This is a genomic window from Xanthomonas sp. LF06-19 (assembly GCF_034105425.1).
GTDB classification, from domain to species: Bacteria; Pseudomonadota; Gammaproteobacteria; order Xanthomonadales; family Xanthomonadaceae; genus Xanthomonas_A; species Xanthomonas_A sontii.
In genome coordinates this window covers 287654-375895 of the sequence record NZ_JAXGGH010000005.1, presented here as the reverse complement: position 1 = coordinate 375895, position 88242 = coordinate 287654, and the positions used below count along the sequence as shown (strand labels likewise).

At 68.4% G+C, this 88242-nt stretch carries 69 protein-coding genes and 1 tRNA gene (1 of these 70 running past the window's edge); 34 read left to right on the top strand and 36 right to left on the bottom strand.

Features of this window, described 5'->3' with window-relative positions:
• A partial coding sequence (locus SLW55_RS12645; RefSeq protein WP_320745217.1) for an ESPR-type extended signal peptide-containing protein occupies positions 1–1655 on the bottom strand: 1655 nt, incomplete at its 3' end.
• Between the two features lie 442 nt (positions 1656–2097).
• Here SLW55_RS12645 and SLW55_RS12640 point away from each other — a divergent pair.
• Positions 2098–2751, top strand: coding sequence for a response regulator transcription factor (locus SLW55_RS12640; RefSeq protein ID WP_017915652.1), 654 nt, complete (start codon positions 2098–2100; stop codon positions 2749–2751).
• 684 nt (positions 2752–3435) lie between these two features.
• On the opposite strand, the gene SLW55_RS12635 is transcribed toward SLW55_RS12640, so the two are convergent.
• On the bottom strand, positions 3436–6852 hold the full coding sequence (locus tag SLW55_RS12635; RefSeq protein WP_320745216.1) for an ATP-binding protein: 3417 nt from the start codon (positions 6850–6852) through the stop codon (positions 3436–3438).
• Positions 6853–7003: 151 nt separating this feature from the next.
• Between SLW55_RS12635 and SLW55_RS12630 the strand changes: the two genes are divergently transcribed.
• On the top strand, positions 7004–8263 hold the full coding sequence (locus tag SLW55_RS12630) for an EAL domain-containing protein (protein WP_043095605.1): 1260 nt from the start codon (positions 7004–7006) through the stop codon (positions 8261–8263).
• Between the two features lie 190 nt (positions 8264–8453).
• Here SLW55_RS12630 and SLW55_RS12625 read toward each other — a convergent pair whose 3' ends face one another.
• From SLW55_RS12625 to SLW55_RS12615, 3 genes are all read right to left on the bottom strand, one after another.
• A complete protein-coding gene (locus SLW55_RS12625; protein WP_017914143.1) occupies positions 8454–8891 on the bottom strand; it encodes a hypothetical protein in 438 nt (145 codons plus the stop codon).
• 461 nt (positions 8892–9352) lie between these two features.
• The gene (locus tag SLW55_RS12620; RefSeq protein ID WP_152238020.1) at positions 9353–10168 is read right to left on the bottom strand and encodes an amidohydrolase; all 816 of its coding nucleotides are present in this window, start codon (positions 10166–10168) and stop codon (positions 9353–9355) included.
• Between the two features lie 104 nt (positions 10169–10272).
• Positions 10273–11421 (bottom strand): pyridoxal phosphate-dependent aminotransferase, encoded by a 1149-nt coding sequence (locus tag SLW55_RS12615; RefSeq protein WP_043095607.1) that lies wholly within the window; start codon positions 11419–11421, stop codon positions 10273–10275.
• A 208-nt stretch (positions 11422–11629) separates the two neighbouring features.
• On the opposite strand from SLW55_RS12615, the gene ccmA reads away from it, so the two are divergent.
• From ccmA to SLW55_RS12565, 10 genes are all read left to right on the top strand, one after another.
• The gene (gene ccmA / locus SLW55_RS12610) at positions 11630–12277 is read left to right on the top strand and encodes a heme ABC exporter ATP-binding protein CcmA (RefSeq protein ID WP_017907305.1); all 648 of its coding nucleotides are present in this window, start codon (positions 11630–11632) and stop codon (positions 12275–12277) included.
• The gene (ccmB, locus tag SLW55_RS12605; RefSeq protein ID WP_017907306.1) at positions 12274–12969 is read left to right on the top strand and encodes a heme exporter protein CcmB; all 696 of its coding nucleotides are present in this window, start codon (positions 12274–12276) and stop codon (positions 12967–12969) included. Before ccmA ends, ccmB begins: the two co-directional genes overlap by 4 nt.
• A 128-nt stretch (positions 12970–13097) precedes the next feature.
• The gene (gene ccmC / locus SLW55_RS12600) at positions 13098–13847 is read left to right on the top strand and encodes a heme ABC transporter permease CcmC (protein ID WP_010343777.1); all 750 of its coding nucleotides are present in this window, start codon (positions 13098–13100) and stop codon (positions 13845–13847) included.
• On the top strand, positions 13844–14020 hold the full coding sequence (locus tag SLW55_RS12595; RefSeq protein ID WP_010343776.1) for a heme exporter protein CcmD: 177 nt from the start codon (positions 13844–13846) through the stop codon (positions 14018–14020). The genes ccmC and SLW55_RS12595 overlap by 4 nt, the downstream gene beginning before the upstream one ends.
• Positions 14017–14466 (top strand): cytochrome c maturation protein CcmE, encoded by a 450-nt coding sequence (gene ccmE, locus SLW55_RS12590; RefSeq protein WP_010343775.1) that lies wholly within the window; start codon positions 14017–14019, stop codon positions 14464–14466. Before SLW55_RS12595 ends, ccmE begins: the two co-directional genes overlap by 4 nt.
• Before the next feature lie 171 nt (positions 14467–14637).
• Positions 14638–16572: a heme lyase CcmF/NrfE family subunit gene (locus SLW55_RS12585; RefSeq protein ID WP_267093916.1), complete on the top strand. Its 1935-nt coding sequence runs from the start codon at positions 14638–14640 to the stop codon at positions 16570–16572.
• Complete coding sequence (locus SLW55_RS12580) at positions 16569–17177, top strand: DsbE family thiol:disulfide interchange protein (RefSeq protein WP_295965053.1); 609 nt, start codon at positions 16569–16571, stop codon at positions 17175–17177. The genes SLW55_RS12585 and SLW55_RS12580 overlap by 4 nt, the downstream gene beginning before the upstream one ends.
• Positions 17174–17641, top strand: a complete 468-nt coding sequence (locus SLW55_RS12575; protein ID WP_152237534.1) for a cytochrome c-type biogenesis protein — start codon at positions 17174–17176, stop codon at positions 17639–17641. The genes SLW55_RS12580 and SLW55_RS12575 overlap by 4 nt, the downstream gene beginning before the upstream one ends.
• A 4-nt stretch (positions 17642–17645) precedes the next feature.
• Entirely contained in the window at positions 17646–18683 is a 1038-nt protein-coding gene (locus SLW55_RS12570) for a tetratricopeptide repeat protein (protein ID WP_152237533.1), read from the top strand.
• Between the two features lie 313 nt (positions 18684–18996).
• Positions 18997–20109: a homoserine O-acetyltransferase gene (locus tag SLW55_RS12565; protein ID WP_320745215.1), complete on the top strand. Its 1113-nt coding sequence runs from the start codon at positions 18997–18999 to the stop codon at positions 20107–20109.
• Between the two features lie 288 nt (positions 20110–20397).
• On the opposite strand, the gene SLW55_RS12560 is transcribed toward SLW55_RS12565, so the two are convergent.
• From SLW55_RS12560 to cydD, 3 genes are all read right to left on the bottom strand, one after another.
• Entirely contained in the window at positions 20398–22269 is a 1872-nt protein-coding gene (locus tag SLW55_RS12560; RefSeq protein ID WP_320745214.1) for a S8 family serine peptidase, read from the bottom strand.
• Between the two features lie 268 nt (positions 22270–22537).
• A complete protein-coding gene (cydC, locus tag SLW55_RS12555) occupies positions 22538–24238 on the bottom strand; it encodes a thiol reductant ABC exporter subunit CydC (RefSeq protein ID WP_320745213.1) in 1701 nt (566 codons plus the stop codon).
• Positions 24235–25953, bottom strand: a complete 1719-nt coding sequence (gene cydD / locus SLW55_RS12550) for a thiol reductant ABC exporter subunit CydD (RefSeq protein WP_320745224.1) — start codon at positions 25951–25953, stop codon at positions 24235–24237. Before cydD ends, cydC begins: the two co-directional genes overlap by 4 nt.
• Before the next feature lie 272 nt (positions 25954–26225).
• On the opposite strand from cydD, the gene SLW55_RS12545 reads away from it, so the two are divergent.
• From SLW55_RS12545 to SLW55_RS12525, 5 genes are all read left to right on the top strand, one after another.
• Positions 26226–27815, top strand: a complete 1590-nt coding sequence (locus tag SLW55_RS12545; protein ID WP_017910523.1) for a cytochrome ubiquinol oxidase subunit I — start codon at positions 26226–26228, stop codon at positions 27813–27815.
• Positions 27816–27834: 19 nt separating this feature from the next.
• Positions 27835–28986, top strand: a complete 1152-nt coding sequence (cydB, locus tag SLW55_RS12540; protein WP_267121027.1) for a cytochrome d ubiquinol oxidase subunit II — start codon at positions 27835–27837, stop codon at positions 28984–28986.
• A gap of 23 nt (positions 28987–29009) precedes the next feature.
• Positions 29010–29129, top strand: coding sequence for a cytochrome bd-I oxidase subunit CydX (gene cydX, locus SLW55_RS12535; protein ID WP_152237527.1), 120 nt, complete (start codon positions 29010–29012; stop codon positions 29127–29129).
• A 60-nt stretch (positions 29130–29189) separates the two neighbouring features.
• Positions 29190–29266: transfer RNA gene (locus SLW55_RS12530), tRNA-Pro, on the top strand.
• A gap of 355 nt (positions 29267–29621) precedes the next feature.
• Entirely contained in the window at positions 29622–29888 is a 267-nt protein-coding gene (locus SLW55_RS12525) for a hypothetical protein (RefSeq protein ID WP_017917292.1), read from the top strand.
• 22 nt (positions 29889–29910) lie between these two features.
• Here SLW55_RS12525 and SLW55_RS12520 read toward each other — a convergent pair whose 3' ends face one another.
• The 16 genes from SLW55_RS12520 to SLW55_RS12445 form a co-directional block, all read right to left on the bottom strand.
• Positions 29911–31095, bottom strand: coding sequence for an HlyD family efflux transporter periplasmic adaptor subunit (locus SLW55_RS12520; protein WP_267084717.1), 1185 nt, complete (start codon positions 31093–31095; stop codon positions 29911–29913).
• Positions 31088–33256 (bottom strand): type I secretion system permease/ATPase, encoded by a 2169-nt coding sequence (locus tag SLW55_RS12515; protein ID WP_320745212.1) that lies wholly within the window; start codon positions 33254–33256, stop codon positions 31088–31090. The genes SLW55_RS12520 and SLW55_RS12515 overlap by 8 nt, the downstream gene beginning before the upstream one ends.
• Complete coding sequence (locus SLW55_RS12510; RefSeq protein WP_226978638.1) at positions 33246–34418, bottom strand: TolC family protein; 1173 nt, start codon at positions 34416–34418, stop codon at positions 33246–33248. The genes SLW55_RS12515 and SLW55_RS12510 overlap by 11 nt, the downstream gene beginning before the upstream one ends.
• Positions 34419–34519: 101 nt before the next feature.
• Positions 34520–40021, bottom strand: a complete 5502-nt coding sequence (locus tag SLW55_RS12505; protein WP_320745211.1) for an Ig-like domain-containing protein — start codon at positions 40019–40021, stop codon at positions 34520–34522.
• 1311 nt (positions 40022–41332) lie between these two features.
• Entirely contained in the window at positions 41333–43249 is a 1917-nt protein-coding gene (locus tag SLW55_RS12500; protein WP_295964875.1) for a CocE/NonD family hydrolase, read from the bottom strand.
• A 234-nt stretch (positions 43250–43483) separates the two neighbouring features.
• Positions 43484–44731 (bottom strand): glutamate-5-semialdehyde dehydrogenase, encoded by a 1248-nt coding sequence (locus SLW55_RS12495; RefSeq protein WP_320745210.1) that lies wholly within the window; start codon positions 44729–44731, stop codon positions 43484–43486.
• A 138-nt stretch (positions 44732–44869) separates the two neighbouring features.
• A complete protein-coding gene (gene proB / locus SLW55_RS12490) occupies positions 44870–46051 on the bottom strand; it encodes a glutamate 5-kinase (protein ID WP_267093907.1) in 1182 nt (393 codons plus the stop codon).
• Positions 46052–46055: 4 nt separating this feature from the next.
• Complete coding sequence (locus SLW55_RS12485; protein ID WP_017917302.1) at positions 46056–46313, bottom strand: YciI family protein; 258 nt, start codon at positions 46311–46313, stop codon at positions 46056–46058.
• A gap of 125 nt (positions 46314–46438) precedes the next feature.
• Positions 46439–47737, bottom strand: a complete 1299-nt coding sequence (argH, locus tag SLW55_RS12480) for an argininosuccinate lyase (RefSeq protein ID WP_295964879.1) — start codon at positions 47735–47737, stop codon at positions 46439–46441.
• 112 nt (positions 47738–47849) lie between these two features.
• Positions 47850–48815, bottom strand: a complete 966-nt coding sequence (argC, locus tag SLW55_RS12475; protein ID WP_295964881.1) for an N-acetyl-gamma-glutamyl-phosphate reductase — start codon at positions 48813–48815, stop codon at positions 47850–47852.
• Positions 48812–49441, bottom strand: coding sequence for a GNAT family protein (locus SLW55_RS12470; RefSeq protein WP_267096668.1), 630 nt, complete (start codon positions 49439–49441; stop codon positions 48812–48814). The genes argC and SLW55_RS12470 overlap by 4 nt, the downstream gene beginning before the upstream one ends.
• Positions 49442–49455: 14 nt before the next feature.
• Positions 49456–50772, bottom strand: coding sequence for an acetylglutamate kinase (locus SLW55_RS12465; protein ID WP_295964885.1), 1317 nt, complete (start codon positions 50770–50772; stop codon positions 49456–49458).
• A 79-nt stretch (positions 50773–50851) separates the two neighbouring features.
• Positions 50852–51949 (bottom strand): acetylornithine deacetylase, encoded by a 1098-nt coding sequence (locus tag SLW55_RS12460; RefSeq protein ID WP_295964888.1) that lies wholly within the window; start codon positions 51947–51949, stop codon positions 50852–50854.
• 170 nt (positions 51950–52119) lie between these two features.
• Positions 52120–53355 carry an argininosuccinate synthase gene (locus SLW55_RS12455; RefSeq protein WP_295964891.1) on the bottom strand — a complete coding sequence of 412 codons (1236 nt, stop codon included), beginning with the start codon at positions 53353–53355 and terminating at the stop codon, positions 52120–52122.
• Positions 53356–53413: 58 nt separating this feature from the next.
• Positions 53414–54445 (bottom strand): N-acetylornithine carbamoyltransferase, encoded by a 1032-nt coding sequence (locus SLW55_RS12450; RefSeq protein WP_267109752.1) that lies wholly within the window; start codon positions 54443–54445, stop codon positions 53414–53416.
• Positions 54446–54744: 299 nt separating this feature from the next.
• A complete protein-coding gene (locus SLW55_RS12445) occupies positions 54745–55275 on the bottom strand; it encodes a hypothetical protein (RefSeq protein ID WP_017909780.1) in 531 nt (176 codons plus the stop codon).
• Positions 55276–55417: 142 nt separating this feature from the next.
• On the opposite strand from SLW55_RS12445, the gene cysS reads away from it, so the two are divergent.
• The 3 genes from cysS to SLW55_RS12430 all read left to right on the top strand — a co-directional run bounded on the left by cysS (position 55418) and on the right by SLW55_RS12430 (position 58863).
• Positions 55418–56833: a cysteine--tRNA ligase gene (gene cysS / locus SLW55_RS12440; RefSeq protein WP_320745209.1), complete on the top strand. Its 1416-nt coding sequence runs from the start codon at positions 55418–55420 to the stop codon at positions 56831–56833.
• A gap of 345 nt (positions 56834–57178) precedes the next feature.
• On the top strand, positions 57179–57619 hold the full coding sequence (locus SLW55_RS12435) for a SufE family protein (RefSeq protein WP_017912501.1): 441 nt from the start codon (positions 57179–57181) through the stop codon (positions 57617–57619).
• A complete protein-coding gene (locus tag SLW55_RS12430; RefSeq protein ID WP_267101607.1) occupies positions 57616–58863 on the top strand; it encodes an MFS transporter in 1248 nt (415 codons plus the stop codon). Before SLW55_RS12435 ends, SLW55_RS12430 begins: the two co-directional genes overlap by 4 nt.
• A gap of 123 nt (positions 58864–58986) precedes the next feature.
• Here SLW55_RS12430 and SLW55_RS12425 read toward each other — a convergent pair whose 3' ends face one another.
• On the bottom strand, positions 58987–60099 hold the full coding sequence (locus SLW55_RS12425; protein ID WP_320745208.1) for an alpha/beta fold hydrolase: 1113 nt from the start codon (positions 60097–60099) through the stop codon (positions 58987–58989).
• Positions 60100–60691: 592 nt separating this feature from the next.
• Between SLW55_RS12425 and SLW55_RS12420 the strand changes: the two genes are divergently transcribed.
• The 9 genes from SLW55_RS12420 (at position 60692) to SLW55_RS12380 (ending at position 70563) form a co-directional block, all read left to right on the top strand.
• On the top strand, positions 60692–61762 hold the full coding sequence (locus tag SLW55_RS12420) for an HlyD family efflux transporter periplasmic adaptor subunit (RefSeq protein ID WP_226977844.1): 1071 nt from the start codon (positions 60692–60694) through the stop codon (positions 61760–61762).
• 101 nt (positions 61763–61863) lie between these two features.
• Complete coding sequence (locus tag SLW55_RS12415) at positions 61864–63951, top strand: peptidase domain-containing ABC transporter (protein WP_255424706.1); 2088 nt, start codon at positions 61864–61866, stop codon at positions 63949–63951.
• Between the two features lie 74 nt (positions 63952–64025).
• Complete coding sequence (locus SLW55_RS12410; protein ID WP_152237511.1) at positions 64026–64601, top strand: hypothetical protein; 576 nt, start codon at positions 64026–64028, stop codon at positions 64599–64601.
• A 25-nt stretch (positions 64602–64626) separates the two neighbouring features.
• Entirely contained in the window at positions 64627–65529 is a 903-nt protein-coding gene (locus SLW55_RS12405) for a hypothetical protein (RefSeq protein ID WP_267099607.1), read from the top strand.
• Complete coding sequence (locus SLW55_RS12400) at positions 65429–67237, top strand: PQQ-binding-like beta-propeller repeat protein (RefSeq protein ID WP_226978634.1); 1809 nt, start codon at positions 65429–65431, stop codon at positions 67235–67237. Before SLW55_RS12405 ends, SLW55_RS12400 begins: the two co-directional genes overlap by 101 nt.
• Positions 67238–67348: 111 nt before the next feature.
• Positions 67349–68188 carry a hypothetical protein gene (locus tag SLW55_RS12395; RefSeq protein WP_051067633.1) on the top strand — a complete coding sequence of 280 codons (840 nt, stop codon included), beginning with the start codon at positions 67349–67351 and terminating at the stop codon, positions 68186–68188.
• A 70-nt stretch (positions 68189–68258) separates the two neighbouring features.
• Positions 68259–68645, top strand: coding sequence for a hypothetical protein (locus SLW55_RS12390; RefSeq protein ID WP_017909791.1), 387 nt, complete (start codon positions 68259–68261; stop codon positions 68643–68645).
• Positions 68646–68973: 328 nt separating this feature from the next.
• Entirely contained in the window at positions 68974–69819 is an 846-nt protein-coding gene (locus SLW55_RS12385) for a hypothetical protein (RefSeq protein ID WP_152237510.1), read from the top strand.
• A gap of 69 nt (positions 69820–69888) precedes the next feature.
• A complete protein-coding gene (locus SLW55_RS12380; RefSeq protein WP_026144025.1) occupies positions 69889–70563 on the top strand; it encodes a hypothetical protein in 675 nt (224 codons plus the stop codon).
• A 253-nt stretch (positions 70564–70816) separates the two neighbouring features.
• Here SLW55_RS12380 and dksA read toward each other — a convergent pair whose 3' ends face one another.
• Entirely contained in the window at positions 70817–71947 is a 1131-nt protein-coding gene (gene dksA / locus SLW55_RS12375; RefSeq protein WP_267084736.1) for an RNA polymerase-binding protein DksA, read from the bottom strand.
• Between the two features lie 114 nt (positions 71948–72061).
• Here dksA and yidD point away from each other — a divergent pair, with 114 nt between their 5' ends.
• The 3 genes from yidD to SLW55_RS12360 are packed head-to-tail and all read left to right on the top strand — an operon-like array spanning position 72062 to position 74531.
• Positions 72062–72334 (top strand): membrane protein insertion efficiency factor YidD, encoded by a 273-nt coding sequence (gene yidD, locus SLW55_RS12370; RefSeq protein WP_026144024.1) that lies wholly within the window; start codon positions 72062–72064, stop codon positions 72332–72334.
• Positions 72334–73668 carry a dihydroorotase gene (locus SLW55_RS12365; protein ID WP_295950543.1) on the top strand — a complete coding sequence of 445 codons (1335 nt, stop codon included), beginning with the start codon at positions 72334–72336 and terminating at the stop codon, positions 73666–73668. The genes yidD and SLW55_RS12365 overlap by 1 nt, the downstream gene beginning before the upstream one ends.
• A complete protein-coding gene (locus SLW55_RS12360; protein ID WP_320745207.1) occupies positions 73668–74531 on the top strand; it encodes a M23 family metallopeptidase in 864 nt (287 codons plus the stop codon). Before SLW55_RS12365 ends, SLW55_RS12360 begins: the two co-directional genes overlap by 1 nt.
• Before the next feature lie 312 nt (positions 74532–74843).
• Here the strand turns inward: SLW55_RS12360 and SLW55_RS12355 are convergent, their stop codons facing one another.
• On the bottom strand, positions 74844–75800 hold the full coding sequence (locus SLW55_RS12355) for a hypothetical protein (protein ID WP_226978633.1): 957 nt from the start codon (positions 75798–75800) through the stop codon (positions 74844–74846).
• Positions 75797–77479, bottom strand: coding sequence for a diguanylate cyclase (locus SLW55_RS12350; protein ID WP_295864681.1), 1683 nt, complete (start codon positions 77477–77479; stop codon positions 75797–75799). Before SLW55_RS12350 ends, SLW55_RS12355 begins: the two co-directional genes overlap by 4 nt.
• A gap of 410 nt (positions 77480–77889) precedes the next feature.
• Between SLW55_RS12350 and SLW55_RS12345 the strand changes: the two genes are divergently transcribed.
• Positions 77890–79071 carry a putative acyl-CoA thioester hydrolase gene (locus SLW55_RS12345; RefSeq protein WP_267099603.1) on the top strand — a complete coding sequence of 394 codons (1182 nt, stop codon included), beginning with the start codon at positions 77890–77892 and terminating at the stop codon, positions 79069–79071.
• Positions 79072–79099: 28 nt separating this feature from the next.
• On the opposite strand, the gene SLW55_RS12340 is transcribed toward SLW55_RS12345, so the two are convergent.
• The 6 genes from SLW55_RS12340 to efp form a co-directional block, all read right to left on the bottom strand.
• Positions 79100–79804, bottom strand: coding sequence for a phytoene/squalene synthase family protein (locus SLW55_RS12340; RefSeq protein ID WP_267099602.1), 705 nt, complete (start codon positions 79802–79804; stop codon positions 79100–79102).
• Between the two features lie 181 nt (positions 79805–79985).
• Complete coding sequence (locus tag SLW55_RS12335) at positions 79986–80693, bottom strand: phosphoglycolate phosphatase (protein ID WP_267099601.1); 708 nt, start codon at positions 80691–80693, stop codon at positions 79986–79988.
• Complete coding sequence (gene ubiG / locus SLW55_RS12330) at positions 80683–81420, bottom strand: bifunctional 2-polyprenyl-6-hydroxyphenol methylase/3-demethylubiquinol 3-O-methyltransferase UbiG (RefSeq protein WP_017917628.1); 738 nt, start codon at positions 81418–81420, stop codon at positions 80683–80685. The genes SLW55_RS12335 and ubiG overlap by 11 nt, the downstream gene beginning before the upstream one ends.
• Before the next feature lie 53 nt (positions 81421–81473).
• Positions 81474–82808, bottom strand: coding sequence for a TRZ/ATZ family hydrolase (locus SLW55_RS12325; protein ID WP_017914280.1), 1335 nt, complete (start codon positions 82806–82808; stop codon positions 81474–81476).
• 25 nt (positions 82809–82833) lie between these two features.
• The gene (locus SLW55_RS12320) at positions 82834–83493 is read right to left on the bottom strand and encodes a TMEM175 family protein (protein ID WP_152237502.1); all 660 of its coding nucleotides are present in this window, start codon (positions 83491–83493) and stop codon (positions 82834–82836) included.
• A gap of 125 nt (positions 83494–83618) precedes the next feature.
• Entirely contained in the window at positions 83619–84185 is a 567-nt protein-coding gene (gene efp / locus SLW55_RS12315; RefSeq protein ID WP_010343528.1) for an elongation factor P, read from the bottom strand.
• 99 nt (positions 84186–84284) lie between these two features.
• Here efp and epmB point away from each other — a divergent pair, with 99 nt between their 5' ends.
• On the top strand, positions 84285–85322 hold the full coding sequence (gene epmB, locus SLW55_RS12310; protein ID WP_295964917.1) for an EF-P beta-lysylation protein EpmB: 1038 nt from the start codon (positions 84285–84287) through the stop codon (positions 85320–85322).
• A 60-nt stretch (positions 85323–85382) separates the two neighbouring features.
• Here the strand turns inward: epmB and SLW55_RS12305 are convergent, their stop codons facing one another.
• Together SLW55_RS12305 and SLW55_RS12300 are read right to left on the bottom strand one after the other, a co-directional pair.
• Positions 85383–87527, bottom strand: a complete 2145-nt coding sequence (locus SLW55_RS12305) for an EAL domain-containing protein (RefSeq protein ID WP_267084744.1) — start codon at positions 87525–87527, stop codon at positions 85383–85385.
• On the bottom strand, positions 87524–88242 hold the 3' portion of the coding sequence (locus SLW55_RS12300) for a phosphate/phosphite/phosphonate ABC transporter substrate-binding protein (RefSeq protein ID WP_152237866.1). It continues 172 nt past the right edge of the window; 719 of the gene's 891 nt are visible here — the last part of the coding sequence; its start codon lies off the right edge, out of view; it ends in the stop codon at positions 87524–87526. The genes SLW55_RS12305 and SLW55_RS12300 overlap by 4 nt, the downstream gene beginning before the upstream one ends.

Genomic DNA, 88242 nt, shown 5'->3' with positions numbered 1-88242 from the left:
TTGGTGCCGGCGTAGGTGTAGGTGGTGCCGTTGAGGGTCCCGCCGGTGGTCGCCACCGCCGCGGCCGTGCTGCTGCCGCTGCCCAGCGCCACGGCGCCGGCCTGCGCCGCCGCTGCGCCTGCACCCAGCGCCAGGCTGTTGTCGTCGTCGGCATGGGCGAATTTGCCGATGGCGGTGCCGTTGCCGCCTGCGGAAGTGGCCCCGTAGCCCATGGCGGTGCCGTTACGGCCTGCGGAAGTGGCCCCGTAGCCCATGGCGATGCTTTTCTCGCCGCTGGCATCAGCGGCATTGCCGATGGCGATGCCGCTGGAGGCTGTGGATTTAGCCGTGTAGCCCATGGCGATGCTGGCTCCGCCATTGGCATTGGCGGCGTAGCCCATGGCGATGCTTTTCTCGCCGCTGGCATCAGCGGCATTGCCGATGGCGATGCCGCTGGCGGCTGTGGATCTAGCCGTGTAGCCCATAGCGAGGCTGGCTCCGCCATGGGCATTGGCGGCGTAGCCCAGCGCTATGTTGTTGTCGTCGCTCTTGTTTTTCTCGTCGCCCGCCACCGCGCGACTGCCCAGTGCCATCGCATCACTGCCGTACACGGCCGCCGACGACCCAATCGCAGCACTGTTGGCACCTGTGGCCGTCGCATTCACGCCCAGCGCCAGGCTCTTGCCGCCGGTCGCGTTGGCTGCACTGCCAAGCGCCACATCGGCACTGGCACCGCTTTGAGAATTGCCGGCCACCGCTGACTTACCGAGCGCCACCGAATCATCTACGATGGCATTGGCGTCGTTGCCTATGGCGATGGAATTGTCACCCTGTGCCTTGTTATGCGCCTCAAAATTGGAATAGCTGCCGATCCCGATGGCACCGACGCCCGAGGAAACGACAGCATCGCCGACCGCGATGGCACCTCGCGCGGTCGCCCTCAAATTAATACCAAGCGCGATCGAGGACTCTCCGCCTGCCAATACACCACTAGTGCCGGTGCCTACTGCCACGCTATTCGTATCTTGCGCTTCCGCACGATTGCCGATCGCCACTCCGCGTATCCCGCTCGCCGAGGAGCGCACACCGAAGGCGGAAGCGTCATCGCCGGTGGCCTCAACTTGATAGCCAGTCGCAATGGAATGGCCACTCCCAACAATACCGGCACCTGTTACTAGGCTATTTTCATTCAACGCTGCAGCCGTATCGTCAAGCGCCCAGGCTCGCCCCTCGGTTGCCGCGGAGTACGCACCTTCCCCCTTACCGGCGGCGCTCGCGTTATAGCCCTCCGCGATCGCAGTCCCATCGTCATTGGTCGCAGTCTCATCGCCGCTGGAGGTCTTGGCATTGATCCCAAGCGCGTCTGCAGCCGAGGACCAGGCATTCGCAGCGTCGCCAACCGCAATTGCCTTATACGCGTCAACCTGACAATAAGGATTCTTGCTCCAAGACTGACAACCCAACACCCGGAACATCCCACCGGCCTCCACCTGGGCGGCCATCGCCTCACCACTGACGCCGAACATCGCCAACAGGATCGCAACGAGCAAGCAGGCAGCGACAGATTCTTCTTTAGACTTGGCACCTTGGCCTTTCGACCTACTCTTCGCCAGCTCCGACGCAATCACCCATGCACCGATAGTGCGATTCCACACAACCCTGAATACCCTATTCATTTTGGACCACCTGTAATTTATAGAGCAGAGAAAGTTAGAATTTTGTTGGCGCAGCAACGACGGGGAAGCCTCATCCCGTGCATGAGCGAATGCCCCAAACCGCGCATTCGGCGTTGCGCCCGCCAGAAAAAATTTAGAACGTCTTCGACAAGGACACGATGGGAAAACCCCATTCCACACATGGGCGAATGCCCAAAACCGTACGTTCGGCACGACAATCGACAGAAGAAAACTGACACTTCTTCGACAAGGGCAAGACGGGGAAACCCCCAGTCATGCACGAGCCAATACCCAAAATCCGGTCTCTGGCATCGAAAGATTCAGCCGACAGCACAGACGCCATGCGGCTTCAATCTCAGTTTCGCCACCGATGAATGGCGAAGCTGACGTATGATTCGGCGAATAACATCGCGCATGACGGCAGCGGCAACAGGACCCAACAATGGACAGGATCAGAGTCGGTATCGCCGACGACCACCCGATCGTGCTGCTCGGCGTGACCAGCGTGCTGAAGAACACGCCGGGCATCGACCTGCTCTTCAGTTGCGACGGCATCGGCCAGTTGCTGCGTGAGCTCGTAAAACAGCCGGTGGATGTGCTGCTGTGCGACTATGAATTCGAAAGCGACCCGCAAGCCGACGGGCTGCATCTGCTGCAGCGCCTGCGCCGGCTGGCGCCACAGATGCGATTGCTGGTGCTCAGCGCGCACACCGCACCCTCGATCGTCTCGGCGGCGCTGCAACTGGGCGCCTCCGGTTTCATCGGCAAGAGCCGCGCGGATTTCGGCAACCTGGCCGCGGCGGTGCAGGAAGTCGCCAGCGGCCGCCTCTATGTCCCCGGTTCGCTGTCGGCAGCGCTGCTGACAACGCATTACCGCAAGAACGGGGCCATCGGAATGGACGCGCTCTCCGCAAAGGAAGCCACCGTGGCGCGAATGACCGCCGATGGGCTATCGCTGAGCGAGATCGCCGATCGGCTCAAGCGCAGCCCCAAGACCATCAGCAACCAGAAGATCGCGGCGATGAAGAAGCTGGGCGCCAAGAACGACGTCGAACTGGCCGCGCTGCTGCGCGAGTTGGACAGTCAGGGCGTCTAGCGCGCGTCATGGACGTTGAAGAACAGATGCGGCTTTGTCGAGCGAGAGGATGGGAAGGACGACCAAGTGAAGCTCCGCCGAGGTTCTGGGCGGACCGCCATCATCGTGGGTTGCGCGTCGGAATCGATTGAGCCAGCCATCGTTTCGCTGCACCAACGGCACGGCAACGGGACGGAATCCCTTGCGGGATCAGAACAGCGTGGTCATGTCCAGTTCGATGCTTTTTCATGGCCCTTTGCGTCGGACGCTAACCGGCGTTGCCCTGGCCGATGAGAGCGGGCGCGGCTCTTGCCCCTGACGTATGCGAACGTCTTGTGCCAGCGATCGTGCCTGGGCACACTCCGCGTCAGCCGGCTCGACCTGCACCGCCAGCGACTGGCGGCGCATGCCCGGGGCCATCTAGAGCGGCTGACAAAACGGCTGCGCAGCCGCCAAGGCGAACCGGCTCGTGCCGTCCATCCAGCGCTATGCGTCGAGCATCATGCACTGATCGCGTTTGCGCTTCCGCATGTGCGGTTCCAACAGGCTCAGGGAGTGTCAGGCAGAACGCAGCGCGCGCGCCCTCATCATCGGAGACATCGCCCGGACACGACCGCGTCGGCGACGCCACCTGCGATGACTGGACTGACTCAACGTGGGCGCCAAGCGCCAATCGGCGTCACTTCGGCCGCGTCGTCGGCCGCTTCAACGCAGCGATTGCTCCACATGCAGAAGCAACTGCCGGCAACGCGCCGACAGCACAGCCCAATCCGCGCTCGGGCAGAGCTCCTGCACTACTTGCAGTTCCGCCAACAGATCGTCCGCCCCCAACGCCATCAAAGCGCCCTGCAGACGGTGTAGGCGCCGACGCAACAATTCCAGATCCTGCAAGACCAGCGCCTCCTCGATCGATTGCCGCTCCGCGTCCCACTCGGACCGGAGCGCCTGCCACAGCAAGGCATCCAGTTCGTCCGAAGGAGGTTCCCGGCCTCCCTCGGAAACCTCGGAGGAATTGCGGACGAGCATCGTGCTCCTCAGGACACGGCGCAAGTCGTTCAACGACACAGGCTTTTGCAGCAGATCGGAAAACTGCTCGGTATCGGCGCTGATCTCCGCCGCGGCCGACGCGGAGGTGGCTACGATCCGCGCTTCCGGATCGAAATCGCGCAACTTCCGCAGCAGGCCGACGCCATCCAGTTGCGGCATGCCCAGATCGGTGATGACCAGATCGGCGCGGCGCTCGAGCCACAGCGTCAGCGCCTCCATTCCATCGACGGCCACCCGCACGCGGCGGCATCCCAACGCCGCAAGTTGGTGCTTGATCAGCGTACGGTTCACCGCATCGTCTTCGGCCACCAGGATGTCCAGATCCTGTTCGACCACCTCCTCGGCGAGCCCCCCCGCATAGCGTTCGGCGGGGCGGGGAGTGATACCGGTCAGTGCGCTCATGGCGTCGAGCAATCCTTCGCGGCTCAGTGAACTGACCTCGACCCGCGTTTCGTGGCGATGCGGCACCAACGGCCCCTTTGCGGTCACGAATACGGTGCCCAGCGCTGGCACCGCGCTCAGGTCGGCAGCGTTCAAGACGCCGCCATCGGCCTGCGCCAGCACCCGGATGTGCAAGCGCGCCGGTCGCGCGTCCTCGTCGTACAGGGCTGCGCCCCAGCGGCGCAACCGCTCGGCGAGCATGTCCCGCCATGCCGGCTGCGCGCACACCAGATCCACCGTGATTCCCTCCAGCGCGTGCGAGTCGGCAGGAAGCGCGCGCGCTTTGCGTTTGAACGGCAGGTCGACCCGGAACACGCTACCCGCACCGGGTTCGCTGCTGACGCTGATGCGCCCGCCCATCAAGCGCGAAAGATTGCGGCACAGGAACAAACCCAATCCGGTACCACCGAAGCGGCGACTGATACTGTCGTCGGCCTGCGCCAGCGGGTTGAAGATCGCCGACTGCATCGAGGCGGGAATCCCGATGCCCGTATCGGCGACCTCGAAACGCGCCCACACCGTGTCGTCCTGTAGCGTGAGACAGCGCGAAGAGATCATGACCGAGCCACGCTCGGTGAACTTGGCCGCATTGCCCAGCAGATTTTGCAGGATCTGCGCCAAGCGCTGGTCGTCGCCCTGCATCACGGCATCCAGCTCCGGGTCCGTCACGCAGTAGAAAGCGACGCCGCTCTGCAGGATCGACGCGCCGAAACTGCGCGCGCAACGCTCCAGCACATCGTTAGGCGACATCGGTACTGGATTGATCTTCAGCGCGTTGGCCTCGAGCTTGGTCGAATCGAGCAGATCGTTGACCAGAGTGAGCAAGGCGTCGAACGAGCGGCGGATCATGTCCACCCATTCGCACTGCTCCAATCCCAGTGGGCTGCGCGCCAGCAGTTCCAGGTGACCCATCGCGCCATGCAACGGCGTGCGGATCTCATGGCTGACGATCGCCAGGAACATCGACTTGGCCCGGTTCGCTTCGTCGGCGGTCTGCTTGGCTTCTATCAACAGCATTTCGTTGGCTTTGCGCTCGTTGATGTCGACCAGCCCCAGCAACACCACCGAACGGCCGTCGAAGCGGGTCTGCGACGACGCCACGCCGATGTAGCTGCTCTGACCCTCGGCGATGTCCCACTGCACCTCGATGAACGAATGCTGCGCGCCGGGCACCGATTGCGCGCTGCGCTCGCGCATGACGTGTCGGTAGAAGTCCTCGCTGCGGTCGCCAAGCATGCGTTTGGCAACGCCGTTCTCCAGCATCACCGACTCGGTCCCCGGCGCGTAAATGCCGATGCCGATCGGCAAGGTGTCGATGATCGCCTTGCTGAAGTGTTCGGCCTCGATCAGCTTTTCGGCGCTGCTGAGCAGCGGCCTGGTCACCCTGAGATCGAAATAGATGACGGTTACCCACATCAGGACGAGCGCCAGCAGGCACACAAGCGCACCGGTGAAGAATTCGTACTGAAGATTCGCCAGCACGTCGCTCCAGGTATAGGCGTAGACCGCGATCCAGTCCGGACCACCGATGCGCTGGGCCACCAGGAAAATGTCGTTCCGGTACAGGGTGATCGGCTCGCCGGAAACTCCGCGGAACTGCGCCGCTTGTGCAAGAACCCGAGCCAGCAACGCCGCCTGGTCCGGATCTTGCGGAGGATCGCGGAGGTTCAGCTGACCCTCCTTGTTCAGCAGGAAGAACCCCGGGCGCCGGACTTCCCTGCGCAGGAAGAACTGCATGAACTGCCGATCCGGCAGCGACAACGCGATAGTGAAGACCCGCTTGCCATCGTGGAACATCGGCACGATGAGTTGCGACACGGAAGTTTGCCCGTCGCTGGCATCGGCTGGGCGCCACAACAATCTGTATTTGCGCAGGACTTGCGTCGGCGTCGACGCCACAAGGCGCTCCACCGCGGCGATGCGCTGGCGAATGAAGGCATCGGCGCCCTGGCGGCGCGCACTGTCCAACGCTGCCGTGCCCAGCACGGGAGACGCGGCCAGAAAACTGCCGTCGGGCGCATACAGGAACCCCTCCAGAGTCACGCCGGCCTTTCTGGCGTCGATGGAAGGTGCCGCAGAGATATCGCGGACCACCCGCATCGCCGTTGCCAGCCGCTCGGTATCGCCCGCACCGGTCAACACGCTCACCAGCGTAAAAGGGGTCGCGGTCAGGTCGTCCGTGGTCTGGGCGAAGCCGTGTCCGTCGGCCAACTTGCGCGCATAGCGCTGCACGGGGACGGTATCGTTCTGCCGTAGATTCCATACGCCTTCGTAGACATCGGCGAATTGGATCAGCCGCGCCGACAACTGATCCACCTGAGTCTGCACTTCCTCGCTGTCCTTGACGAACTGCGCGACTTGCTTTTCGCGATACTGATTGATGATACCGCTGCAAAACAGCCAGGCAGCGGTGACGATGGACAGCGAAAGCGCGGTCGCCGACCCGTAGAGGATGCGCCGGTAGTGTCGTCCAGTTCTGGCAAGTAATTTTTGCGGCATCTCGGCTCTCGGAACGCCCTGCGACGCCGCGGGCAGGCGAATGGCCGCAGGATAGCTCAGCGCCATCTCGCTCGCCAACGCAGCAAAAATCCGGCCTTTCGGCGCTGTCCGGCTCGCGTCCACGCCTTGCCGCATGCCCCATCGCGCGCACTTGCGTCTTTGGGCGCGCGCCCATCCGCGCTTAAGGCACGCGCCATTACCGCCGCCGCGATCTGCAGACAAGCTGAGATTCTCGGCAAGAGTCGGGTTCCCGCGTTGCCGCCCACACGCCACCGATGAGGCTCTCATGAACAAAAGCGCACATGTTCCATTCTTCAACATCCGCAACGCCTTGATCGCATACGACAGCGAACTGCGGAGTTCCTACGTCGGCAAGCTGCTGCAACGGCTGGGCGTGGCAAAGGTCCATAGCGCAAGCAACAACGACCAACTGCTCGAACGGATGCGCACCACGCCGATCGACCTGGTGGTGACGTCGGCGCGCTTGCAGGGCGCATCGGCCCTGCAATTGATCGATGCCCTGGCCGACAGCCATTTCAGCGGCCATGTCATCGTCGGTGGAGTGACGGACATGCGCTTCCAGAGCGCAATCCATGAATATGCGCAGCAACGCGACGGCGGGCTGATGCAATTGGTCTTCGCCGGAGAGGCGCTGCGGCTGTTCGACTTCACCGACATGCTGTACCGCGCAAACCCGCCGACGACCATCGATAACGATGGCCAGCTCATCGAGAATACCGCTCAGCGCATCACCGCCGACGATGTCCACGCCGCCTACCGCACTGGAGAGATTTCCGCCTTCCTGCAGCCGAGTTACTGCCTCACCACCGGCGCCATGGCGGGCGCAGAAGCGCTGGTGCGATGGCAGCACCCGACATTGGGCGTGCTTGGCCCGAACCATTTCCTCTCTCTCCTGGAGGAATGCGACCTTGGGGAGGAGTTGATCGGCCAGTTGATCGACACGGTGGCCAGCGTCAGCAGCTCGCTGTCCTTGCCATCAACGCTGAAACTGTCGATCAACGTATCCGCCACCCGTCTCGTCTCGGCGAGCTGGGCGGACTGCATCGTCCAACGCTTGATTCGTTCGGGAGGCGTCCCCCACCATTTCGCCATCGAGGTGACCGAGGACGGAATGGATCACTGCGACCGCCACATCGCCGGCGCCGTGGCCCACTGGCGACTCAATGGAATCGATTGCGCCATCGACGATTTCGGCACCGGGGGATCTTCGATCCACCGTCTGTGCATGGCGCCTTTCAACATCCTGAAGATCGACCATCAGATGGTCCGGCGCTCGCGGCTGACCACGCATGTGTTCGAAACGCTGGAGGGCATCGTTCGGCTGGCGCACGGCATGGGAATGCGCGTGGTCGCCGAGGGCATCGAAACCGAAGAGGACGCGGCGCGCATGCGCAGCATCAGATGCGACATCGGTCAAGGCTACCATTTCAGCCGGCCATTACCCGTGGAGGAATTCATGGCCCTGGCATCCTCGCACACCGTGTTCGGACAACGCATCCAACCTGCCGCTGCGGCCGCTATCTGACGCTTGCCATCTCGAGCAGCGCATCGCCCAAGCAAAAAACTTCATCCCTGCCGAAAACTCCGCATGTCACGCAAAAACCTCCTCCTGCTCACCCTCGCCCTGGCCAGCCTCGCGTCGATCGTCGTGACCGCCGGATAAAACAGCGCCGGCCCCGCGCGCGGCTGCGGGCGGGGCCGGCACAGAGCAAGCCTTACTTGCGGCGCTCGATCACGAAGTTGCCGACGTTGACGCCCAGATCGACGCCCTCGCCGGTGCCGGCCAGGGCCAGCGAGATATCGCCCTTTGTGACGACCTGCGCGGTGCTGGACTTGACCACGCCGGCATGCGCTTCGGCGGCGGCATAGGTGCCGAACAGATCGTTGAGGCTATAGGCGCCGGTGAAGGTGCCGCGGCCACCGACGATCTTCGACTTGCCGACCGTCAGGCCACCGCCCTTGCTGCTGATCTTGACCGGGATCACCGCGCCGTCGTTGCAGGTGATGGTGCCGGTGCCCTTGGCGGTCTTGTAGAACACCGACCAGCCGGACAGGTTGAAGGACAGCTTGCAATCGATGTTGCCGGCGGCCTGGGCCTGCGGCGCGAGCGCGGCCGCACCCAGCAGTGCGAGCAGAGAGAGCGACTTGATCATGTGGGCATTCCGGGTGGGTGGACAAGGCGCGAGGGTAGCAATGGGTTTGTCGCGGCCGCGACAAGGTTGCGGGAGCGTCGCGCGTGCGTTCAGCAGGCATTTCCAATCGCGGCGGGCGCGGTCGGCCCCGTACAGGCAGGAGGCGAGGCCCGCGCCAAACATCTCCAGCACTCGTCTGCGCCGGCTTGGCCTGACTGCCTCAATGCATTGTGGGCGTCAACGCGCATGCAGCGGCGACGTGCGAAGCACTTGCTGATGGCGTAATGCGTCGGGACTGAAGTCCCTCCCACAGTGCACCCGCCACGCTTGCCGCAACATGCTGCGGGAGGGGCTATTGCCGCGCTTTCGAAATCCGCCGCGACAGGGGTTACCGGGAAAGCCCGTCGCGGCTGAAGCGGCTCCTACGACAGGCGTCTTCGGAAATAGCACGATGAGCTTTCCGGCATCACGGGAGCCGCAGGCTAGTCGTCCAGACTGAAGGCATCCGCATCGAGCATGGCCGGGAAGCGCGCGCGGTGCGCGGCCAGCGCGGCGGCGGAGATCGTGGTGGTGGCGACCTGTTCGCGCTCGCGGATCTCCAGTTGCGGCTGGCCGAGGAAATCGATCACCGCGCTGTCGCCGGCATAGTGCAGGTCGTTGCCGTCCACGCCGACGCGGTTGACCGCGGCCACGAAGCACAGGTTCTCGATCGCGCGCGCGCGCAGCAGCGTACGCCAGGCGTAGGCGCGCGCCGACGGCCAGTTGGCGACGAACAGCTGCAGATCGAAATCCAGCTGACCCGGGCGCTCGACGTCGTAGCGGTTGCGGCAGAACACCGGGAAGCGCAGGTCGTAGCAGACCTGCGGATTGATCCGCCAGCCCTTCCACTCCACGCACAGGCGTTCGTGCCCGGCGGCGTAGCGCAGGTGTTCGTTGCCGTAGCGGAACAGATGACGCTTGTCGTAATGCTGCAACACGCCGTCCGGCGTGGCCCACAGCAGGCGGTTGAATACCTTGGCCTCGCCATCGGCGCCGGGCACGCGCAACTGTACGCTGCCGGTCACCGCCGCGCCCAGCCGTGCCGCCTGCTCGCGGATCCAGGCCACGGTCGGCCCGTCCATGTCCTCGGCCTGCGCCAGCGCATCGTTGGAGAAGCCGCTGGTGAAGGTCTCCGGCAGGATCACCAGGTCGGTGACGCCGGCCAGCGGCGCCAGCAGTTCGGCGTAATACGCGCGGTTGCCAGCCGGATCGTGCCAGCGGGTATCGCCCTGGACCAACGAAATCCTCAGATCGTTCATAGCAGGGAATCGGGAAAGGGGAATAGGGAATGGGTAAAGGCTAAGCGCATCGGCGAGATTTCACCATTCCCCATTCCCAAATCTCCAATCCCGGCACTTAAGCGCTACAGCGCGCGCAAGCGCTCGATCGCCGCATCCAGCGTCGCCTCGTTCTTGGCGAAGCACAGCCTGGCAAGGCGCTGGGCGGGCGGCGGGTCCTGGTAAAACGGCGACAGCGGGATCGCCGCCACGCCCTTCTCGATGGTCAGCCACTTCACGAACTCGGTGTCGGGCAGGTCGCTGACCGCCGAATAGTCCACCAGCTGGAAGTAGCCGCCCGGCACCGGCAGCGGCTTCAGCCGGGTGCCCAGCAATTGTTCGCGGAAGCGATCGCGCTTGGCTTGGTAGAACGCGCCGAGCTGTTCGTCGTGCTCGGGCTCCTCGCGAATCATCGCGGCGAACGCGTGCTGGGCCGGGCCGAAGCTGGCGAAGGTGTTGTACTGGTGGACCTTGCGGAACTCGGCGCTGAGCGCCGGCGGCGCGATCGCGTAGCCGATCTTCCAGCCGGTGCAGTGATAGGTCTTGCCGAAGCTGGAGACGACGAAGGCGCGCTCGCGCAGTTCCGGCCAGCGCAGCACCGACTCGTGGCGGCGGCCGTCGAACACGATGTGCTCGTAGACCTCGTCGGAGATCAGGAAGATGTCGCTGCCGCGCAGCAGCTCGGCCACCGCCTGCAGGTCGTCGGCACCGAACATCGCCCCGGACGGGTTGTGCGGGCTGTTGAGCATCAGCAGGCGGGTGCGCGGGGTGATCGCCGCGCGCACCCGCTCCCAGTCCACCGCGAACGTCTGCGGGTCCAGCGGCACGTGCACCGCACGCGCGCCGGCCAGGTCGATCGCCGGCTCGTAGCTGTCGTAGGCCGGGTCCAGCACGATCACCTCCTCGCCCGGGCGCACCACGGCGTGGATGGCGTTGAACAGCGCTTCGGTGGCGCCGCTGGTGACGGTGACCTCGGTGTCGGCATCGACCTGGGCGCCATAGCAACGCAGCGCCTTCTCGGCGATCGCCTGGCGCAGCGCCGGCACGCCGGTCATCGGCGGGTACTGGTTGTGGCCGTCGCGCATCGCCCGGTCCAGCGCCTCGATCAGCCGCGGCGGCACCGGGAAATCGGGAAAGCCCTGGCCCAGGTTGACCGCGCCGTGCTCGGCGGCCAGTTGCGACATCACGGTGAAGATGGTGGTGCCCACCTTGGGCAGCTTGGTCTGCGGATGCATGCGGGGGATCTGCGGGCAGCGGGAAAACGCCGAGTGTACGCAAAGCCGCTTGCCGGCGATGCGCCCTACACGCCGCCGCTCCACTGACGCAGCGCATGCGCATCGCCGCGTGTGGCCGCCGCCGGCATCCGCCGGACGCCCGCATGCCGATACAATGCGCGCCTTCCCTTGCCGCCCGCCGCCGCGCCATCCGCCGCGGCCTTCGCCGATGACCGATCCGCTGTACACCGCCCCACCGCTACTGGCCGCGCACGGGCTCACGTTCGCCCGCGACGACGCCGCGGTGTTCGGTCCGCTGGACTTCCACCTGGATGCCGGCGAGGCGCTGCTGGTGCAGGGCGACAACGGCGCCGGCAAGACCACCCTGCTGCGGGTGCTGGTCGGCCTGCTGCGCGCCGAGGCCGGGCGCATCGAGATCGACGGCCACCCGGTGCGGCGCGGCGACCGCGCCCGCTTCATGGCCTACCTGGGCCACCTGGGCGCGCTGAAGGCCGATCTGAGCACCCTGGAGAACCTGCACTACCTGTGCGGCCTGCAGGGGCGCCGGGCCAAGCAGATGCCCGGCAGCGCGCTGGCCATCGTCGGCCTGGCCGGCTACGAGGACACCCTGGTAAGGCAGCTGTCGGCCGGGCAGAAGAAGCGCCTGGCGCTGGCGCGGATGTGGCTGTCGCCGGCGCCGCTGTGGCTGCTCGACGAGCCCTACGCCAACCTCGACCTGGACGGCATCACCCTGGTCAACCGCATGATCGCCGCGCACCTGCGCAGCGGCGGCGCGGCCCTGGTCACCACCCATGGCGCCTATGCCGCCCCCCCCGTGCGCACCCGCATGCTGACCTTGAGCGGAGTCGCCGCATGAGCCTGGCCACGCCCGTTCCTTCGCTGTGGCAGGCCACCCGGGCGCTGCTGCTGCGCGACCTGCGCCTGCTGTGGCGGCGCCGCGGCGACGCGCTGCAGCCGGCGCTGTTCGCCCTGCTGATCGTGGCCCTGTTCGCGCTGGCGCTGGGCAACCAGCCGCGCCTGCTCGGCGAGGTGGCCGGCGCCGCGCTATGGCTGGCGGTGCTGCTGGCCGGCCTGCTGGCGCTGGACAGTCTGTTCCGCAGCGATGCCGAAGACGGCTCGCTGGAGCAATGGCTGCTGGCGCCGGTGCCGCTGGCCTGGCTGGTGCTGGTGCGGGTGCTGCTGCACTGGGTCACCACCGCCTTGCCGCTGATCGTGGCCGCCCCGCTGCTCGGCGAATTGCTGCACCTGCCACATGACCGCATGCCGGTGCTGCTGGCATCGTTGGCGCTGGGGACCCCGCTGCTGAGCCTGCTCGGCGCGGTGGTCGCGGCGCTGACGGTGGGCATGAAGCGCGCCGGCATCCTGGTCGCGCTGCTGGCCCTGCCGCTGTACGTGCCGGTGCTGGTGTTCGGCGCCGGCAGCGTGGCGGCGGCGGCGCAGGGCCTGGATCCGGCCGGCGGCCTGCTGTTGCTGGCCGCGGGCCTGGTCGCGGGCCTGGTGCTGGCGCCGTTGGCGGCGGCCGCGGCGATCCGCATCTCGCTGAGCTGAGCCGTTGGCGCAGCGCGGGCGCGGCGGCGGCCGTACCATGCAAGCGCAGTGTTCCCTCGCCGTTCCGTCGTTGTCGCATCGAATGTTGTCGCATCGAAGCCCGCCTTCCGCCAGCTAGAATCGTCCGCATGGCCTCTCTCGTCCGCTGGTTCCACCAACTCGGTTCGCCGCCGACCTTCGATCGCTTCGCTGCGCGCTGGACGCCGTGGTGCTACCTGGCGGCGCTGCTGCTGGCCGGCGTGGGCATCTGGCAGGCCCTGTTCGTGGTCCCGGCCGACCGCCTGCAGAGCGATGCCTTCCGCATCCTCTACATCCATGTACCCAGCGCCTGGATGAGCCTGTTCGTGTTCGGCCTGATGGCCGTGTACGCGGCCATCGCCCAGGTCTGGCGGATCAAGCTGTGCGAGATCCTGGCGATGGCCTGCGCGCCGATCGGCGCCGCCTTCACCCTGATCACCCTGCTGACCGGCAGCATCTGGGGCAAGCCGATGTGGGGCGCCTGGTGGGACTGGGACCCGCGCCTGACCACCGAGCTGATCCTGCTGTTCCTGTACATCGGCGTGATGGGCCTGTACCTGGCGATCGAGGACCGGCGCACCGCCGCACGCGCGGCCGGGCTGCTGGCCATCGTCGGCGTGGTGCTGCTGCCGGTGATCCGCTATTCGGTGGTGTGGTGGAACTCGCTGCACCAGGGCCAGACCATCCGCCTGTTCGGCCAGTCCAGCATGGACCCGAGCATGCTGCCGCCGCTGTGGCTGATGGTGGCCGCGACCAAGTTCTGGTTCGCCGGCTCGCTGCTGGCGCGCGCGCGCGCCGACAACCTGCGCCGCGAGGCCGGCAAGGACTGGGTGACGCAACTGGCGGAGGCACGCGGATGAACTACCTGCCGTATGTGGTCGGTGCCTATGCGGTGTTCGCCGGGGTGCTGCTGGCCGATTTCGTGCTGGCGCGGCTGCAGGTGCGCAACGCCCTGCGGGCGGCACGGCTGCGCGCGCAACGCAAGCGCCAGGCCAAGGCCGAACCGGCGCCGCCGCTGGAGCTGAGCCGATGAACCCGCAGCGCAAGCGCCGCCTGCTGTGGCTGATGCTGCTGGTGCTGGCCGCCGGCCTGACCACCACGCTGGTGGCGATGGCCCTGCAGCGCAATGCCGCCTACCTGTACACCCCGGCCGAAGTGCTGGCCGGCAAGACCGGCGCGCACGCGCGCTTCCGCCTCGGCGGCATGGTCGAGAAGGGCTCGTTCCAGCGCGCACCCGGTTCGCTGCAATCGCACTTCCGGGTCACCGACGGCGATGCGCAACTGACCGTGCGCTACGACCGGATCCTGCCCGACCTGTTCCGCGAGGGCCAGGCGGTGGTGGCCACCGGCAGCATGCACGACGGCGTGTTCGTCGCCGAGGACGTGCTGGCCAAGCACGACGAGACCTATATGCCGAAGGAGCTGGCGGACAAGATGGGCAGCGCGCATCGCAAGCATGATGTGGGGGCGATGCAGTGAGGGGCGGGAATCGGGATTGGGGAATGGGGAATCGTCGAAGCAACAGCGCTGGCACGATCGTTGGCACCACCAAGCAGCGGCGACGGAACCCGGGGGGGCAGCCTTGCGCCACGTGCATCCCGCAATCCGCTGCGCGTCCCGCCCTACCCGCCCGCGCGTTCCGCAAGCGCCATGCTGCCTGAGGTCGGTCAGCTCCTGCTGATCCTCGCCCTGCTCACCGCGGTGTTGCAGGCGGCGCTGCCGCTGGCCGGCGCGCAACGCGGCGATGCGCGCTGGATGGGCGTGGCGCGGCCGGCTGCGTTCGCGCAACTGGCGCTGGTCGCCGGCGCCTTCGCGATCCTTACCCACGCCTTCGTGACCCAGGATTTCTCGGTGGCCTACGTCGCCGAGAACTCCAACTCGCTGCTGCCGCTGGTGTACCGCTACTCCGCGGTGTGGGGCGCGCACGAGGGCTCGCTGCTGCTGTGGACGCTGATCCTGGCGCTGTGGACCGGCGCGGTGGCGCTGTACTCGCGGCGCCTGCCGGCGCACGTCGTCGCGCGGGTGATCGGCACCCTGGCGCTGGTCAGCATCGGCTTCCTGGCGTTTTTGCTGTTCACCTCCAACCCGTTCGCGCGGCTGCTGCCGGCGCCGCTGGAAGGGCGCGATCTCAATCCGCTGCTGCAGGATCCTGGCCTGGTGATCCATCCGCCGCTGCTGTACGCCGGCTATGTCGGCTTCGCGGTGCCGTTCGCCTTCGCCATTGCCGCGCTGCTGGACGGCCAGGTGGACGCGCGCTGGCTGCGCTGGACGCGGCCGTGGACCAACGTGGCCTGGGGCTTTTTGACCATCGGCATCGCCCTCGGCAGCTGGTGGGCGTACTACGAACTGGGCTGGGGCGGCTGGTGGTTCTGGGACCCGGTGGAGAACGCCAGCTTCATGCCGTGGCTGGCCGGGGCGGCGCTGCTGCATTCGCAGGCGGTCACCGAGAAACGCGGCAGCTTCGGCGCCTGGACCCTGTTGCTGGCGATCGCCGCGTTCTCGCTGTCGCTGCTCGGCACCTTCCTGGTACGCTCGGGCGTGCTGACCAGCGTGCACTCGTTTGCCGCCGACCCCGCCCGCGGCCTGTTCATCCTGGTGTTCCTGAGCCTGCTGTGCGGCGGCGCGCTGCTGCTGTACGCGCTGCGCGGTGGCCGCGTGGCGGCGGCAGCCGACGAGGCGCGGCAACGCTTCGCCCCGGCCTCGCGCGAGACCCTGCTGCTGGCCAACAACCTGCTGCTGACCTGCGCCTGCGCGATGGTGCTGCTGGGCACGCTGTATCCGCTGCTGGCCGATGCGCTGGACCTGGGCAAGCTGTCGGTGGGGCCGCCCTACTTCGGTACCTTGTTCATCGTGCTGATGGCGCCGCTGGTGGCGCTGCTGCCGTTCGGCCCGCTGACCCGCTGGCAGCGCGAACAGGCGTCGCGGCCGCTGGCGCTGCTGGCGCCGTGGGCGGGCCTGGCGCTGCTGGCCGGGGCAATCGGCTTCTTCCTGGCGCCGCAGGGTGCGTGGAAGACCGCCGCCGGCGTCGCCGCCGCGACCTGGGTGCTGCTGGGCACCGCGCGCTTCGTATGGAGCCGGCGCCAGCTCAAGGGCAGCCGTTTCACTGCCGAGATGCTGGGCATGACCCTGGCGCACACCGGCATCGCCGTTTTTCTGGCCGGCGCGTTGCTGGTCGAGGCCCTGGAGCAGCAGCGCGAAGTGGCGCTGGCGCCCGGACAGCACCTGGAGCTGGGCCGCTACCGTTTCGAGCTGCAGGGGCTGGACCAGCGCAAGGGCCCCAACTACGTGGCCGAACGCGCGCACGTGCAGGTGCTGCGCGACGATCGCCCGCTGGCGCTGCTGCATCCGGAAAAACGCCTGTACGCCAGCGGCGGCCAGAACATGACCGAAGCCGGCATCCACCCCGGCCTGTTCGGCGACGTCTACGTCGCCCTCGGCGAGCCGCTGGGCGGCAACGCCTGGGCGATGCGCGTGCACGTCAAACCTTTCGTGCGCTGGATCTGGCTTGGCGCGGCGCTGATGGCGCTGGGTGGTTTCGTCACCGCCGCCGACCGGCGCTTCCGTCGTTCCCCGGAGACCCCCTGATGTCCGCTCCCGCTCCACGTCGCCTGCCGCTGCCCGCCATCGTTCTGGGCGCGCTGTTCTTCCTTGGCCTGCTGGCGTTGATGGTGTATGCGGTGCAGCGTTCCGGCAGCGCCGATCGCGACGCGCTGCCCTCGGCGCTGATCGGCAAGCCGGCGCCGGCGTTCGAACTGCCGCTGCTGCACGACGCCTCGATCCGCGTGCGCAGCAGCGAGTTGCTGGGCGCGCCGTACTTGCTCAACGTGTGGGGCAGCTGGTGCCCGGCCTGCCGCGAGGAACACCCGGTGCTGACCCGCTTCGCGCTCAGCAAGCGTGTGCGGGTGATCGGCTACGACTGGAAGGACACCCGCGAGGACGCGCTCCGCTGGCTGGAGCAGTTGGGCAATCCGTTCCTGGCGGTGCTGTTCGATCCCGAAGGGCGCACCGCGATCGACTGGGGCGTGGCCGCGGCGCCGGAGACCTTCCTGGTCGACGCGCGCGGCGTGGTGCGCTGGAAGCATGCCGGCCCGCTGACCGATGCGATCATCCGCGACGAACTGCTGCCGGCACTGGAGCAGGCCGAGCGCGACGCCCCGCCGACGCGCGCCCAGGGCAAGGCCACGCCATGAGCCAGCACCGCCGGCCTGCGCTGCGGCTGGGCCTGCTGGCGCTGCTGGCGCTGCTGGCGTGGTCCACGCTGGCCGGCGCCGAACCGGTGTCCGATCCGACGCCGCTGGCCTATCGCTCCGCCGCCGAGGAGGCACGCTTCCATGCGCTGACCGCGGAACTGCGCTGCGTGCAATGCCAGAACCAGTCGCTGGCCGACTCGCACGCGCAGATCGCCATGGACCTGCGCCGCGAAGTGCTGGAGCTGATGCACCAGGGCAAGTCGGATGCGCAGATCAAGCAGTTCCTGGTCGACCGCTACGGCGAGTTCGTGCTGTACCGGCCACAGCTGGAAGCGCGTACCTGGCTGCTGTGGTTCGGCCCCTTGCTGCTGCTGGCCGGCGGCGCCGTGGTGCTGATCCGGATGGTGCGGCGACGCGCGCCGGCAGCGACCGCGCTACCGCTGCAGGACGAACAGGAATGGTGAGGCGATGCTGAGTTGGGGCATGTCGGCCGCGGCGGTGGCGCTGGCGGCGCTGGTGTTCGCGGTGGTGTTGTGGCCGCTGCGCAGCCGCGGCCGCAACGGCGCGGTGCTGGCGGTGGCGATCCTGGCGCTGGGCGTGGCGACGGCGGCGCTGTATGCGTTGGTCGGCACCCCGCGCGCGTTGCAGGCGCAGAACCGCGAGGCACCACGCACGCTCGAGGATGGCGTGAAGCAACTGCAGGCGGCGCTGGCGAAGGATCCCAACCGGGCCGACGGCTGGGCCTTGCTCGGCCGCAGCCAGATGTCGCTGGGCCACCACGCCGAGGCCGCGGCCGCATTCGCGCGTGCGGTGCGCCTGGCGCCGGAGCAGGCGCCGCTGCTGATCGAAGCAGCCGAGGCGCGTGCGATGGCCAACCCGCAACGGCAGTTCGACGACCAGGCGTTGGCCTGGCTGCAGCACGCCCTGCAATTGGCGCCGGGCAGCGAACGCGGCGCCTGGTTCCTGGGCATCGCCCAGCGCCAGCGCGGCCAGGACGCCGCCGCCGCGGCCACCTGGGAAGCGCTGTTGCCGCGCGTGGACGCGGCCACCGCCGCGGCGCTGCGGCCACAGATCGACGCGGCGCGCAGCGCGGCCGGCCTGCCGGCGCTGCCCGCTGACGGCACCGCCGCCACGGCGCAGGATGCGCAGGCGCCGGCGAGCACCGGCCTGACCGTGGCCGTGTCGCTGGACCCGGCGTTCGCCGCCCGCGTGCGCCTGCGCGGCGACGCCAGCGTATTCGTGATCGCACGCGTACCGGGCGGCCCGCCGATGCCGGTGGCGGTGCAGAAGCATCCACTGCAGGCGCTGCCGTTGCGGGTGACGCTGAGCGACGCGGACAGCCCGATGCCGACGCAGAAGCTCTCGCAACTCAAGCAGGTGCAGGTGATCGCGCGGCTGTCGGCCAGCGGTAACGCCATGCGCCAGGACGGCGATCTGGAATCGGCGCCGGTGACGGTCACCCTGCCGGCGACCGCGCCGGTGGAGCTGGTGATCGGCAAGCCGTAGCGCAAGCAGTCGTGTGGGAGCGACCGTGCCTGATCGGGACCGTCCGGTCGCGACCAGGCCAAGACGCCAGCAAGAATGCGAAACGTCGTTGCAGCAGCGGCTTCAGCCGCGACACGCTCTACCGGGAGGCCTGTCGCGACTGAAGCCGCTCCCACGAGGCAACAGCGTGTCGGACTGGATCGCGGTGGAAGCGAATGATCAGACGCGCAGTAGATCCGGCCCGGCGTCACTCACGGACGCCATCGCGGCCCGACACGCTCCATCCCGCACCACGCATACGCCGGATGCGCAATCGCGCGGCTAGAATCGGCGCATGACCGAATTCATCCCGCCCGGCAGCCGCTTCCTCGCCCTGCCCTCGCCGTTCCCGATGAAACGTGGCGGCCAGTTGCATGGCGCGCGGGTCGCCTACGAAACCTGGGGCACGCTGTCGGCCGCGCGCGACAACGCGGTCCTGATCGTCACCGGACTCTCGCCCGACGCGCATGCCGCGGCCAATGCCGACGATCCCACGCCAGGCTGGTGGGACGGCATGCTCGGCCCGGGCAAGCCGATCGACACCCAGCGTTGGTTCGTGATCTGCGTGAACTCGCTGGGCAGTTGCAAGGGCTCGACCGGCCCCGCCTCAGCGCACCCGGACGACGGCCAGCCGTATCGCCTGCGCTTCCCGGAGCTGTCGATCGAGGACGGTGCCGACGCCGCCGCGCAAGTGGTGCGGGCACTGAACATCGCGCAGTTGGCCTGCGTGATCGGCAACTCGATGGGCGGCATGACCGCGCTGGCGCTGCTGCACCGGCATCCGGGCCTGGCGCGCAGCCACATCAATATTTCCGGCAGCGCGCAGGCACTGCCGTTCTCGATCGCGATCCGCTCGCTGCAGCGCGAGGCGATCCGCCTGGACCCGAACTGGAACGGCGGCGACTACGACGAGGCCACCTATCCCGAGTCGGGCATGCGCATGGCACGCAAGCTCGGCGTGATCACCTACCGCTCGGCGCTGGAATGGGACGGCCGCTTCGGCCGCGTGCGGCTGGACTCGGACCAGACCGACGACGATCCGTTCGGCCTGGAATTCCGGGTCGAGAGCTACCTGGAAGGCCACGCCCGCCGCTTCGTACGCCGCTTCGACCCGAACTGCTATCTGTACCTGAGCCGCTCGATGGACTGGTTCGACCTGGCAGAACCTGCCGGCGGCGACGTGCTGGCCGGCATCGCCACGATCCGCATCGAGCGCGCGCTGGCGATCGGCGCCAACACCGACATCCTGTTCCCGGTGCAGCAGCAGCAACAGATCGCCGACGGCCTGCGCGCCGGCGGCGCACAGGCGCAGTTCCTGGGGCTGGATTCGCCGCAGGGCCACGATGCCTTCCTGGTGGATTTCGCGCGGTTCGGACCGGCGGTTCGGGAGTTTCTGGACGCGCTGTGAGTGGTGCGGCGAACTGCCCGCACCACTCCATCATGCGGTGCCTGGCGCTGCCGTCGTCGGCAAGTCGAGATGGACTTACCTCAAGATGCATCCCGTTCGATGAGTTGAGCTACCTCCGAACACATCGCACCTCTTAGATCGCCCGCGCGTAACCGCTGCCACGGCCGTACGCACGGACCGACTGAAACGCTGGCGACACACGGAATTGGAAAGGCAGAAGCGAGAGCACGGCAGATCCTTTGCCGTACTCTCGCCGATCGTTGCAGCAGAACGCCGGCAACGGTGATATCAGTTGAACCGCGGCATGTCCGCCAGCGCCGTGTTCTGGATCAGCGTCTCGCCATTGAACTCGAAGTAGCGGCCATAGGCGGTGATCACCTCATGCCGATTGCTCTTCAGCTCACGCGTATCGAACTTGCACGGCGTACCCGCCGGACCGTAGTTGCAGATCTGCTGATAGCGCGCAACGCTCTGCAACGGACCGGAAGCAAGCAGATTGCCGTTGGCGTCCCACATCCAGTACTGCCCGTACGCGTTGACTGACTCGACCAGACCGCCCCATTCCGGGAACACGACCAGCGAGCGCGTGTCGAATACGCAGGGATTCTTTCCTTGGCAAGGGCCAGCCGCATACCGCGGGACGTCTTTCAGTTCTCCACCCTGCGGACCAAACGGCTGGCCGTTGGCGTCGAAGTTCCAGTAGCGACCGTAAGCGGTAATTGATTCAAGATAGCCCACACCCGGGTAGTCCACTTCAGTGCGAGTTTCGAACTTGCATGCATAATGAGAGCCCACAGATTCCTGCGTACATGGTCCGTTTCCGGCTGCATAACGCGGCACGGCACTCAGCGGCGCTGGCCTTGCCGAAGGCTGTCCCTGGGTATCGAACTTCCATAGATGACCATAGGCAATCACAGACTCAGTGCCATGAGGGCCTTCATCAATCGCGTCAAGCACACACGCAGTCGGCCGAAGCGAATCATCGCCGAAATTGTACAGGCATGGACCGGGAATCTTTCCATTTCCTACCATTGAACGAGCCCAGTTAACGGCCGCCTCTGCGTTTAGCAAGCCGGCACCACACCGATTGTCAGCGCAGGCCATCGGCGTCGCCGTGCTTTTCAGGATGTTCTTGATCTGATCGGGCGTCAGAGCAGGATTCGCAGATAACATCAATCCGATCGCCCCACTGACGTGTGGCGCCGACATTGAGGTTCCCGAAAGAAAGCGATAACACGACGTCAATCCATCGCCGTTTTTCACCGCCCAAGCAGAGAGCACGCCGACCCTCGTCACAGCGTTGACCTGCGAAATTGGATTTACTATCCCGGGACAATCACCTAGTCCAGCGCCATAAACCCCTTCATCGCGAGTCGCGCCGCCACCAGGCGCCATCAACGTCAACGATGCCCCGCCATTGGTGTAAGGGGCCTCAAGATTCATCTGATCGGTCGCCCCGACAGAGATGACTCCGGGACAAGAAGCTGGCCGCACATGAGCCACATCGACCCACGAGCCGGAAGCTGCTTGGTCGTAGATTATCCCTGGCGCATTGTGGTTACCAGCCGAAGCTACGATCGAAACGCCCGCGACCAGCGCCTGGGAGATGGCACGATTAGTGTACTGGTAGTCGTCACAAGTACTGGTCGGGTCCGCCAGACTTAGATTGACGACCCTTGCGCCAGATTGGACTGCAATCTTGATCGCTGCAGCCAGGTTAGCATCACTGACGCCCTGATAGATTCTGCTCGAAAGAATCTCGCACTGTGGGCAGACACCGGCGATACCTTGTCCATTTTGTGTTTTAGCGCCAATGATTCCGGCCGTATGGGTTCCATGTGCAAATCCGCCATCTTCATTGGGGTTACCTCCATTTATTCCGCGATAGAAATCTCTACCGCTTCCATCCTGGGCCCACGTAATATCCGGGTGTCCGGAATACCCAGAATCGATCGTGGCAATTCGAATCTTCTGGCCATTCGCTGGCGCAAGCACCCAGGCCTGCGGTGCGCGAATCGCGGAAAGATTCCATTGCTGCGCCGAAAGCGGATCGTTGGTAGGCGCCTGTGCGTGGACCGAGCTACTTAGTGCCAATCCTATCAACGCCCCTAAGCGCACCAGGGCAGATAAACGTTTCTTCGCGAACATTGTTCCAGACATACGTGAAACTCCTTTTCTCTGATGGGCAACCCCCTGTCGCCCGGTCATCCGGAAAGAAACTGACTACCGCTTCGTGGTGTTCGCTCCGCATCACCGACCGTCGCGAAATTCTAGAGCGGTGACGTCTCACAGACCGACACTGACGGCGCGTTGTATACCATCAGAGAATCTCGTCCCAGTTGCCATCGTTCTGCGACATGCGTGCTTGGAGGTCGCCGCCATTCGTGGCATAAGTGCGCCACGCGCGACCAGTCACGCTGCGCGTGTCTCACACCGTGTCATCGCCCGACGCTTCGCCGCTGCGCACGAGCTGTCCGTCCTGCAAGCGATAGCGCACATGCACCACCCCATCGGGCAGCGTGTCGTGGCTGATCAGCAGCAGGCTGCGCTGGCCCAGCGCCTGCGCCAGGTCGCGCAGCAGCGCCTGCGCGGTGTCCACGTCCAGACCTTCGGTGGGTTCGTCCAGCACCAGCAACGGTGCCTCGCGCAACAGGGCACGGGCCAGGGCCAGGCGCCGCGCCTGGCCGGCGGACATGGTGGCGCCGTTTTCGCCGAGCCAGGCGTCGAGGCCACCGACTTCGTGCAGCCAGGCGTCGAGCCGCACGTCGGTCAGCACCCGCTGCAGCCGCGCATCCTCGGCTGCGGGATCGCCCAGGCGCAGATTGTCGCGCACGCTGCCGGCGAACACCGGCGCGCCCTGCGGCAGCCAGGCGACGCGGCGATGCCAGTGCGCCTCGGCGACCTCGCGCAAATCCGTGCCGGCGAAGCGGACGCTACCCTGTTGCGGATCCCACAGCCGCAGCAGCAGCGCCGACAGGGTGGTCTTGCCGCTGCCGCTGTCGCCGGAGAGGGCGATGCGCTCGCCCGGCGCGATGCGCAGGGACACACCGTCGAGTACGCGCCGCGCCTCGCCCGGCCAGGCGAACACGACGTCATCGAACTGCACCTCGCCGGTCGCCGGCAGCGGCTGCGGATGCGCCGGGTCTAGCACTGGTGGCGCCTGCCCGGCGATCGCCTGCAGGCGCCGCGCGGCGACGCGGCCGGACTGCAGCGCCTGCCAGGCCAGGCCGGCCCCGGCCCAGACCTCGAGCAGGGCCACGGTCAGGAACACCAGGCCGGCGGCCTGTTCGGCGCTGATCGCGTCGGCACGCGCCGCACCCAGCGCCACCCACAGCATCGCCAGCAGGCCCAGCGCCGCGCACAGCGCGTGCAGCGCGTTGCCGCCGATCAACCGCTGCCGCTGGCGCCGGTCTTCGCTGCGCAGCGCCTGTGCGCTGGCATCCACGCGCGCGATCCAGGCGGCTTGCGCGTCGAGCGCGGCCAGGTCGGCGGCGCCCTCCAGGCCTTCGTAGGCCAGGGTGCGCAAGGCTTCGCGCTGCTGCGCGCGTGCGCGTTCGCGGGCCTCGCCGCCGCGCGCCACCACCCACGGCACGCCGAGCCCGATCGCCAACGCAAGCGCGGTCAGCACCAGCGCCGCCGGCCCGTGGATCGCCGCTGCCGCGGCAATGCCGATCGTGCCGACGCCGAGCAGTGCGGCCAGCGGCGCCAGCGCGCGCACCACCAGGCCGTCGACCTCGCCGATGTCCGACATCAGCCGTGCCAGCAGTTCGCCGGTGCGGCTGGCGCCGAGCCGTGCCGGTGCCAGCGGCAGTGCGCGGCGGAAGAACCACACCCGCAGGTCGCGGGCGATGCGCAGGGTCGCGTCGTGCCCGACCAGCTTTTCGCCGTAGCGCGAGGCGATGCGCGCGAAGGTCAGTGCGCGAATGCCGGCCGACGGTGAGAAGAAGTTGAAGCCGCTGCCCAAGCCGACCGCGCCGGCCAGCGCCGCGGCGGTGAGGAAGCCGCCGGACAGGCCGAGCAGCCCGACCCCGGCCAGCATCGTGCACAGCACCAGCAGCGCGGTCAGCAGCAGCCGGCCGAGATGGCGACCGAACACGCCACGCAAGGTGTCGCGAGTGCCGCCGCTCATGACAACGTCTCCTGCGTCGCGGTGGATGCGTCGCGTGCCGGCAAACGCAGCACCGCATCGGCCCAGCGCATCGCCGCTTCGCTGTGGGTGGCGACGATCACGCTGCGGCCGCGGGCGAAGTCCGCCAGCGTGCGCAGCAGCTCCGCCTCGGTATCCGCATCCAGGAACGCGGTCGGTTCGTCCAGCAACAGCAGTTCCGGATCGCGCAGCAACAGCCGGGCCAGGCCGATACGGCGCGCTTCGCCACCGGACAGGCCGAAACCGCGCTCGCCGATCGGCGTGTCCAGGCCCTGCGGCAGACGTGCGGCGAAACGCAGCACCTGCGCCGCCTCGGCCGCCGCACGCACCTGCGCAGCGCTGGCCTGCGGATCGGCCAGGCGCAGGTTGTCGGCGATGCTGCCGTGGAACAGATACGGCCGCTGCCCGGCGTAGCCGATGCGCAGCCCCTTGCGCACCTGCAAGGTACCGGCACGCGGCGGCAGCCACCCGGCCAGCGCTTCCAGCAGCGTGCTCTTGCCGCTGCCACTGGGGCCGACCAGGGCCAGGCGCTGTCCGGCATGCAGATCGACATCCAGGCCCTGCACCGCGTCGCAGCGCGCACCCAGCGGGCGCAGGTGCAGCGCGCGCGCCTGCAGCAGCGGTACCTCGCGCGACGCGCTTGTGGAAGGCGCGGCGACGGGCATTGCCTCGGCAGCGGCGTCGTTCGGCACGACGGCCCCCTCGGCGTGCGCAGCCGGCGCATCCGTGGCCTGCGGCAGGCTTTCCAGCAGGCGCTCCACCTCGGCCGCCGCGGCCAGCGCATTGGCGCGGTCGTGGTAATGCGCGGCCAGGCGCCGCAGCGGCGCATAGAACTCCGGCGCCAGCAGCAGGCAGAACACGCCGGTACCCAGGGTCGGCACGCTGCCGTGCAGGGCGATCATGCCGAGGTAGCTCAGGCCCAGGTACAGCGCGACGATCGCCACGCTGACCGAGGCGAAGAACTCCAGCACGGTGGACGACAGGAACGCGATGCGCAGCACTTTCAGCGTGCGCTCGCGCACGCCCTCGGCGGCAGCGGCGATCCCGCGCAGTTCGTCGTCGCCGCGCCCGTACAGGCGCAACAGGCCCAGGCCCTTGAGCCGGTCGGCGAAGTGCCCGCCCATCCGCGCCAACTCGCGCAACTGACGGCGACCGGCGGCCTCGGCGCCCCAGCCCACCAGCATCATGAAGATCGGCACCAGCGGCGCGGTGAACAACAGGATCAGACCGACCACCCAGTCGCTCCACGCCACCGCCAGCACGATCAGCAGCGGCACCACGCTCACTTCCCAGCGCGCGGGCCGGTAGCCTGCGTAGTAACCGTCCAGCGCATCGCCATGCGCCAGCAGCAGTTCGCCGAGTTCGCCGTTGCGCTGTCCGCGCAGCCACAGCGGCCCGCGCTGCAGCAGTTGCCGGTACACGCGCCGGCGCAGCTCGAGTTTGGCCGCATCGGCGACATCGCCGGCGGCACGCTGCGCAGCGGCGCCGAGCCCGGCGCGCAGGACCAGCATCAACGCCAGCAGGCCGAAGAACGGCAGCGCCTGCGCCAGGTCGCGGCGCTCGACCAGCAGCGCCTGCACCAGCCAGGCGATGGCGCCGGCCTGCACGATCAGCAGCGCGCCGGACGCGCTGATCGCCGCCGCAGCCAGGCGCTGGCGGCCGCGCGCGGCCGCAGCCAGGCCCTCCAGCCAGCGCATGCGCTGCTGCCGCTGCTGCGGCGTATCGGCGGGCAGTGCAGTGGACGGCTCGGCGGAATCGGTCAAAACGGGCTCGGCGCGGCGAACGAAGTCGCCAGTTTAGCGGGAAGGCGCTTCCGGACCGGAACCGCCGTGGCCGCCACGATGCCGGGCACCCCGGTCCCGCACATTGATCTGAATCAAGGTCGAACGCGCCGCAGCGGCGGAAGATCGCCTCCAATCTCCCGCCACTCGGCCACCCAGATGCACATCTTCCACGAGGTAGCACAGCCATGATCGACACCACTGTCGTAGAGCTGTCGCGGCTGCAGTTCGCCATGACCGCGATGTACCACTTCCTGTTCGTCCCGCTCACCCTGGGCCTGTCCTTCATGATCGCGATCATGGAGAGCGTGTACGTCATGACCCGCAAGGACGTGTGGCGGCGCATGACCCTGTTCTGGGGGGTGCTGTTCGGCATCAACTTCGCGATGGGCGTGGCCACCGGCATCGTCATGGAGTTCCAGTTCGGCATGAACTGGTCCTACTACAGCCACTACGTCGGCGACATCTTCGGCGCGCCGCTGGCGATCGAAGGGCTGATGGCGTTCTTCCTGGAGGCGACCTTCATCGGCCTGTTCTTCTTCGGCTGGAGCAAGCTCACCCCGGTCAAGCACCTGATGGTGACCTGGCTGATGGCGCTGGGCACCAACCTGTCGGCGGTGTGGATCCTGATCGCCAACGGCTGGATGCAGAACCCGACCGGCGCGGTGTTCAACCCGGACACCATGCGCATGGAAGTGGTGGACTTCATGGCGGTGGTGTTCAACCCGGTGGCGCAGGCCAAGTTCGTGCATACGGTCAGCGCCGGTTACGTGACCGGCGCGGTGTTCGTGATGTCGATCAGCGCGCTGTACCTGCTGCGCGGCAAGCACCGCGACATCGCCCGGCGCTCGTTCGCGGTGGCCGCCGCGTTCGGCCTGGCGTCCTCGCTGTCGGTGGTGGTGCTGGGCGACGAGAGCGGCTACGCCGCCAACGAACACCAGAAGATGAAGCTGGCCGCGATCGAGGCGATGTGGGAAACGGAGCAGGCGCCGGCCGACTTCACCGCCTTCGGCATCCCCAATCAGGCCACCGGCAAGAACGACTACGCGATCAAGGTGCCGTACCTGATGGGCCTGATCGCCACGCGCTCGTTGAACACGCCGGTGCCGGGCATCCTGGAACTGGTCAAGCGCGCCGAGCACCGCGTGCGCGGCGGGCAGATCGCCTACGGCGCGCTGCAGCGGCTCAAGGCCAACCGCAACGACGCCGAGGCGCGCGCGGTGTTCGATCGCCACTGGCAGGACCTGGGCCATGGCCTGCTGCTCAAGCGCTACCGCGAGGACATCCTCAACGCCACCCCGGAGGAGATCGCCAAGGCCGCGCTGGACACGGTGCCGCGCGTACTGCCGCTGTTCTGGACGTTCCGGGTGATGGCCGGCCTGGGCTTCTACCTGATCGCGTTCTTCGCCGCCGCGCTGTGGTTCTCGTGCAAGCACAATTTCGAGGACAAGCGCTGGTTCCTGAAGCTGGCGCTGTGGACACTGCCGATGCCGTGGATCGCGATCGAGTGCGGCTGGTTCGTGGCCGAGTACGGCCGCCAGCCGTGGGCGGTGGAAGGCGTGCTGCCGACCTTCTATGCCGCCTCCGGCCTGGCCCTGCACGACATCCTGATCACCCTCGCCGGCTTCGTGGCGATCTACACCACGCTGCTGATCATCGAGATCAAGCTGATGCTCAAGGCGATCCGCAAGGGGCCGGACGACCTGCCCGCCCTGCTGCAACCCGCCCCGCGTCCCGTCACCCCGATCGCCGCGCCTGCGGCCGCCGGCCACCTCTGATTCCGGCAGGAGACACACCATGGACTTCATTGCATTGGACTACACCACGCTGCGCGTGATCTGGTGGCTGCTGCTGGGCATCCTGCTGATCGGCTTCGCGGTGATGGACGGTTTCGACCTGGGCGTCGGCGCGTTGCTGCCGTTCGTGGCCAAGACAGACGCCGAACGCCGGCTGGTGGTCAACACCATCGGCCCGGTCTGGGAAGGCAACCAGGTCTGGTTGATCCTGGGCGGCGGCGCGATCTTCGCCGCCTTCCCGCCGCTGTACGCGGTGAGCTTCTCCGGCTTCTACCTGGCCATGTTCGTGATCCTGTTCGCGCTGATCCTGCGCCCGGTCGGGTTCAAGTTCCGCGGCAAGCTGCCCAGCCAGCGCTGGCGCAACGGCTGGGACTGGGCGCTGTTCGTCGGCGGCTTCATCCCGGCGCTGATCATGGGCGTGGCGGTGGGCAACGTGCTGCTGGGCGTGCCGTTCCATTTCGACGACACCCTGCGGGTGTTCTACACCGGCAGCTTCTTCGGCCTGCTGATGCCGTTCGCCCTGCTCGCCGGCCTGCTCAGCGTGAGCATGCTGGTGGCGCACGGCGCGGCGATGCTGGTGCTGAAGACCGACGGCCCGGTGGCCGAGCGCGCGGCGCGCTACGGCAGCGTCGCCGCACTGGCGGCCTGCGCGCTGTTCGCCGGTGCCGGGGTGTGGGTGGCCACCGGCCTGCCGGGCTACGCGGTCACCTCGCAGGTGGTCACCGACGGCGCCACCAACCCGCTGCTGAAGACCGCCGTGCTCGGCGAGGTGGGCGGCTGGATGCACAACTACAAGACCATGCCGCTGACGGCCCTGGCCCCGGCCGCCGGCCTGCTCGGCCTGCTGCTCAGCGCGGCGCTGTTGCGCAAGCGCCGCGGCGGCCTGGCGTTCATCGCCTCCGGTGCGGCCATCGCCGGCATCATCCTGACCGTGGGCTTTGCGATCTTCCCGTTCCTGCTGCCGTCCTCCAGCCAGCCGGGCTCCAGCCTGACCGTGTGGGACGCCTCCAGCAGCCACCTGACCCTGTGGATCATGCTGCTGGCCACCGTGGTGTTCCTGCCGATCATCCTCGGCTACACCACCTGGGTGTACCGCGTGCTGAAGGGCAAGGTCACCGCCGCCTCCCTGGACGACAACCCCAACGCGTACTGACGCGCCCGCAAGGAGAAACGATCATGTGGTACTTCGCCTGGATTCTCGGTGTCGGCCTGGCCTCCACCGCCGCCATCCTCAACGGGATGTGGTTCGAGGCCCGCGAGCGCAACGCCGCGGACGCGGCCGACGCGACGGAGTAAAATTTTTTTGCAAAGGCGCTTGCCGAATGCGGAAGACCTCCGTATCATGTGCGGCTCCTTCGGGGTGTAGCTCAGTCTGGTAGAGCGCTACGTTCGGGACGTAGAGGTCGCAGGTTCGAATCCTGTCTCCCCGACCAGTTTCAAGGTCACAAGAAGCCTGGAAAACCACAGTTTTCCGGGTTTTTTTGTGTCTGCAATCCGGGATAGGCCGCGCGGTGCGGTGACACCCCTCCTGCCCCTGCCCCGGCCAGCACGCGTCCTCTCGGGGCCGCGGCGGCTTGACTCCATGGCCTGGCTTTTCGCCACAATGGTGGCGGGGAACCGGCGCATTCATCCCCACCTCCTTCCTTGGCGACCACGCGTGCCGGAAGCGAGGTGGCGGGCATGTCCGTTTCGACATTCACGACTCAGACAAACGGACACGACACCATGAAACTGCAAGCGGCACTCTGCCTCTCGTTGATCGTTTTGTATTGCGCACCCGCAGCAGCGGTGACCGAAACCGACAAGCAGGTGGACCGACTCGGCGTGCAGGGCGTACAGGGCGGCGCGACTGCCTACTTCAGCGTCAAGGATGCGCTCTCCACCACCTGCAAGTTCGACATCGTCTACCTCAACCTCGGCGACGAGTTCGGCAAGGCCGCCTATGCGAGCCTGCTCGCCGCGCAGACCTCGGGCAAGAAGCTCTCGCGCTTCGAGTATTGGCAATCCGCTCCAGGCGAAACCTGCACGCTCTCGCTGGTCGAATCGCACAGCTGATCGGCACCGACTACGGCCGCGCTCAGCGCAACCGCGCCTTCAACAGCGGCCGCAGCAGGTAGTTCAGCACGCTGCGCTTGCCGGTCAGGATGTCGACCTCGGCCACCATGCCCGGGATGATCGGCAGCGCTTCGCCACCGCGGCGCAACTGGCTGCCGTCGGTGCGGATCAGCACCTGGTAGAACGACTCCTTCCCATGCGGGGTCTGCTCCTCGATGGTGTCGGCGCTGATCTGCTCGACCGTGCCGTTGAGCTCGCCGTAGATCGTGTAGTCGTAGGCGGTGATCTTGACCCTCGCCCCCATACCCGGCACCAGGAACGCCACGTCGCGCGGTTTGATCCGCGCCTCCACCAGCAGCCGCTCCTCCACCGGAATGATCTCCATGATCGGCTCGCCCGGCGGGATCACGCCGCCGCGTGTATTGATCAGCACGGTGTTGACCCGTCCACGCACCGGCGACAGGATCTCGGTGCGGCGCAACTGGTCGTGGCGCTGGCGCACGATCGGCTCCAGCGCACCGAGATCCGCTTTGCGCTTGGCCAGCTCGGTATACGCCTCCTGGAAGTAGCTGTTGCGCAGCTCGCCGAGCCGGCCCTGCAAGGTGGCGATGTCCTGGCTGAGCTTGAGCGCCTCGACCTGGCTGACCGCGCCCCTGGCCACCAGCGGCCGCACGATGTTCAACTGATCCTGGGCCAGGCGGATCTGCCGCTGGATCGCCTGGCTGCCTTCGGCCAGCTTGCTGCGGCGCGACTCGAACAGGTCGCGCTCGGAACGCTGCAAAGCCTGATTGGAGGCGACCTGCTCGGGGAACGCGATGCGGTCCTTGCCCAGCACTTCGGCGTCCAGGCGCGCGATCGCCGCATGCAACACCTGCTCCTGGTTGACCGACTCCTGATAGTTGGTCAGGAAGTGGGTGCGTTCCAGGCGCACCAGCGGCTGTCCCGGTTTGACCAGTTCGCCTTCCTGCACCAGCAGCCGGTCCAGGATCCCGCCCTCCAGGCTCTGGATCTTCTGCATGCGGCTGTACGGCACCACGCGGCCATCGCCTCGGGTGACCTCGTCCAGCTCGGCCCAGGCCGCCCAGGCCAGGAAGATCGCCACTGTCGCCAGCACGGTCCACAACAACGGCCGGTACAGCGGATGGGTGGAGGCCAGCAGCGGATCGGCCAACCGCCGCCGCAGCGCGATCGCGGTGCGCTCAACCATGGCCGCCCGCCAGTGCCGGCGCCGGCGCCTGTACCCGGTTGCCCTGCAGCACCTGCTCCACCGGTCCATCCACCACCACGCGTCCTTGCCGCAGCACCACGGCACGCCGGGTCAGTTCGAGCATGCTGCGCTTGTGCGTGCTCAGCACCAGCGTGCGCGTGCCCAGCCAGCGCTGCAGGTAGGCGATGACCAACTGCTCGCTGTGCTGATCGAACGCCGCGGTGGGTTCGTCGAGCAGCACCACGCCGGGATCCTGCAGCAGCAGCCGCGCCAGGCCCAGCGCCTGTCGCTGTCCGCCGGAAAGACTGGTGTTGCCCTGGATCGGCAGGTCCAGACCGAAAGGATGCGCGCGCACGAATGCCCCCAGCCCCACCCCGTCCAACGCCGCGTACAGCTCGTCGTCGCCCAGCGCCGCGCCGTGCAGGTTGAGGTTGTCGCGCAGGCTGCCGTGGAACAGGGCCACGTCCTGCGGCAGGTAGCCGATGTTGCGCATGCGGTCGGCCGGGTCGATCTGCGCGATCGCGACGTCGTCGAGCAATAGCCGTCCCGATTGCGCGTCGACCAGGCCCGCCAGCAGGCGCAACAGGGTGGACTTGCCGGCGCCGTTGCCGCCGAGCAACGCCACGCGCTCGCCGGCGCCGATCCGCAGCGCCTGCACGTCCAGCGCCGGCGGCTGATCGCCATGGCGCAGCGTCACCGCATCCAGGCGATAGTCGCCCTTCAGCCGCAGCTTGTGCACGAAGCGCTTGCCGGCCGGACGTTCCTGCGCTGCGCCCAGCAACTGGTCCAACCCCTCCATCGCCACCCGGGTATGCTGCCAGCGCCCCAGCACCGCGGCCGCCTGCCCGAGCGGCGCGATCGCGCGTGCGGCCAGCAGCGAGCAGGCCACCAGCGCACCGACGGTCATCTCGCCCTGCTGGATCCGATAGACGCCGAACACCACCACACCGACGTAGGCCAGCTGCTGCACCACCGAGGCGGCATAGCTGAGCGCGGTGGTCAGCGAATGGGTCTTCATCGCCGAGGCCGCCAGTTGCGCGGTCAGGCCCTCCCACAGGCCCTGGCAGCGACCCTCGGCACGCGCGGCCTTGATCGATTCCAGATGCTCGAACGCCTCCAGCAGCAGGCCGTTCTTCATCGCGCCCTCGCGCAGGTTCTGCCGCGACAGCGCGCCGAGCAGGCGCTGCGCCAGCAGCCCGGGCAGCACCATCAACACGCAGGCGACCAGCGGCACCCACACCACGTGGCCGCCGATCAAGGCGATGATGGCCAGGAAGATCGCCACGAACGGCAAATCGCTGATCAGCGCTGCGCTGGACGTGGTGTAGAACTCGCGCACCGACTCGAACTCGCGGACCTGCGTACTGAAGGCCCCCATCGACCCCGGTTTGGCCGCCATGCGCATGGCCAGCACGCGCGAGAACAGCAGCGTGGACAACTGCAGGTCCAGGCGCTTGCCGAGCACCGCAAGCAACTGCCCGCGCAGGGCGCGCAACACGCCTTCCAGCACGATCGCCAGGACCACGCCGCTGGCGAGGATCCACAAGGTATCGAAGGCCGCGTTGGGCACGACGCGGTCGTACACCTGCATTGCGAACAGCGCCGTGGCGATCGCCAGCAGGTTGGCGACCATCGCCGCCGTCGCCACTTCGGCGTAAGAGCGCCACAACTTCTTCAGCGGGCCGTAGAACCAGTGCTCCGAGTCGCTGCCGGCGTAGCCGCCGAGACGGCCGTCGTCGCGAAAGCGCGGCTTGGCGAACACCGCCGAGCCGCTGTACAGCGGCTCCAGTTCGGCCAGCGGCAGCGTCTGCTCGCCGCCACTGGCATGCGGCAGAAGCACCCGAGCATTCTCCGACTCGATCGCCTCCAGCAGCAGGGTGCGACCATCGTGCAGCAACAGCAGCGCGGGCAGCAGATAGCCGTCCATCCCCGCGAGCGGATAGTCCAGCACGTCGGCATTGAGATCGGCACGGCGCAGTGCCCGGGGGACCAACCGCAAGGGCAGTCGCCCCTGATCCAGCGCAATGCCATCCACCAGTTCGGCATCGGTCAACGGCCGCCCCAGGCGCTGGCACAGCAACAACAGGCCAGGCCGCAGGCCATCTACCTCCGCGGCCTGCGGGGCGCCGATCGACACCGCCGAATTGTCCTCAACCTGCATGGGCGCTCTCCCGGAACATGGCCTGCAACGCCCCGACCTGCGCCGCGGCACGGTAGCGCAGGCGCTTACGTTCGATCCGCAACGCGATCAACTGGCGTTCGGCCTCCAGCCGCTCGCGCTGTACGTTGAGCAGTTCGATCACCTCGCGCCGGCCCACGCTCAACTGCTCGCGGTAGAGCTCGGCCACCTCCACCGCCTGCTGCGCCTGTTGCAGCAGTGCCTGCTCGCGCCCGCGCAGCGCATCGCCGGCATCGGCCAGCGTCTGCACGGTGCGCAGGATCTCGCGGCGCACGGCATCCACGTTCCACTGCGCCGCTTCCAGGCGCTGCCGGGCGGCCTGCGGGCGCAGGAACGTCGACATGCCCTGAAAGACGTCCATGCTCAGGCGCAGCGAAATGGTCGAATCGTTCTGCAGGCGCCCGCCGACGTCGCGGCGCAGCGCGGCGGCTTCCAGATTCAGTTGCGGCTTCAACGCCGCGCGGGCCTCGCGCACTTCCGCTTCGGCGGCACGCACCTGTTCGTTGGCCTTGCGCAGCAAGGGTGAAGCGTCCACCGTCCGCGGCAGCTGCGCCGGCGCCAGTTGCGGCAGGTCCGGCAGATCCGGTTCGAGCAGCCCCTCGGCCTCCGTGCCAACCAGCAGCAGGAACTGATTGCGTACCTCCTGCAGCGTGCCCTGCTCGGACGCCAACTGGTCCTGCCCGCGCGCCAGTTCCAGCCGCGTGCGCTCCAGTTCGCTGCGATCGGCGTAGCCACCGCTGCGCGCTTCGCTGAGGTCGGCGATGGCCTGCAGGCGTTGCAGATGCGCCTGCACCGCCTGCAGCCGCTGCTGCGCCAGCAGTACGTCCAGGTACACGTCCACGATCGCCAGCGCGGCATCGTCGGCGGCGACCTCCACCCCGGCGTCCTGCCCGCGCTGCTGCGCCCGTGCCGCCGCGACCCTGCTCGACACACGGCCCCAGTCGTACAGCATCTGCGAGAGGTTGACGTCGTAGACCACCTCGCCGGGATCCATGGCCTTGGGCCCGGCGCCCACCGACAACGCCGGGTAGTAGCCGCTGCGTGCGATGCGCACGTCGGTGGCGGCACGTGCGGCCTCGGCCATCGCCGCGCGCAGTTGCGGCTCGCTGCTCAGGCCTTGTTGCACCGCCTGGGCCAGCGACATGGCGAAGGCACCTGGCGGTACCGCCAGCAACAGCCAGACGCAGGCGCTGGCCGCCCGGCCAGGCCGGCGCACGCGCCGGCCGTGCGTGCAGGTCTCCCCCATCAGGCCGTCACCACCGCAAGCGTGTTGTCCTCCACCAGCAACGTGGCGCTGCCGAAGCTGTAGACGTGGTAGGTGATGCCATCGATCGCCTGTGTTGTGCCGCTGTCGACGGCACCGACGACGTTGAGCACATCCGCGCTGTCGCCGGTGATCTGCAAGGTATCGTTGCCGTCGGTGATCGCCAGCACCTCCGACGCGGTCAGGGTCAGGGTACTTCCGGAGTCGCCCTTGCCCAGGTCGATACGCTCGATGTTGGACAGCGTGCCCACGCCTGCCGCGTTGTAGTCAAGGTCGATGCCGTTGGCGAACAGCACCGTATCGAAGCCGGCGCCACCGTCGATGCTGGTGAAGTTGGTCGCGGTGATCTGGATGGTGTCGTCGCCATTGCCGGCCAACACCTGATCGCCGCTGCCGATGTTGAAGATCAGGTCGCTGCCGTCGCCGGCGAGGATGCGCTCGCTGCTGCCGTCGGCGCCGGACAGGATGTCGATGCCGCCGGTGCCGTTCACGCTGATGGTGCCGATGCTCAGGGCCGCGCCGCTACCGGACAGGCTGATGCCATAGCGCGCACTGTCGTTGCCCAGCGTGTCGGTGGCGACCACTTCGAAGGCGACCTGCGCGCCAAGGTTGAGCACGCCGGACGCGGTGAGCCCGAGTTGGCTCAGGACGCTGGGACTGAGCAGGTTCAAGGCGAAGTCACCATTGGCGTCGGCCTGGATGGGCGTGAGTTCGACATTGAGCGCCGGAGTGATGACGCGGATCGCCAGGCTGGCATTGGGGTCGGCGTTGCCGCTGAATCCGAAGGTCGCCGGCAGCAATGCGAAGTCCACCCCGAAGTCGCCCAGCGTCAGCGGCTGCGCGATGTTGGCGCCAACCCCCAGCGAGGCGACCGAACTGGTGTTGCCCGCCGGATCGGCACCCGCCACGGACACCTGCGCGTTCAACAACTGCGACCAGCTCAGGCCGATGTCCAGGCCGGTGAGCAGATCCAGCGAGGCCAGGCCGCTGTTGTCGGCCGTCAGCGTGGCCGTGGCCTGCACGCCGCCCACATTGACGTTGACCGTCAGTGCAGTGCCCGGTTCGCTGGAAATCGTCAGCAGATTGGCGACCAGCGACAGCACCGGGGTGGCCGGCGGGATCGTATCGATGGTGAAGCCGACCGAGGACGAGGCCGGGCCCCCGTTGAGATCGGCGGTGACAGTCGCGGCGCCCTGCGGCAACGCGGCGCCGCCGCTCGGCGGCAGCACCGAGACCACCACGTTGCCGGCAGCGAGGTCGCCGCTGGTGAGCGTATGCGGGACATCCACCACGTAACCGTTCTGGCCGGCGAAATGCACGGTGACCACCTGGCCGACCAGCATGTTCGGCCGCAGTTGCACCACCACCTGGATGCCGTCGCCGATTTCCGCAGCGTTGATCCAGGTATCGCCGGCCTCGGGCACGCTGAGCAGCGGCGGCGACAGATCCGGGGCAGTGAGCAGTGCGGGCGGGCTGACGTTGCCGGCGGCATCGACCGCCACCACCGACAGTGCCTGCCCGATCACCAGCGCCGGCACCAGCGGCAGGCTGAAGGCGCCATTGCCATCGGCCTGGATCAACAGTGGATTGGCGGTATCGCCGTTCACCACCACACGCAGTTGCGCGTTGGCTTCGGCGGTGCCGGTGAGCAGGCTGCCGTCCAGGCTGATCGTGACCAGCGGTGCCGCCGGTGCCAGCGCATCCACCGTGGTGGTCGCCGGAGGACTGACATTGCCGGCGGCATCGGTGGCCACGGCGTTGACGACGGTGCCGTCCGGCAGTGGCGCCGCCGGGGTGACGCTCCAGTTGCCGGCGCCATCGGCGGTGGTCTGCCCGATCAGCGTGCCGTTGCCGTCGGTGACGGTGACCGTCGCACCCGCTTCGGCAGTACCGACAATCGCCGTGCCGTTGCTCGGCTGCAGCACCGGCGCCGCCGGTGCCAGCGCGTCAATTGTGGTGGACGCCGGCGGACTGGTATTGCCGGCCGCATCGCTTGCCACGGCATTCACCACCGTGCCGTTCGGCAAGGCCGTGCCCGGTGTGACGCTCCAGTTGCCGGCGCCATCGGCGGTGGTCTGCCCGATCAGCGTGCCATTGCCATCGGTGACAGTGACCGTCGCACCGGCTTCGGCAGTCCCGACGATCGCCGTGCCATTGCTCGGCTGCAGTATCGGCGCGGCCGGTGCCAGCGCATCGACCGTGGTGGACGCCGGCGGACTGGCATTGCCAGCCGCGTCAGTCGCCACGGCGTTCACGACGGTGCCATCCGGCAACGCGGCTCCCGGGGTCACACTCCAGTTGCCCGCGCCATCGGCGGTGGTCTGCCCGATCAGCGTACCGTTGCCATCGGTCACCGTCACCGTCGCGCCCGCTTCCGCCGTACCGACGATCGCCGTGCCATTGCTCGGCTGCAGCACCGGCGCGGCCGGTGCCAGCGCATCGACCGTGGTGGACGCCGGCGGGCTGGCATTGCCGGCCGCATCGGTCGCCACGGCATTGACGACGGTGCCATCCGGCAACGCGGCGCCCGGGGTCACGCTCCAGTTGCCGGCGCCATCGGCCGTCGTCTGGCCGATGAGGTTGCCATTGCCGTCGGTCACCGTCACCGTTGCGCCCGCTTCGGCGGTACCGACAATCGCCGTGCCGTTGCTCGGCTGCAGCACCGGCGCCGCCGGTGCCAGCGCATCGACCGTAGTGGACGCCGGCGGGCTGGCATTGCCGGCCGCGTCGGTGGCGACGGCGTTGACGACGGTGCCATCCGGCAACGCGGCGCCCGGGGTCACGCTCCAGTTGCCGGTGCCATCGGCCGTCGTCTGCCCGATCAGGTTGCCATTGCCGTCGGTGACAGTGACCGTCGCACCCGCTTCGGCAGTCCCGACGATCGCCGTGCCATTGCTCGGCTGCAGTACCGGCGCGGCCGGTGCCAGCGCATCGACCGTGGTGGACGCCGGCGGGCTGGCATTGCCGGCCGCGTCGGTGGCGACGGCGTTGACGACGGTGCCATCCGGCAACGCGGCGCCCGGGGTCACGCTCCAGTTGCCGGTGCCATCGGCCGTCGTCTGCCCGATCAGCGTGCCATTGCCATCGGTCACCGTCACCGTCGCGCCCGCTTCCGCCGTACCGACGATCGCCGTGCCGTTGCTCGGCTGCAGCACCGGCGCCGCCGGCGCCAGCGCATCGACCGTGGTGGACGCCGGCGGGCTGGCATTGCCAGCCGCATCGGTGGCGACGGCGTTGATCACGGTACCGTCAGGCAACGCGGCACCCGGGCTCACGCTCCAGTTGCCGGCGCCATCGGCCGTCGTCTGCCCGATCAGCGTGCCGTTACCGTCGGTCACCGTGACGGTCGCACCCGCCTCCGCAGTCCCGACGATCGCCGTGCCGTTGCTCGGCTGCAGCACCGGCGCCGCCGGTGCCAGCGCATCGACCGTGGCGGAAGCCGGCGGGCTGGCATTGCCGGCCGCGTCGGTGGCCACAGCATTCACCACCGTGCCATCCGGCAACGCGGCGCCCGGGGTCACGCTCCAGTTGCCGGCGCCATCGGCCGTCGTCTGCCCGATCAAGTTGCCATTGCCATCTGTGACGGTGACCGTCGCACCCGCCTCGGCAGTCCCGACGATCGCCGTGCCATTGCTCGGCTGCAGTACCGGCGCCGCCGGCGCCAGCGCATCCACTGTGGTCGTCGCCGGCGGACTGACGTTGCCGGTCGCATCGGTGGCCACGGCGTTGACCACGGTGCCATCGGGCAACGCGGCGCCCGGAGTCACGCTCCAGTTGCCCGCGCCATCGGCAGTGGTCTGTCCGATCAGCGTGCCGTTGCCGTCGGTCACCGTCACCGTCGCCCCCGCCTCGGCGGTACCGACGATCACCGTGCCGTTGCTCGGCTGCAGCACCGGCGCCGCCGGTGCCAGCGCATCCACGGTGAGCGATGCGGGCGGGCTGACGTTGCCGGCCGCGTCCGTGGCGACGACGTTGACCACGGTGCCGTCCGGCAAGGCCGTGCCCGGTGTGACGCTCCAGTTGCCGGCGCCATCGGCGGTGGTCTGGCCGATCACCGTGCCGTTGCCGTCGGTGACGGTGACCGTCGCGCCGGCCTCCGCCGTGCCGACGATCGCGCTGCCATCGCTCGGCTGCAGCACTGGCGCGGCCGGCGCCAGCGCATCGACGGTGGTCGTCGCCGGCGGGCTGGCGTTGCCTGCGGCATCGGTGGCGACAGCGGTGATGACCGTGCCGTCGGGCAGCGGACTGGCGGGGACGAGCCTCCAGTTGCCGGACGCATCGACCGCGGCCTGCCCGATCACCGCACCGTTGCCGTCGGTCACCGTCACTGTCGCACCGGCCTCCGCCGTGCCGTTGATCTCGCTGCCGTTGCTCGGCTGCAGCACCGGTGCCGCGGGTGCCACCGCGTCCACCGTGGTGGTCGCCGGCGGACTGACCGTGCCGGCGGCATTGCTGGCGACCGCCGTGATCACCGTGCCGTCCGCCAGCGGTGTGGCCGGGGTAAAGCTCCAGTTGCCGGACGCATCGACGATGGCCTGGCCGATCAATGCGCCGTTGCCGTCGGTCAGGGTGATGGTCGCACCCGCTTCCGAGGTACCGGCGATGACGCTGCCGTTGCTGGCGTCGATGACCGGTGCCGCCAGCAGATCCGGCGCCTGCACGCTGGCCGGCGGACTGGTGTTGCCGCCCGGATCGGTCACCACCACGGTCAGCGTCTCGCCATCGGTCAGCGGCGGCTGCAAGGGCACGGTGAAGGTGCCATCGCTGCCGACCACGGCCGTGACGTCCGGCACGCCGTCGCCATTGGTATCCACGCCCACTGTGGCGCCCGCCTCCGCGGTGCCGGTGAGGCTGCCGCCATCGGCCGAGACCTGCAGATTGCCGGCCGCCGCCGGCGGCGTGGTGTCGGGCGCGTTGACGCTGGCGCCGGGGCCGGTGTTGCCGGCTGTGTCGGTCACCACCACCGTCAGCGGTTCGCCATTGGTGAGTGGCGGCTGCAGCGGTACTGTGAAGGTGCCGTCGCTGCCGACCACGGCGGTCACGTCCGGCACGCCATCGCCATTGGTATCCACACCCACCGTCGCGCCTGCCTCCGCGGTGCCGGTGAGGCTGCTGCCATCGGGCGCCACTTGCAGGTTGCCGGCCGCACCGGGCGGGGTGACGTCCGGCGCCTGCACCATCGCCGGTGGGCTGGTATTGCCCACCTGATCGATCACCACGACCGAGACCATTTCTCCATCGATCAACGGAGTAGGCAGGGCAACAACGAAGGTGCCACTGCTTTCGGTCATCACGATATGGTCCACCTGTCCGTCGCCATCGGTGTCGACGTGTACCCAGGCACCAGCCTGCGCGGCTCCGGTCAACTGCAAGCCGTTCTCCGCGATGCGCAAGTTGCTGGCGGCCGCTGGCGGCACGGGCGACGCTGGGGGCGGAGAAGCAGGCGGCTGCACGATCAGGTTGCTGTCGTCCTGCTTGCTCATACTGCCCAGTGCACCAGCGCCCGCCGCTACCCCGCCAGCCAGCAGCAATGGCCCGAGGAGGCCGCCAGATGATGCGCCTATGCCCGCCGCAGTCAGTGACTCGAATCCTGCCTCGACACTCAATGGCGCATATGTGCCCAGCAATGCGCCTGCTTCGCCAGTGCCGGAGAACTGCACCGCAACCAGACGCTCTTCCTGAGTCAGGAACAATTGGCTTGGTTCAGGGGCTGGATCAAAGAAGTGGGCAACGCGCAGCATTTCGCCGCTTTTCATCCGCACGATCAGATCATCGCCCTCACGCGTGTACGCCGCGATAGCATCAGGCGGCATGTCAAGCACCACACGGCTGGGCTGATCCAGATTAACTACACCGTCTGATGGCAGCGGGATAGCCTGGGCGCGCGCGGGGTCCGCATCGTGCGGGACAACCTTGACCTGGATACTCATGACGAACACTCCTTTCGCGAGGATGGGCGGAAGCGGGCGAGCGTGAGCCGATGGCCTGGGGCGGTCGACGCGACTGAGCGCCGTGCAGGCCGATACGTAGGCAACACCTCACCTACGCGGCCCTATCGGTCCACGACAAGCATTGGATCGGTGATCAAGCAACGCAGCGCACGCACTGCCGCGCGCCACGTCGGGGTGGACGCAGCTAGCGTCGGGGTCGTTGCAAGGGGGAAACCCGGGGATGAGGCCGGCGGCGGCGATGCGCCACGTGACGGGGCGAACGAGACAAACGGGCGGTGTCCAATGACATCACGGGCACTCCTGGTGAAAGCAAAACAGTTCGAACGGCAGGACGGCAACACCATGTGCAGTGACTCTGCGCCGACATGCCTCGCCTGCATTGCGAGGTGCCCACCCTCAGGTCCGGATCGATCGTGCCGCATATCCGCCAAAGAACTGGCGTTACGCGGTCCCCCCTTCCGTTTGCACGCACCGATCTTTGCCAACGACGACACACATAGGCAATAAACCGGCACAAATACGTGACACAACTGTGTTTAGCACCACACTCCAGCGACGCTTTTTTCACAAAGCCCGCTGCGGGTTTTTCAAGGTTATTGCGCAAAGCAATAAAAAAATGACGCCACCGGCATGGCCCGGTTCTGCGCGGTTGCGTGCGTCCCTGCATCGGCTGCGTTCGCCGAACCGCGCCGGTAAACGATTGCATCGACAGGCGCAGGCAACACCGTGCGGCCGGCGCGCCTGAGCAGCGCCCGGCCCTGTCATGGCGATCGGCCCACCGAACCTGGACGGTTGGCAGCGCGACGCATGGCGTCGCGCGCCGCCGGTGCGGCACTCTCTGGCTCAGTACACCGGCAAACTGATGAAACTGGCCTGCTGCGGCGTGTGCCAGATCCGCTGCGTCGCCTTCTGGTAATCGCCGGGCTTGGCGAAGTAGATGTTGGGCACGTAGGTCTGCGGATTGCGGTCGTACAGCGGGAACAGGCTCGACTGCACCTGCACCATCACCCGGTGGCCGCGCTCGAAGGTGTGATTGGCCGTCGGCAGGCCGAAGCGGTAGGCCAGCGGCTGGTTCGGAGTGAGGGGCGCCGGATGCTCGAAGCTTTCGCGGTAGCGGCCGCGGAAGATCGCCAGCGACACCGGCAATTCGTAGCCGCCCAGTTTCGGATCGGACGCCATCTGGTCCGGGTACACGTCGATCAGCTTCACCACCCAGTCGCTGTCGCTGCCGCTGGTGGAGGCCTGCAGGTTCACCTGCGGCGCGCCGGCGATGCGCAGCGGTGCCTGCAGCGGTTCGCTGACGAAGGTCAGCACGTCCGGGCGGCCGTCGACGAAGCGCTGGTCGTGCACCAGCCAGGTGGTCCACATGTCGCGGTCGCCGAACACCACCGGGCGCGGCACGAACGGCACCGGCTTGGCCGGGTCGGACACGTACTCGGTGTACTCGCCCTGCCCGGCCTGGGGCGCCTCGAACGAGACGCGGCCGCCGGCCTCCAGGTACAGCGGCTTGCTCTGCGCCGGGCAGCCCTGCGCGCAGCTCAGCGGCCAGCGCTGCAGGCGGTCCCAGTGGTTGGCGCCGGTATCGTAGATCAGCACCGGCGGCGTGTCGGCCTTGGGCGCGCCGTCGACCAGGTACTGATCGAAGAACGGCTTGAGCACGTCGCGGCGGAACTGCAGCGCGGTGTCGCCGTCGAACTGCAGCGCGCCCAGCGAGGCGCCCTCGTAGTTGACCTGACTGTGCCGCCACGGCCCCATCACCAGGTAGTTCTTGTCGTTGCCGGTGTCGCGCGGCTCCATCGCCTCGTAGCTGTGGATCGCGCCCCACATGTCTTCCTGGTCCCACAGCCCCTGCAGCCACATCGTCGGCACCTTCAGCGGGGTGCGCGCCATCACCTTGTCCAGCGCCTGCTCCTGCCAGAACGCGTCGTAGGCGGGGTGCTCGGTGAGCTTGCGCCACCACGGCAACTGCTCCAGCCCGGCAGCCTTGGCGTAGTCGCCGGCCGAGCCGGCGCGCAGGAAATTGCTGTAGTCGTCGTAGCCCTCGCGCGGGATGCCCTCGCCCTTGCCGCGCCGGGTCATCTGGCCGGTGAAGTAGTCCAGGTTGACCTGGCGGAAGGCGCCGTAGTTGAGCCAGTCGTCGCCCATCCAGCCGTCGATCATCGGGCTCTCCGGCGCGGCCACCTTCAGCGCCGGATGCGGATCGGCCAGCGCCATCACCACGGTGAAGCCCTCGTAGGACGAACCGATCATGCCGACCTTGCCGTTGGATTCGGGCACGTGCTTGACCAGCCAGTCGATGGTGTCCCAGGCGTCGGTGGCATGGTCGACCTTGGTCGGGTTGAGCGGCCCGCGCAGCGGCCGGGTCACCACGTAGTCGCCCTCCGAGCCGTATTTGCCACGGATATCCTGGAACACGCGGATGTAGCCGCCATCGACGAACACCTCGTCGCCCTGCGGCAGCAGATCGCGCATGTGCGGCGAGGCCAGCCGGCTGGCACGGCCGCTGGCGTCGTAGGGCGTGCGGGTCAGCAGCATCGGCGCGCCGTGCGCGCCCTTGGGCAGCACGATCACCGTGTGCAGCTTGACCCCGTCGCGCATCGGGATCATCACCTCGCGCTTGATGTAGTCGTTGGCCGCGGTCGGCGCGACGAAGGGCTTGCCGGTGATGTCCGGGGTCATCGGCGCGGTCTGGGCGAACGCGGTGCCGGCGGTGGCGAGAGCGACAGCAGCGGCGAGCAGGCAGGGAGCGAGGCGGCGCATGGGCATTGGATCCCGAAAGGAGGCGAATCCGCGACGCTAGGCGACGGCGCCTCACTCGGCAAGTGACAAAGGCTGGGTCGCCGACCCTCGCCGTTGGCGCCGCGGGCACGCGAGCGCGCAGGCACGCCATGCCAATCAGCCCAGGTGGCTGCCCTGTCCCAACTCCACCTACACGACGCAGATCACTCCCTTGCCAGGCAGCTCAGGCGCCCGACCGACCAGGATCGCAGCGCCTCAGTGCCGCACCTGGCCTTCGCCGCGCACCACGAAGCGCTCCACGGTCAGCGCTTCCAGGCCCATCGGGCCGTAGGCGTGCAGGCGCGTGGTGGAGATGCCGATCTCCGCGCCCAGGCCCAGTTCGCCGCCGTCGGAGAAGCGCGAGGAGGCGTTGACCATCACCACCGCCGCGCGCAGCGCCTGCACGAAGGCCTCCGCGTTGGCCGCATCCGCGGTGGCGATGACTTCGGTGTGATCCGAGCCGTAGCGGCGGATATGCGCGATCGCGGCGTCCAGGTCGGGCACCACCGCGACCGCCAGGATCAGGTCCAGGTACTCGGCGGCGTAGTCGTCGTCGCTGGCAGGGTCGATGTCCGGCAGCAGCGCGCGGGTGGCGGCATCGCCGCGCAGGGCGACACCGCGTGCACGCAGCGCCTGCGCCGCCAGCGGCAGGAAGCGCGCGGCCACGTCGGCGTGCACCAGCAGCGTTTCCAGCGAATTGCAGGCGGCCGGCCGCGTGGTCTTGCCGTCGACCAGCAGCTTCACCGCCAGCGCCAGGTCCGCCGAGGCGTCGACGAACAGATGGCATACGCCCTTGTAGTGCTTGATCACCGGCACCCGCGCATGTTCGGCGACGAATCGGATCAGGCCTTCGCCGCCGCGCGGGATCGCCAGGTCGACGATGTCGTGGAGCTGCAGCAGTTCCAGCATGGTCTCGCGGCGCAGATCCTCGACCAGGGTCAGCGCGGCCTCGCCGATGCCTGCGTCGCGCAAAGCCCGGCGCAGTGACGCGGCGATGGCGGTGTTGGAGTGGATCGCCTCGGAGCCGCCGCGCAGGATCACCCCGTTGCCGGCCTTGATGCACAGCGCCGCGGCGTCGGCGGTGACGTTGGGGCGCGCCTCGTAGATCATCGCCACCACGCCCAGCGGCACGCGGATCTTCTGCACGCGGATGCCGTTGGGGCGCACGTCGTCGCGGGTGACCTGCCCCACCGGGTCGGGCAGGCCCGCCACCTCGCGCAGCGCCGCGGCGATGCCGTCCAGGCGCTTGCGGTCCAGCGCCAGCCGATCGAGCATCGCGCTGCCGACGTCCTTGGCCCGCGCCGCCTCCAGATCGCGCGCATTGGCGGCGAGGATCGCCTCCGCATCCGCTTCCAGCGCCGCCGCCATCGCCTCCAGCAACGCCTGTTTGGCCGGCGACGACAACTGCGCCAGCGCTTGCGCGGCATCGCGGCAGTGCAGGGCCTGGGTGCGGATGGAGGTCATTGGGCGGCTCCGGTGGATTCGGGATTCGGGATTCGAAAAGGCTACGTTCGGCGCGAGGACATCAGAGGCGGCGAACGCGAGGCGTGATGCAGGTGCCGGTCTTGCGCCGCCTCCGCGACCGGCGCGGGGCGGGCGCGATTACGCCGATTCCCCATTCCCGACTCCCGATTCCCGCACCACCACCAGGTCGTCGCGGTGGATCACATTCTCGCCATAGTTGTAGCCCAGGATCGCCTCGATGTCGCGCGAGTGGCGGCCGGCGATGCGGCGGATGTCCACCGCCGCGTACTGGCTGACCCCGCGCGCCAGGCAGCGTTCCCCGGCCGCGTCGCGCAGGCGCACCTCCACCATGTCGCCGCGGCGGAACTCGCCCACGGCACCGGCCACCCCGCCCGGCAGCAGCGAGGCGCCCTTGTCGAGCAGCGCGGCGGCAGCGCCGGCATCGACCAGGATCGCTCCCGGTTCCACCGGCACGTGGCGCAGCCAGTACTTGCGCGCGGCGATGCGGTTGCGTGCGGCATGGATGCGCGTGCCGCGCAGGCTGTCCTGGGCCAGGCCGCGCACCACCTCGGCGCTGCGGCCGTTGAACAGATAGGTCTCGATGCCGGCGGCGCCGGCCTTGGCCGCGGCCTCCAGTTTGGTGCGCATGCCGCCGGTGCCCACGCCGCTGCCGCTGCCGCCGGCCATGGCCAGCACCGCCGCGCTCAGTTCCTGCACCTCGTGCAGCGGCTGCGCCTGCGGGTCGCGGCGCGGGTCGGCGGTGTACAGGCCGTCGATATCGGTGGCGATGAACAGCGCATCAGCATCGACCAGGGCGGCGACGATCGCGGCCAGATTGTCGTTGTCGCCGAGCTTGAGTTCGTCTACCGACACGGTGTCGTTCTCGTTCACCACCGGCAGCGCGCCCAGCCGCAACAGCTCGCCCAGGGTGGCGCGCGCATTGAGGTAGCGGCGGCGGTTGCGCAGGTCGTCGTGGGTCAGCAGCACCTGCGCCACCGGCCGTTCGAAGAAGCGCTGCCACAGCGCGATCAGCTGCGCCTGGCCGAGCGCGGCCAGCGCCTGCCGTGCCGCCAGCGCCGCACCGGCCTCGGCGGCCTTGGGCACGATGGCGCGGCCCGCGGCGACCGCGCCGGAGGACACGATCACCAGTTCGCGCCCGGCCGCCAGGTTGGCCGAGACGAACTGCGCCAGGCCCAGCGCGAAGCGCGGGGTCAGCCCGCCGCCGTCGGCGGCCAGCAGGCTGCTGCCGACCTTGAGCACCGCGCGCCGCCACGGCGGCAGGCGTTGTTCGACGAAGGGCGATGGCGTCTGCGAGGTCATGGGATCAGCGCGTGTTCCATTCGTAGACGGTGAGGTCGGAGCTGCCGTGGATCGCCAGCGGATCGGCGGCGACGATCGCCTGCGCCTGCGCCAGGTCGTCCACGCCCTGCAGCAGGTAGGCGCCGCCGCTGCGGTCGCTGAAGCCGCCGGTCAGCGCCAGCAGGCCGCGTGCGCGCAGGTCGTCGAGGAAGGCCTGATGCGGCGCGACCACGCGCTCGTCGAAGCTCGGTTTGCGCATCGCCAGGACCAGGTAGTGCTTCATCGTACGGTGTTCCTTCTGCAATCGGTTTGCATGTTCGGCGTCGCAGCGAATGCTTTTTGTGGGAGGGGCTTCAGCCCCGACGCGTTAGCGCCGAGGCGTCGCGGCTGAAGCCCTCCCACAGGCAATCAAGCGTCCAGCGCGTGCCAGCGCGCCTGCAGCTCGTCCAGGCGCAGATCGGCGGCAGCGCCGGGCGAGACCCGCGCGGCCAGGCTGCCTTCCGGCGTGCGCCCCTGCCCAGCGCTGTCGGCGGACGCGGCGGCGGCCTGGTAGGCCTCGCGGAACGGCACACCGGCCACTGCGGCTTCCACCGCCACGTCGGTGGCGTACATGCCCGAATCGATCGCCGCGCGCAGCCTGTCCTCGCGCCACTCCAGGTTGGCCAGCAGCGCCGGCAGCAGCTCCAGCGCGGACAGGCCTCGGCCGAAGCCATGGAAGATCGCGCCCTTGCTGCTCTGCAGGTCGCGGTGATAGCCCGACGGCAACGACAGCAACTGCTCGATCTCGGTGCGCGCGGCAGCCACGCTGGCGTGGGTGGCGCGCATCAGCTCGATCACGTCCGGGTTGCGCTTGTTGGGCATGATCGAGCTGCCGGTGGTGTACTGCGCCGGCAACGCGACGAAGCCGAATTCGCCGCTGGTGAACAGCGACAGGTCCCAGGCCAGGCGGCGCAGATCCAGGGTGGCGCTGCCCAGCGCTTCCAGCGCGGCCATCTCGAACTTGCCGCGCGAGAGCTGCGCATAGATCGGGCTGACCTGCAGGCGCGCGAAACCCAGCGCGGCGGTGGTGTGGGCACGGTCCAGCGGCAGGTTGACGCCGTAGCCGGCGGCGGTGCCCAGCGGATTGCAGTCGACCAGGCGCAGGGTGTCGCGGGCGCGGACGGCATCGTCGAGGAAGGCCTCGGCCCAGCCCGCCCACCACATGCCCGCCGAGGACACCACGGCACGCTGGATGTGGGTGTAGCCGGGCACTGGCAGGTCGCGCTCGGCCTGCGCGCGGTCCAGCGCCACCTTGGCGATCTCCGCGCTCAATTGCGCCAGCCGCGCCAACTTGTCCTTCAGCCACAGCCGGGTGGCGACCAGGATCTGGTCGTTGCGGCTGCGCCCGGTGTGGATCTTGCGCCCGGCATCGCCCAGGCGCTCGGTCAGCCGCGCCTCGATCGCCGAGTGGCCGTCCTCGAAGCGCGCATCCAGCACGAACGCGCCGCTGCGGAAATCCTCGGCCAGCACCGCCAGCTCGCGCTGCAGCCCGGCCAGTTCGTCGGCGGACAGGATGCCGATGCGCTGCAGGCCCTCGGCGTGCGCGCCGCTGGCGGCGATGTCGTGCAGGAAGAACTCGCGGTCCAGGAGCACGTCGTCGCCGGCCAGGAAGGCCTGGATCTGCGTGTCGACGGCGACGCCGGGTTTCTGCCAGAGAAGATTAGTCATTGGGGGTCCTTTTTTGCGGGACCCGGGACCCGGGGCCCGGGACCCGGAAAAGCAAAAGCATCGGCTCTTGCTTCTCCGGGTCCCGAGTCCCGGGCCCCGGGTCCCGACGATTTCAAACGGGAATCGACGTCAACTCGTCCACGCCCAGCGCCAGGTTGAGGTTCTGCATCGCCTGCGTCGCGGCGCCCTTGAGCAGGTTGTCGAGCGTGGCCACCAGCACCAGCCGCTTGTTGCCCGGGACCAGGGTGAAGCCGCCGAGCTGCACGCCGTGGCGGCCGGCGATGCGGCTGACCCACGGCGCCTCGTCGACTACCTCGATCAGCGGCTCATCGGCATAGCGCGTGCGATACAGCTGCTGCACCGCCTCCAACTTCAGCGGCTGCTGCAGCCACAGGTTCACGGTCATGGTGATGCCACGGAAATGCGGCGCCACATGCGGCATGAATTCCACCGGCACGCCGAGCTGTGCGGACACCTCGCGCTCGTGCATGTGGTCGGTCAGCGCGTACGGCATCAGGTTGTCGTGCAGCAGCGCCGGGTTGTTCTTGTCCGACGGCGTGGTGCCGGCACCGGAATAGCCGGACACGCCGAAGCACTGCGGCGGCCCGGCGAGCTGCTCGCGCAGCGGCGCGATCGCCAACTGCATCGCGGTGGCGTAGCAGCCCGGGTTGCTGATGCGGCGCTGCCCGGCATAGCCGGCGCGGGTCAGTTCCGGCAAGCCGTAGTACCAGGCCGGGTCGAAGCGGTAGTCCGCGGACAGATCGACCACGATCGGGTCGGGCGCACCGGCGGCGACCGCCGCATCCAGCGCCGCCACGTAGGGCGCGGCCTTGCCGTTGGGCAGCGCCAGCACCACCACGTCGGCGCGCTTGGCCGCCACCGCGTCCGGGTCGAGATTCTCGTAGCGCAACTCGCCTTCGTAAGCGTCGTGGTGCGCATCGACGCGCTGCCCGTCCAGCTCGCGCGAAGACAGGAAGGCCAGCCGCAACTGTGGATGCGCGGCGATCAGGCGGATCAGTTCGGCGCCGGTGTGGCCACGGGCGCCGACGATGCCGATGGAATGAATGGAAGTGCTCATGCGTGCGAATCCAGGCGGAACTGCAGGTGGCGTTTCACCCCGGCCCATTCCGTATCGATGATGGAGAAGATGACGGTGTCGCGCGGGGTGCCGTCGGCGTGGCGCTTGTGGTTGCGCAGCACGCCGTCCTGCTTGGCCCCCAGCCGCGCGATCGCGGTGCGCGAGGCATGGTTGAACCAGCTGGTCTCGAACACCACGCTGAGGCAGCCGAGCGTGTCGAAGGCATGGCCAAGCAGCAGCAGCTTGGCCTCGGTGTTCAGGCCGCTGCGCTGCACCCGCGGCGCGTACCAGGTGTAGCCGATCGACAGCGTCGGCACCTGTGGATCCAGGCCGTAGAAACGCGTGCTGCCGACGATCTCGCCCTGCGCATCGCGCACCACGAACGGCAGCACCCGGCCCAGCGCCTGCACCTCCAGCGCGGCAGCGACGTAGGCGTCCACCCGCTCCGGCGCCGGCACATTGGTGTACCACAGCGCGTCCAGGCCGCTGCCGCGCAGCGCGGCGCGCAGGCCCTCGGCATGCGCCGCCTGCAGCGGCTCCAGGCTGACGTGGCGCCCGCGCAGTGTGGGCACGTGGCGCCAGGCCTCGGGCAGCACGGGATCGATGCTGGAGATGGGAACGGTCATGACGAAAGCGCCGCTCAACCCTGCAGGGTCGGCGTGCGCGTCGCGCAATGCGCCACGCAGTGCTGGATCTGCTCGAAGGTCTCCAGGCCGTACCAGAACACCTTCCACTTCTCCTGCTTGAAGCAGCCGTCGGACTCGGCGTAGTAGAAGATGTTGACCTGGTTGTTGTGGCGCGAGCGCCAGAACAGTTGCGGCGTCTCCTCGCGCATCACGTTCCACACCGCGCGGCCCAGGCCCTCGCCCTGCGCGTCGTCGAGCACCGCGAACTTGTCCAGGTAGGTATAGCCACCCTCGTCGGTGAGGATCACCGCGGTGCGGTAGTTCTCGCTGACGTAGGCGCGCAGCAGCTTGGTGGTGTCGAAATAATCCGGCACCAGGGTGCGGCCGAAACTGGATTCGATCAGGGTCTTCAGCCGCGGCAGGTCCAGTTCGCCCCATGTCGTGGCGCGCAGCACCTTCTCGCCGCGCCGCACCAGGGTGCCCGAGCCCTTGTGGGTGAACAGTTCCTTGGCCAGGTCGGCCGGGCGCGTGATCGACACCGACGACTCCAGCGGCAGCCGGTCCAGCAGGTCCTTGATCTGCTCGATCTTGACCTTCATGCCGCCATGGATCCACGGCTGCGCGATCAGGTGGTCGTACTCGGTGGACAGGTTGATCGAATCGATCACCGTACCCTTCTCGTCGAGCAGACCGCCGGTGCCGGTGAGGAAGATGATCTTGTACGGCTGCAGTTCCTGCACCAGTTCGTTGGCGGCGAAATCGGCGTTGATATTGAGGATCTGCCCGCTGGGGGTCTCGCCCAGGCTGGTGATGACCGGGATCGAGCCGGCCTGCAGGCTGGCCTCGATCGGTGCCAGGTTCACCGCGGTGACCTCGCCGACCAGCCCGTAGGTGTCGCGGTCAAGATACTGCGCCTCGAACACGCCGCCGGTGATCGAGGTGGCGCGCGCACCGTTCTGCTGCAGCGCCTCGACCAGCTTGAGGTTGGAGGCCTGGAACACCCGGCGCACGATCGCCAGCGCTTCCGGCGAGGTCACCCGCAGGCCGTTGACGGTCTGCTTCTCGATGCCGGCGGCGGACAGCTCCGCGTCCAGCTGCGGGCCGGCGCCGTGCAGCACGATCGGGGTCAGGCCCACTTCCTGCAGAAACGACAGCGAGGAAGTCAGCGCCTCCAGGTCGTCGCGCAGCACCGCGCCGCCGACCTTGACCACGGCGAAGCGCTTGGCGTCCAGTTGCGAGAAGCGCTTGAGGTACTGGCTGATCTCCTTCGCGCTGGCCATGCTCGAGAGCAGGCGCACGATGGTCTGGCGGGTTTGGCGGTTGGCGTGCATGGCGAGGGGCGATGTCCGAAGGAATCCAGGGTGGAGCCGATCGCAGGATCGGTCCGGGCGACGAGGGAAGGCGCGCGGCTCAGCGCGGGCCGTTGATGATGCGGTGCACCGAGGCGGCGTAGCGCTGCAGTTGCTCCAGCGTCACGAACTCGTCGGCGGTATGCGCCTGGGCGATGTCGCCCGGGCCGTAGACCAGCGCGGTGTAGCCGCCGGCGGAGAACAGCGATGCCTCGGTCCAGAAATCCACCGCGTTGCCGATCGGCAGCTCCAGCGCATCGGCGACGTCGCGCGCGGCCAGGCGCTTGTCCTCGGCGCGCGCAATGTCTCCCGACGGCAGGCTCGGCCCGCGGAAGGTCTCCTCGAAATGCGCCGCGGCCGGCTCGGCGAAGCCGGCGAAGGTCGCCAGCAACGCGTCCACGTCCATCGACGGCAGCGGCCGGAAACCGAAGCGCAGCTCCGCCGCCGGCGCGATCATGTTGGCCTTGATCCCGCCCTCGACCCGGCCGATGTTGAAGCGCAGCCCGGTCAGCCCGCCGAAGCGCGCGTGCGCCAGCGACTCCACATGGTCCAGCGCACGGCCGCCCCAGCGCATTGCCTGATGCAGGGCGCTGGCCGCGGCATCCTGCTTGCCGGAGGCATGCCCGGCGCGGCCGGCGAAGCGCATCAGCACCGAACTGATGCCGCGGTGCGCCAGCACCGCCTCACTCATGGTCGGCTCGGCCACCAGCACCGCTTCATAGGGAATACCGCGGGCCAGGAACGCGGCGATGCAGCGCGGGTCGTTGGCTTCCTCGTCGCTGGAGAACAGGAACGCGGCATCGCCGTCGCCGGCATTGGCCGCGGCCAGCAGCGCCGCCGCCGCACCCTTGATGTCGCACACGCCCAGGCCGACCACGCGATCGTCCAGGCGCCGCATGACGTGCGGATCGGCGCTCCAGTGCGGCGAATCCGGCACCGTGTCCAGGTGCACGTTGAACAGGTGCTTGGGCGTGCCGCGTACCGCGTACAGGCTGACCGCGCCGGCGCCGTGGTCGATCACCTCCACCGCGAAGCCGGGCAGCTGCGCACGGAGGTAGTCGAAGATGCCATCGGTGCCGATCGCCCGCGGCGGATTGCGGGTGTCGAAGGACACCAGCGCCTGCAGGTGATCGAGCGTGGAGGTGAGCAGATCGGTCATGGGTCAGGCCGCAGTGGTGCTGGTCGGATGAACCCTTCTCCCTTTGGGAGAAGGTGCCCCGAAGGGGCGGATGAGGGTACGAGCGAAGCCTCGTGTTGCGAGATGCGCGAGGGCTTCGCTGCCGTACCCTCACCCCAACCCCTCTCCCAAAGGGAGAGGGGCTCTAAGCGTCAGCGATTGACCTGCGCGTACAGCGTCGAGCTCATGCCGAACAGCTTGATGAAGCCCTCTGCCTCGGCCACGCCCCAGTCCGCCGACTGCGCGTAGGTCGCGCCCTTGGCGTTGAGCAGGTGTGGCGACTTCACCGCCACCGCGTCGACGCGGCCGCCGCGGGTCTCCAGCGTCACTTCGCCGTTGACCATGGCCTGCGACGACTTCAGGAAGGCTTCCAGGTCGGTCTTCAGCGGATCGTGATAGAAGCCTTCGTACACCAGTTCCACCCACTTGCGCGCCACGTCCGGCTTGAAGCGGTTCTGCTGCTTGGTCAGCACCGCGTCCTCCAGCGCGCGGTGCGCGGCCAGCAGCGACACCAGGCCCGGCGCCTCGAACACGATGCGGCCCTTCAGGCCGATCACGGTGTCGCCGGTGTACACGCCGCGGCCCACGCCGTAGGGCGCGAACAGCTTGTTGAGCCTGGCCAGGATCTGTTCGCCCGGCAGCGCCTTGCCGTCGAGTTCGACCGCCTCGCCCTGCACGAACTTCAGCTTCACCGTCAGCGGCTCGGTCGGCCACGCGCTGCGCGGCGCGCACCAGCCGCGGGCGCCCTCGCCCGGCGCTTCCCAGCGGTCGATCTCGCCGCCGGACATGGTCAGGCCGAGCAGGTTCTCGTTGATGGTGTAGGCCTGCTGCTTGGCCCGCACGCCGAAGCCGCGCTCCTCCAGGTACTTCTGCTCGTAGGCGCGGGTCTGGGTGTGTTCCTTCTGGATCTCGCGGATCGGCGCGACGATCTCGTAGTCGCCCAGCGCCTTGACCGCCAGGTCGAAGCGCACCTGGTCGTTGCCCATGCCGGTGCAGCCGTGGGCGATGGTCTTGGTGCCCAGCTCCTCGGCGCGCTTGAGCGCGGCATCGACGATCAGGTAGCGGTCCGACACCAGCAGCGGATACTGGCCCTGGTAGCCCTCGCCCGCCCACACGAACGGCTTGACGAAGCCGGCCCAGATCGCCGGGCCGCCGTCGACGGTGACGTGGCTGGCCGCGCCCAGTTCCGCGGCGCGCTTCTCGATGAAATCGCGCTCCTCGGCGTCCACGCCGCCGGTGTCGGCGAACACGGTGTGCACCGCATACCCCTTGGCCTGCAGGTAGGGAATGCAGAAGCTGGTGTCGAGGCCGCCGGAGAAGGCGAGGACGATGTCCTTGGTGCCGGGAGTGGGGAGTGGGGAGTCGGGAATGGTAGAAGCGGTGCTCATGGCGGTTTCCTTGATGACGCGTAAAAGTGGGGGCAAAGGCTGCTGCTGCGACGATTCTCTATTCCCGATTCCCGATTCCCGCTTGCGACGCAAGCGCCGCCATGATCGCCTTCTGCACATGCAGACGGTTCTCGGCCTCGTCGATGGCGATGCAGTTGGGCGAGTCCATCACCGCGTCGGTGGCCTTGACGTTGCGGCGCAGCGGCAGGCAGTGCGAGAACACGCCGTTGTTGGTCAGCGCCATCTTGCGTTCGTCGACGATGAAGTGCTGGTACTGGTCGCGGATCGGCTTCTCCGGGCCCCAGTTGCCGAAGAACGGCAGCGCGCCCCAGCTCTTGGCGTAGACCACGTCGGCGCCGGCGTAGGCGCTGTCGATGTCGTGGCTGACGCTCAGCGAACCGCCGCTCTCGGCCACGTTCTGCGCGGCCCAGCCCATATAGCGCTCGTCGAGCACGTAGTCCGGGGTCGGGCACAGCAGGGTCACGTCCATGCCCAGGCGGGTGGCGATGGTCAGTGCGGAATTGGCCACCGCGGTGTTCAGCGGCTTGGGATGGTAGGTCCAGGTCAGCACGTACTTCTTGCCGCGCAGGTCGCTGGTGCCGAAGTGCTCCTGCAGCGCCAGCGCATGCGCCAGCTCCTGGCAGGGATGGGTGATGGTCTCCATGTTGATCACCGGCACCGGCGAATATTTGGCGAAGCTCTTCAGCACCAGGTCCTCGCGGTCCTTGGCCCAGTCGACGAACTTCGGGAACGCGCGCACGCCGATCAGGTCCACATAGCGACCCAGCACCCGCGCCACCTCGGCGATGTGCTCTTCGGTGTCGCCGTCCATCACCGTGCCCAGGTCGAACTCGATCGGCCACGCGTCCTTGCCCGGCTGCAGCACCACCGCGTGGCCGCCCAACTGGAACGCGCCCAGCTCGAAGCTGGTGCGGGTGCGCATGGACGGGTTGAAGAACACCAGCGCGATCGACTTGCCCTTCAGCTCGCTGCCGAGGCGGTTGCGCTTGAACAGCGCCGCCTGGGTCAGCAGCGCGTCGAGCTCGGCGCGGCTCCAGTCCTGGGTGTTCAAGAAGTGCTTCAGAGACATCGATCGATCCTTTGCAGCGGTGGGGACGCGGGGACGCGCGAGGCGTTCTACAGGGAGGTTCTTTACGGGTGAAACTTTTCCGGCCGATGAAAACGAAAAAACCCAGCCTCGGGCTGGGTTTTCAGAACGAACGGCACGACGCTCCGGTTACCCAGCGAGAATGTGGGATTCCGGTCGACGCGCGCGCGACGTCATGCCCGAGGCCATGCGTGCGGCGCTGAGATCGTGCTGGGGCAGGTTCGCTTTCATCGGCGCGCATCCTCGCACGCGCACGCCACAGGCGCAAGCGCGCGCGGCGCTCAGCGCGGGGGCACCACCACCGCGTCGGGCACGTACGGCGCCACCGAGACGCGGATACGCAGGCGGTTGCCCGGATCCTCGGGCAGCCGCGAGCGGTACTTGGTGCCCTTGTAGACATAGTCCACGTCGTAGGCGATGGGCCGGCGGAACTCGCGGCCGACCTCGACCATCCGGCAGTTGCGTCCGCCCTGCGGCGCCGTGGCCGGCGCAGCGGCCGGGGCCGGCTCCTCGTGGCGGCGGCTGAATATGTCCTTCACCGAATCCATCAGCCGGTTCAAGCGGCTGTCGTCCTCGGCCGGCTTGGGTGCCGGCGCCGCCGGGGCCGGCGCGGGGGCCGGGTCGCACTGCTGCTCGGTGCGGGTGGCGCGTAGGGTCTGGTAGACCGGCTCCACGTTCAGCACCTGGGCGTAGTCCAGCTTGACGTTCTCGATCACCACCACCCGATTGCGCGCCTCGGAGTCCTGCGCCCAGGCCGGCGCGGCGGCGCAGGCAAGGATGCCGACCAGCGGCAACAACGGGTTCGGGCGCATCGGCAGCAGCTTCGCAAGGGCAGACCAATGAGTGTAGGCATGGCGGCTTGCGTCGGGCTGAACGCGAGCCGACAGGCGCGACGCGCGCCCGCCTGGCGACGGCTGCCGGTAGAATCGGACGGTTTCCCCACCGCCGATGCCGATGAGCCTGCGCCTGCACAACAACCTGACCCGCCGGGTCGATGCCTTCGAACCGCTCGATACGGTGGCCGGCCCGACGCTCTACGTCTGCGGCCCCACCGTCTACAACTACGCGCACATCGGCAACGCCCGCGGCCCGGTGGTGTTCGACGTGCTGGCGGCACTGCTGCGGCGCCGCTACGGCAAACTGCGCTACGCCCGCAACATCACCGACGTGGACGACAAGATCAACGCCGCCGCGCAGGCGCAGGGCGTGCCGATCTCGGCCATCACCGACCGCTTCGCGGCCATCTACCGCCAGGACATGGCCGCGCTGGGCGTGACCCCGCCGGACATCGAGCCGGCGGCCACCGCGCACATCCCGCACATCTTGGCGATGATCGAGCGGCTGATCGCCGGCGGCCACGCCTATGCCGCCGAGGGCCACGTGCTGTTCGCGGTGGCCAGCTTCGCCGATTACGGCAAGCTGTCGCGGCGCGACCCGGAGGAAATGCTGGCCGGTGCCCGCGTCGAGGTGGCCCCGTACAAGCGCGACCCGGGCGACTTCGTGCTGTGGAAGCCCTCCAGCGACGACCTGCCCGGCTGGGACTCGCCGTGGGGCCGCGGCCGCCCCGGCTGGCACATCGAGTGCTCGGCGATGGCCGCCGCGCACCTGGGCGAGACCATCGACATCCATGCCGGCGGCGTCGACCTGCAGTTCCCGCACCACGAGAACGAGATCGCGCAGAGCGAATGCGCCCACGGCGGCGCCACCTTCGCCCGCGTCTGGCTGCACAACGGCATGCTGACCTTCAGCGGCGCCAAGATGAGCAAGTCGCTGGGCAACATCGAGACCGTGCACGACCTGATCGAGCGCCACCCGCCCGAGGCGCTGCGCTGCGCGCTGCTCAGTGCCCACTATCGGCAGCCGCTGGACTGGTCCGACGCCCTGATCCAGGCCCAGGTGGCCCGGCTCGACGGCCTGTACGGAACGCTGCGCGATCTGCAGGCCATCGACGCCGAAGCCGTCATTCCGGCCGAGATCGAAGAGGCCCTCGACGACGACCTCAATACGCCGCTGGCGCTGTCGGTGCTGTCGAGCCTGGCGACCCAGGCGCGACAGGCACTGCGCGAGGCGGCGCCGGCCGGCGGCCCCGACCCCGCCGATGCCACGCAACGTGCGGACACGCTGCGCCAGGCCAAGGGCCGTCTGCTCGGCGCCGGCCTGGCCCTGGGCCTGCTGCAGCAGGATCCGCAGGTCTGGTTCCAGGGTGCCGGCAGCGACGACGACGCCCGCATCCAGGCGCTGATCGACGCCCGCAGCGACGCCAAGCAGGCCCGCGACTTCGCCCGCGCCGACGCCATCCGCCAGGAACTGGCAGACGCCGGCATTGTCCTGGAGGACACGCCGCAGGGCGTACGCTGGAAGCGTGGGTGACCACCGCACGCACAGTCAGAAGAAGCGCGGCTGTTCCCTTCTCCCCTCGGGAGAAGGTGCCCCGAAGGGGCGGATGAGGGTACGGGCGCCGGATGAGGGTACGGCGCGAAGCGACTCGCATGGACAAGTTCGCGAAGCTACGCCCGGACCCTCACCCCAAACTCTCTCCCGAGGGGAGAGGGGCTTTACAAGATGCCCGAAGGGGCGGATGAGGGTACGGGCGAAGCCTAGAGAGATGAGGCCGAGCGAATGGCCTCGACAGTTCGCGAGGCTTCGCCCGCACCCTCACCCCAACCCCTCTCCCGGAGGGAGAGGGGCTTTACATCGCTTGATTCTGGATTGCTGATGACCGACACCGACTTTCCGCTCGAACCCACGCCCGCCGACGCCCAGGCCGCCATCGCCGAGGAGTTCGGCTTCTTCGGCGACTGGTCCGAGCGCTACCAGTATCTGATCGACCTCGGCCGCAAGCTGCCCGCCTTCCCCGAGCACTGGAAGACCGAGGAGCATCGCCTGCACGGCTGCCAGTCGATGGTGTGGATCGTGCCCGAGGGCAATGCCGAACGCCTGGTGTTCCATGCGATCAGCGACTCGGCGATCGTCTCCGGGCTGATCTATCTGGCGCTGCGGGTCTATTCCGGGCGCAGCGCCGCGGACATCCTCGCCACCGCGCCGGACTTCGTCGCCGCCATCGGCCTGGGCAAGCACCTGTCGCCGACCCGCAGTAACGGCCTGGCCGCGCTGCTGGCCTTCATCCAGGACACCGCACGCGCCCAGCAGGCATGAGCGCGCCGCTGCCCACCCCGCAGACCCTGCGCACGCTGCTGGCGCATCCCGGCTTCGCCTTGGTGCTGGCCTACCGCATCCTGGCGATGCTGTCCTATCAGGTCGTCGCGGTCACGGTCGGCTGGCATATCTACGAGATCACCCGCGATCCATTCTCGCTGGGGCTGATCGGACTGGCCGAGATCCTGCCGTTCTTCTGCATCGCCCCGTTCGCCGGCTACCTGGTCGATCATCTGCCGCGCCGCTACCTGGGCATGCTCGCGAGCGTCGGCCTGGTCGCCACCGCCGCGATCCTGCTGGCGGTGAGCCGCGGCTGGCTGGCGGCGCAGGGCGTGTGGCCGATCTACGCGGCGATCGCCCTGACCGGCGCCGCGCGCGCCTTCCTGTCGCCGGTGTACAACGCGCTGTTCGCCCGCGTCCTGCCGCGCGAGGCCTATGCGCGCGGCGCCAGCGTCGGCAGCGTCGCGTTCCAGGCCGGCATGGTGATCGGCCCGGCGCTGGGCGGTCTGCTGGTCGGCTGGGGCGGCAAGAGCCTGGCCTACGGCACCGCCATCGGCGCCTCCAGCGCGGCGCTGTTGGCGCTGTGGCTGCTGCGCGTGTCCGAGCCGGTCCACGAAGGCCCACGCGCACCGATCTTCCGCAGCATCGCCGAAGGCGCGCAGTTCGTGTTCTCCAACCAGATCATGCTCGGCGCGATGGCCCTGGACATGTTCTCGGTGCTGCTGGGCGGCGCGGTGTCGATGCTGCCGGCCTTCATCCACGACATCCTGCACTACGGCCCCGAGGGCCTGGGCATCCTGCGCGGCGCCCCGGCGCTGGGCTCGATCCTGGTCGGCGTGTGGCTGGCACGGCACCCGCTGCAGCGCAATGCCGGGCGCGTGCTGCTGCTGGCGGTGGCCGGCTTCGGCCTGTGCACGATCGCCTTCGGGTTGTCGCGGCACTTCTGGCTGTCGGCGGCGATCCTGCTCGCCTATGGCATGTGCGACGGCGTCTCGGTGATCGTGCGTTCGACTATCCTGCAACTAGCGACACCGGACGCGATGCGCGGCCGCGTGTCCTCGATCAACGGCATCTTCATCGGCTCGTCGAACGAACTGGGTGCGTTCTACGACGGTGTCATGGCGCGGCTGATCGGGTTGGTGCCCGCCGTGGTACTTGGCGGCTGCGTGACCTTGGGCGTGGTCGGCGTCACCAGCTGGAAAGCGCCCAAGCTGCGCAATCTGGATCTGCGCGACCTGCAGTAGGGGTGACTGATGGCGAGTGTGGGTCGGACGCGAGACAGCCCGGCCCGGTCGTGCATCACGCACCCTGGCGCCGGCGCGTGCGCACCGCGCCAGTCATCCTTCCATTCGCCACAACGACCGCGCTCAGCGCGCGGCCGCCACCGCGCGCGCCTGCGCCTCGTCGTCGGCCCAGGCATGCGCGCAATCCGGCACCCCGGCCGGCTGCACCAGGCCGCCCTGCCCCGCCAGGAACCGGCAGGTGGCGGCGAACACCGCCGGCACGGCGTGCGAGCGGATCGGCGAGGCCAGCACGTGATTGTCCGCCCCAGGAAAGTCCACTGCCTGACGCAAGGCCGGTGGCGTTCCCAACTGCTTGAACATCGCCTGCAGCGCCGCCACCGACACCGTGCGGTCCTGGTGCTGCGGGTCGCGGTAGTAGTAGCCGAGGAACACCGGCACATGGATGCGCGCATAGGTCGCCGGCCGCATGCCGCCGCGGGTCAGCGCCGCCAGCGCGCGGTAGCCGTCCAGGTGCGTGGCGTCGGCCCAGTAGGCACTGTCGACCGGATAGCGGAGGATCGGATCGCCACCGTTGTGCGTCCACGCCAGCAACTGCGCGCCCCACGGCCACAACATCGGCTGCAGCTGATCGCCGTATTCGCGCACCAGCGGCGACCACAGCACCAGCGCCTGCACCTGGCGCGGATTCGCCGCCACCGCCTGCGTCGCCAGCGCACCGCCCATCGAATTGCCGATCACCACCACCCGGTCGCCCAGCACCCGGGTCACCGCCAGCGCCTCGGCCGCACCCGCGAGCAGGCGCCCGGCATCGACGCCGCGCAGCGCATCGGCCGCGACCAGGCCGTGCCCGGGCAGGCGCGGCAGATACAGATTGCAGCCGAAGCTGCGCGCCAGCCGCACGTGGGTGGGCGCGCCCTCGCCCTGGCTGGCGGTGAAGCCATGCAGATAGACCATGGCGCACGCGCGTCGCCCGGGATGCGCCGGATCGGCCCAGACGATCCGCGCCTGGTTGTCCGGGCGCAGCCCCGGCGTGGCACGTTCGCGCGCATCGATCCAGGCCTGCAGCGCCAGCGGATCCTGCGGCACCGCCGGCGCCGCCACCTGCGGCAGGGCCACGCTGACCCGTGGACCCAGCGCAATGACCGCGAGCAATGACAGGGCGATCAGGATCGGCCAGCGCCAGCGACGACGGGGTTTGCGCGCACCCGATCCGGCCACGTCGGAATGACCGTTCAAGCGCGACGCTCCGTTATCGAACTGAGCGAGGATACATAATGGAAATAATTTTCAAGCAGTGACATTGATTGTCGGCGTCGACATGGCGATGTACCACAGTCGCCATTATGCGACACCGTCATGACAGGCGCATTTAAAGCCTTTCCAAAGCCACGCGCAGCACTGAAATTCCGATGACAAGCGACTGAATTTCATGGCGTATTTTTTCACCAACCAGTACCGGTAAAACGCATTTTGTAGACAAGATGGAAAGCCAGCAAACACAGAAAGGAAGGCGAAAGAAGGCCCCGAAATTATCTCCTCCGAATTAAGTTTCAGCCCGCTTCTAGAAAATGGACGCGCCTCGAAACGCGCGGCTCCCATATGAAACACGGATGGAATCAGCCGAATGGAACATTCGCTTTTTCGTGACGAGGCAGTGGACGCCCGGAGCCAGGCATGGCTGGGGACGGTACGACTGGCAACGCCGCTTTCGACCCGGGCCTGGACCTTCGTCGCCCTCGGCATGGCCGCCGCCATTGTGCTGTGGCTCTTCTTTGGCCATTACACCCAGCGCGTCCATGTCACCGGACTCCTGGTTCCGCGCGCGGGCTTGATCAGCCTGACCGCCAATACGCTCGGCGTGATCGATCACGTCGGCGTCGCCGAAGGCGATCGGGTCGCGAGCGGACAGGTCCTGGTCTCGCTGTCGGGCGAGCACACCAGCAAGGCACTCGGCAACACGGCGGCCAGCGTCAGCGCGCAGTTGCAACGCCAGGCCGGCAGCCTGCGCCAGGACATCGGCGATACCCTGCAGTTGCAGGACAAGCAGGCAGAGGACAACCGCACGCAGCAATCCGCGCTGAAGGAGCAACTGGTTCAAATCGATGCGCAGATCGCCATCGAGAAAAAACAGATGCAGTTGGTGCAGGAGCTGGTGGACAAGTGGTCGGGCCTGGTCGCCGGTGGCTACATCCCGGCGCTGCAGGTCGAGCAGGAGCAATCGGCGTTGCTCGCCGACGAGTCGCAGCTGAGGTCGTTGCAGCAGCAACGCGCCAGTACGCAGCAGCAACTGAGCGTCCTCAACGATCAACTGACCCAACTGCCACTGGCCGTGTCCGCCAAGCTCAACGACCTGCGCCGGCAACTCGCGCAGGTCGAACAGACCCTTGCGCAGAACGAAGCGGCACGCGCCAGCGAACTGCGTGCGCCGGCCAGCGGCACCGTCTCCACCTTGCTGGTCAAACCCGGCGCTTCGGTCGCACTTGGCCAACCGCTGCTCGCCATCGTCCCGGACGGCTCGACCCTGCAGGCGCAGATCCTGGTTCCCAGCCAGGCGGTCGGCTTCGTCCATCCGGGCATCCAGGTCACCCTGCATTACCAGGCATTCCCTTACCAGAAATTCGGCCTGCACCACGGCGTGGTGCGCAGCGTCTCGCGCAGCGCACTGACGCCGGGCGAAGTCACCTTGCTGCTCGGCGGCGGCAATCCGCCCTCCTCCGACCCCCTGTACCTGGCCCGCGTGGATCTGGCGGATCAGAACGTCGAAGCATATGGACGCAAGGAACCCTTGCGCCCGGGCATGGCGCTGGACGCGGACATGTTGCTGGACCGGCGCCGGATCGTCGAATGGATCTTCGAGCCGCTGTACGGCATGGGCCATCGCTGGAGCAGTGGCGCGTGAACGCGGCCCCAACGCATCACGGCACGACGGCACAGACTGCGAGCGCGCAGGACGCGCGCGCCGCGAAACTGCGCTTCTGGCGTACGCGCGTCCTGCCAAACGTGCTGCAGGCCGAAGCCGCAGAGTGCGGCCTGGCCTGCATCGCGATGATCGCCGGCTATCACGGACACCATACCGATCTGCCCGCGCTGCGACGCCGCTTCAGTCTGTCGCTGAAGGGCATGACCGCGCGACGCCTGATCGAGATCGCGCATGCGCTTGGGCTGCAATGCCGGCCACTTCGGCTGGACCTGGAAGAGCTCGGTCAGTTACAGACGCCCTGCGTGCTGCACTGGGACATGGATCACTTCGTGGTGCTGCGCAGCGTCGGCAAGCACGGGATCGTCGTACACGACCCCGCGGTCGGCGTGCGCAACTTGAGCATGAGCGACGTCGGCAGGCACTTCACCGGCGTGGCAATCGAGTTTTCCAGAGGGCCGACCTTTCAGCGCCAGCGCGAGACGCCGCCGGTGTCGCTGCGCGCGCTCGCCGGCTCGGTGCAGGGCCTGGGCCGCGGACTGGCGCAGATCTTCGGGCTGGCCCTGGTCCTGGAAGTCTTCGCGCTCCTGGCGCCCTTGTTCATGCAACTTGTGGTGGATCAGGTGATCGCCGATGGCGACCACGACCTGCTCACGTTCCTCGGCCTGAGCTTCGCACTGCTGATCGTGCTCGAAACACTCGTCTCGGCCTTGCGCAGCTGGACCGTGATGTGGCTCAGCACGCACTTCAACCTCGGCTGGACCGGTAATGTGTTCCAGCATCTGTTGCGTCTGCCGCAGTCCTACTTCGGCACGCGCCATCTCGGCGACATCGTGTCCCGCTTCGGTGCGATCGACACGATCCAGCAGACGCTCACCACCCGCTTCGTCGAGATCCTGCTCGACGGGCTGCTCGCCAGCGTCACCCTGGTCGTGCTGTTCGTCTACAGCCCATTGCTGTCGGCCATCGTCCTCGGTGCGGTCGCCGTGTATGCGGCACTTCGGCTGCTGTACTTCCGCGTCTACCGCGAGGCCAACCTCAGCCAGATCACCGTCACCGCCAAGCAGCACAGCCGATTCCTGGAGGCGGTCCGCGGCGTGCAGACGATCCGCCTGAACAACCAGGAGGCCGAGCAGACCGCGCGCTACCTCAACGCTGCGACCGACACGCTGAACACGTCCATCGCCGTGCAACGCCTGGACATGCTGTTCACCGCATTGCAGAACCTGGCGGCAGGCGCGCAGCGCCTGGGCGTGCTCTGGCTGGGTGCTTGGCTGGGATTGAAAGGCCAGTTCACCGTCGGCATGTTGACCGCCTTCGTGGCCTACGGAGACCAGTTCAGCAGCCGCGTCGCCAGCCTGGTCGACTATGCGATCGAACTGCGCATGCTGCGTCTGCAGGCCGAAAGACTGGCCGACATCGTACTGACGCCACCCGAGGCCCACGCCACCAGCGAGCACGCGGGTCCGCTGCCGCAGCCCAGCATCGCCTTCAACAAGGTCAGCTTCCGCTATGCCGAAGGCGAGCCCTGGATCCTGCGCGAGTGCAGTTTTGCGGTGCAGGCAGGCGAATCGGTCGCCATCGTCGGCCCATCCGGGTGCGGCAAGAGCACCCTGGTGAGAGTACTGCTCGGCCTGCTCGATCCGCAACAGGGCGCGATCGAGATCGGTGGCCTCGATCTGCGCCGGCTCGGCAAGTCCCGCTACCGCGCGATCACCGGCAGCGTGATGCAGGACGACCATCTGTTCACCGGTTCGATCGCCGAGAACATCAGCATGTTCGACGTACTCGCCACGCCGCAGGACATCGAGGAGGCCGCCTGCCTGGCCGGCATACACGAGGACATCATGGCCATGCCGATGGGCTACCACAGCCTGGTCGGCGACATGGGATCCTCGCTCTCCGGCGGCCAGCAACAACGCCTGTTCCTGGCGCGCGCGCTGTACCGGCGCCCGCACATCCTGGTGCTGGACGAGGCGACCAGCCATCTGGATCTGGCGCTGGAACGCCAGCTCAACCAGGCGATCAAGGCCCTGAACATCACCCGCATCGTCATCGCGCACCGCCCCGAAACGATCGCGCACGCCGATCGCGTCATCGAATTGCACGAAGGAGCAGTCCGCACGCGCCAGCCTGCGGCGCATGCGCCACGCGCGCCCGTCACCTCCTAGCTTGCCGCCGGCACGGCGGCCAGTTCGCCGTGCCACATCGTCCCATCCCGTATCGCCAACGTGAGGTCGCCATCGTGTCAGCGCCGGAAGCGTCGTCCCTGCAAGTCGTCAACAATTTCGTCGAAGTCCAGCATCTGCCGGAACTGCTGCGCGGTCGCGGCGGCTGGTCCTACGGCATCTATCCAGGATTGCTCGGCGACGCCGCGCCGTCCTGGCATATCCATCTGTGCGGCAGCCGCAAGGCGCACGAGCGCGCCATCCACGACGACGTCCTCGCGGCGACCCCGGGCATGGAGGCGCTCCACGAGGTCTGGACGCAGATCAAGGACAACCTCGCGCAGGACTACGGCCTGGTCCGCGCCTACGTGACCGGCCACACGCATGGACAGGACGGCGTGGCGCATCACTACGCCAAGCCGTCGGATCAGGAGCGTGTCGCCTTGCTCTATGCCAGCGCCGAATGGAAAGACGACTGGGCGGGTGAAACCGTGTTCTACGACACTGCGCGCGAGTGCATCTCGATCCGCCCGCGCCCTGGTCGGCTGGTGTTGTTCGACGGCGCCGTCACCCGTGCCTCGCGTGCCCCGGCGCGGGAGTGCCCGACGCTGTGCTCGACCATTACCTTCCATATGCGGCGTGTCCGGCGCTGATACCGACCCACCGGGAACATCCACCATGTCGTCTGCCTGCCTGCGCTGCATGTTGACCACGACCGCACTGCTGTCATGCGCCATGGCGCCCTGCATCGCCTCGGCGAGCGGTTTGGGCGGCACGCGTGCCGATCTTGGTGAACCGTTGCAGATCCCCATCGCCGATCCGGACGGACATCCCTGGACCTTGCAGGGACGGCTGTGCCGCCCTGTCGGTGTCCGCCGCCCGCGCGTCGTGGTCATCGCACACGGCTCACCGGCCAAGGCATCCGATCGACCCGGCATGACGCTGGAAACCTGCGATGGCGAATCGGCGCGCTGGTTCCTGCGACGCCACTACGCCGTGGCATTGGTCCTGCGCCTCGGCTACGGCGCCACCGGCGGTCCCTGGAGCGAGGGCTATGACGGCTGCGACCGCGCCGACTACGTCAAGGCCGGCTTGGAAACCGCACGCCAGCTCAAACGCATCGTGGACGTCCTGACCGCGCTGCCCGACTACAGCCCGACCGGCGCCGTCGTGGTCGGCCAGTCGGCGGGCGGCTGGGGCACGTTGGCGTACGAGACCCTGCCGCATCCCAACGTCGGCGCATTCGTCAACATGGCCGGCGGGCGCGGCGGCCACTTCCACGACCGGCCCAACAGCAACTGCCATCCTGACAGGCTGATCGCGGCAGCCACCACGTTCGGCCAACAGGCCACCACGCCGATGTTGTGGATCTACACGGCCAACGACAGCTTCTTCGGGCCTGAACTCGCCGCGTCGCTGCATCGCGCCTTCACCGAGGCAGGCGGCCATGCCGTCCTGGTGACGCCGGCCGCCTTCGGCGATGACGGTCACCACCTGTTCTTCGGCCACGGAGGTTCCACGATCTGGGGACCGGCCGTGGAGCGCTATCTCGGCTCGGTCGAGGCTCCGGCGTCTCCCTGATCCGCCATCACCCACATCCTCCCATTCCCAGCAGGGCTGCACGATGACCATGCAATCGCTTCGGGACCTGATCCAGACCGTCGGCCTGCACACCAGCGCCGAGAACATCCCCCTCATCACCAAGAAGGGTGGCTCCTACCTCTGGCTGTTCGATCTGCGCCGGGTGTTCATGCGACGCGCTGCGCTTGAGCAGATCGCCGCAGCGTTCTGGGAGCGCAACGCCGCGCGCCCACCCTTCCAGCTCGGCGGCCTGGAAACCGCGGCAATCCCGCTGCTCACCGCGCTGCTGTTGACCGCCCCCAAAGAACGCGGCCCGGTCAACGGCTTCATCATTCGCAAGGATCGCAAGACCACGGGGATGGGCAACGCCATCGAGGGCGATGTGCTCGACCTGCCCATCGTGCTGGTCGACGACTCGCTCAATTCCGGCAACAGCGCTGAGAAGGCGCGTGCGGTGATTGCGGCGGCCGGACACGCGCTCGACGAGGTGTTCGTGGTGGTCGATTTCCTGTCCAAGGCCGGCATGCAGTGGCGCAAGACGCACGCGATCTCGGTGCAAACACTGTTCACGCTCAAGGATTTCGACCTGCCGCCGGAACAAAGCGCGCCGCCGCCCACCCAGGCGTATCGCGAACTGTGGCGGACGGCGACGCCGGGAGGCTTCGCCTTCCACGTGGTCCCCAAGTCCGCGCCGCTGCTGGTCGGCGACATGATCTACCGCGGCTGCGACGCCGCCAAGATGCAGGCGTTCTCCGCCGAGACCGGCGGGTTGGTCTGGGAATACCCGGTGACCGGTGCGGCGTACACCAAGAAGGGCATCTGGTCTTGCCCCGCCTACCATGACGGACGCCTGTACTTCGGCGCGTACAACGGCACCGTCTACTGCCTCAATGCGGCCAGCGGCGAGGAGATCTGGACACATCCGGACGGCGACTGGGTCGGGGCTTCGCCGCTGCTGGTGCCGCGCCACAAGCTGATGTACGTGGGCATCGAATATGTCCGCCCATGGGCGCAGGGCAGCCTCGCCGCCTATGCGATGGACACCGGCGAAAAGATCTGGGAGCACCAGGTGCAGAAGCTGCAGCACGGATCGCCCGGTTACTGGGAAGGCGGCGACCTGGTGATCTGGGGCAGCGCGGACCATGAGACGCTCGCGCTCGACGCCAGGACAGGACGCATCGCCTGGCGCTTCAAGACGCGGCGCTCGGTGAAGTACGCGCCGGCGGTGGACGAACGTCGCGGGCTGACCGCCTTCGCCTCGTTCGACAAGTCCATCTACGTGCTGGATGTCGCCACCGGCGAAAAGCGTGGCGAGTGGCAGACAGACGAAATCTGCTACACCACGCCGCTGTTCGCCGGCAACAAGCTGTTCTGTGGCTCGGGCGACCGCCATCTGTACGTGATCAACATCGACACGATGCAACTGATCAAGAAGATCAACCTGCGCTCGCGCGTGTACGCCTCGCCCAAGCGGATCGGCAACCGGGTGATCGTCGGCAGCAACGGCGGCCGCGTCGTCGAGATCGACATCGACACGCTCGAAACCGTGGGCGTGCTGCAGTTGCCAGACGCAGTGACCAACGGTGTCGCGATCTCGCCTGACGAACGGCGCATCTACGTGTCCACCTACATGAACCATCTCTATGCCTTTGAGCGCCTGAGCGACGTGCACGCGCAGTCCGCGTGCCCCGCCCTCGCCGCATCCTGACGTGCGGCACGCGTGAACGGGATCGGTCCACGCATGCGGCGCCTTCGTCGCGTACGCGGATCAGCCGAAGCGAGGACGGCCTCTTCCCCGCATACCTGTTCGAGGATCACCATGAGAACACTCGATATCATCGAAATCGACCTGGTCGCAGGCGGGACGCGCACATCGATCGGCGCACACCCGCTGTCCAGTTCGATCCACCATGCCAAGGCGCACAACAAGACCCACCACGCCAAGGCCAGGATCCATCACCACCACGCCGCGATGCACAAGTCCGCGACCATGCAGATGGCACGGATGGAAGAGGTCGAACCGATCGGTGAAGGCGGTGAGGGCGGCGAAGGCGGAGAGGGAGGGGAAGGCGGTGAAGGTGGCGAGGGAGGTGAAGGTGGCGAGGGAGGCGAAGGCGGTGAAGGCGGTGAAGGTGGTGAGGGAGGCGAAGGCGGCGAAGGCGATGGCAGCGGCGGTTACGACGACGGCGACGATGCCGACGGCAACGGCCCGGCCGATACCAGCATAGGCAGCAGCCATACGACGTCCGATGGCAGGACGGTCTCGATCACTTACCAGAACACCCAGGACGGCTCGAGCAGCAACAACCCGGTCACCTCCAAAATGGCCTCGACCCTGGGCTCGGTGCTCGACGGCGACCAGAGCGTCGACAGCATCGATATCTCGGCCACGACCAACGGCAGCCACAACCCCAATTCCGCCCACTACACGGGCAACGCCGTCGACATCAACATCATCAACGACGTCCATGTCGGGACGAGCGGCGAAGGCCTCCAGAACGCCCAGGCGCTGGAGAATGCGGCGATGGCCAATCCCAACGTGAGCTACGTGGAAGGCCCTGCGGGCAATTTCATCCGCTCCAGTCCCACCGCGGACTGGACCGCCGCCAGCCGCGAGACCGGCGACACCACCCACGTCCACATCAGCGTCTTCAAGTAACACGCACCCCACCCTCTCCCGGGCCGGCGCACGCCAGCCCGGGAGACAATCGCCCATCGGAGCTCTGCGTATGAAGTCTTTCTGGTTACCGCGCATCTGCATGACCCTGGCGCTCGCCGTCGCCGTGCAAGGATCGTCGCAGGCGAAGCAAGCCTCGTCTCACGCAGGCGGAGAACAGGCGATCGCCTATGTGCTGAAGAACGACATCGTCCTGTCGAGGCTGTTCGCGGACTGTCCTGCGCTGAAATTTGTTCGCACCGGCGCCGAAGGGAGCAACGCCTTCCTGATCGAAGGCAACTGCGACATCAAGAACAACCCGGAGGAGGATGCCGACTGCCCGTCCTATCACGTCCATGCGACCGGGACGATGGATACCCCGTCGCATTGGACGGTCCGCCGCCTGGAGCTGGCCTTGGTGTGCTCCAGCGAGGGGGCGACGACCACCCAGCAGATGTAGCCGCCGGATAGGCGCTGACGCCATTGCTGCAGGACGCAGTGCGGGGAACCGCACGGTGCCCGCTCCCGCGGTTCGCCCTGGTGTTGCAGCCCACGCGCGGCGCAGCGTGCGACATGGCGGCGTCGTCCTTGTCGCCTGGCGCAGCCGCATGCTCCACGTTTCTTGCGTTCGAACGCCTCCCCACGCGCAAGACCGGGCCTACGCCCTGCCCGCGCCCTGGGACGTGCCGCACGCAGCATGAACCGATCCGATCGTCGGCCACGCCGCGCGCAACGGATCAGCCGAAGCGGGAACGGCGCTTTTCCCGCACCTCTGTTCAAGGATCAACATGAGAACGCTCGATATCATCGAAATCGATATGGTTGCAGGCGGCACGCGCACATCCATCGGCGCGCATCCGTTGTCCAGTTCGATTCACCACGCCAAGGCGCACAAGAAAACCCACCACGCCAAAGCCAAGACCCATCACCATCACCACATGGCGATGCACAAGACTGCGACGGCCCAGATGGCCATCAGCGACGAAATCGCACCGGTCGAATCGGAGGGCGGTGGCGAGGGCGGTGAAGGCGGTGAAGGCGGTGAAGGAGGCGAAGGCGGTGAGGGAGGAGAAGGTGGCGAGGGAGGCGAAGGCGGTGAAGGCGACGGTGGCGACGGTGATGGTGGCGACGGAGACGGCGACGGTGGCGACGGTGATGGCAGCGATGGCGACGGTGCCGGCAGCAACGACAAGCCCGCGACGTCCGCGTCGGCCAGCGGCACCACGGTGACCTATACCGCGGCCGATGGCACCACGCATGATGTCACCGGCACCCATCCCAACCGCGACAACAACCCGCTCGACATCCGCTCCGGCACGTTCGCGGACAATCACGGCACGCTCGGCGACGACCGCGGCTTTGCGATCTTCTCCAGCCCGCAAGCCGGTCTGGACGCCGCGGCGGCCAACATGGACCGCCTCAACAACAACGCCGGTGGCACCGCCACGCTGAGTGACCTCATCACCAGCTGGTCGCCGCCGAGCGAAAATCCGACCTCGGAGATGATCACCACGATCACCACCAATTCGGGCCTGAATCCGTCCGATCAGTGGTCATCGTTGAACAGCGACCAGCGCAACGCGTTCATCACCGCCTACGGGCACCGCGAAGGCTGGGATCCCAACAACCACTAATTCATCCTTGGGCGGGGCCGGGAGCGCTCCTGGCCTCGCCCACGCGCGATCCACCACCGGAGATGCCCCATGCCACACCGCTCCTTTTCGCTGTTCGGCATCCTTGTATTCGGCATGGCCGTCGCACAGGCCAACGCCACCGGCAACGACGCCGCTGCCTGTACCCGCGGGCTCCACCAGGCCTTCGCTGCCTCCAGTAATGCGTCCACCCTACCCGCTCCATGCACGCACATCGGCCCGGTCGCGCTTGGCATGCACAAGCAACAGGTCCTGGCCTTACTCGGCCAGCCTGACATCACCCGCGACGATGCCGAGCATCCGGACACGCTCAGCGTGATGTACCTGTACCCGCGCGATTTCAAAGCGCAACTGGCTCGGCATCCGCGTCCGGTTGGCACGCTCGTCTACAGTCAGCTGGCCTTACGCTTCCGTAATGACCGTGTCATCAACCTAATCGCCTTCGCCGATCTGAAAGTTCCCCTGCCCTTCGACCTGCTCGGCCAGCCGGTCGGCACCCACATCGATCGCCTCCTCCAGGCGATCGGTGGCAATGCGCAATGGAACGCCAGCCGAGACTATGTGCAGTTCGCCGCCATGCCGCTGGCCGTGGATGTGGATCCGGACACCTCGGCCATCGTCGGGCTGAACATCGCAGCCACCAAGGAGGACCTTTACAACTTCAGTCCGCTCGGCCTGGATCTCGTCAAGGACGCGAAAAGCGCTCTGGTCAACGGGGTGCGCTGAAGGCGCCGCCGCCCATGCTGAGGGACAGCCACCTCGACGCATCACCCGCACAGCCGCAGGTGGCCCAGCAGCAGGATCGGCCCATGGCCGAGCATCACGTCGATGCCGCGGGGCCGATTTGGGGAGGCGGCATCGCCTCCGCGGCGTGCGGCATCGCCGACAGGCGAACTGCCTAGACCGGCGATGAGGTGACCAAAACGCAAAGCCCCGCGTGAGCGGGGCCTTGCCTTGACGCATTGAAGGCGGTGATCGCTCAGTCGCCCTGCTGCTTCTGCAGGTGCTCCCAGCGCTCCTGCGCGTCGATGGTGCGCTCGGCGGTCAGGCGCGCCTCCAGGCGCTCCAGGCCGATTTCCTCGCCAGTGTCCACGCAGTAGCCGTAGTCGCCGGCGTCCAGGCGCTTGAGCGTGCTGTCGATCTTGCCGATCAGCTTGCGGTAGCGGTCGCGGGTCCGCAGTTCCAGCGAGTTCTCGGTTTCGCGAGTGGCGCGCTCGGCTTCGTCGCCGATGTCGCGGACCTCGTCGCGCAGGTTCTCGATGGTCTGCTTGGATTCCTCGACCAGATCGGCGCGCCAGGTGAGCAGGCGCTGGCGGAAGTACTCCTGCTGCAGCGCGCTCATGTACTCCTCGTCGGCCGCCGGCTTGTAGCCCTTGGGCAGGATCGGGCGGCCGGTGGCCTCGTCGGTCTTGTACTCGACCACCTTGTACTTGGCCGGCTTGACCGGGGTGTTGGACTTGGCGGTCACGGCCACGGCGACCTTGCCGGTGGGCTTGGCGACCGGCGCCTTCGGGGTGGATTCGGACTTGGTGGGGGTTTTCGCGGAGGATTTCGAAACGGACACGGGATTCTTTTGTGGCGGGGTCGACGGCGCGGCGGACTTGGCGGCAACGGGCTTGGAGGCCGGTGCTGCGGCAGGCGCGGCGGGCTTGACCGGGACAGGCTTGGCCGCAGCCGGCTTGGGCGCCGACTTCGGTACGGAGGTGGTCACCGCAGGTGCGACAGAGGCGGTGGCCGGTTTGGATTTGGCGGGAGCGGCCGCGGTCTTGGCCACAGGCTTGGCCGCTGGCGTCTTCGCTGCCGGCTTGGCGGCGGGCGCTGGCTTGACGGCGGCCTTGGCCGGGGCGACCGGCTTGGCAGTCGCCTTCTTGGCCGGGGCCCTCTTGGCAGGAGCGGACTTGGCCGGCGCCGCAGCGACCGGCTTGGCCGCCGGCTTCTTGGCCACGGCCTTGCTGGCCGATTTGGCCGGCGCGGCCTTGGCTGCCGACTTCGCAGGCGCGGCTTTCTTCAGCGGTTTGCTGGCGGCGGACACCGTCGCTTTCTTGGCGACGGGCTTGGCAGGCTTCTTGGCGGCCTGGACGGCCTTCTTTGCAGGTTTTTTAGCAGCCACGAACGCTCTTCCTTGGTCTTCCCGGGGCCCGGGAAAGCGGGCCTTTATAGCCTACCCTACCCCCCGCGGCAACAACGCGGCGTATACGCCGAGCGACCCGCCTAGTCCAGCACAGTGGCATATCATGGTGATGTGATCGCCCGCGCTCTCATCGCCCTGCTGCGCCTGTACCAGCGCTTCATCAGCCCGCTGCTGGGACCGCGCTGTCGTTTCGTGCCCAGTTGCTCGGCGTATGCGGTGACCGCCATCGCCCGTTTCGGCGCATTGCGCGGCGGCTGGATGGCCGCCCGCCGCGTCGGCCGCTGCCACCCCTTCCATCCTGGCGGGTTCGACCCGGTGCCCGACCCCACGGCACCGCCACCCTGCCGCTGCCAAGGAAAACACTGATGTCCGCTTCCACACTGATCGTCAACGCGCGCCTGGTCAACGAAGGCCGCGAAACCCAGGGCGATCTGCGCATCGCCGACGGCCGCATCGCCGCGATCGCCCCGCAGCTGGCCGCACGCGAGGGCGAGACCGTGGTCGATGCCGCCGGCCGCTGGCTGCTGCCCGGCATGATCGACGACCAGGTGCACTTCCGCGAACCCGGCCTGACCCACAAGGGCGACATCGCCACCGAATCGGCCGCGGCGGTGGCCGGCGGCCTGACCAGCTTCATGGACATGCCCAACACCAATCCGCCCACGCTCGACGCCGCCGCGCTGCAGGCCAAGTACGACGCCGCGCACGGCCGCGCCTGGGGCAACTACGGCTTCTACCTGGGCGCCAGCAACGACAACCTGGCCGCGATCCAGACCCTGGACCCGAAGACCGCGCCCGGCATCAAGGTATTCATGGGCGCCTCCACCGGCAACATGCTGGTCGACAACCCGCAGACCCTGGACGCGATCTTCCGCGACGCACCGACGCCGATCATCACCCACTGCGAAGACACCCCGACCATCGACGCGACCCTGGCCGCGTTCAAGGAAAAGTATGGCGAGGCGCTGACCCCGGACATGCACCCGGACATCCGCTCGCGCGAGGCCTGCCTGAAGTCATCGCAGCTGGCGGTGTCGCTGGCGAAGAAGCACGGCACCCGCCTGCACGTGCTGCACATCTCCACCGCCGACGAGCTGGCGCTGTTCACCCCCGGCCCGATCCAGGGCAAGCGCATCACCGCCGAGACCTGCATCCATTTCCTGCGCTTCGACCGCGCCGACTACGCCACGCTCGGCAACCTGATCAAGTGCAACCCGGCGATCAAGGACGCCAGCGACCGCGAGGCGCTGATCCGCGCGATCGCCGAGGACGTGATCGATGTGCTCGCCACCGACCACGCCCCGCATACCTGGGAAGAGAAGAGCAAACCGTACGCGCAGGCGCCGTCGGGCCTGCCGCTGGTGCAGTACGCGCTGGTCGCGGCGCTGGAGTTGGTCCACGAGGGCCGGCTCAGCGTGGCCCAGGTGGTGCACAAGTTCGCGCACGCGCCGGCGCTGCTGTTCGACGTGCACGAACGCGGCTTCCTGCGCGAGGGCTACCACGCCGACCTGGTGCTGATCGACGACACCGCGTTCACCGTGCGCCGCGAGGACGTGCTGTCCAAGTGCGGCTGGTCGCCGTTCGAGGGCCGCAGCTTCCGCTCGAAGATCGCCGCGACCTGGGTCAACGGCGTGCTGGCCTGGGACGGGACCCGCCTGGTCGGCACCCCCAACGGGCAGCGCCTGGCGTTCGACCGCTGATGCGCGGCGCCCTGGTGTCCGGCGCCGCATTGGCGCTGGTCCTGCTGACTGCACCGCTCGCCCCTGCGCTGCACGCACAGACGCCGGCCGCGACCGGCGCCGAAGCGCGCAGCGTGTTCCCGCGCAGCGCCTCGCAGGGCGCGCTGGTGATCGGCAAGGTCGCGCCCGGCAGCCGCGTGCAGTACGCCGGACGCACCCTGCGGGTCAGCGACTACGGCAGCGTGGTGTTCGGCATCGGCCGCGACGAGCGCGGTCCGCTGCGCATCGCCGTGCAGCGCCCGGATGGCGGGACTGAGACGGTCGAGATCGCGGTGACGCCGCGCGACTGGCCGCTGGAACAGGTCAACGGGGTGCCGCCGAAGACGGTGAACCCGCCGCCGGCGATCGCCGAGCGGATCAAGCGCGAACAGGCCCAGGTCACTGCCGCACGCGACCGCGACGACCCGCGCACCGATTTCGCCGCACCCTTCATCTTGCCGGTGCAGGGCCGCATCAGCGGCCGCTTCGGCAACGCCCGGGTCTACAACGGCCAGCCCGGCGCCGGGCATTCGGGCATGGACATCGCCGTGCCCACCGGCACCCCGGTCAAGGCCCCGGCCGCCGGCGTGATCACCTTCGCGGCCCCCGACCTGTACCTCACCGGCGGCACCGTGCTGCTGGATCACGGCTATGGCGTCAGCTCCAACTTCCTGCACCTGTCGCGGATCGACGTCAAAGTCGGCGACCGCATCGCCCAGGGCCAGGTGATCGGCGCGGTGGGTGCCACGGGTCGTGCGACCGGGCCGCATCTGCATTGGGGGATGAATTGGTTCGATGTGCGCATCGATCCTTTGTTGGTGCTGGAGCGGACAAAGCAGCCGTAAAGCGCTGGTGGGTCAGGTGCGTTGGAGCGCGGCGGCGCGTTCCTCATCCGGATCGCCGACACATTCGCCTGGCGCGGTTCGATGTGCGCATCGATCCGTTGTTGGTGCTGGAGCGGACAAAGCAGCCGTAAAGCGCTGGTGGGTCAGGTGCGTTGGCGCGCGTGGCCGGGAGGCCGCACCCTCATCCTGCCCCCTCTCCCAATGGGAGAGGGGCAAGCGCTCTCCCTTCTCCCCTCGGGAGAAGGTGCCCCGAAGGGGCGGATGAGGGTACGGGCGCAGCCTCGCGCACTGCGCTGGCGCGCAGCCTTTCAGCTACGCCGACGTGGGCACCTCAAGCAGGCGCCCCAGCACCACATGCGAGGGGCTGTTGGCCAGATCCAGCGGCATGACCAGCTTGGGATTGGGATGCGGCAACGGCGCGCCCGGCGCTTCTTCGCCGGCTTCGCGCAGCAGGCTGCCGTTGTCTTCCACCTGATCGGTGACCGGCGCCAGCGGCGGCAGGCCCAGGCCGGCGCGGACCGCGTTGGCGCGGCTGAGCAGGTCGTCGTCGGCGACCGTGGTCAGTGCCGAGGCGGCCAGGCTGGCCGGCGCGCCCTCCACCGCCGCCAGGCGCTGCGCGATGTCGCCCAGCGCCTGCTGCCGGTGCGGATGCAGCAGTTGCCACACTTCTTCCCACAGCGCCTTCCAGTCCAGATCCGGGAACGGCATGTGGGTCGGCCCGCTGAGCACGATCTGCGGCGCCAGCCGGCCCGGCGGCGTCGCATCGCATTCGGCCAGCGCGCGGTATACCACTTCGCTACACACCATGTGCGAGGGATTGTCGCGGACCAGATGGTCCAGCGCCTCGCGCACCACGATCCGCGCCAGCCAGTGCTGCGGCCACTTGCCGCGGATGGCGACCAGCAGGCCGAGCGTGGCCAGGCTGTCCAGCGGGTACGGGACGCCCAGCAGCGACTGCGCCTTGGCCAGCACGCTGGCGCGATCGGCGTCGTCCAGCGCCACGCAGGCGTAGCTGAGCGGCCGGTAGGCGTCGATGATCAGGTAGTTGGTGGTGTCGGTCAGCCGCTGCGACAGCGGATAGCGGCGCACGCCGCTGGCCGCCGCCTCGATCAGATCGCCCTGATCGGCGACGATGGCGGCATGGCTGTAGATACTGTCGCCGCACCAGGCGATCAGTTCGGACACCGGGCCGCAGCCCAGTTGCAACAGGATGTCGCCGACCTGCAACTGATCGGGAGCGAACGCGGGCAAAGCGGGCTGTGCAGTCATGGCTGAGGCTCCTTGGTGGGTGACGCGGTGGATGGGGAAACGCTGACGCGGTTGCGGCCAGCGGCCTTGCTGGCGTAGAGCGCGGCATCGGCCCGCTGCAACAGCGCCGCCACGCTCTCGCCGCGCTGCCATTGCGCCACGCCGACGCTCAGCGTGCATGACAGCGCCTGGCCTTCGCGCGGCAGCGGCTGCGCGGCGACGTGCTGGCGGATGTCCTCGGCCACGCGCCGCGCGGCCTCCAGGGTGGCGCCGGGCATCAGCAGCAACATCTCGTCGCCGCCCTGGCGGCCGAGCGTGTCGGTGCTGCGCAGGCGCGCCCGCGCGCAGGCGGCGACCCAGCGCAGGCAGGCGTCGCCGCCAGCGTGCCCATGGACGTCGTTGATGCGTTTGAAATCGTCGATGTCGATGTAGGCCAGCGCCAGCGGCTGCGCGTGGCGCGCGGCGTCCTTCATTGCCTCGGCCAGGCGCTGCTGCAGCGCCGCGCGGGTGAGCAGGCCGGTGAGTTCGTCCACGGTCGCCATGCGGCTGGCGCGGTCGCGGTCGCGACGCAGCTCCAGGATCTGCTCGGCCAGACCGAAGGTCACCAGCAGGCAGGAGATTGCCAGGGCCAGGCTGATGCCGTGCGCCAGCACCGGCGCGGCCAGATCCAGGCGCAACCACCCGGTCAGCTCCAGGCAGCGCAGCACGCACAGCATCCACAGCGGCGTCCACGAAGCCAGCAACGGCCAGGCGTAGCGTTGCCCGCGCAAGGCCAGCAGCAGGCAACACGGCAGCAGCAGCGCCGCACCGACGATCAGCCCGAGATTGCCCAGCACGCTCAGCACCGCCGCGTCCGACAGCAGGCAGGCCACAGCGATGCCGAGCAGGAACAGCGCGCACAGCCGCAGCACCCGGTCCAGCCGCGGCAGTTGCCGGCGCATCTCCAGTTGCCGGCGCTGGAAGATGATGATGAAGAAGCCGCCGAGCGCGGCGACGATGCGCATCGGCGTCGGCGAGGACGCGAACACGCTGGCCAGGCCCGGCACCGCGCGCGCCTCGCCGCCGAGGCCGAGCAGGTACAGCAGCACGCACATCACGTTGGCGGTGAAGTAGCCGTAGATCGGCTCGCGCAGACGCGCCCACAACGCGATCGCCAGGATCGCCAGCACCGCGGTCGAGCCGAGGATGAAGGCGCGCCAGCCGACGTAGTGCAGATCCTCGCGCTGCACCTGGGCCAGCGGCGCGATGCCCACCGGCATCGGCATCGCCGCCGGCGCATGCACCCGCAGCCAGATCGAGGCGCCGGCCGGCAGCCCCTGCGGCAAGGCGATCACCAGGGCCCGGGTGGAGTAGCGCAGATCGGCGTCGGCGCCGTAGATCGCGTGACGGGTTGGCGTGGCGCGTCCCGGCACCCAGGCCTCGACCCGGGTCAGATACGGCGACTGCAGCACCAGTTGCGGCTGGCCCTCGCTGCCGATCGTGCGGTCGGCGCGGATCCGCCACCAGGTGGGCTGCTTGCTGCGCTCGTACAGGATCGCACCATGGCCGGCATCGGCGAACGCGGTATCGTGGCGCCCCGCCACCACCTCCGGCGGCGGAGGGTCGGCGGCCAGCCGTTGCAACAACAGTTCCTGCCCCAGCGCCGACCCGACCAGCCCCAGGCACAGCAACAGGCAGCACCAACGGCACAGGCGCTTCAATCGACGACTTCCAAGTGGGATCGGCGTCGAGGGTAGCGCAAGCCGCGACGGCGCTCGTATCCAAATTCACGACCCCGTCACGCCAGAAAGTGGGGTGGCACACGGCGCGCAGATCCATGCCGCAGTGCGGCGACCGTCCGCCGGCGCCGGGTCTGGAGCGCCTGCAGCCGTCGCGTTTTGGCCTGGGAATCGCCCTCCACGCCACCCCAACTGGCGCGCCGCACGTGCGACGGATCCGCGATCGTGATGGAAGCGGCACAACCGAGCTCTGGCTGCGACATCGGCCGGCATCGGCGCGCGAACGCCCCTACCATCGCCGGTCCGCTGACGACGCTGGATCAGGCGACCGGATGACACCGGTATCATTCCAGGCGTTGCCGCGGGCCCTTATCCTTGAGCGGAGGCTTCCCATGACCGTATCGCGCTGGTTGCTGCTTTCCTCCACCCTCGCCCTGGCGGCCGGGGTCGTCACCGATGCGCCGGCGCTGACCGGCACAGCGTCGCGCCCGCAACTGACCAGCAGCGAGGCGGCCAACCAGACTGTCGCCCGCCACCTGGCCCAGGCCGGACCGATCGGCGCGCTGGTTACCGACAACTGGGATCCGAGCGCCGGCGTCGCGCTGCTGCAGGCCGACTACGCGGTGGCTGCCGACGGCAGCACCCGCTACCGCACCGTGCAGGCCGCGGTGGACGCCGCGGTCGCCGCCGGTGGCAGCATGCGCCGTTACATCAGCGTGGCGCCCGGCACCTACACCGAAGTGGTCTGCGTACCCGCCGCGGCGCCGCCGCTCACGCTGTTCGGCCTCGGCGGCAGCCCGGCCAGCACCACGATCCGTTTCGGCAACGCCAACCCCACCCCGAAGCCCACCGGCAGCGCCACCCATCCCTGCGCCAGCAACGCCGCCAGCAGCACCGTCGGCACCTCCGACAGCGGCACCGTCACCGTGCGCGCGGCGCAGTTCCAGGCGCGCAACCTGGCGATCGTCAACAGCTACGTCGAGGGCACCTACAGCGGCAGCAACCAGTCGGCGGTGGCGCTGGCGCTGCGTGGCGACAAGGCGGTGCTGGAGAACGTGGTGCTGACCGGCAACCAGGACACCCTGCTGATCAGCGCCGGCAGCGCCAACACGGTGATCCGCGCCTACGTCAAGGGCGGCACCATCGAGGGCGACACCGACTTCATCTTCGGCTCGGGCGTGGCGGTGTTCGCCGGCAGCACCATCCGCTACACCGCCGCGCGCCGCGGCGCCAACGACGGTGGCGTGATCTTCGCGCCCAGTACCCGCCCGGGCAGCAGCTACGGCTTCCTGGCGATCAACAGCACCTTCGATGCGGTCGGCAACCCGGGCAGCGGCACGGTGTGGCTGGGCCGGGCCTGGGACGAGAGCGTGGGCAGCCTGTCCAACTACGTCGACGGCACCTCGCCCAACGGCAAGGTGGTGATCCGCGACTCGACGCTGGGCGGGCACATCCGCAAGAGCGCGCCGTGGAACGCCTCGACCATCGGCCGGCCGTACTGCAGCAGCAACTGCAGCAATTCGGCCAATCGCTTCTACGAGTACGCCAACAGCGGCGCCGGCAGCGCGCCCTGAGGCATGCCGGCGCGGAGGGCGGGCGGGCTCAGCCCAGCCCGGCCCACCAGGCGCGCCACAGCGTCGCCATCTGTCCCGGCGGCCTGGGTATGGCGGCCGCCTGCTGCACCATCCGCGCACGCGCCAACGCCGACAGGATGCGCCGCGGACGCGGCCCGCGCACGCGGCGCGGCCACGGCTTCAGCAATGCCTGCGCCCAGCGCTGGCGCTGCTGCGCCTCATCGCCGCCGCGCAGCGCCAGCGGCGCGGTGGCGGCGCCGCCCTCGAGCAGGCGCTGCGCCAGCACCTGCAGCGCGACCGGCACCGCGGCGCCCTCGGCCGAGGCCTCGAACAACGCGCGCTCGACCGCGACCACCGCCTGCGCGAACGGCTCCAGCCGCTCCAGCGCATGCGCGGTGTCGGCCGCGGCCGCGCGCGACTGTGGCAGGCTCGGCAAGGCCTCGGCCAGTTGTGTCCACGGCGCAGCCACCGGCTCCAGCACCCGGCCCAGCGGATGCCGCGAACGCTGCCCTGCCCAACTGCGCAGTTCCTCGCCCCACCACGCCAGCTTGGCGTCGGCCGGCAGCGGGTCGCCGGCGATGTTGAGGATGTCGTCGAACTCCTGCAGCAGGGCGAACCAGGCCACGGTGCGGGCGCGCTGCGGCGCCGGCACGAACGCCTCGGCCACGGCCCATTCCGGCCAGCGGCGGCGCCATTTGTCGAGGAAGGCATCCAGGGCGGACGAACTGCTCATGCGATCGGTGAATCCGGAGTCAGGCGCGCGCGCCGACGGCATCGCGCAATGGGAGAGTGAGCGCGGCTGCCGCGCAGAACGCGCAGTGTACGTGCGCGACCGGTGGATGCCGAGCGGCGTCGGCGTGCAGGCCGCGACACGGCGGTCATGCATCACCGCGAACGCGGCGACAGCACCGGTTTCAGGACGCGGCTGCGCTGACCGGCCAGGCCGCGGCGTCGTACAACTCGGCCGGCGCGGCGACCATCGCATCGGCGCGCCAGGCCAGCGGATCGTCTTCGTCCAGCCGATAACCCCACAGCACCGCCACCGAGGCCATGCCGGCGGCGCGAGCGGCGAGGATGTCGCGTTCGTCGTCGCCGACGTAGACCACTTCCTGCGGCGCCACGCCCAGGCGCTGCGCGGCGACCTGCAGCGGCAGCGGATGCGGCTTGCGCTCGGGCAGCGTGTCGCCGCCGATCAGCACCGCGCAGCGCTGCTGCCACTGCAACTGCGGCAGGATCAACCGCGCCAGCGCCTCGGGCTTGTTGGTGACGATGCCCCACACGCTGCCGGCCTCTTCCAGGCGTTGCAGCAGTTCCGGGATGCCGTCGAACGGCTGCGAATGGCGCCCGATCAGCGCCTCGTAATGGCGCAGGAAGGCCGGAATCAGCGCATCGCGCTGCGCGGCGGGCAGATCCGGGAAGGCGACGCCGAGCATCGCCCGCGACCCCTTGGACACCACCGGCCGCAACTGCGCCAGGTCGAGCGCAGGACGCCCGTGCTCGGCCAGCAGCGCATTGGCCGCGGCCAGCAGATCCGGCGCACTGTCCAGCAACGTGCCATCCAGATCGAACAGCACCACCGGCGGGTAACCTCGCCGCGGCAGCGGCGCTTCCCTATTCCCCATTCCCGATTCCCGGCTTTGCAGCACACGCCAGGTAATTGACCTCGGTGCGCGAGGACAGCCGCGCGCGATTGCGCCACGGTTCGTAGGCCAGGCCGCTGACGTCGCGCAGCTGCAGCTCGGCCTGGCGCAACCACGCGGCCAGCTCCGCCGGCTTGATGAAATCCTGGTAGCGGTGGGTGCCGGTGGGCAGCAGCCGCGCCACGTACTCGGCACCGACGATGGCCAGGGCGAACGCGGCCGGGGTGCGGTTGAGGGTGGACAGGAACAGCTGTCCGCCCGGCTTGAGCAGGGTCGCGCAGGCGCGCACGATCGCCGCCGGATCGGGCACGTGCTCGAGCATCTCCATGCAGGTGATCGCGTCGAAGCTGCCCGGTTGTGCGGCCGCCAGGTCCTCGACCGACTGCACACGGTAGTCGACCTCGACCCCGGATTCGAACTGGTGCAGCCGTGCGACCTTGATCAGCTCCGGTGCCAGGTCGATCGCGGTGACCTGCGCGCCCTCCTTGGCCAGCGCCTCGCTGAGCAGGCCGCCGCCGCACCCCACGTCCAGCACCGTCGCGCCGCGCAGCGGCAGGCGCTCGGCGACGTAGCGCAGACGCACCGGGTTGAGCGCATGCAGCGGCTTCTGCGGGCCGTCGGCATCCCACCAGCGGGTGGCCAGGGCGCCGAACTTGTCCAGTTCGGCCTGATCGAAGTTGGCGGAGGCGTTGGCGGCGGAAGCGGTCATAACGGATTCTCGTTGGGGCCGCGCACGCGGAGCTGCGCGGCGAACATAGCGGATCAGGCGTGGACGCTGCGGATACGTTCGCGCCATTCGCGCGCATTGGCGACCAGCGCGTCGACGTCCATGTCCACCAGCACGCGCTGGCTGAGCTTGGGCTGGCCGGCGATCCACACGTCGCTGACCTGCTGGCGGCCGGTGGCGTACACCAGTTGCGACAGCACGTTGTGCAGCGGCTGGGTCTCCAGCGCCGACAGGTCCACGCAGATCAGGTCGGCCTGCTTGCCCGGCTCGATCGAGCCGATCGTCTCGCCGAAGCCCAGCGCGCGCGCGCCGCCCAGGGTGGCCGCGCGCAGCGTGCTGGCCGCGTCCAGCGCGGTGGCGTCGTTGGCCACCGCCTTGGCCAGGATCGCCGCGGTGCGGTTCTCGCTGAACATGTCCAGGTCGTTGTTGCTGGCGCAGCCGTCGGTGCCGATCGCCAGGTTCACGCCCGCCCGCTGCAGCGCGCAGGCCGGGCAGAAGCCGGAGGCGAGCTTGAGGTTGGATTCGGGGCAATGCACCACACTGACCCCGCGCTCGGCGCACAGGTGGATCTCGGCGTCGGTGAGCTGGGTCATGTGCACCGCGATCAGGCGGTCGTTGACCAGGCCCAAACGGTCCAGCCGCGCCAGCGGGCGCTGCCCGTACTGCTTGAGCGAGTCGGCGATTTCCTGCGCGGTCTCGTGGGTGTGCAGGTGCACCGGCACCTCGAGCTGGTCGGACAGCATCCGCACCCGCTCGAAGTTGGCGTCGTTGACCGTGTACGGCGCATGCGGGGCGAAGGCGATGCCGACCAGCGGATCGTCGCGCCACTGGTCGTGCACCTCGCAGGCGCGGGCGAAGTACTCGTCGGAGGTCTTGGCCCAGGCGGTCGGGAAATCGATGATCACCGTGCCGACCCGCGCGCGGAAGCCGTGCTGCTTGTACACCGCGGCCTGCACGTCGGCGAAGAAGTAGTTCTCGTTGGCGCAGGTGGTGCCGCCGCGCAGCATCTCGGCGATGGCCAGCGCGGTGCCGTCGGCGACGAACTCCGGGCCGATCACCGCGGTCTCCACCGGCCAGATGTGCTGCTGCAGCCACACCATCAGCGGCAGGTCGTCGGCGATGCCGCGCAGCAGGGTCATCGGATTGTGCGTGTGCGCGTTGACCAGCCCCGGCAGCAGCGCCGCGTCCGGGCGCGAGACGGTGCGCGCGGGGGCGAAGCGCGTGCGTGCCTCGGCCGTGGGCAGCACCGCCACGATCTCGCTGCCGCGCACCGCCACCGCGTGGTCTTCCAGCACCACCGCATGCGGTTCGATCGGGACCACGTAGCCGGCTTCGATCAGCAGGTCGCAGGATTCGGGTATGGAGGTCATCGCAGGGACTCTAGAAAAGGGAGGGTCACGGTGCCGGTGCCGCCTGGGACTGGCGGATGCGTCGCTGGTACACGCGCATCACCCCCCACTGCAGCAGAAAGACCGCCAGGAAGCCGAAGCGGCCCAGCCACGGTGCCACCATGCCCACGGGGATGCATAACGCGAACACCACCGGCGAGACCGCCGCGCGCAGCTTCATCGCCTGCGCCTGCAGCGGGCCCAGCCGCTGCGCCAGGCCTTCCTTGCGCACCGCATAGGCATGCAGCCAGTACCCGGCCAGGCCGATCGCCGCCAGATGCGCGCAGTACACCGCGAACGCCTCGTGGTTGCCGAAATAGTCCGAGTACAGCGCGGTGGAGAACGGCAGCAGGCCGATCAGCAGCAGCTGCAGCACGTTGAGCCAGATCAGCCGGTCGTCGAACTGGCGGATGTGCCGGCACAGCTGCAGGTGCGACTTCCAGAACAGCGCGGTGACCAGGAAGCTGACCGCGAAACCGATGAACAGCGGCAGCATCCGGTGCAGGGCGGCGAGGATGCCGCCGGCCGCCGCGACCTCGGCGTGTCCGGGCACCTTGATTTCCACCGCCAGCAGGGTGATGGCGATGGCGAAGACCGCATCGCTGAAGAACACGACGCGGTCGTGCGGGTACTTGCTGTCGGCGCTGTCGGCGTGGCTGGTCGTCACGGGCGTTTCCTGGGAGCGAGGTGGTCCATCACCGCCGCACGGCGATCCGGCGCATGCGCTGCCTGGCCGCCGCACGCCAGCGCGTGCGCATGCCCGCGGCCGGCGGCGGCCGCGGGCATGCCGACTTACTTGACGCGCGAAACGTATTCGCCCGAACGCGTATCGACGCGGATCACTTCTTCCTGGCCGACGAACAGCGGCACGCGCACCACCGCACCGGTCTCCAGGGTCGCCGGCTTGCCGCCGCCGCCGGAGGTATCGCCGCGCACGCCCGGGTCGGTCTCGACGATCTTCAGTTCGACGAAGTTCGGCGGGGTGACCTGGATCGGCGTGCCGTTCCACAGCGTCACCACGCAATCCTCCTCGCCCTTGATCCACTTGGCGGCGTCGCCGACGCCGGCCTTGTCGGCCTGCACCTGCTCGAAGGTTTCCTGCTGCATGAAGTGCCAGTACTCGCCGTCGCTGTACAGGTACTGCATGTCGGTGTCGACCACGTCGGCCGCTTCCACGCTGTCGGTCGCCTTCATGGTCATTTCGACCACGCGCCCGGACTTGATGAAGCGGTACTTGACGCGGGTGAACGCCTGGCCCTTGCCGGGCTTGACGTATTCGGTATCGGTGATGATCGCAGGCTCGCTGTTGACCAGGATCTTCATCCCGTTCTTGACGTCGTTCATGCCGTAGCTGGCCATCTGAAACTCCTCGGGTAAGGCAAACCCGCCGCGTTCGGCGGCCGGCCGGATAGAATGGAAGCTCCGCCGCAACGGCGGGCGCTCGTGTGATGACCGCCTATGATAACCGCAGCCCCCCGCCCGATGCAGCCGTCCCCGCCCCTGCCCGCCGCCGCGCCGCCGCGCTGGCAGCAGGCCTGGCGCGACGCCGTGCGCGATCCGCGCGAGCTGCTGGCCCTGCTGGACCTGGATCCGCAGGCGCTGGGCGTCTCCGAACAGGCTGCGACGCAGTTCGCGCTGCGCGTGCCGCGCAGCTTCGTCGCACGCATGCGCCCGCGCGATCCGCACGACCCGCTGCTGCGCCAGGTGCTGCCGATCGACGAAGAGCAGCGCCTGGTCGCCGGCTTCGCCCTGGATGCGGTCGGCGACACCGCGGCAAAGAAGGCCGACGGGGTGATCCACAAGTACCGCGGCCGCGCCCTGCTGGTGGCCACCGGCAGTTGCGCGGTGCACTGCCGCTACTGCTTCCGCCGGCACTTTCCCTATGCCGACGAGACCGCCGCGCGCGATGGCTGGCGCACGGCGGTGGCGGCCATCGCCGCCGACCCCAGCATCGAGGAAGTGATCCTGTCCGGCGGCGATCCGCTGTCGCTGGCCACGCCGAAGCTGGCCGAACTCACCGAGGCGCTGGCGACGCTGCCGCAACTCAAGCGCCTGCGCATCCACAGCCGCCTGCCGGTGGTGCTGCCCGAGCGCGTCGATGCGCCGTTGCTGGCCTGGCTGCGCACGCTGCCGTGGCCGCTGGCGTTCGTGATCCACGCCAACCACGCCAACGAATTCGATGCCGGCGTGGATGCCGCGCTGGCGCGCCTGCGCGAGGCCGGCGCGCACCTGCTCAACCAGGCGGTGCTGCTGCGCGGGGTCAACGACAGCGTGGAGGCGCTGGCCGCGCTGAGCGAGCGCAGCTTCGCCGCCGGCGTGCTGCCCTACTACCTGCACCAGTTGGACCGGGTGCAGGGCGTGGCCCATTTCGAAGTGGACGATGCCACCGCGCTGGCGCTGCACCAGGGGCTGGCCGCGCGCCTGTCCGGCTATCTCGTGCCGAAGCTGGTGCGCGAGATCGCCGGCGATACCGGCAAGCGCCCGCTGCTGCCCTGACCCGCCTGGCCGGGACCGCCGCAGGCACAGCGCACGCCGGCCACGACGCCGCAGCGGCGATCACACGCTGGCGGGCGGTGCGTCCTCGTTGGCGAGCAGTTGGCGGAATTCCTCCGCGCTGAGCGGTCGGCTGAGCCAGAAGCCCTGCCCCAGTTCGCAACCGCGCTCGCGCAGCAGCTCGAACTGGGTCTCCTGCTCGATGCCCTCGGCGACCACGGTGATGTCCAGCGAATGCGCCATGGCGATGATCGCGGTGGTCAGCGCCAGATCGTCCGGGTCGCGCTGCAGGTCGGCGACGAAACTCTTGTCGATCTTGACCCCGTCCACCGGCACCTGGCGCAGGTGGCTCAGCCCGGAGAAGCCGGTGCCGAAGTCGTCCAGCCAGACCTTGACCCCGGTGCGATGCAGCCGCGCCAGCATGCTCGCCGCCTGCAGCTCGTCGCCGATCACCGCGGTCTCGGTCAGTTCCAGATGCAATTGCGCCGCCGGCAGCCCGGACTCGCGCAGGCATTCGGCCACCACTTCGGGCAGATCGCCGCTGCGCAACTGCCGCGGCGAGACGTTGACCGAGACGAACAGGTCGGCGCTGCCGTCGGCGCGCCGCCACTGGGTGGCCTCGCTGCAGGCCGCGCGCAGCACCTTGGGGCCGATGCTTTCGATCAGCCCGCTCTGCTCGGCCACGTCGATGAACACCGTCGGCGAGATCGTGCCCATCGCCGGATGCTGCCAGCGCAGCAGCACCTCGACGCCGACCATGCGCCGGTCCTGGGTGCGGAAGATCGGCTGGTAGGCCAGCTTGAGTTCGTCGCGCTCCCAGGCGCCGCGCAGCTCGTGCTCCATGTGCACGCGCCGCTCCACCGCATAGTCCATCGCGCGGCTGTAGAAGCGGTGGCAATTCTTGCCGGCCAGCTTGGCCTGGTACATGGCGATGTCGCCGTTCTTCAGCAGCGCCGAGGCGTCCTCGGCATCGCCCGGGTAGACAGTGATGCCGATCGAGGTACCCATGAACACCTCGCGGCCCTGGATCCGCAGCGGCTCGCGCAGCTCCTGCACCAGCCGCTGCGCCAACGCGGTGGCGACCTTGGCCGCCTGCGCATCCTCCACCAGGATCACGAACTCGTCGCCGCCAAAGCGTGCCAGCAGCGCATCGTCGCCGCCCAGTTGCTCCACCGCCAGCTGGATGCGCCGCGCGAACTGCAGCAGCGCCTCGTCGCCGGCCTCGTGGCCCAGGGTGTCGTTGATCCGCTTGAAATCGTCGATGTCGGCGAACAGGAGCGCCAGCCTGCGCTGCGAGGCGCGCGCCGACAGCATGCGATGGTCCAGCGCCTCGCGGAACGCGAGCCGGTTGGTCAGCCCGGTCAACGCATCGGTGTAGGCCATGTGGCGCACGTCGCGGTCGTGCCGGGCGATGGCCTCGCTCATCCGCCCGAACGCGCGCAGCAATTCGCTGACCTCGTCGTGGCGGCCGCTGTCGCGGCGCTCCACCGCGTAGTTGCCGGCCTCGATCTGGCGCGCGGCCGCCGCCATCCAGCGCAACGGCGCCACCAGCGTGCGCTGCACGTAGACCGTCACCATCGCCGCGGTCAGGCCCAGGGCGGCCAGCAACAGCAGCAACCAGCCGAGATGGCGCTTGCCCAGTTCGCCCAGGCGCTGGTCGAGGTTCTGCCCGGCCTTGCGCTCGTACTCCTGCGCGCGTGCCCAGGACATGCCTACCCGCACCCCGCCCACGCGCTGGTCGCCGATCATGATCGGCATCGACACGTCGAGGAACTCCGGCGACTCCTGCGCCAGCAGGCCTTTGGCGCGGATCGCGGCGTCGGCCATCGGCCCGCGCATGCGCTGCCCGTAGCCCACCAGGTCCTTGCTGCCGTCGTGGATCAGCCGCCCGTCGGCGTCGTAGACCAGCACGTAGGCCACCGCCACATAGCCCAGCGCCCCACGCACCTGCGTGCCGATCGCATCCAGGTCGGAGTAGTACACCGGGTTGGCCAGCGAATCAGCCAGTTGCCGCGCCAGCGATTCGCCGCGGGTGCGCATGCTGCTATCGAACAGGCTGTGGATGGCGTTGCCGCTGAGCGTGCGCACCTCGCGCTGCATCGCCGCCTGGCGCTCCAGCAGCAGGGCCAGGATCGCCATCACCAGCAGCGCAGCCACGCCCATGGCCAGCAGGAACCTGGCCTGCAACCCGAAACGCATGGTCTTCATTCCACTTCCAGCCTCACCCGCGCCACGCCGGCGCGCAGGGCATCCAGGCGTTTCTGCGACGCCGGATCGATCGGGTAGAAGCCGGAGGTCCCGAAGAACTGGCGCAGCGCCGCGCGCCCCTGCGGATCGTCGGCGGCGTGCAGCAGCACCTCGCGCAGGCGCGTCTCCACGTCCGTGGGCAGATCGCTGCGCACCATCTCCACCGCGCGCGGATACGGTTCGCTGCGGTAGATCACCCGGAAGTCGCGGCGGAACGCGGGGGGAATGCGGCGATCGTCGTCCCAGTCGAGATTGCTGAACGCCCCGGCATCCACCAGGTGCTTGTGCACGAAGGCGGCGATGTTGAGTTCCGAGCGCGCGAACACGTAACCGACCGTTTCCGCCGAGGGCTGGTCCTTGGTCGAGAGCAGGATCTCCGGATGCAGGCCGCGCTCGAACAGCGTCATCATCGGCACCAGGTAGGCGCTGGTGGACAGCGTGCTCTGCAGCGCCAGCGTGCGCCCCCGCAGATCCGACAGGTCGTGCACCGGCGCGTCATTGCGCACGAAGAATACGGTGTGGTACTGACGCACGCCGTTGCGCTCGGTCAGCAGCAGCGGCTTGGCGCCACCGCGCTGTTCCAGCGCCATCGCGGTGGCAGCGGTCTCGGTGACCCAGTCGACCCGGCCGCGACGCAGGTAACTGCTCATCTGCTGGCTGTCGCGGGCCATCAGGA

What these genes read in the sequence shown, in the direction of transcription:
- SLW55_RS12640 (WP_017915652.1), top strand. Translation starts at nt 2,098, where the DNA reads ATGGACAGGATCAGAGTCGGTATCGCCGACGACCACCCGATCGTGCTG.
- SLW55_RS12635 (WP_320745216.1), bottom strand. Translation starts at nt 6,852, where the DNA reads ATGCGGCAAGGCGTGGACGCGAGCCGGACAGCGCCGAAAGGCCGGATT.
- SLW55_RS12630 (WP_043095605.1), top strand. Translation starts at nt 7,004, where the DNA reads ATGAACAAAAGCGCACATGTTCCATTCTTCAACATCCGCAACGCCTTG.
- SLW55_RS12625 (WP_017914143.1), bottom strand. Translation starts at nt 8,891, where the DNA reads ATGATCAAGTCGCTCTCTCTGCTCGCACTGCTGGGTGCGGCCGCGCTC.
- SLW55_RS12620 (WP_152238020.1), bottom strand. Translation starts at nt 10,168, where the DNA reads ATGAACGATCTGAGGATTTCGTTGGTCCAGGGCGATACCCGCTGGCAC.
- SLW55_RS12615 (WP_043095607.1), bottom strand. Translation starts at nt 11,421, where the DNA reads ATGCATCCGCAGACCAAGCTGCCCAAGGTGGGCACCACCATCTTCACC.
- ccmA (WP_017907305.1), top strand. Translation starts at nt 11,630, where the DNA reads ATGACCGATCCGCTGTACACCGCCCCACCGCTACTGGCCGCGCACGGG.
- ccmB (WP_017907306.1), top strand. Translation starts at nt 12,274, where the DNA reads ATGAGCCTGGCCACGCCCGTTCCTTCGCTGTGGCAGGCCACCCGGGCG.
- ccmC (WP_010343777.1), top strand. Translation starts at nt 13,098, where the DNA reads ATGGCCTCTCTCGTCCGCTGGTTCCACCAACTCGGTTCGCCGCCGACC.
- SLW55_RS12595 (WP_010343776.1), top strand. Translation starts at nt 13,844, where the DNA reads ATGAACTACCTGCCGTATGTGGTCGGTGCCTATGCGGTGTTCGCCGGG.
- ccmE (WP_010343775.1), top strand. Translation starts at nt 14,017, where the DNA reads ATGAACCCGCAGCGCAAGCGCCGCCTGCTGTGGCTGATGCTGCTGGTG.
- SLW55_RS12585 (WP_267093916.1), top strand. Translation starts at nt 14,638, where the DNA reads ATGCTGCCTGAGGTCGGTCAGCTCCTGCTGATCCTCGCCCTGCTCACC.
- SLW55_RS12575 (WP_152237534.1), top strand. Translation starts at nt 17,174, where the DNA reads ATGAGCCAGCACCGCCGGCCTGCGCTGCGGCTGGGCCTGCTGGCGCTG.
- SLW55_RS12570 (WP_152237533.1), top strand. Translation starts at nt 17,646, where the DNA reads ATGCTGAGTTGGGGCATGTCGGCCGCGGCGGTGGCGCTGGCGGCGCTG.
- SLW55_RS12565 (WP_320745215.1), top strand. Translation starts at nt 18,997, where the DNA reads ATGACCGAATTCATCCCGCCCGGCAGCCGCTTCCTCGCCCTGCCCTCG.
- SLW55_RS12560 (WP_320745214.1), bottom strand. Translation starts at nt 22,269, where the DNA reads ATGTCTGGAACAATGTTCGCGAAGAAACGTTTATCTGCCCTGGTGCGC.
- cydC (WP_320745213.1), bottom strand. Translation starts at nt 24,238, where the DNA reads ATGAGCGGCGGCACTCGCGACACCTTGCGTGGCGTGTTCGGTCGCCAT.
- cydD (WP_320745224.1), bottom strand. Translation starts at nt 25,953, where the DNA reads ATGCGCTGGCTGGAGGGCCTGGCTGCGGCCGCGCGCGGCCGCCAGCGC.
- SLW55_RS12545 (WP_017910523.1), top strand. Translation starts at nt 26,226, where the DNA reads ATGATCGACACCACTGTCGTAGAGCTGTCGCGGCTGCAGTTCGCCATG.
- cydB (WP_267121027.1), top strand. Translation starts at nt 27,835, where the DNA reads ATGGACTTCATTGCATTGGACTACACCACGCTGCGCGTGATCTGGTGG.
- cydX (WP_152237527.1), top strand. Translation starts at nt 29,010, where the DNA reads ATGTGGTACTTCGCCTGGATTCTCGGTGTCGGCCTGGCCTCCACCGCC.
- SLW55_RS12520 (WP_267084717.1), bottom strand. Translation starts at nt 31,095, where the DNA reads ATGGTTGAGCGCACCGCGATCGCGCTGCGGCGGCGGTTGGCCGATCCG.
- SLW55_RS12515 (WP_320745212.1), bottom strand. Translation starts at nt 33,256, where the DNA reads ATGCAGGTTGAGGACAATTCGGCGGTGTCGATCGGCGCCCCGCAGGCC.
- SLW55_RS12510 (WP_226978638.1), bottom strand. Translation starts at nt 34,418, where the DNA reads ATGTCGCTGGCCCAGGCGGTGCAACAAGGCCTGAGCAGCGAGCCGCAA.
- SLW55_RS12505 (WP_320745211.1), bottom strand. Translation starts at nt 40,021, where the DNA reads ATGAGCAAGCAGGACGACAGCAACCTGATCGTGCAGCCGCCTGCTTCT.
- SLW55_RS12500 (WP_295964875.1), bottom strand. Translation starts at nt 43,249, where the DNA reads ATGCGCCGCCTCGCTCCCTGCCTGCTCGCCGCTGCTGTCGCTCTCGCC.
- SLW55_RS12495 (WP_320745210.1), bottom strand. Translation starts at nt 44,731, where the DNA reads ATGACCTCCATCCGCACCCAGGCCCTGCACTGCCGCGATGCCGCGCAA.
- proB (WP_267093907.1), bottom strand. Translation starts at nt 46,051, where the DNA reads ATGACCTCGCAGACGCCATCGCCCTTCGTCGAACAACGCCTGCCGCCG.
- SLW55_RS12485 (WP_017917302.1), bottom strand. Translation starts at nt 46,313, where the DNA reads ATGAAGCACTACCTGGTCCTGGCGATGCGCAAACCGAGCTTCGACGAG.
- argH (WP_295964879.1), bottom strand. Translation starts at nt 47,737, where the DNA reads ATGACTAATCTTCTCTGGCAGAAACCCGGCGTCGCCGTCGACACGCAG.
- argC (WP_295964881.1), bottom strand. Translation starts at nt 48,815, where the DNA reads ATGAGCACTTCCATTCATTCCATCGGCATCGTCGGCGCCCGTGGCCAC.
- SLW55_RS12470 (WP_267096668.1), bottom strand. Translation starts at nt 49,441, where the DNA reads ATGACCGTTCCCATCTCCAGCATCGATCCCGTGCTGCCCGAGGCCTGG.
- SLW55_RS12465 (WP_295964885.1), bottom strand. Translation starts at nt 50,772, where the DNA reads ATGCACGCCAACCGCCAAACCCGCCAGACCATCGTGCGCCTGCTCTCG.
- SLW55_RS12460 (WP_295964888.1), bottom strand. Translation starts at nt 51,949, where the DNA reads ATGACCGATCTGCTCACCTCCACGCTCGATCACCTGCAGGCGCTGGTG.
- SLW55_RS12455 (WP_295964891.1), bottom strand. Translation starts at nt 53,355, where the DNA reads ATGAGCACCGCTTCTACCATTCCCGACTCCCCACTCCCCACTCCCGGC.
- SLW55_RS12450 (WP_267109752.1), bottom strand. Translation starts at nt 54,445, where the DNA reads ATGTCTCTGAAGCACTTCTTGAACACCCAGGACTGGAGCCGCGCCGAG.
- SLW55_RS12445 (WP_017909780.1), bottom strand. Translation starts at nt 55,275, where the DNA reads ATGCGCCCGAACCCGTTGTTGCCGCTGGTCGGCATCCTTGCCTGCGCC.
- cysS (WP_320745209.1), top strand. Translation starts at nt 55,418, where the DNA reads ATGAGCCTGCGCCTGCACAACAACCTGACCCGCCGGGTCGATGCCTTC.
- SLW55_RS12435 (WP_017912501.1), top strand. Translation starts at nt 57,179, where the DNA reads ATGACCGACACCGACTTTCCGCTCGAACCCACGCCCGCCGACGCCCAG.
- SLW55_RS12430 (WP_267101607.1), top strand. Translation starts at nt 57,616, where the DNA reads ATGAGCGCGCCGCTGCCCACCCCGCAGACCCTGCGCACGCTGCTGGCG.
- SLW55_RS12405 (WP_267099607.1), top strand. Translation starts at nt 64,627, where the DNA reads ATGTCGTCTGCCTGCCTGCGCTGCATGTTGACCACGACCGCACTGCTG.
- SLW55_RS12400 (WP_226978634.1), top strand. Translation starts at nt 65,429, where the DNA reads ATGACGGTCACCACCTGTTCTTCGGCCACGGAGGTTCCACGATCTGGG.
- SLW55_RS12395 (WP_051067633.1), top strand. Translation starts at nt 67,349, where the DNA reads ATGAGAACACTCGATATCATCGAAATCGACCTGGTCGCAGGCGGGACG.
- SLW55_RS12390 (WP_017909791.1), top strand. Translation starts at nt 68,259, where the DNA reads ATGAAGTCTTTCTGGTTACCGCGCATCTGCATGACCCTGGCGCTCGCC.
- SLW55_RS12385 (WP_152237510.1), top strand. Translation starts at nt 68,974, where the DNA reads ATGAGAACGCTCGATATCATCGAAATCGATATGGTTGCAGGCGGCACG.
- SLW55_RS12380 (WP_026144025.1), top strand. Translation starts at nt 69,889, where the DNA reads ATGCCACACCGCTCCTTTTCGCTGTTCGGCATCCTTGTATTCGGCATG.
- SLW55_RS12365 (WP_295950543.1), top strand. Translation starts at nt 72,334, where the DNA reads ATGTCCGCTTCCACACTGATCGTCAACGCGCGCCTGGTCAACGAAGGC.
- SLW55_RS12360 (WP_320745207.1), top strand. Translation starts at nt 73,668, where the DNA reads ATGCGCGGCGCCCTGGTGTCCGGCGCCGCATTGGCGCTGGTCCTGCTG.
- SLW55_RS12355 (WP_226978633.1), bottom strand. Translation starts at nt 75,800, where the DNA reads ATGACTGCACAGCCCGCTTTGCCCGCGTTCGCTCCCGATCAGTTGCAG.
- SLW55_RS12345 (WP_267099603.1), top strand. Translation starts at nt 77,890, where the DNA reads ATGACCGTATCGCGCTGGTTGCTGCTTTCCTCCACCCTCGCCCTGGCG.
- SLW55_RS12340 (WP_267099602.1), bottom strand. Translation starts at nt 79,804, where the DNA reads ATGAGCAGTTCGTCCGCCCTGGATGCCTTCCTCGACAAATGGCGCCGC.
- SLW55_RS12335 (WP_267099601.1), bottom strand. Translation starts at nt 80,693, where the DNA reads ATGGGGAATAGGGAAGCGCCGCTGCCGCGGCGAGGTTACCCGCCGGTG.
- ubiG (WP_017917628.1), bottom strand. Translation starts at nt 81,420, where the DNA reads ATGACCGCTTCCGCCGCCAACGCCTCCGCCAACTTCGATCAGGCCGAA.
- SLW55_RS12325 (WP_017914280.1), bottom strand. Translation starts at nt 82,808, where the DNA reads ATGACCTCCATACCCGAATCCTGCGACCTGCTGATCGAAGCCGGCTAC.
- efp (WP_010343528.1), bottom strand. Translation starts at nt 84,185, where the DNA reads ATGGCCAGCTACGGCATGAACGACGTCAAGAACGGGATGAAGATCCTG.
- epmB (WP_295964917.1), top strand. Translation starts at nt 84,285, where the DNA reads ATGATAACCGCAGCCCCCCGCCCGATGCAGCCGTCCCCGCCCCTGCCC.
- SLW55_RS12305 (WP_267084744.1), bottom strand. Translation starts at nt 87,527, where the DNA reads ATGAAGACCATGCGTTTCGGGTTGCAGGCCAGGTTCCTGCTGGCCATG.